We start from the raw sequence: 108,390 nt of genomic DNA on the forward strand, positions 1-108,390 counted from the left end.
GTTGGCGCCATGGATGGCGCCATCGAGCCCCCAGGGATGGGTTTACGGCGTGTCCTGCCAGCCGCCCCCGTCCCGCCAAACCGTCAGCAACCCAGAGCCGCTTTGGCTTTGGCTTTGGCTTCTGCCCGCCGCAGGCGGACCACCGCGCGTCAGCGCGGCGCCTCCACATCCAACCCGATCGGGCAGCTCACGCCGGTGCCGCCGATGCCGCAGTAGCCGTTCGGATTCTTCGCCAGGTACTGCTGGTGATAGTCCTCGGCGTAGTAGTACGCCGGTGCCGGGTACACGATCTCGGTGGTGATCGGGCCGTAGCCGGCCGCATCCAGTTGGGCCTGGTAGGCCTCGCGGCTGGCCAGCGCGGCAGCGTACTGTGCCTCGTCGGTGGCGTGGATCGCCGAACGGTACTGGGTGCCGGTGTCGTTGCCCTGGCGCATGCCCTGGGTCGGGTCGTGGCTTTCCCAGAACAGCTGCAGCAGCCGTTCCAGGCTCACCACCGCCGGGTCGAACACCACCTGCACCACTTCGGTGTGCCCGGTCAGGCCCGAGCACACTTCTTCATAGGTCGGGTTCGGCGTGATGCCGCCGGCGTAGCCGACCGAGGTGCTGTACACGCCCGGCTCGGTCCAGAACTTGCGCTCGGCGCCCCAGAAACAGCCCAGCGCGAAGCGGATCTGCTGCAGGCCGGCGAAGCGGTCCTTCAGCGGATGGCTGTTCACGAAGTGCTGGTTGCTGTGCAGCGGCAATGGCTGCTCGCGCCCCGGCAATGCCTCTTCCGGGCGCGGCAGGCGCTGCTTGAAGGCCCCGATGCCGAGGATGCCCTGGCCAATTCCCAACATGATGCGCTCCTACGCCGGCAGTCCGGCCATATCGTCTGCATCGGAAATGGGGTCGGCGGCGGCCTGGCCCAAGTCCAGCGCCGCGATGATGTCCTCCGCCTGCGGCCGCGCCGCGTCGGGGATGCCGACCCGCAACACACCGAACAACGGCAGCTCGCCCATGCCCCCCAGCAGCTGCTCGCCGAACACGAAGGCGGGGATGCCGGCGTTTTCCAGCGCGTGCTTGACCAGATGGGCGTCGAACAGGTTGTCGGCCTTGTACAGGATGTGCATGCGGCGGCTCCTCGGGGCAGGGCTCCAGCATACGCCCGGGGGCTGAATGGTGCCGGGGGTGGGATCCGAGAGTTGCCGGCCAGCGGCCGGCACTACCAGAGGGCGGGGCCGGCATCCCCACACCCCACCGGGCAGCCCCGCCCCGTACGCGCTAGACTGTTGGTCTTTCTGCCTTTCTTTTCGCCGACTCATGTCCGAGCACACCCCCGCCAGCCCCGAGACCCCCGCCGACAGCCACGAAAAGCGCGATTTCATCCGCCAGATCGTGCGCGAGGACCTGGCCAGCGGAAAGCACCAGGCGATCAAGACCCGCTTCCCGCCGGAGCCGAACGGCTACCTGCACATTGGCCACGCCAAGTCGATCTGCCTGAACTTCGGCATCGCCGGCGAGTTCAGCGGCGTCTGCAACCTGCGCTTCGACGACACCAACCCGGCCAAGGAAGATCCGGAATACGTGGCCGCGATCCAGGACGACGTGCGCTGGCTGGGCTTCGAGTGGAACGAGCTGCGCCACGCCTCGGACTATTTCCAGGCCTATTACCTGGCCGCCGAGAAGCTGATCGAACAGGGCAAGGCCTACGTCTGCGACCTGTCGGCCGAGGAAGTGCGCGCCTACCGCGGCACCCTGACCGAGCCGGGCCGCCCGTCGCCGTGGCGCGACCGCAGCGTCGAGGAAAACCTCGACCTGTTCCGCCGCATGCGCGCCGGTGAATTCCCGGATGGTGCGCGCACCCTGCGCGCCAGGATCGACATGGCCAGCGGCAACATCAACCTGCGCGATCCGGCGCTGTACCGCATCAAGCACGTCGAGCACCAGAACACCGGCAATGCGTGGCCGATCTACCCGATGTACGACTTCGCCCACGCGCTGGGTGATTCGATCGAAGGCATCACCCACTCGCTGTGCACGCTGGAATTCGAAGACCACCGCCCGCTGTACGACTGGTGCGTGGACAACGTCGACTTCGCCCATGACGACGCGCTGACCCAGCCGCTGGTCGATGCCGGCCTGCCGCGCGAAGCGGCCAAGCCGCGCCAGATCGAGTTCTCGCGCCTGAACATCAACTACACGGTGATGAGCAAGCGCAAGCTGATGGCGCTGGTCACCGAACAGCTGGTCGACGGCTGGGAGGACCCGCGCATGCCGACCCTGCAGGGCCTGCGCCGCCGTGGCTACACCCCGGCCGCGATGCGCCTGTTCGCCGAACGCGTGGGCATCAGCAAGCAGAACTCGCTGATCGACTTCAGCGTGCTGGAAGGCGCGCTGCGCGAGGACCTGGACAGTGCCGCACCGCGCCGCATGGCAGTGGTCGATCCGGTCAAGCTGGTGCTGACCAACCTGCCGGAGGGCCACGAAGAGCAGCTGACCTTCAGCAACCACCCGAAGGACGAAAGCTTTGGCAGCCGCGAAGTACCGTTCGCACGCGAAGTGTGGATCGACCGCGAGGACTTCGCCGAAGTGCCGCCGAAGGGCTGGAAGCGCCTGGTCCCGGGTGGCGAAGTGCGCCTGCGTGGCGCCGGCATCATCCGCTGCGACGAAGTGATCAAGGATGCCGACGGCACCATCACCGAGCTGCGTGGTTGGCTGGATCCGGAATCGCGTCCGGGCATGGAAGGCGCCAACCGCAAGGTCAAGGGCACCATCCACTGGGTCAGCGCCGTGCATGGCGTGCCGGCCGAGATCCGCCTGTACGACCGCCTGTTCTCGGTGCCGAACCCGGACGACGAATCGGAAGGCAAGACCTACCGCGATTACCTCAACCCGGAATCGCGCCGCACTGTCACCGGCTATGTCGAGCCGGCCGCGGCCAGCGCCGCGCCGGAGCAGTCGTTCCAGTTCGAGCGTACCGGCTACTTCGTGGCCGACCGCCGCGACCATACCGCAGCCACGCCGGTATTCAACCGCAGCGTGACCCTGCGCGATACCTGGTCGGCCTGAGGACCTGCGCGGGCGCCTGGATGGCGCCCGCAGGACCGCGACGATGATCACCGCCCTTTCCGTCCTGCTCTGGTTCATTTCGCAGCATCCGCTGCTGACGTTCTTTGCAGCAATGGTGCTGGCCGGGCTGGTCTCGTGGTGGCGGCGCTTTCCGGGCTACGCCATCGTGGTGTTCCCGCTGGCGATGCTCAACATGTTCCTCGGCCACTTCCTCAACGCCGCCTTCCTCAACGTGGTGGGCGAGCGTGGTGAAGCGGTGATCGTCAAGGCCGAGCGAACCAGCTCCACGCTCAACGAACAGTACATCTGGCGCTACGAAGCGGTGCTGCGCACGGCCGAGGGCCGCGACGTGGACGTGGTGTTCCACACCAACACGGCTTCGCTGTGGCCGCTGGAAAACGCCATCCGCATCCCGGCGCGCGACCAGCCGTTCGTGGTGAAGTACACGCCGGGCTTCCCGCGCAACATCGTCATCCTCACCAACGAGTCACCGCACGGCATCGCCCAGGCCCGGGCCAGCGCGCGCGAGCGGGTGGAAGTGGCGGCGCGCAAGCTGCACTTCAGCCCGGGCAATGCCGAGTTCCGCGCCGACTATCGCCGCGAACTGGAAAGCTGGCTGCGCAACCACGGCAGCGACCCGCAGCAGCAATCCGACGCGCAGCGATATCGCGCCGAGCTCGACGCACTCGACCGCTAGCCCCAGGCCCTGCCTGGATGTTCCGCCCCATCCATCCACAGGCCTGACATGACCGCGAGCGCCACCGCCCTCCTCCCGCTGCTGCAGCAGGCCCTGCAGGACACCGGCACCGCCAGCCGCATCGACGGCAACGCGCTGCTGCTCGACAGCGGCCTGCGCCTGACCCCGCATGCGATGGCCGCGCAGCCGCGCGACAACGGCGGCTGGCAGACCTCCACCGTCATTGAAAGCCAGCATCCGCAGTTGTTCGCCGATGGCCTGTTCGAGTACCAGCACGCAAATGGTGCCGATGAGCAGGCATCGCTGTTGTCCGGCTTCCAGGCCTGGGCCCGGGTGGACCTGGTGACCCTGCAGACCGCGATCGGCGCCCAAGACGCACAGGGCCTGCCGATGATGGGCCTGACCTATCCGGTCGGCGACGAGGGTGAGGAACATCAGCGCACCGTGGTGCTGGGGCCGTTGGCGCACTACCGTGCACAGGACGTGGATGCCTCCACCTGCAGCGAAGACGATCATGGCTCCTGCCCCTGCTGCCTGTTCACCCGCAGCATGGAGGCCTTCGACGAGCTGCTGAAAGCCCGCCATTTCCTCGCCATCCGCCTGTTCGCCTCGCGCGATGCCGACGGCCTGTGCGAGGCCGATTGCCGGGTCAACGGCCACGACTTCGCCGCCGCCCTGCCCCTGCTGCGCGCCTATGCTGCCAGTTGGCCGCAGGCCGGGCTGGAATTCCGCAAGCAGTACGTGGTGATCCGCACCGGCTCGCCGGGCTGAGCCACGCCCACACCCGGTACAGGCCGGTGCGGCTACACTGCGCGCCGGTTTCCCCAAGCAACCGCACTTTTTCCCATCCCACACGAGGCACCCCCGCGATGCTGTACGCGCAAGTCCACCTGACCCTTCCCGCCTGGATCCACGACCAGATCGACCTGGATCGTCGATATCCGGGCGATGAGGCCAAGGTCGCGCTGGCGATCGAGCTGTCGCGGCTGAACGTCGAGCACGCCAGTGGCGGTCCGTTCGGTGCGGTGGTGTTCGGACCGGACGACAAGGTCATCGCCGCCGGCGTGAACCGGGTGATGCCGCACGCGACCTCGCTGGCGCACGCCGAGAACATGGCCTACATGCTGGCCCAGCAGCGCCTGCAGACCCCGCGCCTGAACGCGGTGCTGTCGCCGGTCACCCTGGCCACCAGCTCGCAGCCGTGCTGCCAGTGCTACGGCGCCACCGTGTGGGCCGGCATCGACCGCCTGCTGATCGGTGCCAACTCGGCCGACGTCGAGGAACTGACCCCGTTCGATGAAGGCCCGCTGCCGGCCGACTGGGTGGGTGAACTCAACAAGCGCGGCATCGAAGTGGTGCAAGGCCTGAACCGCGACGCCGCGCGCAGCGTGCTGCGTGCCTATGGGGAAAGCGATGGCGCCCGTTACTGAAACCGGCATCGGCCTGCTGTGCCTGTGCCGGCAGGGCTTCGAGCCCGAGCTGGCTGGCGAGCTGCAGTTCCGCGCCGGTGAAGCCGGTTTCGCCGGCTATGCGCGCACCCAGCGCAATGACGGCTACGTGCTTTTCATGTGCGACGAAGCCGCCGCGCTGGCGCCGCGCCTGCGCTGGCGCGAGCTGATCTTCGCGCGGCAGAAGCTGGTGGTGCTGGCCGAACTGCCGCAGCTGGACCCGGCGGACCGGATCACCCCGATGCTGGAAGTGCTGGCCGATGCGCCGCGCTTCGGCGACCTGTGGGTGGAACACCCCGATTCGGACGCCGGCAAGCCACTGTCCGGTCTGGCCCGTGCCTTCGGCAATGCACTGCGCCCGGCGCTGCGCAAGGCCGGCAAGCTCACTGATAAGCCGAACAACCGCCTGCCGCGCCTGCATGTGGTGTTCGTCGATGGCACCCATGCCTTCGTCTGCGTGGCCGACCCGGCCGACAGCGCACCGTGGGCGCTGGGCATCCCGCGCCTGAAGCTGCTGCCCGAGGCGCCTTCGCGTTCGGCGCTGAAGCTGGACGAGGCGCTGCTGACCCTGCTGACGCCGGAAGAACGCGAAGCATTGGCCAAGCCGGGCATGCGTGCGGCCGACCTGGGCGCCGCCCCCGGCGGCTGGACCTGGGTGCTGACCCGCCAGCACATGCACGTGCTGAGCATCGACAACGGCCCGCTGCGCCAGCACGTGCTGGACACCGGACTGGTCGAGCACCTGCGCGCCGATGGCTTCCACTGGCACCCGGAACAGCCGCTGGACTGGATGGTCTGCGACATGGTCGAGCAGCCGCGCCGCGTGGCCGAACGCATGGCCACCTGGTTCCGCGAGGGCTGGTGCCGGCATGCGATCTTCAATCTGAAACTGCCGATGAAGAAGCGCTGGGACGAAACCCGGCTGTGCCTGGACCTGTTCCAGGACCAGGCCGGCAAGCCGCTGGTGGTCCGCGCCAAGCAGCTCTATCACGATCGTGAAGAGATCACCGTGCTGGCTTCGCCGCTGCGCTGATCCGTCATCGGCGGCACAGGTTGCCGGGAGTACGCTCCCGGTACCCTCTGGCAAGGAGCCTGTCATGAACCTTCCGCGTGCTGCGCTGCTGTTGACCATCCTGATGGCCTCGGTACCGGCCATCGCCCAGCACGGCCCGTCCACGCCGGCGCAGAGCCAGCCGCTGGGCCCCACCGGCGGCGCGATCCGCCAGCAACCGCTGGATGCGGGCCGGGTCAGCGGCAGCGTCGAGATTCCGCAGCCGGCCGGCGAGGCGCAGGTGACCGTGCGTTCGCTGGAACCGAGCAGCGTGGTCGGCCAGTACCGCATCCATTTCGCCGCGCTAGATGTGAACGGCGACGGTTTCATCAGCCGCGAGGAAGCACAGGCCAATCCGGCGCTGGCCGACGAATTCAATTCGCTGGACCGCAGGCACCGCGGCAAGCTGGACCGCACCGACCTGGCCGGCTGGCTGGTGGATTGAAAAAGGGGACGGAGGGGATTAAGTCGTATGTGCACAAACGACTTAATCCCCTCCGTCCCCTTTTTGCTTCAGACGCCGGCGGCGCGCTTCCAGAACGCCTGTACCAGCGGCGGCCATTTGCCGACACAGCCCAGCGCGCGGCCACGGGCCAGGGTCAAGTGCATCTCGTCGTTGGAGAACAGGCGGTTGATCGCATCGAAGCTGTAGGCGGCGATCTGGTTGTCGCTGCGCCGTTCGCGTGCCCAGCGCTGCAGGCGCTGCGGCGACAGCCGCGGCTGGCCACGGCGCTCGGCCGACGGCGCCAGCCACTGCTGCAGGGCGGCGACATCGCGCAGGCCCAGGTTCACGCCCTGCCCGGCCAGCGGATGCACCACATGCGCGGCATCACCCAATGCCAGTACTCGGCCGGCCACGTAGTGACGGGCCAGTTGGCGACGCAGCGGGAAGGCCGCACGCGGTGACGCCAGCCGCAGCTCACCCAGCCGCGCCGCGAAGGCGCGGGTCAGTTCGCGGTTGAAGCTGTCTTCGTCAAGCGCCAGCACGCGCGCCGCCTCGTCCTCGGGCAGGGTCCAGACGATCGAGCTGCGGCGCTCGGCCACCGGCAGCAGCGCCAGCGGCCCGCTCGGCAGGAAACGCTGCCAGGCGGTGGCCTGGTTGGGAAGATCGCTGTCCACGTAGGCCACCACGCCACGCTGGTGGTAGTCATGCTTTTCAACCTCGATCCCGGCCAGTTGGCGCAGGGTCGATTCGGCGCCGTCGGCGGCCACGGCCAACGCCGCTTCCAGGCGACGCCCGTCATCCAGGCGCAGGCGCACGCCGTCGTCGTCCTGCTCCAGCGCGTCCACCCGCGCCGGGCAGTGCAGCTGCACGCCCGCCGCCGGCAACGCCGCCCACAGGCGATCCTGCAGCAGGCCGTTCTCGACGATGTAGCCCAGCTCGCGCCGACCGAAGCGATCGGCGTCGAACAGCAGATCCTCGCCACCGGCCGCGTCCCACACCTGCATGCGCCGGTAGGGCCAGGCACGGGCCTGAGCGATCGCCGGCCACACGCCCAGGCGGTTCAGCAGCTGAACGTTGTCGGCAGCGAAGGCGAACACGCGCAGGTCAGGCTGTGCGGCCTGCCACGGCGCGGGCTCACGACCTTCCACCAGCGCAACCGACAGGCCGGCATCGGCCAGCGCCAGCGCGCATGCGGCACCGACCACGCCACCTCCGACGATGGCCACGTCCAGGCGCACACGCCGGCTCATGCGGCTTCTCCGCGGCACAGGCGCGGCACTTCACCACGGAAGCCCATCGCGCCACCGACCAGCATCGACTGCACCGAGGCGCGTTGCGCGGCCACCAGGCCGAGGCTGCGCAGCGGCCGCATCAGCGGTGCCGGATTGCTGGTCAGCCGTGCCAGGCCACCCGAGAACGCCACCGTCTGCCGTCGGTCTTCCTGGCGGCGCGCAACATAGGCCTGCAGCAGCACATCGCTGCCGGCATCCTCGTGCGCATCCTCCAGCAGTTCGGCCAGGGTCAGCGCATCGCGCAGGCCCAGGTTGAAGCCCTGCGCACCCAGCGGATGGATGGTCTGCGCGGCATTGCCCAGCAGCACCGTGCGTTCACCGGCCAATGCGCGCGCCAGCACCTGGATGAGCGGGTAAGCGCTGCGCGGGCCGGATTCGAGCAGCCGACCGGCACGCCAGCCGATCGCATCCTGCAGGCGCTGCAGCCAGGCCGCATCGTCCAGCGCCATCACCGCATCGGCCTGGTCCCGCGCCACGCCGTGCACGGTGCCGAAGTGGCGGTCGCCGCGCGGCAGCAGGGCGGTCGGGCCGGTATCGGTGAAGCGCTCCCAGGCCGTGCCATCCGGCACGCGCTGGCTGCGCACGCGGGCCACGAACAGGGTCTGCTGGAAATCATGCCGGTCGACCTCGATGCCCAGCGCGCCACGCACACCGCTGGTCGTGCCATCGGCACCGACCACCAGCCGTGCCAGCAGTACGCGCTCGCCGGTCTCGTCGGCCACCCGCACCTGGCGGTAGCCGTCGACCACCTCGCCCAGGCCCAGGAACCGCATCGGCCGGTAGCGCCGCAGCTGCGGCAGCTCCTGCAGGCGCGCTTCCAGCGCCTGGCCGAAGTCACGCGCGACAACCACCTGGCCGAACCACGGCCGGTCGTAGCCGGAAGCCTCCAGCTGCACGCGGCCGAAATCGCCGGCGCGGCTGACATGGATGCGGCGGATCGGGCCCGGCGCCATCGCCAGCTTCTGCATGACCCCCAACGCGGTCAGCGCGTTGACGGTCGCCGCGGCGAAACTGAGGTTGCGCTGGTCGAACACCGCCGGCAGCTCGCCGGCCGGGCTGGCTTCGAGCAGGCCCACGTCGCGGCCCAACCGGTCCAGGGCAATGGCCAGGCTGGCACCGACCAGGCCGCCACCGACGATCAGCACGTCATGTCGTTCACTCATGGTGTTCATGATACGCGCTCGCCCCGCCCGAACACCCAACAGCCCCCGACCTGCGCCAACCGGCGCGGCGGGCTAGAATGAAACCTGAATCCGCTCCGGGCCCGCTGCCATGTCCGCCACCGCCAACCGTGCCTTCGTCCTGTCCGTACTCGTGCTGTTGCTGGCGGCGACCCGGGTCAACCACTTCGCGGCGATCCCGGATGCCTCCTGGGCGGTGTTCTTCATCGGCGGCTTCTACCTGGCTGGCTGGACCCGCTGGGCGTTCCCGCTGCTGATGGTGTTCGCGGTGCTGGTGGACTGGATCGTGATCCGCAGCAGCGGCCTGGATTTCTGGCAGCACTACTGCGTGTCGCCGGGCTACTGGCTGCTGCTGCCGGCGTATTTCTCGCTGTGGGCCGGCGGCATGCTGCTGGGCCGCAACTACCAGGGGGCACGCTGGCCGGTACTGGCCAAGGGCGCGCTGCTGCTGGTGGCCTCGGTGGCGGTCTGTCACCTGCTCGCGCAGGGCGGCTTCTACTGGACCAGCCGCAACGTGGCCGAGCCGACGCTGGCCGGCTGGGCACAGAACTACGCACAGTGGTTCGGGCCGTACCTGCGCACCACCGCCATCTACGTGGCGCTGGCCGCCGCCCTGCAGCTGGCCGTGGAGCAGGTGCTGAAGCTCCAGCAGGCCCGCCGCGACATCCGGCACTGAGCCGCGCCATGGGTCATCGCCTCTCGCGCATCTATACCCGCACCGGCGACGACGGCAGTACCGGCCTTGGCGACGGCCAGCGCGTGGCCAAGGATGACGCCCGCGTGGCGTCCTACGGCACTGTCGACGAAGCCAATGCCGCACTCGGCCTGCTGCTGGCCACGGCGCTGCCCGAAGACGTGCGCGCGCTGGTGGTGCATCTGCAGCACCAGCTGTTCGACCTGGGCGCCGAACTGTGCATCCCCGGCCACGCCGCGATCCACGCCGCCGATGTGTCGGCACTGGAACAGCAGTTGGATCACTACAACGCCAGCCTGCCGATGTTGAAGGAATTCATCCTGCCAGCCGGTGGCGAGGCCGCCGCACGCTGCCACCTGGCGCGCACCATCGTCCGCCGGGCCGAGCGCGAGACGGTCACCCTGGCCCGCCACGACGCCGTGCGCAGCGAGGCGCTGCAGTACCTCAACCGGCTGTCGGACCTGTTGTTCGTGCTGGCCCGGGTGCTGGCCCGTGCCGATGGCCATGGCGAAGCGCTGTGGCAGCCACAGCAGCGCCAGCGCTGAGTCGGCACGATGCTGGTCTTCACCCATCCGTCCTGCCTGCTGCATGACCCCGGCCCTGGCCATCCGGAGTGCCCGCAACGCCTGCAGCATGTGCTCGATGCCCTGCACGCCGCCTTCCCCGGCCAGCTGGACTGGCGCGAGGCGCCGCCGGCCAAGTTCGGCGAACTGACCCGGGTCCACGACAGCGCCCTGCTCGACTTCGTGCTGCAGCCGCAGACCGCGCCGCTGCGACAGCTGGACATGGACACCTGGACCTCGCCCGGCTCGGCCAGTGCCGCCGTGCATGCCGCCGGCGCCGGCGTGGCGGCGGTAGATGCGGTGATGCTGGGCGAGGACCCGCTGGCGTTCTGCGCGGTGCGGCCACCGGGCCACCACGCCACCAGCAGCACTGCGATGGGCTTCTGCCTGCTCAACAACATCGCCATCGCCGCCGCCTACGCCCGTGACCGTCATGGCCTGGAGCGCATCGCGGTGGTCGATTTCGATGTCCACCATGGCAACGGCACCCAGGACATCTTCCAGCACGACGCCCGGGTCTCGTACTACAGCACCCACCAGGCCGGGCTGTTCCCCAACTCCGGCCTGCGCCGCGACCGCGGTGCCGGCAACCTGATGAACATCCTGCTGCCCCCCGGCAGCGGCGGTTTCCGCTTCCGCAATGTGTGGGCCGACGAGATGCTGCCGGCCATCGACGACTTCCGGCCGCAGCTGCTGCTGATTTCGGCCGGCTTCGATGCCCACCTGCGCGATCCGCAGGCCGACCTGATGCTGGAAACCGACGATTTCGCCTGGATCACCCGCGAACTGCATGCGCTGGCGCGCCGCCATGCGGCCGGCCGGGTGGTCTCGATGCTGGAAGGCGGCTATGACCTGCAGGCCCTTGCCGAGTGCAGCGTGGCCCATGTCCGGGCCCTGCTGCCCCCCCCACCGGGCAGCGTCTCCGGATGAACCCGAACCGGCAGGATCCGACGCCCTTCATTGCCCCTATGCAAGGGATGGGGCAAGCTACCGTCCGTTTTCGCCCGAATCCGAACCGCGTGCGCCGAGCCCTCCGCCTGCTTCCCCTGCCTCTGAGCATCGCCATCTGCCTGCCGGCAATGGCCGATGAAAAGCCGCTCAACTGGGGCCTGTGCCCGGCTACCGACGTGATTCCCGCGTTCACCGATGCCCCTGTCCCGGTCCCGGTCCCGGGGCAGGACAAGGCCGCCGCCAGCGCCGCGCGCGAGCAGCAGCCGACCGACATCGAGGGTGACCAGCTGCTGGGCACCACCACCGTGCCGCAGTACGAAGGCAACGTGGCCCTGCGCCGTGGCGACCAGTTCGTCGGCACCGACAAGCTCAGCTTCGATACCGAGACCGGCAACTACATCGCCGACGGCAATGTCCGCTACCAGGACTCCTCGATCCGCATGGTCGCCAAGCGCGCCGAGGGCAACCAGGAAAGCGACACCCACAAGATCACCGACATCAAGTACCAGCTGGTGTCGCGCCGCGGCAACGGCGATGCCGAATCGGTCGACCTGCAGGGCGCGGTCGGCCAGATGCACCGCTCCACCTACACCACCTGCGACCCGTCGCAGCCGGTGTGGAAGCTGTCGGCGCCGCAGATCGAAGTGGACAACGACGAAGGCTTCGGTACCGCCCGCAACGCCGTGCTTCGCATCGGCAAGGTGCCGGTGCTGTGGGCGCCGTACTTCAAGTTCCCGATCGACGACCGCCGCAAGACCGGCCTGCTGTTCCCGCAGCTGGGCATGTCCGGCCGCAACGGTTTCGATTACGCACAGCCGATCTACTTCAACCTGGCGCCGAACTACGACGACACGTTGACCCCGCGCTACATGAGCCGGCGCGGCCTGATGCTCGACAACGAATTCCGCTACCTCTACAACGGCGGCCGCGGCGAACTGCTGACCGCGTTCATGCCCAACGACAAACTGCGCGACCGCGACCGCGGCCGGGTGATGTTCGGCGGCTACCACAACCTCGACGACCACTGGCAGGCCCGCGCCAACCTGGCCTGGGTCAGCGACGAACGCTATGTGGAAGACTTCGCCAACCGCCTGGTGGGGGTCACCGCGTCGAACCTGCAGAGCACCATCGGCCTGTACGGCACTGGCAGGAACTGGACGGCCGGCATCATGGCCGACCGCTGGCAGCTGACCGACTACACCCTCAACGAGGGTGCGCTGGCCTACAACCGCCAGCCGCGCCTGTATCTCAACTGGGACAAGCCGGTCCTGCCGTGGCTGGAAACCGGCATCTACGCCGAAGCCGTGCGTTTCACCCACGACGACATCAACTTCAAGTACGGCGCTGATGCGGGACCGGACCTGCAGTACACCCGCAACGGCAGCCGTCAGACCGACGGCATCGGTGTCAGCGGCGGCTCGCGGCTGGATGTCAAACCCTACGTGTCGTTCCCGATCAGCGGCGCGGCCTGGTATGTCACGCCGACCCTGGCCTACCGCTATACCGGTTACCAGCTGGACCGTGGCCTGGTTGATGGCGTGAACGGCATCCGCGGCCAGATCCTGCGTTCGCAGGGCATCGACCCGAACACCGCCACACCGGAACAGCTGCGCGGCAACACCTCGCCCAGCCGCAGCCTGCCGATCGGCAGCATCGACGCCGGCCTGTTCTTCGATCGCGAGACCCGCATCGGTGGCAAGTCCTTCCTGCAGACCCTGGAACCGCGCCTGTTCTACCTGCGCACGCCCTACCGCGATCAGGACGAGCTGCCGATCTTCGACACCCGCGACTTCACCTTCAGCTGGGGCCAGCTGTTCCGCGATTCTCGCTATACCGGCGCCGATCGCCAGAACGACGCCAACCAGCTGACCATGGCGCTGAGCACCCGCTTCATCGACCAGACCACCGGCAAGGAACGCTTCTCGGCCTCCATCGGCCAGATCCAGTACTTCGACGAATCGCGGGTGACCGTCACCCCGGGTGGCGCGCCGGTGGAGAAGGGCAAGTCGGCGTGGATCGCTGACGGCAACTACATGATCAACGACCGCTGGACCCTGGGTGCCACCTACCAGTGGGACCCCAAGTACAAGCGCGAGGATCTGGCCAGCGTCCGCGCCCGCTACCTGATGCCCAACGATGGCGTGATCAACCTCAGCTACCGTTACCGCATCAACTCCGGCGCCCCGGCCACCGCCAACAAGCATGACCGCACGCTGCTGGAACAGGCCGACCTGTCGTTCCTGTACCCGCTGAATGCGCGCTGGAGCCTGGTCGGCCGCTACTACTACTCGCTGCAGGACAAGGAACCGCTGGAGATCATCGCCGGCGTCCAGTGGGACAGCTGCTGCCTGGCCGTGCGTGCGGTCGCCCGCCGCTACGTCCGCAACCGCGAAGGCGAGATGAACAACGCCATCCAGCTGGAGTTCGTGCTCAAGGGCCTGAGCTCCCTGGGCCAGGACACGGACCGTACCCTGCGCCGTGCTATCCTCGGCTACAACCGCGACGACCTCTATCTCGTGCCGCCGAGCAACACCGGGGCGACCCGGGATGACTACGATCCGAACCTGATCCCATGACCAAGCGCTTCCCCGTTCTTCTCGCCTCGCTGCTGGCGGTGTCCAGCGTGTCCGCCCCCCTGCAGGTGCTTGCCCAGGAGGCGCAGCCGCTTGACCGCATCGCCGCCGTCGTCGATGAGGACGTGATCCTGCAGAGCGAGCTCCAGCGTGCGATCGCCAACATCAAGGCGCAGTACGCCGGCCGTGAAAACCAGCTGCCGCCGGAAGACGTGCTCAGCCGCCAGGTGCTCGAGCGCCTGGTGCTGGTCAAGCTGCAGGTGGCCCGCGCCCAGGGCAGCGGCATCCGGGTCAGCGACCAGGAGCTGAACCAGGCGATGAACTCCATCGCACAGCAGAATGGGTCGAACCTGGACGCCCTGCGCCAGCGCCTGGCCCATGACGGCATCGACTTCAACGATTTCCGCGCTTCGGTGCGTGATGAGATCACCGTGCAGCGCCTGCGCCAGAGCTTCGCGCAGAGCCGCATCAGCGTCAGCGAGGGTGAAGTCGACGCCGCGCTGAAGCAGCAGGCCACGGTGGGCAACCAGTACCACCTGGCGCACATCCTGATCGCCCTGCCCGACGGCGCCAACGCTGACCAGATTGCCACCGGCCAGAAGAAGGCCGATGGTGTGAAGACCCTGCTGGACAAGGGCGAGCTGGACTTCAACGCTGCAGCCGTGCGCTATTCGGACAGCCCGAATGCACTGGAAGGCGGTGACCTGGGCTGGCGCAGCCTGGATGAAATCCCGCAGGCCTTTGCCCAGATGATGGAAAAGATGAAGCCCGGCGAAGTGGTCGGCCCGATCCGTGGCCCGAGCGGCTTCCAGCTGCTGAAGCTGGTGGAAGTGCGTGACGCCAGCTCCGCCGCCGCCGGTGAGCATACGGTCACCGAATTCCACGGCCGCCACATCCTGGTGCGCGTGGACGACCACCAGACCGACGCCGCCGCCAAGGCCAAGATCGACACCCTGCGTGCCCGCATCGCCGGTGGTGCCGAGTTCCAGACCGTTGCCAAGGAGTCCTCCGAGGACAACAACAGCAAGGGCCAGGGCGGTGACCTGGGCTGGTTCCCGGCCGACGCGTTCGGTCCGGCCTTCGGCCAGCAGGTGGAAGGCCTCCAGGACGGTGGCGTCAGCCAGCCGTTCCGTACCGATGCCGGTTGGCACATCGTGCAGCGCGTGGCGACCCGCCAGACCGACGTGACCACCGACAACCAGCGTGCCCAGGTCCGCGAGACCATCGGCCGCCGCAAGCTGGAAGACGAGTACAACCGCTTCCTGCAGGAACTGCGTGGCGAAGCCTACGTCAGCTTCCGCAGCGGCGACCGCGCGGAAAACACCGCCACCCCGCCGCAGTCCTGACCGATGCGCCCCGAGCTCGCTCTGGTACCGGGCGAGCCCGCCGGGATCGGCCCGGAGCTATGTGTCCGCCTCGTCCAGCAGCCGCGTGAAGATTGCCGGCTGCTGGCCTTCGCCGACCCGGACACCCTGCACGCGGCTGCGGCCGCGCTGAACCTGCCCCTGCAGCTGCTGCCCGAGGACGCCGAAGCACGCGCCCCCGGCGATCTGCGCCTGCGCACTGTCCGCAACGCTGCGCCCAGCCGCTTCGGCCAGGCCGATCCGGCCAATGCCGGCGCGGTCATCGGCGCCCTGCTCGGCGCCGGCCAGGCCTGCCTGTCCGGCGAACTGCACGGTGTTGTCACCGGCCCGGTGCACAAGGCGGTCATCAATGAAGGCGGCATCGCCTACAGCGGCACCACTGAACTGCTGGCCGACCAGGCCGGGGTGAAGGTGGTGATGATGCTGGCCAACCACATCGTGCGCGTGGCCCTGGCCACCACCCACCTGCCGCTGCGCGAGGTGGCCGATGCGATCACCGCGCCCGGCCTGGAGCACGCGCTGCGCACGGTGCACGCCGCACTGCGCCGTGAGTTCGGCCTGCCTGCGCCGCGCATCGCCGTGCTCGGCCTGAACCCGCACGCCGGCGAAGATGGCCACCTGGGCCGCGAAGAACTGGATCTGGTCATCCCGCTGCTGCAGCGCCTGCGCGCGGAGGGCATGGACCTGGTCGGGCCGCTGCCGGCCGATACCGCCTTCCTGCCCGCCAAGCTGGCCGGCTTCGACACCGTGCTGGCGATGTACCACGACCAGGGCCTGCCGGTACTGAAATATTCCGGCTTCGAACAGGCGGTGAACCTGACCCTGGGCCTGCCCTATCCGCGCGTGGCGGTGGACCATGGCACCGCGCTGGAGCTGGCCGGCCGCGGCATCGCCGATCCCTCCAGCCTGCAGGCGGCAACGACGCTGTGTGCGCAGCTTGCGCGGCAACGTACACTGGGCGCATGAATTCCCCGCATTCCCCCTCCGGCCCGGTGTTCACCGCACCGGCCAAGAAGCAGCTTGGCCAGCATTTCCTGGCCGACCGCCACTACATCGACAAGATCGTGATGGCGGTCAACCCGAAAGACGGCGACCGCCTGGTCGAGATCGGCCCTGGCCAGGGCGCGATCACCCTGCCGCTGCTGCGCGTGCACCCCACGCTGACGGTGATCGAGTTCGACCGCGACCTGATCGCGCCGCTGACCGCCGCCGCCGAGCCGCTGGGCGAGCTGACCATCGTTCATCGCGACGTGCTGCGCGTGGACTTCACCGAACTGGCTGCCGGCCAGCCGATCCGCCTGGTCGGCAACCTGCCCTACAACATCTCCTCGCCGATCCTGTTCCATGCGCTGGAGCATGCCGCGGTCATCCGCGACATGCACTTCATGCTGCAGAAGGAAGTGGTCGACCGCATGGCGGCCGGCCCCGGCAGCAAGGTGTATGGCCGCCTCAGCGTGATGCTGCAGGCCTACTGCCAGGTGACCTCGCTGTTCGTGGTGCCGCCGGGCGCGTTCCGGCCGCCGCCGAAGGTCGATTCGGCCGTGGTGCGTCTGGTGCCGCGTGACCCGGCCGCGATCAACATCAACGACCACAAGCGCTTCGCCGACGTGGTCAAGGCCGCCTTCGGGCAGCGCCGCAAGACCCTGCGCAATGCCCTGAACAACGTGGTGTCCGCCGAGCAGTTCATCGCCGCCGGCGTGCGTCCCGATGCCCGCGCCGAACAGCTGGACGTGGCCGAATTCATCGCTTTGGCCAATGCCTCCTGATTACACTGCCGGTATGGAAGACGCTGACGTTTATGCCATCTCCGTCGAAGTCGCGCCGCGCTTCCTCGACGATCAATCCGCGCCGGAAGACGGTCGCTTTGCGTTCGCCTACACGATCCGCATCCACAACCAGGGGCGGGTCGCGGCACGCCTGGTCGCGCGCCACTGGCGCATCACCGATGCCAATGGTCGTGTCGAGCATGTCGATGGCGACGGGGTGATCGGCGAGCAGCCGCGGCTGCGCCCCGGTGAAGACTTCCGTTACACGTCCGGTGTCATGCTGGGGACCGATCACGGGACCATGCAGGGGCACTACGACATGGTCGCCGACGATGGCACCGAATTTGCCGCGCCGGTCGCACCCTTCGTGCTGGCCGTGCCGCGTACCCTGCACTGACACGGAGGCCGAACGATGAGTGTGTGGGCGATCGGCGACCTGCAGGGCTGCTATGACGTCACCCAGCGATTGCTGGAGAAGATCCGCTTCGACCCGGCGCAGGACACCCTGTGGTTCTGCGGCGACCTGGTCAACCGCGGCGGGCAGTCGCTGGAAACGCTGCGGCTGGTGCACTCGCTGCGCGAGCACAGCGTGGTGGTGCTGGGCAACCATGATCTTTCGCTGCTGGCCGTCGGTTCGCGTACCGAAGAGGAACAGCGCAAGGTCAACCCGGACCTGCTGCGCATCGTGCAGGCCGAGGACCGCGACGAACTGCTGGACTGGCTGCGCCTGCAGAAGCTGGTGCACGTGGACCGCGAGCTGGGCTGGATGATGGTGCACGCCGGCCTGGCGCCGAAGTGGACCACGCAGATGGCCGAGAAGCATGCCGCCGAGGTCGAGGTGCAACTGCATGGCGCCGGCTACCGCAAGCTGTTCCGCAACATGTACGGCGACAAGCCGAGCTGGGCCCCGAACCTGTCCGGTTACGACCGCTCGCGCGCGATCATCAACGTGCTCACCCGCATGCGCTACTGCACCCCGCGGGGGCGCATCGGCATCGAGGACAAGGGCACGCCGGGCACGCAGGAACAGGGGCTTTATCCCTGGTTCGAAGTGCCCGGCCGGGTCGAGCGCGACCTCAAGGTCGTCTGCGGCCACTGGTCGGCGCTGGGCCTGACCATCACCCAGGGCGTGCACGCCATCGACACCGGTGCGGTCTGGGGCGGCAAGCTGACCGCGCTCCAGCTTGATACCGACGAGCTGCGCGTGGTGCAGGTCCCGGGCCGCGACGTACCGGCACCCGTGCCCAACGCCCGCCCGCCGGCGCGACCGGCGCACGAGCGCCCCGGCGCTGCGACGCAGGGCAAGGAACAGGGCGGCAACGCCGCTGCCAGCCCGGGCAACCGTGGCCCACGCCGCCGTCGCCGTCGTGGTGGCGGAGGGGGCGGAGGGGGCGGCGCGGGTGGCGCGGGTGGCGCGGGTGGCGCGGGTGGCGGCACCCACAACAGTCCCCCGCCGCAGGCGTGACGCGGCGCGGCTGGGCACCAGGGACGGTGCTGCTGACGCTGGCCCTGGCCAGCGGCTGCCAGCCCGGCTCGCCGCCTGCTCCCACGGCTGCGGATGGTGCTGCACATGCGCCGACGCAGCCGCAGGCCCCTTCGCCGCCACTGGTGGCCGCAGCCCGCGCGCAGGTCGGCGTCACCACCCGTTACGATCCTGCTTACCAGGTACTGGCCTATCCTGGCGGCGACGTGCCACTGGATCGCGGCGTGTGCACGGACGTGGTGGTGCGCGCCCTGCGCGATCTGGGCCTGGACCTGCAGGCACGCGTGCATGAGGACATGCGCGGCAGTTTCAGTGCCTATCCGGCGATCTGGGGCCTGTCACGGCCGGACCGCAACATCGATCATCGTCGTGTACCGAACCTGATGCGCTGGTTCGAGCGCCAGGGCTGGCAGCAACCGGTCACGGCCCTCGCCGCCGACTACGCGGCCGGCGACATCGTTGCCTGGAAGCTCAATGGCAACGGCCTGCTGCACGTGGGCATCGTTTCTGACCGGCGCCTGGCCAACGGCACACCGCTGGTGCTGCACAACATCGCGCGCGGCACGCGCGAAGAGAACCTGCTGTTCCAGCACGCGATCATCGGGCATTACCGGATGCCGTTGCGACAGTCCCGGTAGAGTCGACTGTTAGTCGACTATCGCGCGCAGCGCGGGTTTTTCGGGTGACCGCCGAGAGCAGTCGACTAACAGTCGACTCTACCCCGTCGGTGTTCCCGTCGGTGTTTTCGTCGGTGTTTTCGTTCGTATTTTCCGCGATCTGCGGCGCACGTAGTGCACGAAGCGGAACGCGTAGGCGTGCCGTTCGTCGGCCGGGTGCGGCTCGCTGCTCACTTCCTGCCAGTCCTGCACGTCCACTTCGGGGAAATGGGTATCGGCGGGGACTTCGGCATCGACCCAGGTCAGGTACAGGTCACTGGCCTGGTCCAGCAACTGGTGGAAGATCTCGCCGCCGCCGATGATGCACAGCTCGCTGGCGCCCTCGCCTTCGGCAATCGCCTTCGCCTCGTCCAGCGACGCCACCGCACGCATGCCCTCGAACGGCACTTGGCCGCTGCGGGTCAGCACCAGGTTGGTCCGCCCCGGCAGCACGCGGCCGATCGACTCGGCCGTCTTGCGCCCCATCAGGATCGGCTTGCCCAGGGTGAGCGCCTTGAAGTGCTTGAAGTCATCCGGCAGGTGCCAGGGCATGGCATTGCCCTGGCCGATGCCACGGTTGCGGTCCAGCGCCACGATCATCGACAGCTTCAGGGCCCTCATACCGCTACCGGCGCCTTGATCGCCGGATGCGGGTCGTAGCCGTCGATGCGGATGTCGTCGAACTGGAAGCCGAACAGGTCGGTCACCTCCGGGTTCAACCACAGCTTCGGCAGCGCGCGCGGCGCGCGCGACAGCTGCTCGCGGGCCTGCTCGAAGTGGTTCGAGTACAGGTGCGCATCGCCCAGCGTGTGCACGAAGTCGCCCACGCCCAGGCCGGTGGCCTGCGCCACCATGTGGGTCAGCAGCGCGTAGCTGGCGATGTTGAACGGCACGCCAAGGAAGATGTCACCGCTGCGCTGGTACAGCTGGCAGCTGAGCTTGCCGTCCACCACGTAGAACTGGAACAGGTTATGGCATGGCATCAACGCCATCTGCGAAAGCTCGCCCACGTTCCAGGCACTGACCACCAGCCGGCGCGAATCGGGGTTGCGCTTGATCTCGTCCACAAGCCACTGCATCTGGTCGATCTGGCGGCCGTCGGCGGTGGCCCAGCTGCGCCACTGCTTGCCGTAGACCGGGCCGAGGTCCCCGTTCTCGTCGGCCCACTCGTCCCAGATGCGTACCTGGTTGTCCTTCAGGTAGCCGATGTTGGTGTCGCCCTTCAGGAACCACAGCAGCTCGTGGATGATCGAGCGCAGGTGCAGTTTCTTGGTGGTGACCAGCGGAAAGCCTTCGGTGAGGTCGAAGCGCATCTGCCAGCCGAACACGCTGCGGGTGCCGGTACCGGTGCGATCACTCTTGTCGGCGCCGTGTTCGAGCACGTGCGCCAGCAGGTCCAGGTAGGGCTTCATGCCTTGCCCTCGGCAGCCACCGGCAACTGCGGCTGCAGCACCGGCGCGCGGCGCGACATCACCAGCAGCACCAGGCCGAAGGCGATCAGCGGCAGGCTGAGGATCTGGCCACGGGTCAGCCAGTCGAAGGCCACGTAGACGCCGTTGTCCGGCATGCGCACGAACTCCACCGCGAAGCGGAACAGGCCGTACATCAACGCGAACAGGCCACCCACCAGGTAGCGGTGGCGCGGCTTGGCCGACACCGCCCACAGCACCACGAACATCACCAGGCCTTCCAGGAACGCTTCATACAGCTGCGACGGATGGCGGGCGTACGGGTTCAATGCGCCGGTGGCGAACTGCGCCTGCAGCGTCGCGTGGTCGAGCTGGTTCAGCGGGGCCGGCAGGCCGGACGGGAACACCACGCCCCAGGTCCCGTCGGTGTACTTGCCCCACAGCTCGGCGCCGATGAAGTTGCCGATGCGGCCGAAGCCCAGGCCCAGTGGCACCAGCGGCGCCATGAAATCCATGGTGTCGAAGAAATGCAGCTTGTGCTTGCGCGACCACCACCAGCAGGCGCCCAGCACGCCGAGCAGGCCACCGTGGAAGCTCATGCCGCCGTCCCACACCTTGAACAGCAGCAGCGGGTTGTGCAGGAAATCGCCCAGCGCGTAGAACAGCATGTAGCCGATGCGCCCGCCCAGCACCACGCCGAGCATGGCGTAGAACAGCAGGTCGGAGAAGCCGTTGGCATCGACGCCCGGCAGGCGCCCCGCGGCAATGCGCGTGCGGCCCAGCAGCCACGCTGCGGTGAAGCCGAGCAGGTACATGATGCCGTACCAGTGCACTTTGATCGGCCCCAGCGAAAGGGCGATGGGGTCGATGTCGTGGAAATAGATCATGGAAAACGCCTGGCGGGAGTACGGGTATTTTAGCGTCCCTGCCCCGCCCGGGGCCGGAGCCGGCACGGGCGGAGGACCACGCCGCAGATCAGGGTTCAGTCCAGGATCTGCGGCGCGTCAGGCAACGCGTCATGCTCGGACCGCATCGAGGCCGGAAAGTGCCCTTCGATCAGGCTGGAGACCTCGTCGATGGCATCCTGCAGTGCCTCGACCGGATGGGCGCCGCGCAGGCCCTCGCGCAGGTGGGTGCAGACCCGCTGCCACTGCGCCGGGCTGACCCGGCCGTGCAGGCCACGGTCGGCAACGATCTCGATCGCGTGATCGGCCAGCAGCAGGTAGATCAGTACGCCGTTGTTGTGGGCGGTATCCCAGGTTCGCAGGCGCGCAAAGGCATGCTCGGCGGCCTGGCGCGGGGTCACCCTGTGCCACAGCGCACCCAGCGGCAGGTCCGCTTCCACCGCGAACATCACCTGCCCGCCGTGGCGCTGCTCACCGGCCGCGATGGCCCCGGTGATCGCCTGCAATGTGGCAGGTGGGAACGCACGCCGCACCGAGGGCGAGAATACATGGCGGAACAGACGTTGGATCATCACCAGCCTCCCGAAGCGCCACCGCCACCGGAACGGCCGCCGCCACCGCCCCAGCCACCACCACCACCAAATCCACCGCCCCCGCCGAAACCGCCTCCGCCACCCCAGCTGCCACCGCCCCAACCGCCACCGCCGGCAAAGCGACCCGGGTGGCCGGACAGCATCGCCACGATCAGGCCGACCACGCCGGCCAGGCCACTGGCCAGCAGCGTGGAGGTGAACAGGAATGCTGCCAGCGCCGCACCCGCGCCGCCGAGCAGGCCGCGCAGCGGACGCGGCACGCGCGAGAAGACCCCGCGCAGGATGCTGCCGGCGAACACGCCGATGAACAGCGCCAGGAACCAGGTATCGCCACCACCACCGGGCTCGCGCCCGCGATGGCCGCTGACCGGTGCCGGCAGCGGTTCGCCGTCGATCAGCTTGACCAGCACCGCCGTGGCATCGGTGATGCCGCCGGCATAGTCGCCGCTGCGGAAGCGCGGGACCAGGTATTCCTGGATCACCCGGTTGGCGATGGCATCGGGAATGGCGCCTTCAAGGCCGTAGCCCGGCTCGATGCGCACGCGCCGGTCATCCTTGGCCACCACCAGCAGCACGCCGTCATCCACGCCCTTGCGGCCGATCTGCCATTGGTCGAAGACCCGCGTGGTGTACTGCGCGATGTCTTCCGGCTGGGTGGTGGGCACCACCAGCACCTGCAGCTGGCTGCCCTTGCGCTGCTGCAGCTCGATCGCCTGCTGCACCAGCGCCTGCTTCTGCGTGGCGTCCAGCGTGCCGGTGGTATCGACCACCGGCGAGTCCAGCGCAGGAATCGGCGCCAGCGGCTGTGCCTGCGCTGCCAACGGCAGCCACAGCAGCAGGGCCAGCAGCGCAGTGGCCAGGCGCATCGGTCAGTGGCCCGGCTGCGGTGCCGGCTGCTGCTGCGGCGCGTTGCCGAAATCGACCGCTGGCGCGTTGGAAATCTGCGCTTCGTTGTCCACCGTGAAGTTCGGCTTGGTCTTGTAGCCGAAGATCTTGGCGGTGACCACCTGCGGGAACGAACGGATGTAGGTGTTGTAGTCCTGCACCTGCTGGATGTAGCGGCCGCGCGCAACCGTGATGCGGTTTTCGGTGCCTTCCAGCTGGGCCTGCAGGTCGCGGAAGTTCTGGTCGGACTTCAGCACCGGGTAGTTCTCGGTGACCACCAGCAGCCGCGACAGTGCGCTGCCGAGTTCACCCTGGGCCTGCTGGAACTGCTTGAGCGAGGCTTCGTCGTCGGCGTTGACGTTGATCTGGCCGACGCGCGAACGGGCGTTGGTGACTTCGGTCAGCACGCGCTCTTCCTGGCTGGCAAAGCCCTTCACCGTCTGCACCAGGTTGGGCACCAGATCGGCGCGGCGCTTGTACTGGTTGAGCACCTCAGACCAGCTGGCCTTGACCGCCTCATCCTTCTGCTGGATGGCGTTGTAGCCGCAGCCGGACAGCAGGGAGGCCAGCAGCATCAGGGGCAGGACACGGGTGAACAGGCGCATGGCGGAGGTTCCGGGTGGACTGGGCACCGAGCATGCCACGGTCCGGGTGAAAGACCGGCCATCGGGCACCGCCCCCTCCGCGGTGCTGTGTTTGCTGGATATCGGGGTTGGCCGGGAGGGTGGGTTGGCTGGGGGACGCCGTGAATACGTCCATGTAGGCTCGGTCGCGCCATCCATGGCGCTCACGCCCCCAGCCAACCCACCCTCCCGGCCACGGACAATTTCCTGCACACCGCGGGAAGATCAAAAGAAAAATCAAAAGCAAAAGCCGGTTCTTCAGGCATTCGTGTCGACCAAGGTCGACAGCTACCAGAGCGGGGCGCCGTTGCGACAGATCGCGGGAATCTGTCGAAGGCGGGGTGGGTCGGGTTGAGGGGGCGTGAGCCGCATGGATGCGGCGACCGAGCTTACATGGACGTACTCGCAGCGTCCCCCTCAACCGGATCCACCCCGCCAACCCACGGAATGCAGGCTTTTGCCGTTGACGTTGACGTTGATTCGGCGGGTGCAGGGCTGCAAGCCCTGCCGGAATCCAACACCCCTCAGCAGGCCTCAGCCACCGCAGTGCGGGGACGCCCCAGCCACGCCAGCAGCAGGCCCGATGCCGCCAGCAGGCCACCGGCCACCGGAATCGCGGCATAGCCCAGGCCCGAGCTGATCACCGCACCGCCCAGCGCCGCACCCACCGCATTGCCCAGGTTGAACGCACCGACGTTGATCGACGACGCCAGGCCCGGCGCCTCGCTGGCCGCCTGCATCACCCGGATCTGCAGCGGCGGTACGAGGGCGAAGGTCGCCGCGCCGAACAGCAGCACACCGAGGGCGGCGGTGGCGTGGCTCATGAAGGCCAGCGGCAGCACGAACATCAGCACCGCCAGGACGGCCAGCAGGATCCGTGTGGCGCCATCCAGCGACCAGTCGGCCATGCGCCCACCGATGCCGTTGCCGAGGGTGAAGCCGATGCCGATCAGCGCCAGCGAGATCGCGATGAAGGTATTGGAGGCGCCGGTCAATTCGGTCAGCACCGGTGCGACGTAGGTATAGAGGGTGAACATGGCACCGGCGCCGAGCACGGTGGTGGCCATCGCCAGCAGCACCGGCGGCTGCAGGATCGCCTTCAGTTCGCGGCGCACGTCCGGGCGCGGCCCCGGTGCAGATGCCGGCAGCGCGAAGCCCAGCGCGGCGATTGCGATCAGGCCCAGCGCCGCAGTACCGGCAAAGGACAGGCGCCAGCCCAGCTGCTGGCCGACCCAGGTCGCCAGCGGCACGCCGCCGATGTTGGCGATGGTCAGGCCCATGAACATGGTGGCCACGGCGGCAGCCTGCTTTTCCTTCGGCACCAGGCTGGCGGCGACCACCGCACCGATGCCGAAGAAGGCGCCGTGGTTGAGGCTGGTGACCAGGCGCGACAGCAGCAGCAGCCCGTAGTTCGGCGCCAGCGCGGACAGCAGGTTGCCGACCACGAAGATGGACATCAGCAGCATCAGCGCGGTGCGCTTGCCGAAACGGCCCATCAGCAGGGTCATCACCGGCGCGCCCAGCATCACGCCCACGGCGTAGGCGGTGATCAGCATGCCGGCGGTGGGGATCCCAACGCCCACGCCGTCGGCGATGACCGGCAACAGGCCCATCGGGGCAAATTCGGTGGTTCCAATGGCGAAGGCGCCAACGGCAAGCGCCAGCAAGGCGGCTCTGGAATTCATGGGGGGTTTCCTGGGGGGCGGGAATCGGGAGTGCGTAGCCTGCGCGCTTTGCTGCGCCGGATTAAGCCTCGGCCCGGGAAAACACTGTTGATCCTGATTCACAAGTGGAGGCCGGAACGCCGCCGCAAGTGCAAAAACCGCAGCGCCGTTCGTTGTAGAGCCGCGCCCCACAACGCAGAACCCCCGGCCAGGCCGGGGGTTCTGGGTGACACACGTGCCAATGGCGCGCTTACCAGTTGCCGGCGCCCGGCACGTTGTGTTCGCGGGCGCGGCGGCGCATCAGCAGGTTCAGCCACTCCACCAGCACCGAGAAGCCCATCGCGGCGTAGATGTAGGGCTTGGGCACGTGAACGTCCAGGCCGTCCAGGATCAGCACCGCACCGATCATCAGGATGAAGGCCAGGGCCAGCATCTTCACGGTCGGGTTGGCGTCGATGAAGCGGCCCAGCGGGTTGGCGGCCAGCAGCATCACCAGCACCGACAGCAGGATGGCCGCCACCATCACCGGGATGTGGTCGGCGATGCCCACGGCGGTGATCACCGAGTCGAGCGAGAACACGATGTCGATCACCGCGATCTGGGCGATCACGTAGCCGAACACGGCCGAGGCCTTGGTGGTGCTGGGGTCTTCGTCCTCGCCACCGCTGATCAGTTCCTTGATCTCCATGCAGCCCTTGATGATCAGGAACAGGCCACCAACGATCAGTACCAGGTCGCGGATGGAAATGCCCATGCCGGCCACGGTGAACAGGTTGGCCGCCATGTGCGCCAGGTAGGCCAGCGAGACCAGCAGGCCGATGCGGGTGATGCAGGCCACCGCGATGCCCAGCTTGCGTGCGAACGGACGACGCTCTTCCGGCAGCTTGCTGACCGCGATGGAAATGAACACCAGGTTGTCGATGCCGAGCACGATTTCCAGCGCGCTGAGCGTGAACAGGGTCACCCAGGCATTGGGGTCGGCGAGGAACTCAAAGGACATGGAAACTCTTCAAGGCAGTGGGGGAATGGGGTTTCAGCCGTAGCTGCCGGCCAGCGCGTGCGGAACCACGACCAGCGCCCAGCACAGCAGCACGTTCATCATCAGCACGAACACCGCTGCCGAGCCCATGTCCTTGGCGCGGCCAGCCAGCTCATGGATCTCGCTGCCGTAGCGTTCGATCACCGCTTCGATGGCCGAGTTGGCAAGCTCCATCGCCAGCACCAGCAGCATCGAGCCGATCAGCAGCGCGCGTTCGACCGGGGTCTGGCCCAGCCAGATCGCGACCGGAGTCAGCATCACCAGCAGGTATACCTCCAGCCGGAACGAGGACTCGTGCAGCCAGGCGGCGCGCAGCCCCTGCCAGGACCAGCGGGCGGCCTGGAAGATGCGGCGCGGGCCGCGGGGCATGTGGCCGAACTGATCAGCCACGGGTGGAACATCCAGCAACAGGGGCGCGGCGCAGCGACCGCTCAGACGCACGGCAGGAAATCATGGGTGCACAGGAATAGGCAGATGGCCGCCATTTTGCCACAAGGCCGCCAACCGCACCCCGCACCGGCCCGCTGAACGGCCTGCCAGGGGCAAGCACCGGGCTGGGCCGTGCTTCTATGATGGAGGTCCCCTTGCCTGCTGGAGCGCCTGATGTCCCGTCGCCGTACCTGCCTGCTGATGCTGGGCCTGCTGACTGCCGCACCGCTTGCCCAGGCCCTGAGCCCGGCCAGGCCGCCGCAGGTGCCCGAACAGGTCTCCAATGTGGCCTGGGCCGGCGACATGGCCCGCTTCGCCAGCGCCGACCAGGCCAACCCGCCGCCGCGTGGTGGCATCGAGTTCATCGGCAGCTCCTCGATCCGCTTCTGGGAGAGCCTGGCCACCGACTTCCCCGGCCAGCCGGTGTTCAACCGCGGCTTCGGCGGTTCGGAAGTGCGCGACAGCACCTGGTATGCCGGCCAGATCGTGGTGCCGTATGCGCCGTGCAAGGTGTTCTTCTACGCCGGTGACAACGACCTCAACAGCGGCCGCAGCGCCGTGCAGGTGCGCGACGATGTGGTCGCCTTCGTGCAGCGCGTGCACCGCGACCTGCCAAAGACCAGGGTCGAGTACCTGTCCATCAAGCCGAGCCCGTCGCGCGCGCACCTGCTGCCGGCAATCAAGGAAGCCAACGCGCTGATCAAGGCCGCGCTGGCCAGGCTGCCCAACACCGGCTTCACCGACATCTACACGCCGATGCTCGGCGCCGACGGCCAGCCGGATGCGACGCTGTTCCGCGAGGACATGCTGCACATGACCCCGGCCGGCTATGCGATCTGGACCAGGGCGCTGGCGCCGAAGGTCAACTGCAACTGAGGCACTGTGGACGTCGGGCATGGCCCGGCGCTACCGCACCCCATCCACGCATGGCCTGGATCTACCGACATTTCAGCGGGATGGGGTCAGAGCCGGTTGCGCCGCAACGGGATCCGACCCCGGCAGGTCGCCGCGTTACCGGAAGACCACCGTGGCTTCGGTGCCCTTGCCCGGCTGGCTGGCCAGGCTGACCTTCCAGCCGAAGCGGTCGCACAGCCGGCGCACGATCGACAGGCCCAGGCCGGTGCCCTGCGGGCGGCTCGGCTCGGCGCGGTAGAAGGGTTCAAACGCGCGCGACAGCGCCTCGGCGGACATGCCGATGCCGGTGTCGCGCACCACCACCCGGTCATTGAGCACGTGCACGTCGATACGCCCTTCGTCGGTGTAGCTGCAGGCGTTGCGCACCAGGTTGCTGACCACCACCTGCAGCACCCGCGGCGGCGCGTGCAGCTGCACCGGGCCTTCGCTGTGCAGGTGCACTGACACCAGACGCGTACCCAGCAGTTCGTTGGCGTTGTCCACCTCGTAGCGGACGATGTCGTTGACGTCGAACAGCTCGATCTGGGGTTCGACGTCGGCCTCGCGGGCCAGGATCAGGAACGCGTCGATCACCGCTTCCATGTCACGGCCGGCGCGCTGGATGCGCTGCAGGCTGCGGCGCAGGCGCGGCTGCAGGGTTTCATCGCCCAGGGCCATGTCGCTGGCCACACGGATGACGGTCAACGGCGTGCGCAGCTCGTGGCTCGCATCGCGGGTGAAATTGCGCTCGCGCGCCACATGCGCGCTGACCCGGTTGGCCAGCGAATGCAGCGCGGCCGCCAGCTGCCGGGTCTCGCCCTGCATGTCCGCGGGCAGCTTGTTCGGTTCCAGGTCGGCCGCCTCCGGGTGGCCCGGATCCCAGCGCGAGACGCGCCGTGCCAGCCAGTTCACCGGCGACACCAGGCGCTTGGAAGCCCGGTAGGTGACCCAGCTGGCGCCATACACCGCCAACAGGGTCAGCAGCACCGGCACGATGCCGAACCAGAACGCCAGCATCTCCGCACGCGAACGCAGGAACACCAGGTACAGGCGGCCGGCCGGACGCACATCGACCAGTACCAGCTGGTCATCCTTGGGCAGCTCGTGGAAACCGGGTTCCAGGTTGCGCAGGTTGGCCGGCAACGACAGCGCCGATTGCCCGCTTTCCAGCAGGTAGCCGCGGATGTTCTGGGTGTTGGGCGGTGGCTGCACCGGCGAGGCCTCGTGCAGCGTCCAGTAATAGGCCGCTTCCTCGCGCAGGGCGGCGCCGACCAGGCTGTGCTTGATCACCAGCGAAACCAGCCAGGCACCGAGCAGGATGCCCAGGCTGGCCAGGACTGCCTGCAGGATGAAGGCGATACGGATCTTGCGCGGCAGGCCGTGCGGCATTGCGGGGTCCCGGTCAGAGCGCTGCGATTATAGGCAGCGCGCTGCGCCGTAGTCGTGCACGGAGGATGACCGGCGGCAGTGCCGGCCGGTCATCCGTGCCCGGTGCGGGGTCGTTGCCCGGCCGGGCCTGATGCTGCACCGGCCTGGCCCCGATCAGGCCATCGGCTGGGCGATATCGGCAATGCGGTAACCGGCGCTCTGCACGGTGTGCAGCAGCGGACGGTCGAACGGCTTGTCGATGATCTTGCGCAGGTTGTACAGATGGCTGCGCAGGATGTCCGAATCCGGCAGGCCATTGCCCCAGATCTCGCGTTCGATCTCCTGGCGGGTGACCACGCGCGGCGATTCGCGCATCAGGATGGTCAGCAGGCGCAGGCCGATCGGCGACAGCTGCAGTTCGGTACCGGCACGGGTGGCCCGCATGCTGACCGGATCGAGCACCAGGTCGGCGACCTTCAGCACTTCCGAACCCACCTGGCGGCGTTCACGGCGGATCAGCGCGCGCAGGCGGGCTTCCAGCTCCTGGATCGCGAACGGCTTGGTCAGGTAGTCATCGGCGCCGAAACCGAGGCCGGTGAGCTTGTCGTCCAGCGTGTCGCGTGCCGTGAGCATCAGCACCGGGGTGGACTTGCGCGCATCGTTGCGCAGGCGACGGCATACTTCGATGCCATCCAGGCGCGGCAACATGAGGTCGAGCACCACGACGTCATAGCTGTTCTCCGCCGCAAGGCGGTAGCCATCCAGGCCGTCCTGTGCATAGTCGACTTCGAAGCCGCGACCTTCCAGGTATTCCCCGATCATCTCGGAGATGTTGCGGTTGTCTTCGACCACCAGCACCAAGCCGGAGGTCTCCTTCGTCTGACGCATGTGATTCCCTCTAACTTCAGCTTTGTGAAACATGCCGGATCGACGGTGGACGCGATGTGAAGTTCCGTCAAGAGGGTTGTAAATCGTTCAGAGCAGGGGCCGCAGCAGTGGCCAGACGTTGTCCAGCACCCTCGATTGCGCCTGCGCCGTGGGGTGCAGTCCATCGGGCTGCATCATGCCCGGCTGCAGGGCCACGCCCTCCAGCAGGAACGGCAGCAGCGGCACCTTGTACTGCGTGGCCAGCGCCTTGTAGGCCGCCGCCAGGCGCTGGCGGTAAGCGGGCCCATAGTTGGGCGGCACGTCGATGCCCAGCAGCAGCACCCTGGCGCCGGCCTTCTGGCTGGCCTGTACCATCTTTTCCAGGTTGCCCTGCACCTGTGCCGGGGTCAGCCCGCGCAGCGCGTCGTTGCCGCCCAGCGCGATCACCACCACCGTCGGCTTTTCCTTCGCCAACAGGCCCGGCAGGCGGGTCAGCGCGCCGGCCGTGGTTTCCCCGCTCATGCTGGCATTGACGATGCGCGCCGGTGTTTTCGACTGTTGCCTGACCCGCTGCTGCAACAGGCTGACCCAGCCGGCGTCGGCAGGGATATTGTGGGCAGCACTGAGGCTGTCGCCGAGCACCAGCACCGTGCCTGCCGGGTCTTTGGCTCCGGCCAGCCCGGGCAGCAGCAATCCCAGCAGCAGCACCATCATCGCGCCGGCTCGCCGGCTCCATCCCGTCTTGCGCATTGGAGTCTCCTCATCGACAGCCTGTCCCCCCGCAGCACGCCCGTCGCCATCGCCGTCGACCAGGTCGGCAAGTCCGTGCAGGGCCCGGAGGGTGAAGTCCACATACTGGACAACATCACCCTGACCGTCCATGAAGGCACCAGTGTGGCCATCGTCGGCGCTTCGGGGTCCGGCAAGACCACCCTGCTCGGCCTGCTGGCCGGACTGGACCTGCCCAGCCGCGGCCACGTCGCGCTGGCGGGCCAGAACCTGGGCGACCTGGATGAAGAAGCACGGGCCCAGCTGCGCGCGCGTGCGGTCGGCTTCGTGTTCCAGAGCTTCCACCTGCTGCCGGCGCTGACTGCCGCCGAGAATGTCGCGCTGCCGTTGGAACTGGCCGGACGCGAGGACCGCGCGCGGGTGGACGAGGTGCTGGCGCAGGTCGGCCTGGCCCATCGCGCCCGCCACTACCCGCGCCAGCTGTCCGGCGGCGAGCAGCAGCGCGTGGCGCTGGCACGTGCCTTCGTCACCCGTCCGCGCATCCTGTTCGCCGACGAACCGACCGGCTCGCTGGACCACGCCACCGGCCAGCACATCAGCGACCTGCTGTTCGAACTCAACGCCGGCAGCGGCACCACCCTGGTCCTGGTCACCCACGACCTGCGCCTGGCCCAGCGTTGCCAGTACATCCACCGCATCGATGACGGCCGCCTGCTGCCGGTCGAGCGTGGGGCACAGGCATGAACGTGCTGCGCCACGCGTGGCGCGCGCTGCGCCGCGAGGCGCTGGCCGGCGACCTGCTGACCGTGTTCGCCGCGCTGGTGCTGGGCGTGGCGGTGATGACTGCGGTGGGCACGCTGGTGAACCGGGTCAACCTGGCGCTGACCGGCAGCGCGGCGGAAATGCTCGGCGGCGACCTCGGCATCGCCGGGCGCGATGATCCGCCGCAGGCATTCGCCGACGAGGCGCAACAGCGCGGCCTGGCGCATACCCGCATCGCCAGTTTCGGCAGCGTGCTGTTCAACGGCGATGCCAGCCAGATGGCCAGCATCAAGGCGGTACAGGCAGGTTATCCACTGCGCGGCACGCTGCGGGTCCGGGCCACGCCCGGCGGTGCGTTGATCGCCGATGCCGGCATGCCGCCCAAGGGCCAGGCCTATGCCGACCCACGCCTGCTGCAGGGGTTGGGGCTGAAGGCCGGCGATGACCTCGAGTTCGGCGCCGGCACGCTGCGCATCGCCGGCATCATCGAGGCCGAGCCGGACAGCGGTGGCGACCTGCTGACACTCTCGCCCACCCTGCTGGTCAACCGCGCTGATGTGGAGGGCACCGGCCTGCTCGGCCCGGGCAGCCGTATCAACTACCGGCTGATGTTCGCCGGCGCAGCGGAGCCGATCGCGGCGCTGCGCCAGTGGCTGCTGCCGCAGGCGAAAGGCCTGCGCCTGCTGAGCGTGGACGACACCCAGCGTGGCGTGCGCCAGGCATTCGATCTGGCCGGGCGCTTCCTCGGCCTGAGCGCGCTGCTGGCGGTACTGCTGGCCGGTGTGGCCACCGCGCTGGCGGCCAACCGCTTCGCCCTGCGTCGCATCGACCAGGTGGCGATCCTGCGCTGCCTGGGCGCACGCCAGCGCGACATCCTGCTGGGCCTGGCGCTGCAGCTGCTGATGCTGGCGGTGCCAGCCTGTGCGCTCGGCATCGGCCTGGGCATGGCCGCGCAGGAAGGCCTGGTGCAGGTGCTGGGCAGCCTGGTGCCGCAGCGCCTGCCGCTGCCGGAAGCGATGCCGGCGCTGACCGGTGCCGGCATCGGCCTGCTGCTGCTGTTCGGCTTCGGCCTGCCACCGCTGCTGCGCCTGCGCGGGGTGCCGCCGATGCGGGTGCTCAACCGTTCCTTCGCCGCCCTGCCGCCGGCGTCGCTGCTGGCCTATGTGGCGGCGCTGGCGGTCAGCCTGCTGCTGGCGGTGCAGGTCACCGGCGATCTGAAACTGGCGCTGTGGGTGCTGGGCGGCCTGGCCGCGCTGGCGCTGGCGGCCGGTGCGGTCGGCTTCGTGCTGCTGCAGCTGCTGCGCGGCCTGCAGCACCGCCTGCATGGCAACTGGCGGTTGGGCCTGGCCGCGCTGACCCGGCGCCGGCTGCTGGCGGTGATGCAGCTGGTGGGGCTGTCGCTGTCGCTGTGCGCGTTGTTGCTGCTGGCGGTGACCGGACCCGGCCTGCTGCAGCAGTGGCGCGAGCGCCTGCCTGCGGATACGCCGAACTACTTCCTGATCAACATCCAGCCCGAACAACGCGACGGTGTGCTGGCCGCATTGCGTGGACTGGGCGCCGGCGACGCCAGTATCGAGCCGATGGCGACCGGCCGCCTGATCGCGATCAACGGCAAGCCGCCGCTGCGCGTGGACCAGGCCGCCGCCGAGGGGAACGGCGCGAACAACGGCCCGCGCGAGGACGACGACGAGAACCGGCCGCTGAACTTCAGCTGGCGCAGCAGCTTCCCACCCGCCAATGCGCTGCTGGAGGGCCGCTTCTGGCAGGCCGGCAGCACCGCGGCGGAAGCCTCGGTGGAAACCGGCTGGGCGCGGCGCTACGGCGCGCACCTGGGTGATCGCATTACGATTTCCGTAGGGGAGCAGCAGCGCGAGTTCACCGTCACCAGCATCCGCAAGGCGGACTGGAACACATTCCGCCCGAATTTCTTCGTGCTGTTGAACCCCAACGCGGTGGGCGATACCCCGCACAACCTGCTGTCGGCCTTCCATCTGCCGTCCGGCAACGCGGCCGGGCTGGGCGAGCTGGTGCGCGCGCAGCCGAACCTGTCGCTGCTGGACGTGGACGCGGTGATCTCGCAGGTGCGCGATGTGATGGAGCGCGTGGCGCAGGCAGTGCAGCTGGTGATGGTGTTCAGCCTGCTGGCCGGCGTGCTGGTGCTGCTGGCGGCGCTGCAGGCCACCGCCGGCGAGCGCCGCTACGACAGCGCGGTGCTGCGCACGCTGGGCGCGACCCGGCGCCAGCTGCGCGGCGCGGTGCTGGTGGAGTTCGGCGCGCTGGGCACGCTGGCGGCGTTGCTGGCGGTGGGCGCGGCCGCAGCGATCGGCGTGGCGGTGTCGCAGAAGGTGTTCGAGCTGCCCTTGCTGCCACCGTGGCCGGGCCTGCTGATCGGCGGCGTGGTCGGCATCGGCTTGAGCCTGCTGGCGGGCTGGTGGGGTACGCGGGCGATCCTGCATACGCCGCCGGCATTGGCACTGCGCGAGGCCTGAGGAGACCGTGACACGCTACGGGTGGGGCCGGCTGTACGCTGCGCGCCCCACCTGAGCGCATCCACACAAGGCGTGGGTCTACTGACGAATGGCCGGGATGATGGACGCCTGTTGCTGCGCCCAGGCCACGGTCGTGCTCATCGCGCGCTGCACGCCCAGAAGCGTTATGAACAGGCAGAGCTCGTCCTTCTCCTCGTTATCCCCTACCCGCTTGCGGACTTCGCTGTATTCAGGCGGGCTGTCAAAAATGACGATACGAACGATGTTGCCGCTGGGCAGGTGCTTGGCGGAGAAGATCGGATTGGCATCGCGATCCTTAGTGCCATCGACGAAGAACGTGTTGTAGTGCGGGCTGCGGAAGTCTTCAATGCGCAGGCTTGCCGCGTTGATTGCCTTCATGAAGTGGTCGTGGATATGCCGTTCAAGACGATCATAGACCTGCGGATCGGACAGATAGGCATCGAACATCCGGCGTTCTGGCACGACCATCAGCAAGCCTCGTTTCCATGCATTGGAATCGCAAAGACACGAACAACTTCGTAACCGGGAGGGCCATTGGTGCGGCTTTCGCAGAAGCGAAAACCCGCGAGCAGGCCAGCATCCTCGACAACGGAGCGCACGGCGTCGATTTCCGTCGAGGTGTTGCTGCCGCTTTCGTGCCAGCGCCGGGCTCCAAATGCGACCCCCTCGGAACCTGGATAGTAGAAAACGTTGGGGAGCAGCACGCCCTCTTCCGCATACAGCTCGAAATCGGTGAAGCTCAATGCGATAAACATCTTCGCTCCGGCTGGATCGCGCGCGCAGCCGGCAATACGAACGGTCGCCAGAACATGCATGCAGAGACTGAACAGATAAGCCGATGTCCATCGAGGCCCAATACGCGCGAGCAGCCCGTCTATCCGCTGGGTTCGCGAAACAAGTGCGGCTTCCTCGAAGTCATCGATTTCGAGAAAGAAGCTGTCGATATCATCGCAGGCTTCGCCGGACAACATTTGACTGCACAAGGCGGAAAGCTTCATCTGCGGCGACGTTCAATGACTGCGTGGGCGGCTACCCTACCCCATGCGCAGAAGCCGGAAAGCGGACTCGGACAAAATCCAGCGAAATGCGTCATGTTTATGCGCACAAGGCACCAATCCGTCCGGCGACGCGCGCAGACACCGCATCGCGTCACCATCGAAAGCGTGCCGAGCAAGCTCGGCACCTACCAAGAGCACATGAACGGACCGCCAAAGCCACGCCATGAGTGGATGCGGTTGTGGAGTCGAGCACAGCTCGACTCCACACGCGGCCTCAGTTCGGCGCCTTTTCCACGTACTTGGCGAACACCTCGTCGATCTGCTTGTCCTTCACCTTTTTGCCGGACTGGATCGCTTCGGCCTGGGTGAACAGCGGAATGATCATCGCCATGCCATCGATCTTGGTCTTCAGGTGCACGCCCGGGGCCTGGCCGAGGAAGCCGTCCCAACGCTGGCGCACCTTGGCCCAGTAGCCGGCAGTGGCCTTCCAGTAGTCACGCGCCGGGGTGAAGTCGACCTCGGTGGTCTTCACGTAGTCGTTGAAGCCGAACTCGCGTGCGATCTCCACCTGGCTGCCGTCGGCGTTGCGCTGCACCTTGGTGTTGAACTGCTCGTGGGTCCAGCCATTGGGCGTGAGCGTGTGGCGGTTGACGACGGCCAGCGCGTTGTAGTCGCTGCGCTTGGTGTACTCACGGCGCGGCAACGGGCGCCAGCTGAGGTCGCTGGTCCAGCTCGGCACGTTGTTGGTGTAGGTCCATTTGCCGGTGCCGCAGTAGCGCGGTGCGTCGCTCACTTCGTACACGCACTGGGTCCAGGCGCCCTGGTTCACCGCTGCGGGAATGCGGCGTACCTGCCAGGTCTGGTCGGCGCTGAACTCGAATCGGTTCGGTGCTTCGTAGACCCAGTCCTGGCGCCAGTGCTTGGTGATGTGGCCGCTCTTCTCGTCCAGCAGCAGGTGCTGCAGCACGATGCGCTTCGGCGTGTCCTCGACCACGATCACCAGTTCGTTGCCGCCGCTGCGCATCGCCGGGGCGCGCTCGTAGCCGGGCTTCAGCAGCACGGTCTCGTCGAATGCGAAATCGACGGTGTACTCGCCCTGCATGGCAAGGATGCTGTCGTGGTCGCGGGCGATGCCGGAGGGCTGCGCGCTGGCCACGCCGTTGGTGGCGAGCAGCAGCAGGACGCTGGCTGTCTGGAGCTTCATCGGGGTCTTCCTTCGGGGTTGCAGATGCAGTGAGAGGCCGTCCGTGGCCGACAGGCGTTCCATCGGGAAAGGGTTACAGCCGGATCAGCGGCAGGTCGCCGGGAACCCGCGGCGCCGAGCGACGTGTAGCTTCGGCGCAGCAGCAATCGTCGATCGCCAGCTCGCCTTCGGCACCTTCCAGCCGCGCGATGCGACGCGCGGTGGCTGCGCCCAGCGAGGACAACGTCGACAGGCTTGCAGCCAGGGTGCGGCCGTCGTCGGCGGCATGCAGGCGCAGCGCACACAGTCGCCAGCGCTGGCCACCGAGATGGCCGGCCAGGCGCCGCCACAGGCGTTCGCCGACACTGCCCTCGCTGTCATGCTCCGGGCCCGGCGGCAGCGCCGCGACCAGCCGGTCCCAGGCCAGGAAATCGCTGTCGGGCAGCAGGTACAGCCGCCACACGCAGCGGCCGCGGGCATCGAGGAAACACAGGCTTTCGCGCACGCCCTCGCTGTCCACGCCCTGGCAGGCATGCACGCGTACTGCCTGGCGCCAGCCACCGAGCTCGTTGCCGTCGGCGCGGTACAGGCACAACACGGTGCCGAGCGTGGCCAGCTGTGCCGGCGTCGGCCAGGCCGCGCTGCCCTGCGCGGCGATGGCGTCGTTCCTGCGTGCGGACAAGGCTCGGCTCATGAGGTCACCAGGAAACGGCAAGGCTGGCGGAGAGGGTGCGGCCCGGGCTGGTATAGCGGTCCAGCACGCGGCTGCCCGGCGACAGCGTCGAACCCACGTTGGACCAGTCGATGTAACGCTTGTCGCCCAGGTTGAACACGCCGACGTTGAAGGTGGCGCCCGGGGCGAAGTTCCAGTGCGCCATCAGGTCGGCCACGCCGTAGCCGGCCGGGCGGTACACCGTGGCGGCGGTGACGCGGTCCTTGCGCTTGACGAAGGTACCGGCCAGTTCGACGCCCCAGGTGTCGGTGTCGTACATCAGGCCGACGGTGCCACGCAGCGGGTCGACCGAATCCAGCGGGGTGTCTTCGGTCCTGTTGTCGCCGCGCGACCAGGCCACCGAGCTGCGCAGCGCCCAGCCCTGCAGCGCCGGGCTGATCTGGCCGAAGTCGACGCCGGCCTTCATCTCGGCACCGTAGATGCGCGCATCCGCGATGTTGCGCGACTGGAACACCATCAGGCCCTGGGCGTTGGTGCCGACCAGCGACTGCGACTCGATGAAGTCCTTGTACTCGTTGTAGTAGCCGCTGAGGCTGACGTAGGCCGCTGGCGACAGGAAGCGCAGTCCCAGCTCCATGCCGTCACTGGTTTCCGGCTTCAGGTCCGGATTGGGAATGGCGGTGTAGCCGAAGGCGAAGTTGGTGAAGCCCAGGTTGACGTCGTTGTACGGCGGCGAGCGGAAGCCATGCGAATAGCCGGCAAACAGCGACCATTCGTCGGTGAAGCGATAGACCATGCCCAGCTTCGGCGAGACGCTGGTCTTGGTCAGCCTGGCCACCGCAACGCCGGGATTGTCGTCGGCGAAGATGCTGTCCACCTCCGGCTTCAGCTCGTAGCGGTCCACGCGCACGCCCGGCACCAGCGACAGCTTGCCGTTGGCCATGCGCATTTCGTCCTGTGCGTACAGGCCCAGCTCGGTGGTCTTGCTGATCGGGAAATCGCGCACCGGGAAGGCGTCGGGCAGGATGGTGGTGCTGGTCTGGCCATTGGCCAGCACCTGGTAGCCGTCGCGCTTCTGGCGGATCTCGGTATGCGCGCCCTCGAAACCGTAGGTCAGCGCGTGTTCGACGCTGCCGGTGCTGAACGCCTTGTTGAACTGCGCCTGCAGGCCGTAGACGCGCTGGTCGAAGTTGAACGCGCGGTGCCGGCGGCTGCGGTTGGCGCGGTCCTCATCCGTGATCTGGGTGGTTTCGCTGTGCTGGGTATACAGCTGCCAATGCAGGCTGTCGGCGAAGCCCTTGTCCAGCGCATCCATTTCATGGGCGAACGACACGCGGGTGCGGTTCTGCGTATCGCGCGCCTTCATGCCGGTGGTGGTGGTGCGGTCGATCGAGGACAGCACGTTGGTATCGGTGTTGTCTTCGTTGCCTTCCACGGTCAGCCGGAAGCGCTGGTCCTCGCTCGGCGCATAGACCAGCTTGGCCAGGCCACTGCGACCATCGCGGTCCTGCGGGTTGGGCGCGGTGCGGGTATTGTCGAGGCTGCGTACATCACCCTTGTTGCCGGTTTCCTGGCCCTGGCGATGGTTGATGTTGACCATGCCGCTCCAGTGTTCGCCGCCGAACGCGCTGGTCACGCCGCCGAGCAGGCCCTTCCACTCACCGTCGTAGCCGAACTTCAGGCCGACGTAGCTGTCCTTGCCATCCTTCAGATAATCGGCCGGATCCTTGGTGACGAAGGCCACCACACCCCCGAGCGCGTCGGACCCATACAGCGAGCTGGCCGGGCCGCGCACGATCTCCACGCGCTTGAGCGTATCCAGATCGGTGAAGTTGCGGTTGGCGTTGGAGAACGAGCCGATGTTGAAGCTGGTGGGCATGGCGATGCCGTCGGTCTGCACGCGCACGCGGTTGCCGTCCAGGCCACGGATGCGGATGCTGCCAAGGCCGAAGCGCGCGGCGCTGCGGCTGACCGACAGGCCCGGCTCGTAGCGCAGCAGATCCTTGATGTTCTGCACCAGGTGCCGGTCCATCTGCTCGCGGTCGATGACGTCCACGGTGGCCGCCACATCGCTCACCGCCCGCTCGGTGCGGGTGGCGGTGACCTGCACACGGTCGAATTCGCGCGCATCGGGCGCGGCGGTGGCCGCGGCAGCAGCATGGGCGGACAGCGGCAGGGCCATCCAGACGGCAAGGCAAAGGGCGGTAGGGCGGGTCATCGGGTTCGTTCGTCAGGCAGGGGAACCCCCGGTTACCGGCACACCCGGAGGGTGCACGCGGTAGACCGAGGGGGAGAGAGCGGGAGCGGACGGGTCGCCCACCCTGCCGGCGCGGCCGGCAGGAGGGAGGGGGGCGGGCGACCAGGCCGCGATTACTTGGTCAGGATCAGCTTGTCGTTGCTGGTGTGCCGCAGGCGATAGAAGCGGTCGCCGTGCTGGATCAGGATTTCACGACGGCCCTTGAGCAGGGCTTCGCTGTCGATGACCTCTTCCGGCGGAACGACACGGACCGGACGATCGCGGAGGGTCAGCGTTTCGGGGCGCAGCAGTACAGGTTGAGCATTCATGAGCATCTGGACTCGTGCGAGGGACGAGTCAAATGATAATGATTCTCAGTTGACAATCAACAACCATTCTCAATTTGATTGATGAGATTAATGATCGAATTCTGAAATTCGATAGATCATGTCAATCAAATGGCGACGCAGCCGTGTAGAGTCGACTCTACCGAGGCCCCCGAGGCCCGGTCGGCCCCCGGGTTCAGGCGAAGGCGGCTTCGACGTCGGCCCAGCCGGCGGCGTCGACCTGCTCCAACACCTCCAGCGCCTGCAGGTTCTGCAGCAGCTGGCTGACCCGGCTGGCACCGAGGATCACGCTGGAGACGTTCGGGTTGCGCAGGCACCAGGCGATGGCCAGCGTGGCCGGCGTCTGCCCCAGCGCACGCGCCACCTCGCTGAAGCGGCGCACCTGGGCCAGGCGGGCCCCGGCGTCGTCACCCAGCACCAGCGCCTGCAGCCATTCCATGCCCTCGCGGCCCAGCCGCGCATCGGCCGGAATGCCCTGGTCGTACTTGCCACTCAGCAGGCCCGAGGCCAGCGGCGAGAAGATGGTGGTGCCCAGGCCGGCACCGGCATACAGCGGCGCGTACTCGACCTCGACCCGTTCGCGGTGCAGCAGGTTGTACTGCGGCTGCTCCATCGACGGGCCCTGCAGGTTGCGCGCCTCGGCGATGTCCAGCGCCTGCTGGATCTGCACTGCCGACCACTCCGAGGTCCCCCAGTAGAGGATCTTGCCTTGCCGCACCAGGGTATCCATGGCATGCACGGTCTCGGCGACCGGCGCGTCCGGATCCGGGCGATGGCAGTAGTAAAGGTCCAGGTAGTCCACCCGCAGGCGCTTGAGCGCCGCATGGCAGGCGTCGGTCACATGCTTGCGCGACAGGCCGCGCTGGGTCGGCCGTGGGTCCTTGGCGCTGCCGAAGAACACCTTGCTGGAGACGCAGATGCCGTCGCGCGGCAGCCGCAGGTCGGCGATCACATCGCCCATCACCTGTTCGGCGCGGCCGTTGGCATAGCCCTCGGCGTTGTCGAAGAAGTTGACGCCGTGGTCCCAGGCGGCGGCCACCAGGTTGCGGGCCTCGTCGCGCGGGATCTGGTCACCGAAGGTCACCCAGGCGCCGAAGGACAGGGCGGAAATCGGCAGGCCGGTGGAGCCCAGGCGACGGTATTGCATGCGAATCTCCTGCTGCGGGCCCGCATCCGGGCCGGGATCGAGCCCCATTCTACCTGCCGCCGCCGGCCGCAAGCCCTTGCCGTTGCTGGCCTGATCGGTACCGATAGATGCGCGCACGCTGCTTTTTCTTGCCCCGGCCCCTGCCCTGCACTAGGCTTCCCGTTTTTCGCGACGCCCCAGGGGAGTCACTCACATGGTCGAAGGTTTGGGCAGGATCGGCTTCGGCCTGTTCGGGTTGGCGGTGCTGATCGGCATCACCTGGTTGTTTTCCAACAACAAGCGTGCGGTTGACTGGAAGCTGGTTGCCACCGGTATCACCCTGCAGATCGCGTTCGCGGCGCTGGTGATCCTGGTGCCGGGCGGCCGCGACGTGTTCGATGCGCTGGGCAAGGGCTTCGTCAAGGTTCTCAGCTTCGTCAACGAAGGCTCGGGCTTCATCTTCGGCTCGTTGATGGACACCAAGAACTACGGCTTCATCTTCGCCTTCCAGGTGCTGCCGACCATCATCTTCTTCTCGGCGCTGATGGGGGTGATGTACCACCTCAACGTCATGCAGGCGATCGTGCGCGTGATGGCGTGGTCGATCACCAAGGTGATGCGCGTGTCCGGCGCGGAAACCACCAGCGTCTGCGCCAGCGTCTTCATCGGCCAGACCGAGGCGCCGCTGACCGTGCGCCCGTACATCGCCAGGATGACCCAGTCCGAGCTGCTGACCATGATGATCGGCGGCATGGCCCACATCGCCGGCGGCGTGCTGGCGGCCTATGTGGGCATGCTCGGCGGTGGCGACCCGGCGCAGCAGGCCTTCTACGCCAAGCACCTGCTGGCAGCGAGCATCATGGCCGCACCGGCCACCCTGGTCGTGGCCAAGCTGCTGATTCCGGAAACCGGCACCCCGCTGACCCGCGGCACGGTGAAGATGGAAGTCGAAAAGACCTCCAGCAACATCATCGACGCGGCCGCTGCCGGTGCCGGTGACGGCCTGAAGCTGGCGCTGAACATCGGCGCGATGCTGCTGGCCTTCATCGCCCTGATCGCGCTGCTGAACGCCCCGTTGACCTGGATCGGCGAGGTGACCGGCCTGGCCGCTGCCATCGGCAAGCCGACCAACCTGTCGACCATCTTCGGTTACGTGCTGGCCCCGATCGCCTGGGTGATCGGTACCCCGTGGGCTGATGCCACCACCGTCGGTTCGCTGATCGGCCAGAAGGTCGTGATCAACGAATTCGTCGCCTACACCGAACTGTCGCAGATCGTGAACGGCCAGGTGGCCGGCGTGAGCCTGTCCGAGGAAGGTCGCCTGATCGCCACCTACGCGCTGTGCGGCTTTGCCAACTTCAGCTCGATCGCGATCCAGATCGGCGGCATCGGCGGCCTGGCCCCGGAACGTCGCCACGACCTGGCCAAGTTCGGCCTGCGCGCGGTGTTGGGCGGTACCATTGCCACCTTCATGACGGCGACCATCGCCGGCGTGCTGACGCACTTCAGTTGAACCCTTGGTTGAGAAAAGATTCCCTATGAGCAGCAGTGTCGTTGTCGTCGGTTCCTTCAATGTCGATCACGTGTGGCGGTGTGAGTCGCTGCCGGCACCGGGTGCGACCATTGCCGGCCGCTACAGCACCGGCCCCGGGGGCAAGGGCTTCAACCAGGCGGTGGCGGCCTGCCGCGCCGGTGCCGACACGCACTTCGTGTGCGCGTTGGGCGATGACGCCGGTGGCGCCACCGCGCGTGAACTGGCTGCGCAGGATGGCTTCGCGCTGATCGCCGAGGCCAGCAGCGAACCGACCGGCACCGCGGGCATCTACGTGGACGCGCGTGGCCGCAACACCATCGTGATCGGCCCGGGTGCCAACGCCGCGCTGGGCACCGATTTCCTGCAACAGCAGCAGGCCCTGCTGACCCGCGCCAAGGTGGTGCTGGTGCAGCTGGAATCGCCGGTGCAGACCATCGAAGCGGCGCTGGCCACGGCCCGCGAGGCCGGTGTCACCACCGTGCTCAATACCGCACCGGCCGACGCGCCCTCGACCATCGGCCTGCTCAAGCTGGCCGATGTGATCACCCCGAACGAAACCGAGTTCGCTGCCCTGCTCGGCCGCCATGTCGGTGAGCGCGTGGATGCCAACGACGTCGCCGCGCTGGATGGCGCCAGCCTGCACGCGCTGTGCCGCAAGCTGGTCGGCAACGGCACCGTGGTGGTGACCCTGGGTTCGGTGGGCGTGTTCGTGTCGCATGCCGACGAGAACCTGCGCGGCGATACCCAGCCGTACTACCGCGTGGGTGCCGAACAGGTGCAGGCGATCGACACCACCGGTGCCGGTGACGCCTTCAACGGTGCGCTGGCCGCGTCGCTGGCGCAGGTGGCCGACGCCCCGTTCGCCCGCCACGTGCGCTTCGCCAACCAGTTCGCCGGCCGTTCGACCGAGAAGGAAGGCGCCGCTGCGGCGATGCCGCGCTTCACCCCGGCCGACGCTGAAACCAAGTAATTCCACGCCACGCGTGGATGACGAGGCCCGGGTGTGCAGACACCCGGGCCTTTCTTTTGCCCATTGCCCAGCCCCTGCGACCGCCTGTCGCATTGCCCACATCCTGCCCCTCGCCCACCATCCGCGCAGCTTCCTCGCACGGGCAGGACATGGACGGATTCCCCTGGCTGCTGGTCGCGGCCGCCGGCAGCGCCGTGGCGGCGCTGCTGCATATCGGCTGCATCGCCTTCGGCGCCGCGTGGTACAGGTACTTCGGTGCCGGCCAGCGCGTGGTCCGGCTGGCGCATGCGGGGCACTGGTGGCCACCGCTGATGACCGCGGTCATCACTGCCGTGCTGGTGGCCTGGACCCTGTACGCACTGGCCGCCGCGGGCTGGCATTCGCCGCTGCCGGCCAGCCGCCTGGTCCTGCCCGGCATCGCCGCGCTGCTGTTGCTGCGTGCCGCGATGGGCTTCGGCCTGGCGCTGTTCCGGCCGGGGTACAACGGCACGCGCTTCTGGGCGGTCAGCTCGCTGGTCTGCCTGGGCCTGGGGCTGGCCTTCGCGCTGGGTACCCGCCAGGCCTGGCAGAGCCTGGGGTAGCCGCCCACCATCGCCCGCCCGTGGGGGCGGCGGAAGCAACCGTCAAGCATCTGCTGATGCCGGTACGGCATGAGGTCGGTGCCGATCGGCCTGAACCGGACCGCGCCCGGCACGGCCGTACCGCCGCCCGCGCCCTACAATGGGCGCATGCAGATCGGCCCGTACACCATTGCCCCCAACGTCGTGCTGGCACCCATGGCCGGCGTCACCGACAAGCCCTTCCGCCTGCTGTGCAAACGGCTGGGTGCGGGACTGGCCGCCTCGGAAATGACCATCAGCGACCCGCGCTTCTGGAACACGCGAAAGTCGATCCACCGCATGGACCATGACGGCGAGCCAGCCCCGATCAGCGTGCAGATCGCCGGCACCGAGCCGCAGCAGCTGGCCGAGGCCGCGCGCTACAACGTCGACCACGGCGCGCAGATCATCGACATCAACATGGGCTGCCCGGCCAAGAAGGTGTGCAACGCCTGGGCGGGCTCGGCGCTGATGCGCGACGAGCAGCTGGTGGCGCGCATCCTCGAAGCCGTGGTCAACGCAGTGGACGTGCCGGTCACGCTGAAGATCCGCACCGGTTGGGACTGCGACCATCGCAATGGCCCGGTGATCGCCCGCATCGCCGAGGCCAGCGGCATCGCCGCGCTGGCCGTGCATGGCCGCACCCGCGACCAGCATTACACCGGCCAGGCCGAGTACGCCACCATCGGCGAGATCAAGGCTGCGCTGCGCATCCCGGTGATCGCCAACGGTGACATCGATTCACCGCAGAAGGCCGCCCACGTGCTGCAGCAGACCGGGGTGGATGCAGTGATGATCGGCCGCTCCGCGCAGGGCCGGCCGTGGATCTTCCGCGAAGTGGCGCACTACCTGGCCACCGGCGAGGAACTGCCACCGCCGTCGCTGGCGGAAGTGCGCGACATCCTGCTCGGCCACCTGCATGCGCTGCATGCCTTCTATGGCGAGCCGCAGGGCGTGCGCATCGCGCGCAAGCACCTGGGCTGGTACGCCAAGGATCGTCCGGAGAACGCCGCGTTCCGCGCGGTGGTCAACCGTGCCGAGGACCCGCAGGGCCAGATCGCGCTGACCACCGAATACTTCGACCGCCTGATCGCCGGGGAACCCGCGTTGTCATCTGCTGCCTGAGCGTACTGCCATGCCGTCGAGTCGAGCTTGCTCGACTGAATTTCCAGAGCCGTCGAGCACGCTCGACGCTACAAGAGCCCGCCCCATGACCCCGCCGATTTCCTCCCCGACCTATCTGCACGGATTTTCCGGCACCGAACAGCAGCGCCTGATGACCCAGGCCCGGCTGCTGGAATCGAGCATCTTCGGCCAGATCGACTACAGCGGCGCGCGGCGCCTGCTGGAAGTCGGCAGTGGCGTCGGTGCGCAGACCGAGATCCTGCTACGCCGCTTCCCCGAGCTGCACGTGACCGGCGTGGACCTGAGCGAAACGCAGCTGGCCACCGCGCGCGAGAACCTGGCGCGCACGCCGTGGTGCAGCGACCGATACACCCTGCAGCAGGCCGACGCCGGCGAGCTGCCGTTCGAGGCACGCAGCTTCGACTCGGCGTTCCTGTGCTGGGTGCTGGAACACGTGCCTTCACCGGCGCGGGTGCTGAGCGAAGTGCGCCGCGTGCTGGCTCCGGGTTCGCCGGTCTACATCACCGAAGTGATGAATGCCTCGTTCCTGCTCGACCCGTACTCGCCGCACATCTGGCGCTACTGGATGGCCTTCAACGACTTCCAGTACGACCATGGCGGTGACCCGTTCGTCGGTGCAAAGCTGGGCAACCTGCTGCTGGCCGGCGGCTTCCGCGACGTGCACACCGAGATCAAGACCATCCACCTGGACAACCGCGAACCGGCGCGTCGCAAGACGATGATCGCGTTCTGGGAACAGCTCCTGCTGTCGGCCGCCGACCAGCTGCTGCAGGCCGGCTCGGTGGACGAGGAAACCGTGGAAGGCATGCGCCGCGAGTTCCGCCTGGTGCAGAACGACCCGAACGCCGTGTTCTTCTACTCGTTCGTCCAGGGCCGCGCCACGGTGTATTGATCCGGTGTTCTGCTGTCGATCGGGGCCGTAGAGCCACGCCATGCGTGGATCCACTGATCAATGCACGGCGGTGTGGTCGGCCGCGCCCCGCGCCGCCGCCGGCTCCTGCCAGATCCGCTGCCACATCGCCGCCAGGCGGCGACCGGCGTCGGCACGCGCGGCGGGACTGCTGTAGTCCACCCGCACCTGCTCGGGAACGATCGCCCGCCACTGCCCGTCGGCCTGCCCGGCCACAACGAAGTTGAAGGTGTAGTCCGGCTCCAGCCCCATGCGCAGGTCACTCAGCACCAACCGGCCGTCAACCACCTGCGCACGCATGAAACCGCGGTTGAACCACGTCAGCTGCTGCACCGCCGGGATGGCCTGCGCTTCGCGCAAGGCCTGTACGTTGGACGCATGGCCTTCGAACCGCATCGGCCCGTGGTCGGCCACCAGCGAGCGGTCACCCACCACGTAGCCATTGGGCGTCATCGCCACCACCCGCCACAGCAGGGTGTTGAACGGCATCGGTACCGAGAAGCGCGGCGCATCGCCCAGGCCCATCGCGGCCAGGCTCTGCTGTGCGGCACGGTCGACCTGTGACTTGGCGATCAGGCCCCAGCCCAGGTAGCCACTGCTGAGCAGCAGGGCCACGCCCAGCACCTTGCCCGCCCAGGGCCGGGCGCGGCCGAACCAGGCCAGCACGCAGCCCAGCAGAAGCCACACCGTATACCCCGGGTCGATGATGAAGACACTGGATCCCATGGTCGGATGCGGGCGCAGCGGCCACCACAACTGGGTGCCATACACGGTGAACGCATCCAGCACCGGATGGGTGACCAGCGCCAGCTGGATCGCCCAGAACCAGCGCAGCGGTGACTGCGCGACGCGGCCATTGCCGAAGCGCTTGAACAGCCACCAGATCAATGCCGCCACCCATGGCAGTACCAGCAGCGAATGACTGAAACTGCGGTGCTCGATCATGTTCGCCACCGGATCGGCTGCGGTGAAACCGAGCCACAGCGCGTCGAGGTCCGGCAGGGTGCCAAGCGCGGCACCAGCGAGCAGGGCCGCGCGGCGATGTCCGGGCGGGGCGATGGCAGCGGCGACGGCGCCACCGAGCACGATCTGGGTCAGGGAGTCCATGGGCCGATGCTAGCGGCTTGCGGGCGGTGCATGTAGAGCCGAGCCCATGCTCGGCTGCGCTTCGTTCGGCGCCACGTCAGCCGAGCATGGGCTCGGCTCTACAGTAGGACAGACGCGCGTTATGCCGCCTGCGACAACCGCGCGCCTGGCAGTTCCACCAGGGTCTGGCCGTTGTGGTCGAGCAGGCGCAGCGCACCATCATGGTCCTCGGCCAGTGCGGTCAGGCTCTCCACCCAGTCGCCGTCGTTGGCGTAGACCAGGCCATCGCGTTCGTCCAGCGCCGCGCGGTGGATGTGGCCGCAGACGATGCCATCCAGGCCGCGCCGGCGCACGTCGTCCAGCCCGGCCTGCACGAAGCGCTCGATGTAGCGTTCGGCGGCCCCGCTGCGCTTCTTCAGGAACTCCGACAGCGACCAGTAGCGCATGCCAAGCCGGCGCCGCACCGCGTTCAGCGCCTGGTTGCCGGTCAGGATGCGGTAGTACAGCCAGTCGCCGAACTTTTCCTGCAGGCCACCGAAATGGGTCACGCCGTCGTAGTCGTCGCCATGCGCGACCAGCAGCCGGCGGCCATCGGCGGTCACGTGGATGGCACGGCGGCGCACCTGCATGGCCGGCAACATCAGCCCGCACACCTGGCGCAGCGAGGCATCGTGGTTGCCGGGAATGTAGATGATCTCGGTCCCTGCACGGCGCAGCGCGTGCAGGGCCTGGATGACTTCGCTGTGCGACTGCCGCCAGTTGGCGCGGCGATGCGCCATCCACCACAGGTCGATGATGTCGCCGACCAGGTACAACCGCTCGCAGCGCAGCTGCGAGAGGAACCGCGCCAGTTCGGTGGCGTGGCAATGACGTGAGCCCAGGTGCACGTCGGAGACGAACACTGCGCGCCGGTGCGGCGACAGGTTCGCCAGCGTGCTCATGCCGGCGCACCCGCGTCGCGCAGATAGCGTTTGCGCTTGTTCGGCCGGATCGCGCACAGGTCCACTTCGATCAGGCCGTCGATCGAATCGCTGAAGTCCGGGTCCACGCCGAAGGCGAGGAAGCGCGCGCCGCCGGGTTCGCACAGATCGGTGTACTGGCGGTACAGCGTCGGCACGCCGGTACCCAGTGCGGCCAGGTTGGCCTTGAGCACATCGAACGCGGCACCCGCATCCAGCTCGCCGAAACTTGGCGGTGCGGCGAAGTACTGGAAGGGGCGGTTCGATTCGGCCAGCCCGGCGGTTCCGCCGTAGTAGCGCTGGTAGTAGGCCACCAGCTGCTCGCGCGCATCGCGCGGCAGCGCTGCGCTGATCGAGACCGCGCCGAACAGGTAGCGGATGCCCGGCCGGCACTGCAGGTAGGCGCCGATGCCCTGCCACAGGTAGTCCAGGCTGCGGCTGCCCCAGTAATCGGGCACCACGAAGCTGCGGCCCAGCTCCAGGCCCTCGGCAATGTGGGTGATGGCATCGTCGGAATAGCGGAACAGCGACGCGCTGTAGAGCCCGGACAGGCCGTGCCGGGCCAGGGCCTGGGCGCCGCGCATGATGCGGTAGGCACCGGCAATGCGCTGCGCCGCCGCGTCCCAGATCACGATGTGCTCGTACTGCGGATCGTAGGCGTCCAGGTCGCGGCTGCGCCCGGTGCCCTCGCCCACCTGGCGGAAGGTCAGCTCGCGCAGGCGGCCCAGTTCCAGCAGCAGCGGTGAATCGGCGGTACAGATCGCCAACAGGATCTGCTTGCCATCGGCGGTCTGGCCCAGCTGGGTGGCCGCGGCAATGCCGGCGGCGACCTGCGAAGGCGGCACCGGAGACGCCAATGGCTCGGGGCCTGCGCACGCAGCGGTATTGCAGGCCGCGCCGTTGCGGCCCAGCGCGTACAGCGCGCGGCGCACCGCCAGCAGCTGTGCGCCCGGGTCACCGCCCTTGCCCAGCTGCATCGGCTCGCCGATGCTCAGCCGCAGCGGTCGGCCACGACGGGCGAACATTTCGCGCGCCAGCAGCGCGGTGCCGGCCGGCTTGAACAGGGTCGAGGCGCCGTAGAACAGCGCCGAGTTGCGCGCTTCCACCCGCACCGGCAGCACCGGCGCGCCGGCTGCGCGGGCAAAGCGGACGAACCCGCGCTGCCAGCGGCCATCACGGATGCCGCGCAGCGACAGCCGCGAGACCTCGCCGGCCGGGAACACGATCACGCACTGCTCGGCGGCCAATGCTTCCTCCACCGCATGCAGGCTGCCGCGCTGCGCCTTGCCGCCGAGGATGCGCACCGGCAGCAGCAGGTCCTGCAGCGGCGCGATCGCCCCCAGCAGATCGTTGGCCACGATCCGCACGTCGCGGCGGATACGGCCAACCGCATCCAGCAGTGCGAGGGCATCCAGTGCCCCGGAGGGGTGGTTGGCGACGATCAGCAGGCGGCCGGTGGCCGGGATCCTGGCCAGCGCGGCCGGATCCACCTGGTACTGGCCGCCGATGAATTCCAGGCCGGCGGCGACGAAACCGAAGCCGCGCAGTCCTGAGCTGCGCTGCAGGAAGGCTTCAATCTGGTCCAGGCGCGACCAGCGCCCGACGCTGCGCAGCAGCGGCCGCGCCAGTTGGCCGCGACGGCCATGGAACCAATCGGGGAAACGTTGCTGGAGACGCTGTTCGAGTTCCTGCATGGCGGATCCACTGATGCCCGGCGGCCGGATTGGCCGACAGCCTGCGCCCGGCAGGCGGCAGCCAGATGGCGGTTTCGGGGCAGAACGATGACGGCCGGCCCGCCTTCGCGGCGAGGTCGCTGCCTGCGCGGTCGGGGCCGGCAGCCGTCCCGTCTGTTGTCACGCTGGTGGAACACTGGGCCTCGGGGCTGGGCCCCAATCACGGCCGGGCGGCCCCTGTCGGGCCTACGCGGGCTTAACCACCGGCAACCGGTACAGGTTCACAATGCACAGGCGGCGCACCCCGTGTATCATGCGCGCCCATCTTTCCATCCGAATCAAGGGATATTACGCCTGATGTCCAGCTATCTCTTCACCTCCGAGTCGGTCTCCGAAGGCCATCCGGACAAGGTTGCCGACCAGATCTCCGATGCGGTGCTGGACGCGATCCTGACCCAGGACCAGCGCGCCCGCGTGGCCTGCGAGACCATGGTCAAGACCGGCGTTGCCATCGTGGCCGGTGAAATCACCACCAGCGCCTGGATCGACCTGGAAGCGCTGACCCGCAAGGTCATCACGGACATCGGCTACGACAGCTCCGACGTCGGTTTCGACGGCGCCACCTGCGGCGTGCTGAACCTGATCGGCAAGCAGTCGCCGCACATCGCCCAGGGCGTGGATCGCAAGAAGCCGGAAGAAATGGGCGCTGGCGACCAGGGCCTGATGTTCGGCTATGCCACCAACGAGACCGACAGCTACATGCCGGCCGCGATCCACCTGTCGCACCGCCTGGTCGAGCAGCAGGCCAAGATCCGCAAGAAGAAGAACTCGCCGCTGTCGTGGCTGCGTCCGGACGCCAAGAGCCAGGTCACCCTGCGCTATGAAAACGGCGTGGTCTCGGCCATCGACGCCGTGGTCCTGTCGACCCAGCACGCCCCCGGCATCAAGCAGAAGGACCTCATCGAGGCCGTCCGCGAAGAGATCATCAAGCCGGTGCTGCCGGCCAAGTGGCTGCACAAGGGCACCAAGTTCCACATCAACCCGACCGGCAAGTTCGAGATCGGTGGCCCGGTGGGCGACTGCGGCCTGACCGGCCGCAAGATCATCGTCGACACCTACGGCGGCTGGGCCCGTCACGGTGGTGGTGCCTTCTCCGGCAAGGACCCGTCCAAGGTCGACCGTTCGGCAGCCTACGCGGCCCGCTACGTCGCCAAGAACGTGGTGGCCGCCGGCCTGGCCGACCGTTGCGAAGTGCAGGTTTCCTACGCCATCGGCGTGGCTGAGCCGACCTCGATCTCGGTCACCACCTTCGGCACCGGCAAGATCAGCGACGACAAGATCGAGAAGCTGATCCGCAAGCACTTCGACCTGCGCCCGTACGGCATCATCAAGATGCTGGACCTGGTGCACCCGATGTACCAGCAGACCGCGGCCTACGGCCACTTCGGCCGCAAGCCGAAGGAGTTCAGCTACCTCAACGGCGAAGGCGAGACCGTCAACGCCACGGCCTTCTCCTGGGAGAAGACCGACCGCGCCGCCGCCCTGCGCGCCGATGCGAAGCTGAAGTAAGAAACACGAAGGGCCGCTCACGCGGCCCTTCTGCTTTCTGGTAGAGCCGGCCGCTGGCCGGCTTTTTCATGGCCTTCGGGAAACAATCGCGTGATTGCCGGCCAGCGGCCGGCACTACCCGGTTGCCGATACAATCGCCGCATGTCGACCGAACTGAAAACCCACCAGCTGTCCATGACCGTGCTGATGTCGCCGGAGATGGCCAATTTCTCCGGCAAGGTCCACGGCGGCGCCATCCTGCGCCTGCTCGACCAGGTTGCCTACGCCTGCGCCAGCCGTTACGCCGGCAGCTACGTGGTCACCCTGTCGGTGGACCAGGTGATGTTCCGCCAGCCGATCGCAGTGGGCGAGCTGGTCACCTTCCTGGCCTCGGTGAACCATACCGGCACCTCGTCGATGGAGATCGGCATCAAGGTGGTGGCCGAGGACATCCTCAAGCGCAGCGTGCGCCACGCCAACAGCTGCTTCTTCACCATGGTGGCCGTGGATGAGGAAGGCCGGCCGACGCCCGTCCCGCCCCTGCAGCCGGCGACGTCCGACGAGAAGCGCCGCCAGGCCGCCGCGCAGATCCGCCGCCAGCTGCGCCAGGAAATGGAACAGCGCCATCTGGAACTGCTGGCATCGAATCCGCCGTCACCGGAGGAATGAGGGCGTGCGGGGCAAGCCCCGCACCCACCCAGGCCGCAGTTGCCGGCCAGCGGCCGGCACTACCATTGCGAATTCGCCGGGCCATGCCCGGCAGATGCGGATCAACCGGTGTTCTGCACGCCCTGCGCAACACCGTTCACGCAGGCCACCAGCGCGCGCAGCAACCCGTCATCCTCGCGCCCGCTGGCCCGCCAGCGCTGCAACAGGTCCACCTGCAGCACGCTGATCGGATCGACGTAGGGATTGCGCAGGCGGATCGACAGCGCCAGCCGCGCATCGTGGTCGAGCAGCGTCCGCTGGTCCATCAGCGCCAGCAGCCAGTGCCGGGTGAGTTCCAGTTCGCGCTGCACCTGCGGGAAGAAGTGCCCGTGCAGTTCACCCGACAACAGCGAAAACTGCTCGGCGATGGTGATATCGCCCTTGGACAGCACCATCGCGATGTCGTCCAGGAAGGTGCGGAAGAACGGCCAGTCCCGCGCCATCTCGCGCAGGGTCCGTTCGTGGCCGGCATCAACCGCCGCCTGCAGGCCACTGCCCACGCCATACCAACCGGGAATCACCGCGCGCGCCTGGCTCCAGGCGAACACCCAGGGAATCGCACGCAGGTTGCCCAGCGCGGCGTCCTGGCCGAGCCGGCGCGATGGCCGCGAGCCCAGCGTCATGCGTTCGATCACGTCGATCGGCGTGGCGGTGCGGAAGTAGTCCATGAAACCGGCCTGGCCAACGAACGCGCGATACACCTCGCTGCTGGCCGATGCCACCGCGTCCATCACCGGTCGCCACTCATCCTCGCGCGGCTCGGCGGCACGCGGGCGCAGGCTGGCACGCAGCACCGCACCGGTGGCCTGCTCCAGCGAGCGCAGGGCCAGCGCACGGATGCCGTACTTGCGATGGATCACCTCGCCCTGCTCGGTCACCCGCAGGCGGCCATCGATGCTGCCGCGCGGCGATGCGTCCACCGCGTGCGTGGTCTTGCCGCCACCGCGGCTGATCGAGCCGCCACGGCCATGGAAGAAGGTCAGGCGGATGCCGGCCTCGGCCGCCACCTCCAGCAGCTCCACCTGTGCACGCTGCAGGCCCCAGCGCGATGCGGCGATGCCACCGTCCTTGCTGCTGTCCGAATAGCCCAGCATCACCATCTGCACGTCATCGCGCGCTTGCAGGTGCGCGCGATAGATCGGGTCGGCCAGCAGATCACGCAGGGTCGCGGTGCCGCGCTTGAGGTCCTCCACCGTCTCGAACAGCGGCGCGATATCCAGCGGTACTGATCCGTTCTCTTCCACCAGGCCGCCACGGCGCGCCAGCGCCAGCACCGCCAGCACGTCGCTGCGGTCATGTGCCATCGAGATGATGTAGCTGCCCAGTGCATCGCCACCATGCCGCGCACGGGCATCGGCCAGCGCGGCGAACACGGCGTCCAGTCGCCGGTTGCCTTCGTCGTCGCCCTTCGGCAACGGCGCGTCACCACTGGCATGCGGCGCCAGCAGGCGTGCGCGGCCCAAGGCATCCAGACCGTCCCACGCTGCGTCGCCGCCCAGCACCGTGGCCAGCGCGCGCGCGTGCACGCTCGATTCCTGGCGCACGTCCAACCGCGCCAGGTGGAAGCCGAAGGTCTTCACCCGCCACAGCAGGCGCTGCACGGCGAAGCCACCGGCATGTTCGCCGCGGTTGGCGCGCAGGCTGTCGAGGATCAGCTGCAGGTCGTCGATCAGTTCGTCCGGACCGGCGTAGGCGCCTTCGCCGTCATCCAACGTGGCCTGCAGGCGTGCACGCATGCGGTCGTTGAGCAGGCGGTACGGCATGTCGGCATGGCGCGGGCGCGACTGCACCTGCGGCAGCAGCTGCTGGTAGTGCGCCACGCGCGCCTGCAGCGCCTCGCTCACGCCCACCCGCTCGGTGGACTGGCTGAGCAGGCTGGCCAGCTGCAGCAGTTCCTTCTGGTAGCGACCCAGCACGGCCTGCCGCTGCGCGTCCAGCGTAGTGCGGATGGTGTGGGCATCCACGTTCGGGTTGCCGTCCATGTCGCCGCCCACCCACGTACCGAAGCGCAGCAGGCGCGGCAGCGGCAGTTCTTCGCCGTAGGTATCGCGCAGCGCCTGCTGCAGCGATTCGTACAGCACCGGGATCACCCGGTACAGCACCTGCACCAGATAGAAGCCGACGTGCTCGCGCTCGTCATCGACGGTAGGCCGCACCGGCGAGGAATCGGTGGTTTGCCACGAAGCGGTCAGCGCCATGCGGAAGCGCGCAGCATCGGCGGCCGCTTCCCCCGGCGTGCGCTGGCCGTCGAGGTTGTCGACCAGGCTGGCCACCATCAGCTGCTCTTTCTCCAGCAGCGCGCGGCGCACCGCTTCGGTCGGGTGCGCGGTGAACACCGGTTCGATGTCGATGCGCGGCAGCCACTGCGCCAGCTCATCCAGGCCCACGCCCTGCGCCTTCAGGTGCTGCAGCGCATCCTGCAGGCCGTCGGGCTGCGCCCCGGCGGTACCGGCACGCTGGTAATCACGGCGGCGGCGGATGCGATGCACGCGCTCGGCGATGTTGACCACCTGGAAGTAGGTGCTGAAGGCCCGCACCATGGTCTCGGCCTGCTGCGGCGTGCGCCCGGCCAGCCCTTCGGCCAGCTCCGACAGCGGCGCCTGGTTCTCGCGGCGGGCAATGGCGCGGGTGCGCACGTCCTCGACATCGTCGAGAAACGCGGCCGAAACCTGTTCGACCAGCAGGTCACCCACCAGTGCGCCGAGCCGGCGCACGTCATCGCGAAGCGGAAGATCGGGGGAAGCAAACTCGATGCTGCTGCGGTACTCGTTCATCGGCGACGCACAGGCCTCGGTCAACGGATCCAGACCCCAAGCCTATCCCAGATCGGGCGTCGTGCTGCGATGCAAGAATGGTTTCATCTGCACGTATCCATGGCGGACGCAGCCGAGCATGGGCTCGGCTCTACAAGCGTCATGGCGCGTGACACCGTGTAGCGCCCGAGCCCATGCTCGGGCGGCGGCGCAGCCGCACAGGCGGCCGCTGTTGCAGCGGCCACCCTCATGCACGTATCAGCGCTTCTTCTTCGCCGTGCCCTGCTCGGCCGGGCCGATGGTCTGCTCCAGCCAGCGCTCGCTCTCGGCCAGCATGGTCATGATCGATTCGCGTGCGCGGTAGGCATGCGATTCGTTGGGCAGCATCACCAGCCGCGCGGTGCCACCCAGGCCCTTCACCGCCGCGAACATGCGCTCGCTCTGGATCGGGAACGTGCCGGAGTTGTTGTCGTCCACGCCGTGGATGAACAGGATCGGATCCTTGATCCTGTCGGCGTAGTTGAACGGCGCCATCTTCTGGTAGACGTCCTGCGCCTGCCAGTAGTTGCGCTCCTCCGCCTGGAAGCCGAACGGCGTGAGCGTGCGGTTGTAGGCGCCGCTGCGCGCGATGCCGGCCTTGAACAGGCGGGTGTGTGCCAGCAGGTTGGCCGTCATGAACGCACCGTAGGAGTGGCCACCGATGGCGATGTGATCGCGGTCGGTCACGCCACGCCGCACCACTTCATCCACGGCCGCCTGCGCATTGGCCACCAGCTGTTCGATGTAGGTGTCGTTCGGCTCCTTGTCGCCCTCGCCGATGATCGGCATCGACGGGCTGGCCAGCACCACGTAACCCTTGGCCAGGAACGCCTGCGGGCCCCAGTAGCTGACCGCATTGAAGCGATACGGCGAATCGGTCACCTGGCTGGCCGCGGCCGCGCTCTTGAACTCGCCCGGGTAGGCCCACATCAGCAGCGGGCGCGGGCCGTCGCGCTTCGGGTCGTACCCCGGCGGCAGCAGCAGGGTCGCGGTCAGGTCGACGCCGTCCTTGCGCTTGTAGCGGATCTGCTCCTTCTGCACACCCTTCAGCTGCGGCAGCGGATGCGCGAAGTGGGTCAGCGCACGCGGCGCAGCACCGGCATCGGCCAGCGACTGCACGTAGAAGTTGGCCGGCTCGTCCGGGCTCTCGCGGCTCAGCAGCAGCGAGCTGCCCTGCTTGTCCAGCAATGCCACCGGCAGCGCATAGCTCGGCGCCTGCGAGTGGAACAGGCGCGTTGCCTTGCCCGTGGCGATGTCGAAGCGGTCCACGAACGGACGGTCGCCTTCCGGCGAAGCACCGGCGCCGGCCAGGTACAGGCTGCCGCCATCGGCGCTGGTCTGCAGCAGCGAACGGCCGCGCTCGTTGCTGGCCCGCAGCGGCCGGCCCGGATCGGCGTAGCGGTCCTGCGCATCGCGATCCCACAGCAGGCGCGGTTCGGCGCTGGCATTGTCCGGGGCGATCAGCCAGGTCTTGGTCCTGCGGGTCTTCCACCACGATTCGGTCAGCAGGGCCAGGTCGCCACGGCCCCAGCTGATACCGGCCAGGCGGCTGCCCAGCTGGGCCAGCGTCACCGGCGGCGTGTCGAACGGCGCGGCCTGCATCAGCACCGCATCGCGCACCTTGGCATCCCTGTTCGGGTCGCCACCATCCTGCGCTTCGGCCCAGACCAGGGTCGCGTCGGCATCACCACGCCAGCCGATGTCACGCACGCCGGTCACTTCGGCGTCGTTGCCGGTCGGCAGGCCTTCCACCAGCGGACGCACGGCCACGGTATGCACCAGCTTGCCGCTGGCACGGTCGATCACTTCAATGCGGCGCGGGAAACTGCTCACCGGCACCACGTAGGAATACGGGCGCTGCACCGGCTGGCGCAGCACGAAGCGGCCATCCGGCGACACGGAGAAGCCCATGAAGATGCCGGCCGCGCCGATCGGGCGGGTGCTGCCATCCAGGCTGACTTCCACCGGCTGTGTGGTGGCGTAGTAGTCGAACTGGCGCGCGTCAGCCTCGTTCTTCAGCAGGTCCTGGTAGGTACGGATCGACACCACGCCATCGCCCCGGCGGGTCTGCTGCACGGCCGGGCCGGTCGGGATGCCGTCGGTGGCCGGGGCCGCACCGAGGTTGGCCGGGCGGGTGAACACCACCAACCCGCGGCTGTCCGGCAGCCACTGGTAACCGCTGCCGATCACCGTGTTCAAGCCGGCAACCAGGCGGCGGGCGCTGCCGGCGGCCACGTCCACCAGCCACAGTTCGTTGGCGCCGCTGGTGGCGTCGACCTGGTTGAAAGCGAGCCACTTCTGATCCGGAGACCACATCAGGCTGGCGATCGACAGCGTGGCCGGCAGGCCGCTGATCTGCCGTTCCTTGCCATCGGCCACGTTCATCAGCCACAGCTTCTCGCCGAAGCTGAAACGGCTGTCGGAGAACGTGCGCGGGTTGATGCGCAGGCCGGCCAGCTTCAGTTCCGGCTGCGCCACCACCCGGATCGACGGCAGCGACGGCATCTGCATCAACGCGGCCATGTCGCGGCGAGGCGACAGGTGCAGCGACGGCGCGCGCGGTGCGTCGACCACCGCCTGCAGCGCCGCCGAGGGCAGTTCGTAGCCATTGGCACCCTGGGCCTGTGCTGCAGCGGGCTGTGGGGCCAGCGCCCAGGCTAGCGGGGCCACGGCCAGCAGTCCCATCGACAGGACCAGGCCGGTCCAGCGCCGCGTACGGCGCGCGTGCATGCTCATCGTTCTACCTGCGTGATGCGTGAAAGCATCGACCTTAACAGGCCGTGCACGCGCCCCCATCTGCCGATGGTTGGGTCATCCGGATGTCATGCCGGGGCCGCGATATAATGGGGGTTCTCCCCTGCCGAGGGGCGCTGCGACCGGATCCGATGAGGCCCGGCCAGGCTCGGTAAGGTGGCTTTGTAACAACGGCGCCCGGCTAGATGCGAGCACCCGCTCGCCCACAACCGGAGCACACGAATGAACGCTGTTGCCAAGACCTTCTCCACCGAAGGTGATTACAAGATCCGCGACATCACGCTGGCCGACTGGGGCCGCAAGGAACTGGACATCGCCGAGCACGAAATGCCGGGCCTGATGTCGATCCGCCGCAAGTACCAGGCCGAGCTGCCGCTGAAGGGCGTGCGCGTGACCGGCTCGCTGCACATGACCATCCAGACCGCGGTGCTGATCGAGACCCTGAAGGACATCGGCGCCGACGTGCGCTGGGCCTCGTGCAACATCTTCTCGACCCAGGACCACGCGGCTGCCGCCATCGCCGCCACCGGCACCCCGGTGTTCGCCTGGAAGGGCGAGACCCTGGAAGAGTACTGGGACTGCACCTTGGACGCGCTGACCTTCACCCTGGCCGACGGCACCCTGACCGGCCCGGAACTGGTGGTGGACGACGGCGGTGACGTGACCCTGCTGATCCACAAGGGCTACGAACTGGAAAACGGCAGCGACTGGGTCAACACCGCGTCCGCCTCGCACGAAGAACAGGTCATCAAGAACCTGCTCAAGCGCGTCGCCAAGGAGCGCCCGGGTTACTGGGGCCGCGTGGTCAAGGACTGGAAGGGCGTCTCCGAAGAGACCACCACCGGCGTGCATCGCCTGTACCAGCTGGCCCAGGCCGGCACCCTGCTGATCCCGGCGATCAACGTCAACGACTCGGTCACCAAGAGCAAGTTCGACAATCTGTATGGCTGCCGCGAGTCGCTGGCCGACGGCCTGAAGCGCGCGATGGACGTGATGCTGGCCGGCAAGGTAGCCGTGGTCTGTGGCTACGGCGATGTCGGCAAGGGCTGCGCCGCGTCGCTGCGTGCCTACGGCGCGCGCGTGATCGTCACCGAGATCGACCCGATCTGCGCCCTGCAGGCGGCGATGGAAGGCTATGAAGTCAACACCATCGAATCGACCCTGGGCCGTGCCGACCTGTACGTCACCACCACCGGCAACAGGGACATCATCCGCATCGAGCACCTGAGCGCGATGAAGGACCAGGCCATTGTCTGCAACATCGGCCACTTCGACAACGAGATCCAGGTCGACGCACTGGTGTCCTTCGCCGGCATCAAGCACGTCAACATCAAGCCGCAGGTCGACAAGTACATCTTCCCGAACGGCAATGCGATCTTCCTGCTGGCCGAAGGCCGCCTGGTGAACCTGGGCTGCGCCACCGGCCACCCGAGCTTCGTGATGTCCAACAGCTTCGCCAACCAGACCCTGGCACAGATCGACCTGTGGGCGAACAAGGACAGCTACGAGAAGAAGGTGTACCTGCTGCCGAAGAAGCTGGACGAAGAAGTGGCTCGCCTGCACCTGGAAAAGATCGGCGTGAAGCTGACCACCCTGAGCCAGGAACAGGCCGACTACATCGGCGTGCCGGTGGAAGGCCCGTTCAAGCCGGACCACTACCGCTACTGATCGTGCGCGGTGCCGGCCAGCGGCCGGCACTACCGGCGCAGGCGGGGTCGGATCCCTTTCCGCAGGAAAGGGCGCTGACCCCGGCAACAGATGCAGACAGAACGGGCGCCTTCGGGCGCCCGTTCTGCGTTGCGTCGCCCCGCAGCAGATCCGCGCGCCCTGTCACAGTGCCCTAAGAAGCCGCTTGCTAGTCTCTATGCCCCCATGGACTGCCAACTGCAGGCCATGCGCCGGGACGCAGACAGCAAAGGACAGGACATGCCGCGCAACAATGACCGAGTGACCCGGGCGATGAAGCCCCTGATGATCCTGTGCTGGGTGGCCCTGCTGGCCGCCTGCAGCCCGCCTGGCAGCGATGCCGGTGCCAGCGCGCCGGCAGCGAACACCGGCCAGGCAAGCACCGACGGCAAGGCAACCAGCCCCCCGGCAGCGGCCACGGGCAGCAGCGCTGCCTGCGCCGAGGGGGCATCACAGGTGCAGACCCTGATCTGCAACGACCCCGCCCTGTTGCAGCAGGAAGGCGAGCTGGCCAAGGCTGAAGCCTCCGCACGCGACACCCTCGATGCCGCCGGCAAGGACAAGCTGCAGGCCGAGCAGCAGCGCTGGATCCAGCATACGCGCGACCTGTGCGGTGACGCGCACTGCCTGCAACAGGTATTTGCCGATCGCCTCAAGGTGCTCTCGGCCACGCGCGACGGCCTGGTCGACCAGGACGCCTGCGAAGTGCCCGACGGCCAGCAGCAGTGCGTGGACCTGCTGGTGCTGCGCGACCCCAACAGCCAGTTGGCGAACTTCAACACGCTGCTGGGAGAAAACGGCCAGGAAGGCCGCCTGCTGGGCTGTACGGCCGCCACCAACGTGGGCGGTGGCCCCAACGCCGTGCTGGCGGCCAACTGCATCCAGGAAACCACCGCCGGCAAGCGCAACGTGCAGTTGTGCAGCAACCAGATGGTCGGCCAGTTCGCCCTCGAACCGGCATCGGCCGCCTACGGCACCCAGGCCGTCCGCCAGCTGCTCGGCTTCACGCAGCAGCACTGCGCCGGCTGACATCCGCTGGGTGCGCCCGGCGCTTTTTCCCACATTGAAGGACGATGACCATGGCAAAGGATTCCACCCTTACCCGCGAACAACTGTCCACGCTGTTCCTCAACACGGAGCTGGGCGGCAACACCCGCCACCTGGACCACTTCTCATACGCGCAGAAAGGCGCAAGCACCTACTCGTTCGGACTGGTGCAGTTCGATGTCGGCGGCAATCCACAGGCCAGGCGTTTCCTGCGCGACAACGGCTTCACCGCCGCTGACATCGAACTGCTGTCCCAGCAGGGCGGATTGAGCACCCGGCAGCTGGCGGCGCTTGACGCCAAGTTGCAGGCCATTCCGCAGGCGAAGATGGACCAGCTCACCAACGACAAGCTGGACAGCGCCATCGAGCGCGTCGATGAAGCCATCGCCAAGGTGCGTGCCACCAACCCGGCCGCCGCCGATGCCATCGCGGCCAACCCCGAACTGCAGCTGGCCATGGCCGACTATGACAACCAGTTCGGCGGCATGGGCCCGCAGTTCATCAGCTATCTGGCCGGCAACGCGGAAAAGCTGCAGGGCGGTACGGTCCAGGCCGGCAATCCGCCGACCCGCGGCGACGTACAGAACTTCGTCGATGCCACCAAGTACGGCATCCAGTCGCCGGCCGCGGTGACCAGTCGCGATGAGCGCTTCGACCGGGCCATGACCCAGCTGGGCATCACCCCCACCCATGCCCCCTCGCACGGGTCGCTCGGCGCGCCCGGCGGCAACGGCGTACTGGTCAGCGGCGCCAGGGGCGATGAGGTAAAGGCGATGCAGCAGAAGCTGGCCGACCTGGGCTACCTGGGCAAGGACGGCAAGCCACTGGTAGCCGATGGCGATTTCGGGCCCGGCACCCTGGAAGCGGTCAAGCAGTTCCAGCGTGAGCACCAGCTCACCGTCGATGGCAAGGTCGGTGCCACCACCCTGGGTGCGCTCGACAAGGCCATCGCGCAACAGCAACAGCAGGCCGCCGAACCGACCATGGCCACCCCCGGCCATGCCGACAACCCACGTTACCAGCAGGTCGTGGAAAAGCTGGAAACGCTGGAAGAACAACGCCGCCAGGGTGGCCTGGCGCCACTGTTCAATGACCGCAGCCAGCTCGAGAACGCCGCGGGCCTGGTGGCTTACGAGTCCAAGCTGGCTGGCATGAGCCAGGTCGATACCGTGCTGGCGCGGCCGGACAACCAGGGCGTGTTCGCCGTGCAGGGCCAGCTTGGCGATCCCGCCATGCACCGCACTTACGTCGACCTGTCGCAGGCGGCGAACCACACGCTGCAGGACAGCACGCGGCATAGCCAGGCGCTGGACAACGAACTGTCGCAGCGACAGACCCAGGAACAGATTCAGACGCAGCAGTCGATGTCGCGCTGACGCGGGATGCCGACGATCACAGCCGGGACGGGCCCTTCGGGGGCCCGTCCTGCGTTGATGCGCGAGTTTCGGTCAAGGCAATATCCCTACCTCGCGCTAGGATGCGCCCATGACCCCGGCCATCAACCTGCTCAAGCGCGAGAAGATCGCCCACACCGTGCGCAGCTACGTGCACGACGCCCACGCCGAATCGTATGGCGGCGAAGCCGTCGACAAGCTCGGCCTCGACCCGGCCCAGGTGTTCAAGACCCTGCTGGCCAGCACGGAAGCACACGAACTGCTGGTGGCGATCGTGCCGGTCGCCGGCCAGCTCGACCTGAAGGCGCTGGCCGAAGCCGCCGGCTGCAAGAAGTGCGAGATGGCCGCCGCCGATGCCGCACAGCGCGCGACCGGCTACCTGGTCGGTGGCATCAGCCCGCTGGGGCAGAAGAAACGCCTGCGCACGTTCCTGGACGCCAGTGCCGAAGCGCTGCCCGCGCTGCATGTCAGCGCCGGGCGCCGCGGCCTCGAGGTAGAACTGGCACCGGCCGACCTTCTGCGCCTCACCGCCGGCCACTACGCTGCCATCGGCAAGTCACGCTGATGCGCTGGCCGTGGTCTGCAGCGCCGGTACCCCGGCTCGACGATGCACAGGCCGACGTGCTGCTGCAGGACCTGCTGTCGCGCGATGCCACGCGCATCACCGATGCCGCACGCACGGTGGCACGGCTGTTCAGCACCGCGTCGTTGGACGCGTTGGTCGCACATGCGGATACGATCGAACGCAGCTGCGAGGGCATCGCCCTTGGCGGCATGCTGATCAGCAACCAGGCGCACCTGAAGGCGGCCCTGCAACGGCTGCGCTACTGGCGGGCGCGTGAGGGGTGCCTGTGCGCACTCTACCCTTCTTATGTGTTCTTCAACCCTGCACCGCTGCTGGAACAGGGCCACGCGCTGCTGCTCGGACGAGGCGAGGCCGAGGATGGCTGGGGTGAGTGCTACCGGGTGACGTGCACGTCCTGCACGCAGCCGTGGAGCGCCACCGAGCGTGAATACCACTACCCGTGGTGGGAGTGGAAGCGCCTCTGACAGTGATGCAGCCACGCACGGCGTGGCTCCGCTGCGGTACGTCCAGATCCATGCCATGCGTGGATGACGCTCACTCCACGAATTCATACCGCATCGGCATGCGCACGAGGGTCAACGCCGGCACCGTACCCTTCGCATCGGCGCGGCTGAAACGCCAGCCCTGCAGCTCCTCCGCTGCAGCGTCATCCAGCAACGCATGACCGCTGGAGGTCTCCACGATCACGGCCGCAACGCGCCCCCGCGCATCGACCAACGCCTTCAGCATGCTGCGGCCGGACAGCCCCTGCCGCATGGCCTCCACCGGATAGCGCGGCGACACGCCGTGTGGAGGCAGCCAGGGAATACCTTCACCCGCGAACAGATCCCATTTGCTGCGTGCCGCGCAGGACGTCGGCAGGCGCAGCTGCAGGGATACCTGCACCTCATTCACGGTCACGTGCGCCGGCGCGGCACAGGCATGCTGCACCAGCGCCTCCAGCATTCGTTGCTGCCGACGCAGCGCGTTGCCATTGGCCGCCGCCACTTCAATCACGCAGCGGCCGTCCTGCGGCTGCATCGACAGCGCGGTCACGCCTGCATCGCGCAGCCCGGGAAGGCGTGCCATGGGTTCGCAGGCCATCCCGGCAGAGGGCTTCGCGGCCAGTACCGGGGGGGCGGGCAGCGTGCCCGCCAGCAACATCAGGATCATCCTTGCCCAGACCGCCATGCCCTGCCCTCCTTGGGTTTGCCTGGCCCGATCATAGCGCGCGCCTGGGGTCGGATCCCCTCCTCAGGAAAAGGCTTCGACCGGGGGCTCGAATGATCGGGTCAGAGCCCTGCGATGCGGGGATCCGACCCCGGCCGCCAGTTGGCGTTGTTCTCCCAGAACTCCACCGAGCGCCGGTAGGCCTCCTTGTCCAATGGCACGCCGGAACCGCCCTCCTCCACGCCCAGCGCATTGCGCATCATGGTGATCGGCGCCATCGGCACTTCTTCCGGTTCGGCGGTGTAGATGCAGCCGACGATGCCCCAGTCGGCTTCGATCGGTGAGCCTTCCCTGGCCAGCTGCTCGGCGTTGTACAGGATCACCACCAGGTAGTTCGCGCGCGGCGACTCCACGCCCTCGAACCAGCGCACCAGTACCGGCAGTTCCTCGCGGTTGCGCGCTTCGTAGCCGCTGCGCAGCTGGTGGCGGTTGGCCTCGGTGACCGGCACCGTCAGGCAGCGCGTGCTGGTCCAGTTCTCGTAGACGAACAACTTGCAGAACGGGGCGTAGCCGTCGAGCACCTTCAGCGGCGCGTGCGCATTGAGGTGTGCCTCGAACTGCTCGGCAGTGCAGTCCTGGATGGTATTGCCGCGTGGCACGCGCGGGAACAGGCGGGGACGGGCGAAATCGGTGAGGACGATGGACATGGCGCGGCGTGATCTGGGAATCCGCTGCACAGGGTAACCGCTGGCAGCACCTACAACGCCATCCGCTCGCGCAGCTCGCGTGCCTGCCGCCGCGATACCTCCACCTCGCTGCCATCATCCAGCGTCAGGTCATAGCCGTCGCCGATGCTGGGCGACACCCCACGGATACGGCGCAGGTTGACCAGTGTGTTGCGGTTGGCGCGGAAGAAAAGATCCGGCGGCAGACGTGCTTCCAGCGCGCTCAGGCTGCGGGTCAGCAGTGCGTTCTGGTCGCGGAACCACAGCCGCGTGTAGTTGCCATCCACCACCAGCCGACGGATCTCGGAGACTGCCACGAACCAGCAGCGTTCACCCTCGCGCACGAACACCTGGTCGTGCGCGCCCAGCGTGCTGCGCGGCTCCGGCGTTTCGCCCGCCACCACCTCGCGCTGGCGCGCCCGCTGCAACGCTTCCAGCAAGCGCGGCGCCTCGACCGGCTTCACCAGATAATCCAGCGCATTGGCCTGGAACGCGCGCACCGCGTAGGTGTCGTAGGCAGTAACGAAGACCACCGCCGGAACCGTCTCCAGCCCATCCAGCACATCGAAGCCGCTGCCGGAGGGCATCTGCACATCCAGCAGCACCAGGTCTGGCGCCAGTGTGGCGATCGCCTCGCGTGCAGCGGGCACATCGTCGGCCTCGCCCACGCACTGCACCCATGGCAGCGCCGACAACAGCGTGCGCAGCTCCTGCCGCGCCAGCCGTGCATCATCAACGATCAACACACGCAGCACGCCACTCATTGCGGAATCTCCAGCAGGGCCTGCATGCGGTCGCCGACCGGTTGCAGCACGAATCGGCCACGCATGCCCAGCTGCGCACGCAGGTAGGCCAGGCCGACGCCATGGCCATGGGTGGGTTCGCTGCCGGTTGGAAGTGGATTGTCCACCTGCAACCGCAGCACGTCATTGTCCAGCGTGGCGCGGATCTGCACCTCGCCGCCGCCGGGTCGGCTGGCGATACCGTGCTTGATCGCGTTCTCCACCAGCAACTGCAACGCCATCGCCGGCAGCTGCGCCTGCGTGGCATCGGCATCGATCTGCTGCCGCACCTGCAGGCGCTGTTCGAAATGGACCGCCTCGATGGCCAGGTAATCATCGACCACCGCCAGTTCCTCGGCCAGGGTGACCTGCTCGCTGCGGCTGTGTGCCAGCGCCTGGCGCAGCGTGCGCGACAGGCGGGTGACCATGTCACGGGCCCGTTCCGGGTCTTCCAGGATCAGCGCACGCAGGTTGTTCAGCGCATTGAACATGAAGTGCGGATTGAGCCGCGCACGCAGTGCGTCACGTTCCAGCGCACTGCGTTCGGCTTCGGCGCGCAGGCGTGCCAGCTCGCTGTGGCGTGCCCGCCGCAGGCCGTGCAGGCCCGCCCACAAACCGGTCCACACCAGCAGGAACAACGCGGTGTTCATCCAATACAGCAGCACCGAAGACCACTGGTAATCCGCATGGCCGCCAGGCAGCTGCACCCAACCCAGCGCCAGCGCCGGCAGCAGCAGCGCCGCCGTTACCGCCTGTGCGACGCTGGCCCCGAGCACCACGCCGGCAGCCAGTTTCAGCACCAGGCTGCCCAGGCTGCCCTCCCACCAGCGCTGGCGCAGTGCAACCGAACGCAATGCGCCGCTGCACAGCCAGAGTGAGACCGCGACGCTGACGGTGATCAGCACGATGCCACTGAACACGATGCCGCCACCGATCCGCATGCCGACCCACAGCCCGTACAGCGCATAGCCGGCCCATGCCAGTGCATTGAGCGTCCAGAAACGGCGGGAAGGCGTGGTGGCGTCCATGCGGGCTCTCGGCGGTGGCAGGAGGGCGGACAAGGGTCAGGGATGCGCGGCGAGGAAACGCTGCACCTGTTCCTGCAACCAGCGCGGATCATCCCACATCAGGAAGTGGAAACCCTGCGCGCTCATCGCGATCTGCACGCCCTGCAGTTTCGCGTACTGGGCCTGGAACACCGCACGCGTGCCGTCCTCGGTGCCGCCCAACGGCTGGTAGCCGGCCCAGCTGCCGAGCACCAGCGTCGGCGCGGTGATCGAAGCGATGCTGTCGCGCAGGTCGGTGGTCATCACCGCATGCATCGCATCGGCCGTGGTCCGGCGGTCGCTGGCTTCGCCCCAGCGGCCCAGCTCGGCCTGGCGCTGCGGATCGCGGGTCATGCCCGGCAGGCCCGCCTTCAACTGCGCCTGCCATTGCACGGCATCGGCGGCCAGCATGCCGCTGCGCAGACGGTCGGCCATCGGCCGCACGCTGTCAGCGGTGGCACTCGGGTCGCGCGCCGCCGGCAGGAACGGCAGGGCATCGACCACCACCAGTGCGCTGATCGCCTTCGGCTCGGCCTGCGCCATCTGCAGGCCCAGCACGCCACCGAGGCTGTGGCCGACCACCACCACCGGCCCCAGGTGCTGGTCATGCAGGTAGGCCAGCAGCTGCCCGCGCATCGCCGGCAGGAAGCCGGCCGGGCGCGGGTCGGCCGCTGCCGCGCCAGCAAAGCCCGGCAACTGCACCAGGTGGCACTGCACGTCCTTCAGGGCCAGGCAGGTCTCGCGCCAGGCCTCGGCGCTGCTGTTGAGGCCGGGGATCATCAGCAGCGGTCGCCCCATGCCGACCACCTCGACCTGTACCTTGCCAGCGGTCGAGCCGGTGGCGGCATGCGCGGAACCGGAGCCGAGCACGGCCATCGCCATGCCGATCATCGCCAGCCGGGCCAGGGCCTTCATCGCGTACCAGAGTGCCAGGAAGATCTTCATCGTGTGCTCCTTCATCAGGTGGGGGGTGCCGGGATGGGAGCAGCGTGCGCCCGGCTACGGCAGCCAGGTTGCGATTCCGGAGCAACGGCCGCAGACCCGGGCAAACGGTCGCCGGCGGCGGACGGTGCCAGTCCATGCAGCCAACTAACATCCATCTTGATGAAGCGATATACTGACCCGCACCCGCCGCTGCCGCCCGTGCCATGACCGCCATCAGCTTCGAGTTCTATCCGCCCAAGACCGACGAACAGCGCAGCCAGCTGGACCGCGCCGCGGCCAGGCTGAAGGACTACGGCCCCGAGTACGTGTCCTGTACCTTCGGCGCCGGTGGCTCGACCCTGAGCTATACCTCCGAGACCGTGCGCCACCTCAACCAGCACCACGGCTTCGAGGCTGCACCGCACCTGTCCTGTGTCGGCGGCACCCGCCAGGAAATCCGCGAACTGCTCAAGCTGTACCGCGCCATCGGCTGCCATCGTCTGGTCGCGCTGCGTGGCGACCTGCCCTCCGGCATGGGCTTCCCCGGTGACATGCGCTACGCCGCCGAGCTGATCGACTTCATCCGCGCCGAACACGGCACCGCCTTCCGCATCGAAGTCGGTGCCTATCCGGAGACCCATCCACAGGCCTCCGATGCACTGGCCGACCTGAAGCACTTCAAGGCCAAGATCGATGCCGGCGCCGACGCGGCGATCACCCAGTATTTCTACAACCCGGATGCGTACTTCCACTTCGTCGATGCCGTGCGCCGGCTCGGCGTGCAGGTGCCGATCACGCCCGGCATCATGCCGATCGCCAACTTCAGCCAGCTGCGCCGCTTCTCCGAGCAATGCGGTGCGGAGATCCCGCGCTGGATCAGCCGCAAGATGCAGGCCTATGGCGATGACGCCGAATCGGTGCGGGCGTTCGGTACCGAAGTGGTGGCCAAACTGTGCCAGCGCCTGATCGAGGGCGGCGCGCCGGGCCTGCACTTCTACACCTTGAACCTGGCCAAGCCGACCACGTCGGTGTTGAAGCTGCTGCACGGCTGAAAGCACGCCATGCCACCGCGATCGGCGCTACCCTGCGCCGATGAACCGGTTTTCCTTCCTGCTGTTGCTGCTGTCGTTGTGTTCGGTATCGAGCATTGTCCATGCGCAGTCCCCGCGCTTGAACCGCTGCACCGATGCGCAGGGGCAGAGCGTGTATACCGACCGCCCCTGCGACAGCGTTGGCGCCCGGTCGCGATTGCCACCGCCCGCGCCCACCGGCAGCACCCTGCCACGCGACACCCTGGGTGCGCGCTGCCCACGACGCCTGAGCGAGCTGGTGGACGCACTGCGCACCGGCATCGTCAGCAACGATGTGAACCGGCTGTCCTCGCTGTACCTGTGGGGTGCGGTCTCCGATGCCGGCGCGCAGCGCATCCTCGGCCAGTTGGAATCCTTGGCACGGCGGCCACTGGTGGACGTGGTGCCGGTGTATCCGCCACAGGGGCTGGCGTCCTCGCAGGAAGAGGGTCAGAGCCCTGCGGCGCAGGAATCCGACCCTGAGCCGCCAGCGCCACGGCATCCGGTCGGCCTGCGCCTGGAGCAGACGCTGCCCGGCAGCGCGTCGCGAGCGTCCACGGTGCTGGGATTGCGGCGGCAATACGGATGCTTCTGGATCACGTTGTGATCGGGAGGGGTCGGATCCCTTCCCAGCGAAAAGGGCTCCGACCCCGGATTGCCGCGATGGGGTCAGAGCCCTGCTGCGCAGGGATCTGACCCTGCATGCCGGCTCACGCCGGCCACAGCCCACGAATCGCAGCGATGCCCTGCCCGCCATGCCGACGCGCTTCGGCGATATGGCCGGCGGCCATGCCGCCCAACGCGTAGATCGGCAGCGATACCTGCGCGCGCAGCGCAGCGAAGGCCTCCCAGCCCAGCGGCACTGCCCCGGGATGGCTGGCCGTGGCCTGCACCGGGCCGAGCACCGCGAAGTCGCAGCCCAACTGCTGCGCCGCCTGCAGCTGCTCCAGGTCGTGGCAGGACGCGGCGACCAGCTGTCCTTCCGGCAAGGGCCGCTCCTGCAGGGCCAGCAACTGCTCGCTGCCCAGGTGCACGCCCACGCCCAGTGTGCGGGCCAACGCGACATCGCGGTTGAGCAGCCACTGCACGCCGCGACGATGCGCGCGCACGGCCTGTTCGATCATCGCCTGCCGTTGCGGATGCTCCGGCGGCAGGCGCAGCTGGATGCGCTGCTGGCCCGCCGCCACTGCCTGCTGCAGCCGTTCATGCCAGTGCTGCACGCCGCCGGCATCTTCGGCCGGCGCCGGCGTGATGAGGTAGCGATCCGGTTGGCGCAGTGCGGCCACCACCGGCAGGTCGGCCGGCGGCATGGAATAGCGGCCCAGCTTGTCCTGCGCCACCCAGGTGATCGCCTGGCCCTCGCGCCCGCGCGGTGTGCCCTTCCAGCTGCGCACGTGGCGCACTTCCAGGGTCAGGTGCTTGTCCGGATAGCGCTGCGGCACATCCATCAGCCAGGGCCCGACATCGGCCTCGATGCCCAGCTCTTCGCGCAGTTCACGCACCAGCGCCTGTTCGGAGGTCTCGCCGGATTCGCGCTTGCCGCCGGGGAACTCCCACAGGCCAGCCATGTCGCGGTTCTCGGTACGGCGGTTGAGCAGCACGCGGCCACGGGCGTCGGTGATGACGGCGGCCACGACATGGATCGATCGGGTGGGAGAAACCATGGGGCCAGCATGCCCAGAACAGGGCGGCCAGCGCAATCACGAATCCGCGCCGGATCGCCCGCGCCAAAGCAGAAGGCCCCGCTTGCGCGGGGCCTTCCGGGGTCAGCTCAGCTGGCCGTGGCAGTGCTTGTACTTCTTGCCACTGCCGCACGGGCACGGATCATTGCGGCCGATCTTCGGCTCGTCGCGCTGCAGCGTGGCCACGCCCTGCTGGGCGGCTTCGACCTGCGCGGCTTCCTCGTCGGCGCTGTAACCGCCGGCATCCTGGTGCTGGAACTGCGACTGGCTCAGGCGCGCCTGCGCCTGCTGGCGCTCGGCCGCTTCCAGCGCCTGCACTTCCTCGTCGCTGCGGATGCGCACGCGGGCCAGCAGGGTCACCACTTCGCGCTTGACGTTCTCCAGCATGTCCGAGAACAGCTCGAAGGCTTCCTTCTTGTATTCCTGCTTCGGCTGCTTCTGCGCGTAACCACGCAGGTAGATGCCCTGGCGCAGGTAATCCATGCGCGCCAGGTGCTCCTTCCAGCTCTGGTCCAGCACGGTCAGCATCACGTGCTTCTCCAGCGCGCGCATGGTTTCTTCGCCCAGGCCGGCTTCCTTCTCGGCGAAGTGCTGGTTGACGCGCTCCTGGACCTTGGTGGCGATGGCCTCAGCGTCCAGCTCTTCGTGTTCCTTGACCAGGTCGGTCAGCGACATCTGCAGGCCGAAGTCCGACTCCAGGGTCGCTTCCAGGCCGCGCAGGTCCCACTGCTCGTCGATCGAGTTCGGCGGCACGAAGCGCGCCACGATGTCGAAGATCACGTCGTCGCGGATGCCATCGACATTCGCCTTCACCGACTCGGCATCCAGCAGCTCGTCGCGCTGGGCGTAGATCACCTTGCGCTGGTCGTTGTTGACGTCGTCGAAGTCCAGCAGGTTCTTGCGGATGTCGAAGTTGTGGGCCTCGACCTTGCGCTGCGCCTTTTCGATCTGCCGGCTGACCAGGCGGTCCTCGATGACGTCGTCTTCCTTCATGCCCATCATGCGCATGGCCTTCTGCACCCAGTCGGAGGCGAAGATGCGCATCAGGTTGTCTTCCAGCGACAGGTAGAAGCGGGACGAACCCGGGTCACCCTGGCGGCCCGAACGGCCGCGCAGCTGGTTGTCGATACGACGCGATTCGTGGCGCTCGGTGCCGACGATGTGCAGGCCGCCCGCCGCCTTCACTGCCTCGTGGCGCTTCTGCCATTCGGCCTTGACCGCTGCCTTCTGCTCGTCGGTCGCGTCCTCGCCCAGGGCGTGGATCTCGGCTTCCAGCGAACCGCCCAGCACGATGTCGGTACCGCGGCCGGCCATGTTGGTGGCGATGGTCACTGCGCCCGGGCGGCCAGCGTTGGCGACGATGGTCGCTTCGCGGTCATGCTGCTTGGCGTTGAGCACTTCGTGCTTCACGCCGGCCTTGCTCAGGTGCTCGGACAGCATTTCCGAGGTTTCGATCGAGGTGGTACCCACCAGCACCGGCTGGCCGCGCTTGGCGCACTCTTCGATGTCGGCCAGCACCGCATTGAACTTGCCCTTGCGGTTGAGGAACACCTGGTCCGGGCTGTCCTTGCGGATGGTCGGGCGGTTGGTCGGGATCACCACCACTTCCAGGCCGTAGATGCTCTGGAACTCGAATGCTTCAGTGTCGGCCGTACCGGTCATGCCGGACAGCTTCTTGTACATGCGGAACAGGTTCTGGAAGGTGATGCTGGCCAGCGTCTGGTTTTCGCGCTGGACCGGCACGCCTTCCTTCGCTTCCACCGCCTGGTGCAGGCCGTCGGACCAGCGGCGGCCGGCCAGGGTACGGCCGGTGAACTCATCGACGATGACCACTTCGCCGTCGCGCACGATGTAGTCCACGTCACGCTGGTAGATCGCGTGCGCGCGCAGGGCGGCGTTGAGGTGGTGGACCACGGTCAGGTTCTGCGCCGCGTACAGGCCTTCGGTCTCGCCGTCGAGGATGCCGGCTTCAACCAGCAGCTGCTCGGCGTGCTCCATGCCCGCTTCGGACAGGTGCACCTGCTTGCCCTTCTCGTCGACCCAGAAATCGCCTTCGCCGTCTTCCGCTTCCTGCTTGACCAGGTGCGGCACGACGCGGTTGACGCGGATGTACAGCTCCGGGGAATCATCGGCCGGACCGGAGATGATCAGCGGGGTACGCGCTTCGTCGATCAGGATGGAGTCGACTTCGTCGACGATGGCGTAGTGCAGGCCGCGCTGGTAACGGTCGGCCTTGGACAGCGCCATGTTGTCGCGCAGGTAGTCGAAGCCGAATTCGTTGTTGGTGCCGTAGGTGATGTCGGCCGCGTAGGCTTCGCGCTTGTCGCTGTGCGGCATGCCCGGGTACACCACGCCCACGCTCAGGCCCAGCCAGTTGTACAGCTTGCCCATCTGCGCGGCGTCGCGGCGAGCCAGGTAGTCGTTCACGGTGACCACGTGCACGCCCTTGCCTTCCAGCGCGTTGAGGTACACCGGCAGGGTCGCCACCAGGGTCTTGCCTTCACCGGTGCGCATTTCTGCGATCTTGCCCAGGTGAAGCACCATGCCGCCGATCAGCTGCACGTCGTAGTGGCGCATGCCCAGCACGCGGCGGCCGGCTTCGCGGCAGACCGCGAACGCTTCCGGCAGCACCTTGTCCAGGGCTTCACCGCCGGCGATGCGCTGCTTGAACTCCGGCGTCTTGGCCTGAAGCTGCTCGTCGGAAAGCTTCTCGATCTCCGGCTCCAGCGCATTGATCTTGGCGACGATGCGGTTGAGCTGGCGCAGCTGTCGTTCGTTACGACTGCCAAATACGCGGGTAAGCAGGCTGTTGATCATTGAAGGAACCGGGTTGGATGGACACGACGCCCGGCCTCCCCCTTGGGATCCGTCCGCCGCAAACGAAACAGGGCGCCTGGCGCCCTGTCGATGGCAACACCCATTGTAGCTTGGGACGGGCGGCTGAGGTTTCAAGCGCCAATCCGGTCGCAATCGCCCCGGATTCGGCAAAGAAACACGGATGCGGGGTCGGACCCCTTTCGCCATGGCGAAAGGGCTCTGACCCCAGCCCTCAACCGAATCGGGTCAGAGCCCTTCCGCGGCGCGGAAGGAATCCGACCCGGGCATCAGCCGCGGCTGACGCGGCCGACCGGCGTGTTGCCGCCGTCGCCGAGGAACTTGCGCGGGTTGACCACGTTGCCGTTCTCCCACACCTCGAAGTGCACGTGGGCACCGGTCGAACGGCCGGTGGAACCGGCCTTGGCCACTTCCTGGCCGGCGCGGACCAGGTCACCGGCCTTCACCACCAGGCGCGAATTGTGCGCGTAGCGGGTGACATAGCCGTTACCGTGGTCGACATCGACGACGTTGCCATAGCCGCCCTTCACACCGGCGAAGCTGACCACGCCTTCGGCCACGGCCATCACCGGGTCACCGACCTTGGCGTGGAAGTCCATGCCCTTGTGGGTGGCGGCGCCGCGGCCGAACGGGTCGGCACGGGTGCCGAAGCCGGAGGTCACGTAGCTGTTGCGGATCGGCATGCGCGACGGCACGGCGTTCTGCTGCAGCTGGTGGTCGAACATCAGCGATTCCATCACCGACAACTGGCGGCCTGAAGCAGCAAAGCGCTGCTCCAGCACCTGTAAGTCGGCGTTGACGTCCTTGACCGGGATGTCGCTGGTCGGGCCGCCGGCGTCGCCATCACCGAGGCCGGGGGTCTCGTTGAAGTCGAATTCGCCATCTTCCAGCTTGCCCATCTGGGTCAGCCGTTCGCCGAGGGCGTTCAGGCGGGTGGCCTGCGCCTGCAGCTCGCCGAGGCGGGCAGCCAGCGCGTTGACCTGGGTCTGCGCATCGCGCTTGACCTTGGCCAGCTCCGCATCCTGGCGCTCGACCTTGGCCTGCAGGCGCGAATCATTCAGCGCACTGGCGCCAATGCCGCCGGCAAGGCCGATAATGCAGCCTACCCCGAGCACGCTGCCCAGCAGGGCGCGGGGGCGGTCCTCGAAATAGAACCGCAAACGCGTGATCGGCGACGCCTTGGCCTGTCCTTCACGCGTTTTGATTACGATCTTTTTGAATGCCATCAGTGAGTTTTCATGTCTGAGCCGAAATCCAGCGTTCGCCCCGCGTCAGTGCCGAAACCGGCGCTGGATGCGGTAATGGCGGACAAAAGCGGGAACCCGCTGCGTCGGGCCTTGTGGCTCGACGCGCTGGACCGGCAGTTGCGCCCCCAGTTGCCGCCACCTCTGCGCAGCCGCTGCCGGCTGGCCAATGTGGACGGGGAACACCTCGTTTTTCTCGTCGAGTCCCCGGTCTGGCATGCCAAGTTGCGGCTTGCCGAAGCCCAGTTGCTCGACGCGGCCCGTTCCATCGGGCTGAAGGCCACCAGGGTGACCATCAAGACTGCGTCCACCACTCCCTCACGCTCCCCAGCGATCGACAACCGGAATGGCCCCCACGCAGTTTCAGCCGCCACGCACAAAGGGCTACGCGACGCCTTGGCTTGCCTGCAGGACGTTCCCTCGAAGCCGAAGAAGCGGTCCTGATGGCAACGGAGCATCCGGCTCCGCTCCCCGTCGCGCGTGTCACCACGGCGTGAAACATTTCGGGGGCCGGGTCGCATCCTAGCGGCCAACCGGGGGCCTGTCGTTAGATTGAAGTTAAAACTTCGTTAAATTCAGGCTTCCGATCCAACAGGTTCACAAAACCGTGACCTTGAACCGGCCTTGACGCCTTTCAAGCACGCTGAATGCGTCGCCAGCGCCGGAAACAACGACGCCGCCCTGGAAGGCGGCGTTTTTATCTTGAAATTCAACGATCTATGGAATCAGGCGTAGGCCGGGGTGGCATATTCCACCGGATCCGGGCTGGTCGGCGAGTCGAAGCTGACCCATTCCCAGGCGCTGGCGTCGGCCATCAGGGCCCGCACCAGCTTGTTGTTGAGCGCGTGGCCGGACTTGAAGCCCTCGTAGGCGCCCAGCACCTGGCCACCGGCCAGGTAGAGGTCGCCAATGGCGTCAAGGATCTTGTGGCGCACGAATTCGTCGGCGTAGCGCAGGCCGTCTTCGTTGAGCACGCGGAACTCGTCCAGCACGATGGCGTTGTCCATCGAACCGCCCAGGCCCAGGTTGCGCTCGCGCATGTATTCCAGGTCGCGCATGAAACCGAAGGTGCGCGCGCGGGAGATTTCCTTGGTGTAGGCCAGCGTCGAGAACTCGATTTCCTGCCGCGACTGCTTGGCCGGGATCATCGGGTGGTCGAACTGGATGGTGAAGCCCAGCTTGTAGCCCTCGTACGGGGTGAAGCGGGCCACCTTGTCGCCCTCGGTCACCTCCACGGTCTTGAGCACGCGGATGAAGCGCTTGGGCGCATCCTGTTCGACGATGCCCGCCGACTGCAGCAGGAACACGAACGGGCCGGCCGAACCGTCCATGATCGGCAGCTCGGCCGAGGACAGTTCGACGATGATGTTGTCGACACCCAGGCCGGCCAGCGCCGACATCAGGTGTTCGACGGTCTGGATCTTTGCGTCGTTGCAGGTCAGGCCGGTGCACAGGGTCACTTCGGTGACCAGTTCGGCCTTGGCCGGCACCTCCACCACCGGGTCCAGGTCCACGCGGCGGAACACGATGCCATGGTTGACCGGTGCCGGGCGCAGGGTCATGTAGACCTTGTCACCACTGTGCAGGCCAACGCCGGTGGCGCGGATCGTGTTCTTGAGGGTGCGTTGCTGGATCATGGGGGATGGACCGGAAGTGACACATTAGATTAACACGCGCACTCCCCTACCCCGGCTGAAACGCCAGTTGCAGCCACCGGCAGGATCCACCGGCACGCCGCTGGAAAGCGCGTGAAGCAGGGCGGCCGGGCCCATCCTGGCCCGGCGCCCGCGTTTTCAGGACATGGTGGCGCAACCCGGGGAGGACAACCCCGGGCCGCCCCGCTTAGTCCGCCTGGCGGCGCAGGAACGCCGGGATGTCCAGGTAATCGTTCGGCAGTTCCGCCGCCGCCGGGGCCGAAGCGGCCGGGGCCGAAGGGGCGGAGGCCGCTGCGGTATCGCTGCTGGCGCGACGCAGGCCCAGGCCCATGCCACCCACCGCCTTGGAGACGGCATCGCCGCCGTTGTCGAACTCGCCGAACTCCGGCTGGCCGGTGGTGGCGTTGCGGACCAGCTTGATCGGCGCACGCTCGCCCGGACGCTGGGTCTTGCTGGCCGAGACGCGGTTCAGGCCGGTGGCCACCACGGTCACGCGCACTTCGTCCTGCATGTCCGGATCGAGCACGGTGCCGACCACCACGGTGGCATCTTCGGAAGCGAAGCCATCGATGGTGCGGCCGATCTCGTCGAACTCGGCCATGGTGAAATCGGCGCCGGCGGTGATGTTGACCAGGATGCCGTTGGCACCAGCCAGGTTCACATCGTCCAGCAGCGGGTTCTGGATCGCCGATTCGGCAGCGGCCTGGGCGCGGTCATCGCCACGGGCGGTGCCGGTACCCATCATCGCCAGGCCCATTTCGGACATGACGGTGCGCACGTCGGCGAAGTCGACGTTGATCAGGCCCGGACGCACGATCAGGTCGGCGATGCCCTGCACGGCGCCCTGCAGCACGTCGTTGGCAGCGCGGAAGGCCTGGATCATGGTCGCGTTGCGACCCAGCACGGTGATCAGCTTCTCGTTCGGGATGGTGATCAGCGAGTCGCAGTGCTGGCTCAGTTCCTCGATGCCCTTCAGCGCCACCTGCATGCGGCGACGGCCTTCGAACGGGAACGGCTTGGTGACCACGGCCACGGTCAGGATGCCCATTTCCTTGGCCAGCTGTGCCACCACCGGCGCAGCGCCGGTACCGGTGCCGCCGCCCATGCCGGCGGTGATGAACACCATGTCGGCGCCCTGCAGCGCGTCCATGATGCGCTCACGGTCTTCCAGCGCGGCCTGGCGGCCGACTTCCGGGTTCGCGCCTGCGCCCAGGCCCTTGGTCACGTTGGTACCCAGCTGCAGCTGCAGCTTGGCACCACAATTCTTGATGGCCTGCGAGTCGGTGTTGGCAGTGATGAATTCCACGCCATCCACTGCCGAGTTGACCATGTGCGCCACGGCATTGCCGCCGCCGCCGCCCACGCCAACCACCTTGATCACCGCATTGGGTGCCATCTTTTCGATCAGTTCAAAATGCGCCATGTCCGTGTCCTCGTTGTATCCGCTTTGGCTGGCATGGGCATTCGGGCGTCCTGCCGTCCTGCTGCATGCCGACGTTGCGGCTGTGTGGGTTGTGTGTAGCCGGTACTGCGTTGTGATGCGGGTACTGCGGGTGTTGCGCCCGGGCGAGGCCCGGGTTTACGGGTTCCGCGTCAGAACTCGCCGCGGAACCAGGTCTTGAGTTTCTTGAACATGCTTCCGGCGCGCCCGGTGGGCAGCGACGGCCGCCGCGGGTGCTCGATCTGGCTACCCATCAGCAGCAGGCCCACGCCGGTGGCGTGTACCGGGTTGCCGACCACTTCGCCCAGGCCGGTGACGTGCTGCGGGATACCCACGCGCACCGGCATCTGCAGCATTTCCTCGGCCAGTTCGACCACGCCTTCCATCTTCGACGCGCCACCGGTCAGCACCATGCCGGCGCGCACCAGCTCCTCGAAGCCGGAGCGGCGCAGTTCGGCCTGCACCATCTCGAAGATTTCCTCGTAGCGGCCCTGCACGGCCTGCGCCAGCGAATGGCGCGGCATGCGGCGCGGCGGGCGGTCGCCCACCGACGGCACCTGGATGCTCTCCTCGGCCGTGGCCAGCTGGGCCAGGGCGCAGGCATAGCGCACCTTGATCTGCTCGGCTTCCGGGGTCGGCGTGCGCAGCATGTGCGCGATGTCGTTGGTCACGTGGTCGCCGGCGATCGGCAGCGAGGCGGTGTGGCAGATCGCACCCTGCACGAACACCGCGATGTCGGTGGTGCCGGCGCCCATGTCGACCAGCACCACGCCCAGCTCGCGCTCGTCGGCGGTCAGCACTGCCACGCTGGAGGCCAGCGAGGACAGCACCAGGTCGTCCACCTGCAGGCCGCAGCGCTGCACGCACTTGCTGATGTTGGCCGCCGCCGACTGCGCGCACACCACCAGGTGCGCATGCACTTCCAGGCGCACGCCGGTCATGCCGACCGGGTTGCGGATGCCTTCCTGCGAATCGTCCAGCACGTACTCGCGCGGGATCGCGTGGAGGATCTTCTGGTCGGCCGGGATCGCCACCGCCTTGGCCGCGTCGAGCACGCGATCCAGGTCGCCCCAGGTCACTTCACCGTCGCGGATCGGCACGATGCCCGGCGAGTTCTTGCACTGCACGTGGTTGCCGGAAATCGAGGCGTACACCGAACGGATCTCGCAGCCGGCCATCAGCTCGGCTTCTTCCACCGCGCGCTGGATCGACTGCACGGTCGATTCGATGTCCACCACCACGCCGCGCTTCAGCCCGCGCGATTCGTGCGAGCCGATGCCGATCACTTCGATCGGGTTGCCCGGCGAATACTCGCCCACCAGCGCCACCACCTTGGAGGTGCCGATGTCCAGGCCAACGATCAGCGATTTGTCACCCTTGCGATTCATGTCCTTTCCTGCGTGCTTCTGGCCGGGGTCGCCGGCGTTTTCGCCGGCGTGGCCGGGGTACCCCAGCTCAGCGTGAAACCATTGGTGTAACGGAGGTCGGCGCGCTCGATCGGCGCGTCCTGACGGTTGAGCTGCGGCAGTACCTTGACGAAGCGCTGCATGCGCGAGCGCGCGTCGTCGCGGCCGACCACCACTTCGGTGCCGTTGCTCAGCACCAGCGACCAGCTGCCGCGTGCGTCCATCGTCACCCGGCGCACATCGACGCCGGCCGGTGCGAACAATGCACGCGAGTCGCTGTACAGCTTCATCACTTCCGCGGTCTGGCTGTCCGGGCCATCCAGCTCCGGCAGCGCCAGGTCGGACAGCTTCTTCGGCGTGGGGAACAGCTTGCCCTGCTCGGACACCAGGCGGTCGGTACCCCAGCGGGCGAACGGCTTGTGCTCGACCAGGGTCACTTCCAGCACGTCCGGCCACTGCTTGCGGACCTGGGCACTCTCCACCCACGGCAGCTTCTCCAGGGCGTCCTGCGCGTCCTGCAGCTTGACCGCGAAGAAACCGGCGCGCGCATACGGCAGCAGCACCTGCTGCAGCTGTTCGGCCGGCACCCGTTTGAACTCACCATGCACGCGCAGCTTCGCCAGCGGCCAGCGCTCGGCGCCGACCCAGCCATTGACCACGGCCACCACCGGCAGTGCAACCACCGACAGCGCCAACAGCCAGACGAAGATGCGCAGCACCGCGTTCATGCGTGCGAGGCCTCCAGGGTCTGTTCCAGCACGCGCCACACCAGTTCCTCGAAACCGATGCCGGCCTGGCGGGCCGCCTTGGGCACCAGCGAATGGCTGGTCATGCCCGGCGCGGTGTTCACTTCCAGCAGGAAGAAACGGCCGCTGTCGCGATCGCGCATCACGTCCACGCGGCCCCAGCCACGGCACCCGGCGGCACGGAACGCGGCCAGCGCGATGCGCCGGATGTCCTCTTCGTCGCCACCGTCCAGGCCCGGGCACAGGTACTGGGTGTCCTCGGCGATGTACTTGGCGTTGTAGTCGTACCACTGGCCCTTGGGCACGATGCGGATCGACGGCAGTGCGACGTCGCCAAGGATGGCCACGGTCAATTCGTCGCCGACCACCATCTGCTCCATCAGCAGCTGGCCGTCGTAGCGCGCGGCCAGGGCCACCGCTTCATCCAGCCCGGCGTCATCGGTGACCCGGCTGATGCCCACGCTGGAGCCTTCGTTGGCCGGCTTCACCACCACCGGCAGGCCGAGTTCGGCGGCATTGGCGTGCACGTCCTCGGCAGTGACCTTGCGGTACTGCGGGGTCGGCAGGCCCAGCGACAGCCACACCTGCTTGGTGCGGATCTTGTCCATGCTCAGCGCCGAACCCAGCACGTTCGAGCCGGTGTACGGCACGCCGAAGGCGTCCATCAGGCCCTGCACGATGCCGTCCTCGCCGCCACCGTTGTGGCCGTGCAGGATGTTGAAGACGCGATCGATGCCACCGGCGGCGAGCGCGCTGGCGAGCGCCGGAATGCCGTCCACCGCGAACGCATCGACGCCACGCGACTGCAGGGCTTCGAGCACGTTGCGGCCCGAATCCAGCGACACCTCGCGTTCGCTGGAACTGCCGCCCAGCAGCACGGCGACGCGGCCGAACTCGGCCGGGTCGGTCACGCGCAGCGGCGGGAAGGTCAGCGTGCTCACGCCTGGCCCTCCCCCTTGAAACCTTCCACCGCGATATGGGTGGCCACGGCACCGATGTCGCCGGCGCCCATCATCAGCAGCAGGTCACCGTCCTGCAGCACGTCCGGCAGCACGCTGGCCAGCTCGGCGGCCTTGCCCACCACCACCGGCTCACTGCGGCCACGCGCACGGATGGCACGGGCCAGCGCGTGCGAGTCGGCGCCGGCAATCGGTTCTTCACCGGCCGGGTAGACCTCGCTCAGCACCAGCGCATCAACGCTCGACAGCACGGCGGCGAACTTGTCGAACTGGTCGCGGGTACGGCTGTAGCGGTGCGGCTGGAAGGCAACCACCAGGCGCTTGTCGGCCCAGCCACCACGAGCGGCGGCGAACACTGCCTCCAGCTCGCTGGGGTGATGGCCATAGTCGTCGATGATGCGGACCTTGGCGCCACTGGCGGTGGTCACCTCGCCCAGATCGTTGAAGCGACGGCCGACACCGGCGAAGCCCTCCAGCGCGCGTGCGATCGCGTCCGGGGCCACGCCCAGCTGCCAGCCCACCGCAGCGGCGGCCAGCGCGTTGAGCACGTTGTGCCTGCCCGGCAGCGCCAGCACCACTTCCTGGCTGGTGCCCTGCGGCAGGCGCAGGGTGAAGCGCATGCGCGACCCTTCCTGCACCACGTTCTCGGCGCGCACGTCGGCCTGCGGGCTCATGCCGTAGCTCATCACGTGGCGCGGGGTCCTGGCGGCCAGCGCGGCGACTTCCGGATCATCGATGCACAGTACCGCCAGGCCGTAGAACGGCAGGCGCTGCAGGAACTCGGCAAACGCCGCCTGCACGCGGGCGAAATCGTTGCCGTAGTTTTCCAGGTGGTCGGCATCGATGTTCGTGATGATCGACATCAGCGGGTTCAGGCGCAGGAAGCTGCCATCGCTTTCATCGGCCTCGGCCACCAGCCACTGCCCGCCACCCAGCTTGGCGTTGGCACCGGCGGCCAGCAGCTGGCCACCGATCACGAACGTCGGATCCAGGCCACCTTCGCTCAGCACCGCAGCGGTCAGGCTGGTGGTGGTGGTCTTGCCATGGGTACCGGCCACGGCGATGCCGCGGCGGAAGCGCATCAGCTCGGCCAGCATCGCCGCACGCGGCATGATTGGAATGCGCTGGCTGCGTGCTTCCATCAGTTCCGGGTTGTCTTCGCGGATGGCACTGGAGACCACCACGCAGTCGGTGCCCAGCACGTTGGCCGCGGAGTGGCCGCGCATGATGCGCGCCCCCAGGCTGGCCAGGCGGCGGGTCGCCACGTTGTCGGCGTTGTCCGAGCCGGACACTTCATAGCCCAGCGTCAGCATCACTTCGGCGATACCGCTCATGCCGGTGCCGCCGATGCCGACGAAATGCACGCGCGGGAACGCGCGCACCAGGTCGTTGGTGTCGTGCAGGCGGCGGATCATGCGCGGCCTCGCGCAGGGCAGGCGCGGTGGCATGCCTTCTTCATACAGCTTCCTCGAGAATGATATCGGCGATGCGCTCGGCGGCATCGACCTTGGCCAGGGCACGCGCGGCTTGCGCCATCTGCATGCGGCGGGCGGGATTTTCGGACAGATCGCGCAGCAGTGCGGCAATGCCGTCGGCCAGCGTTCCGTCCTGCTTCAGCAACACCGCCGCGCCGCGCTCGACCAGGTACTCCGCGTTGCGGGTCTGGTGATCGTCGACGGCAGCGGGGAATGGCACCAGCACGCTGCCGACACCGACCGCGCACAGCTCGGCCAGCGTGGACGCGCCGGCGCGGCAGACAACCAGGTCAGCCCAGGCAAAGGCTTCGGCCATGTCGGCGATGAACGGCGTGATTTCCGCCTGCACACCGGCCTTGGCGTAAGCCTCCACCGCTTCGGCATGCATCTTCTCGCCGCTCTGGTGGCGCACCTGCACCGGCAGGCCGGCGCCCAGCGCGGCAATCGCCTGCGGCACGCCGGTATTGAGGGCACGCGCGCCCTGGCTGCCGCCCACCACCAGCACCCGCAGCGGGCCCTGCCGGTCGGCGAAGCGCTGTTCCGGCGGCGCGATGGCAGCGATTTCCGCGCGCACCGGGTTACCGACGAACTCCTCGCCCTTGGCGAAGGTGCCCGGGAAACCGGTCAGCAGGCGACGCGCATAACGCGACAGGATGCGGTTGGTCAGGCCCGGCGCACGGTTCTGCTCATGCACGATCAGCGGCAGGCCATGCAGGCGCGTGGCCATGCCACCGGGGCCGGAGGCAAAGCCACCGAAGGCGACCACCGCGCGCGGCTGGCGCTGGCGGATGATGAGCCCGGCCGCGCGCAGCGCGCGCATCAGCCGCCACGGCGCCGCCAGCAGGGCCAGCTTGCCCTTGCCGCGCAGGCCAGTGATGGCCAGCGTATCGATGGCGATGTCGTGCTGCGGCACCAGGCGGGTTTCCATCGCACCGTCGGCGCCCATCCAGGTCACCGGCACGCCGCGCTGGCGCAGCACGCGGGCCACGGCCAGGCCGGGGAAGATGTGACCGCCGGTGCCTCCGGCCAGGATCATCACCGGGCGCCCACTCTCGGTGGCTGCACTCATGACAGCCTCCCGAAGGTCGGTTCGATGCGCGACTGCAGGCGGCTGGTGCCACGTGCGGCGCTCGCTGCAGCGGACGCGGGTGCGACCGGCTCGGCACGCATCGGCACGCTGGCGTCCACCGCTGCGGCGGGCTTGTCCATCGGTTCGGCCGCGGCGTCTTCGGCGCCACCGATGCGCACGGCCTGGCGGCGCTCGGCGCGCTTGAGTTCATACGACACGCGCAGCAGCAGGCCCATCGCCACGCAGGTCATCAGCACCGACGAACCGCCGGAGGAGATCAGCGGCAGGGTCAGGCCCTTGGTCGGCAGGATGCCCAGGTTCACGCCGATCGAGACGAAGGTCTGCATGCTGATCCACAGGCCGATGCCGAAGGCGATGTAGCCGGAGAAGTGGCGCTTCATTTCCACGCAGCGCATGCCCAGCCAGAAGGTGCGGCCGACCAGCAGCGCATACAGCGCCACGATCACGCAGGTACCCAGGAAACCGAATTCCTCGGCGGTGACCGAGAAGATGAAGTCGGTGTGCGCTTCGGGCAGGTAGTACAGCTTCTGCACGGAGTTGCCCAGGCCGACGCCGGTCCATTCACCACGGCCCACCGCCATCAGCGCGTTGGACAGCTGGTAGCCGTCGCCCTGCTGGTCGGCCCACGGGTCCAGGAAGGAGGTGATGCGGCGCATGCGGTACGGCTCGATGATCGCCAGCGCGCTCATGCCGACCAGGCCGATGATCACCGGCATCGACATGCGCGGCATGTTCACCCCGCCCAGCACCAGCATGCCGGCGGTGATCGCCAGCAGCAGGGTCGAGGAACCGAAGTCCGGCTGCAGCAGCAGCAGCACCACCAGCGCACCGGCCACGCCCAGCGGCTTGAGCATTGCCGGCCAGGTCGCATTGACCTCGTCGCGGAAACGCACCAGGTAGCTCGACAGCCAGACGATGTAGAGCACTTTCACCGCTTCGACCGTCTGGAACTTGGAAATGCCCAGGTTGATCCAGCGGCGCGCACCGTTGACCGTGCTGCCCAGTCCCGGTGCGAACACCGCCAGCAGCAGTACGAAGCAGCCCAGCAGCAGCATCTGGTTGTACTGCTCGATCGACTTCAGCTCGGTGCGGGCGGCAATGACCGCCAGCACGATACCCACCGCCAGGAAGATCAGGTGGCGGTTGAGGTAATAGAACGGGCTGCTCATCAGCGCGATCGAGCTGGAGGCCACCATCACCACGCCGACACCGGTGAGCGCGATGATCGCGCCCAGCAGCCACTTGTCGTAGCTGCCTTCGATGGCTTCAAGGCGTGTTGCCTGGCGGGACAGGTCGTTCATCTCAGCGCACCTTCAACGTGGCCAGGCCGATCAGCACGAGCACGACGGAGATGATCCAGAAACGCACGATCACGCGCGGCTCCGGCCAGCCCTTCAGTTCGAAATGGTGGTGGATCGGCGCCATGCGGAACACGCGCTTGCCGGTCAGCTTGAACGAGGCGACCTGGATCATCACCGACAGCGTTTCGATGACGAACACGCCGCCCATGATCACCAGCACCAGCTCCTGGCGGGTGATCACCGCGATCGTGCCCAGCACCGCACCCAGTGCCAGTGCGCCGATGTCGCCCATGAAGACCATGGCCGGGTAGGTGTTGAACCAGAGGAAGCCCAGGCCCGCGCCGGCGATGGCCGCACAGATGATGACCAGCTCGCCGGCGCCCGGGATCTGCGGGATCTGCAGGTAGTTGGCGAACACCACGTTGCCCGAGGCGTAGGCGAACACGCCCAGCGCGCAGGCCACCAGCACGGTGGGCATGATCGCCAGGCCGTCAAGGCCGTCGGTCAGGTTCACCGCGTTGGAGAAGCCGACGATCCAGAAGTAGGCGATGGCCACGAAGCCGATGCCGGCCAGCGGCAGCGCGACCGACTTGAACATCGGGATGTAGAAGGTCAGCGCCGCCGGCACGTCGGCCGTGTAGAACAGGAACAGGCCCGCAGCCAGGCCGAAGATCGACTGCAGCAGGTACTTCCAGCGCGACTTCAGGCCGTTCGGGTCACGGCGGACGATCTTGATCCAGTCGTCATACCAGCCGATGGCGCCGAAGCACAGCATCACCGCCAGCACCAGCCACACGTAGCGGTTGCGCAGGTCGGCCCACATCAGCACCGACAGGGTGATGGTGAGCAGGATCAGCGAACCGCCCATGGTCGGCGTGCCGGCCTTGGAGAAATGGGTCTGCGGACCGTCCTTGCGGATCGGCTGGCCGCCCTTGAACTGGGCAAGCTTGCGGATCATCGCCGGGCCCAGCCACAGCGACAGGAACAGGGCCGTCAGCGCGGCAAGGATGGCGCGGAACGTCTGGTAGTTGAACAGCCCGAACAGGCTCTCCAACTGCTGCAACCATCGAGCCAGTTCATACAACATGCGGGGATTCCTCTCCTTGCGCCAGCAGCGCTTTGACAATCGTGTCCATGGCGCTGCCACGGGAACCCTTGACCAGGCAGCGCACGCCGGCGTGCAGCTCGTCCTTCAGCGCCTGCGACAGCGCGTCGTGGGTGGCGAAATGGCGGCCGCCTTCGCCGAAGGCGGAGGCGGCAGCGGCGCTGAGCGGGCCCAGTGCATACAGGCGCTTCAGGCCGGCAGCACGTGCGCGGAGGCCGGCCTGCGCATGCAGCGCTTCCGCGTCCGGGCCCAGCTCGCGCATGTCGCCCAGCACCAGCCAGCCCTCTTCCGGCGCCGCGGCCAGGGCATCGATGGCCGCGGCCAGCGACCCGGGGTTGGCGTTGTAGCTGTCATCCACCAGCACCGCGCCATTGCGCAGCTGATGGGCGATCTGGCGACCCGGCACCGGCTGCGCTTCGGCCAGGCCGGCGGCAATCAGCGCCAGATCGACACCGGCGGCCAGCGCCAGGCTGGCGGCGGCCAGCGCATTGCTGACGTTGTGGCGACCCGGCAGGCCCAGCACCACGCGGGCTTCGCCGGCCGGTGCGACCAGAGTGAACTGGCTGCCCTGCGCACCGGCGCGGATATCGCGCGCGGTCACGTCCGCCGAGTGTTCCAGGCCATAGCGCAGCACGCGGCAACGCGCCGGGGTGCTGATGAAATGCTGTTCGAACCAGCGCCCATAGGCATCGTCGGCGTTGATCACCGCCACGCCATCGGCCGGCAGCGCGGCGTAGATCGCGCCCTTGGTCACCGCCACGCCGAGCAGGCTGCCCATACGTTCCAGGTGCGCCGGGGCGATGTTGTTGACCAGCGCATAACGCGGGCGGGCGATCTCGGTCAGGTAGGCGATGTCGCCCGGCTTGCCGGCGCCCATCTCGTAGACGGCGTAGTCGGCATCTTCCGGCGCATCGATCACCGCCAGCGGCAGGCCGATCTCGTTGTTGCGGTTGCCCGGGTTGGCGTAGACCACCTTGTGCGCGTGCTGGGCCACTTGCTGCAGGATCGACAGCAGCAGGCTCTTCACGCTGGTCTTGCCATTGCTGCCGGTGATCGCGAACACCTCGGTGCCACGGTCACGCTGCATGCCGGTGGCGATCTTCGCCAGCGCCAGTTCGCTGTCGGCCACCAGCACCTGCGGCAGTTCGACCGGCAGCAGGCGCTCGACCAGCAGCGCACTGGCACCGCGCGCCTGCGCGTCGGCCGCGAAGTCATGGCCGTCGAAACGCTCGCCGCGCAGCGCCACATACAGACTGCCCGGACCGAGATTGCGGGTGTCATTGCTGACCGCATCGATGGCCACGTCGTCGCCGTGGATCTCGCCGCCGGCCCAGTGTGCGATCAGCGAAAGCAGGGTGCGCTTCATGCGGCGCCCTCCCCGGCCTGCGCGCTGAGCACACCGGCCTTGGCCGCCAGTGCGGCGGCGGCCACTTCGGTGTCGTCGAAGTCATGGCGCACGCCATTCACTTCCTGGTACGGCTCGTGGCCCTTGCCGGCGATCAGGATGATGTCGCCGGCACCGGCACGCTTCACCGCCAGGCCGATCGCACGCGCGCGGCTGCGCTGCACGGTCACGGCATCGGCGTTCTGGAAGCCGGCCAGGATGTCGGCCACGATCACGTCGCCATCCTCGCCACGCGGGTTGTCGTCGGTGACGATGACCTGGTTGGCCAGGCGCTCGGCAATCGCCGCCATCTGCGGGCGCTTGCCGGTGTCGCGCTCGCCGCCGCAGCCGAACACGCAGAACAGCGTGCCCTGCAGGTGCCCGTGGAGGCTGTCCAGCGCCTGTTCCAGCGCATCCGGGGTGTGCGCGTAGTCGACCACCACCGTCGGCAGGCCGTCTTCACCGCCCAGGCGGTTCATGCGGCCACGGATCGGCTGCAGCGCCGACAGCACCTCGGCAATACGCGGCAGCGGCTGGCCCTGCGCGTGCAGGGTACCGGCCACGGCCAGCAGGTTGTCCACGTTGAAGCGGCCCAGCAGCGGCGACTGCACCGTCGCGCACTGGCCGTCGATGACCAGCTCGAAGGCGATGCCACGACCGTCCAGCTGCAGTGCCTCGGCGCGCACGCTGGCGTCGGTGGCACCACGCGAGCTCAGCCCGATCGCCTGCACGCCGGCCGGCAGGCCCGCGAACAGCTGCCGGCCGAAGGCATCGTCCAGATTGATCACCGCGGCCTTCAGGCCCGGGCGATGGAACAGCCGCGCCTTGGCCGCGCCGTAGCTGGCCATGTCACCGTGGTAGTCCAGATGGTCGCGGGTGAGGTTGGTGAACACCGCCACGTCGTAGTGCACGGCGTCCACGCGGCCCTGGTCCAGCGCATGCGAGCTGACTTCCATCGCCACCGCGCGCGCACCGGCGTCGCGCAGCTGCGCCAGAAGCGCATGCATCTGCAGCACCAGCGGCGTGGTGAAGCCGGTCGGCTCGACCGCACCATAAAGTCCGGCACCCAGCGTGCCGATACTGCCACTGGGCGTTCCGAGCAGATGCCAGGCCTGGGCCAGCAGCTGCACGGTGGAGGTCTTGCCGTTGGTGCCGGTCACGCCGACCATCGCCATCGCCCGCGATGGCGCGCCATGGAACTGGTCGGCCATCGCGCCCATGCGCGCGCGCAGGCCCGGCACGGCGATCGCATCAGCCGGGGCCGGCAGATCGGCCGGTGCCGGCGGTTCGAACAGGATGGCACTGGCACCGGCAGCGCGCGCCTGCTCGACAAAGCCCAGGCCATGCGCGCCGAAACCGGCGATGGCGACGAAGGCGTTACCGGGGCGCACGGCACGGCTGTCCAGCACCAGGCCGGTCAGAACGGGATCATGACCCGCCAGGGCCACGTCCGGAAGCAACTGCGAAAGCAACATCGAAGGACTCATTGCGTGCCTCCCGTAGCGGGCGGCGTCTGGGCTTGCGCGCTTGGCAGCGCAGCGTCGAATTCAGCGGCGGCATCGACCGGCAGCGCGGTCTCGGCCGGCGGCGCAGGCAGGATCGAGGCCGAATGGCCGACCTTGCCCGACTGCTGTGCGGCCAGCCACGACTGCAGGTCGTCCAGCGGCACGTCCATCAGGCGCAGGGTGCCTTCCATCACGTTGTGGTAGACCGGCGCCGACACCAGGCCGCCGTAGAACTTGCCGGCCTGCGGGTCGTTGATGACGATGACGGTAGCGAAACGCGGGTTGGTGGCCGGCACCACGCCGGCGAACAGCGCGTTGTAATGGCCGCGCTCATAACCGCCCGGGCCGGCCTTGCGCGCGGTGCCGGTCTTGCCGGCCACGCGGTAACCCAGCACCGCCGCCTGCTTGGCGCCGCCCTGGGTGACCACCGTTTCCATCATCGCCACCACCTGCCGGGCGACGTTCTCGTCGATGATCTGCTGGCCTTCATTGCGCTGGCCCTTGACGAAGGTCGGCGCGATCAGGCGCCCGCCGTTGGCCAGCGCCGAGTACGCGGTGGCAATCTGCAGCGGCGTGACCGACAGGCCGTAGCCATAGGACATGGTGGTCTTGGTGGTACCCGACCAGCGTGCCGGACGCATCACCACGCCGGCCGATTCGCCCGGGAAACCGCTGTGCGGCGCCGAGCCATAGCCGAAGCGGCGCACGCCGTCGTAGAAGGTCTGGTCCGGCATCTTCGCCGCAACCTTGGCCGCACCCACGTTCGAACTGCGGGTGATCACGCCGGTCACGTTGAGCACACCGTTGTTGCGCGGCACGTCGCGGATGGTGAAGCGGCCCAGGGTCATGTAGCCCGGGTTGGTGTCGATGATGGTGTCCTTGGTCACCGCACCGGCCTGCAGCGCGGTGGCGATGGTCAGCGGCTTCATCGTCGAACCCGGTTCGACCAGGTCGGTCACCGCGCGGTTGCGGCGCGTATCGGGGATCGCGCCGGTCAGCGAGTTCGGGTTGTAGGTCGGCAGGTTGACCATGGCCAGGATCTCGCCGGTGGTCACGTCCATGATCACCATCGAACCACCGGCCGCCTTGTTGGCCACCAGCGCGTTGCGCAGTTCCTTGAAGGCCAGGTACTGGATGCGGCGGTCGATGCTGAGGGTCAGGTCCTTGCCCGGCTCGGCGGCGCGCAGCAGATCGCTTTCGACGGTCTCGCCCTTGCGGTTGCGGATCACCCGCTTGGCACCGGCCTTGCCGCGCAGCCATTCGTCGAACGCCAGTTCCAGGCCTTCCTGGCCGCGGTCGTCGATGTTGGTGAAGCCCAGCACGTGCGCCATCGCTTCGCCCTGTGGGTAGAAGCGGCGGAACTCGCGCTGCGCGGCCACGCCCGGAATCTTCAGCGCGACCACCTTCTCTGCCTCGTCCGGATTGATCCGGCGGCGCAGGTACATGAATTCCTTGTCCGACTTCTGCGACAGGCGGCTGCTCAGCTCATCCACCGACATGCCGACCGCCTGGGCCAGCTCCGGGATGCGCTCGGGCGAACGCAGCAGGTCCTGCGGGTTGACCCAGATCGAGGCGACCGGGGTGGACACCGCCAGCGGCTCGCCGTTGCGGTCGGTGATCATGCCGCGCGAGGTCTTGATCGGCAGCTCGCGCAGGTAGCGGGCCTCGCCCTGGCGCTGGTAGAAATCGCTGTTGATGATCTGCACGTAGGCCGCGCGACCCACCAGCGACACCGAGCACAGGCCAAGCGCCAGCGCGACCCAGCGCAGGCGCTGGCGCAGGTTGAAGGCGTTGCGCGGGCGGTTGCGGCCGGTCTTGCTCATGGGCGCACCACCACGATGTCAGCGGCCTCGGGGAACTTCATGCCCAGCTTCTCGCGGGCAATGCGGTCCACGCGGTTGGCTTCGGCCAGGGTGGCCTGTTCCAGCTGCAGGCGGCCGAACTCAAGGTTGATGTCATCGCGCTTGCGCTCGGCACGCGACAGCTCGATGAAGGTCTGCCGGTGGCGGTGGCGCACGAACACCACGCCGATCGCCGAGGCGACGGTGCAGGCCAGCAGGATGATCAGCAGCAGCCGGCTCATGCATCGGCCCCCCGCTTCTGTGCCACGCGCAGCACGGCGCTGCGGGCACGCGGGTTGGCGGCCAGCTCTTCGTCGGTGGCCTTGATGGCGCCGCCGATCAGGTCCAGCGTCGGCACGAACGCAACCGCCTCGGGCAGTCGGCGGTTGGCCGGCGGCGCCTTGGCCAGGCGGTTCATGTACTGCTTGACGATGCGGTCTTCCAGCGAGTGGAAGCTGATCACCGCCAGGCGGCCACCGGGCTTGAGCCGTTCCACCGCCGCATCGAGCCCGGCTTCAAGATCGGCCAGCTCGCGGTTGATGTGGATGCGGATGGCCTGGAAGCTGCGCGTGGCCGGGTGGATCCGGCTCTTATCGGATCCCGACTTCCCACGCGGCATCACCGAGGCGATCAGCTCGGCCAGTTCGGCGGTGCGGGAGAACGGCTGCTTCTCGCGGCGGGCCACGATGGCGCGGGCGATGCGCCGGCTCTGGCGCTCTTCGCCGTAGGTCCACAGCACATCAGCGATCTCGCGCTCTTCGACGCGGTTGATCCACTGCGCGGCGCTTTCACCGCTGTCCGGATCCATGCGCATGTCCAGCGGGCCGTCCTTGCCGAAGCTGAAGCCACGTTCGGCCACGTCCAGCTGCGGCGACGACACGCCGAGGTCGAACAGCACGCCGTCCAGGCCTTCGGCCGTCGCGTTCCACTGCAGCAGCTGGGCGAAGCTGCCCCGGAAAATGGACACGCGCGGGTCCGGCGCGAAATCGCGCTCGGCAACGGCGATGGCTTCCGGATCCTTGTCCATGACCAGCAGGCGCCCCTCGGGACCGAGCTGGGTGAGCACGCCACGCGCATGACCGCCACGACCGAACGTGCCATCCAGATAACGTCCGTTTTCGATCACCCTCAGGCCTTCAAGGACCTGGGTGTACAGGACCGGCAGGTGCACCGCCGGCGACTGCGACACCGGAAGGTGACCGGCCTGCGCTTCTGGGCGCATCCGGGCACCCCGGCTCACAACTTCAGGTCGAGCAACCCATCACCCAGATCCTCGTCAGACAACGTCTGCTGGATCAGGGCCCGATGCGCCTGCTCGCTCCACAATTCGAACTTGTCGCCCATACCGAGCAATACCGCCTTCTTCTCAATGCCCACCGCACCGCGGTGGCTGGCGGGGATGCTGATGCGACCGTTGCCGTCCAGTTCCAGATGGGCGGCCGAGCCGACCAGCTTCTGCTGCAACAGGCGCACGACGCGCTGGGTGTTGGGCTTGGACATCACATCGTCGCGGACCCGCTCCCATTCCGACTCTGCATACAGCCACAGGCAGCCGGCTTCGAACGGGTTGTAGGTCAGCACGAGACGGTTGTTGCTGGCGCGCGCGACGAGGTCGCGGTAAGCGGTGGGAACCGCCATGCGCCCTTTGTCGTCAACTGTGATGGCCGTCTCGCCCTGGAACACGACGCCTGCACCTTGTCCTTCGCCCGGTGAAACATTGAACCACGAAAACCCACAAAACACCCGGATTTCCCTCTGATGCCCACCTTAGCAGCGGGCCGAGGGTTGTCAACAACTTTTCAGCGGGGAAATCGCCAGCCGCATCAATGGCTTGCAACAACCTTTAGAGAATTGTTCAAGGCTTATCCACAAGTTGCTGATCCGTCTCAATTTTTGAGATTGAACGGAAGTTCAGGGGCGTGGAGAGGGCGTGAAACATCGGCCGCGCATTCATCCGGAACGGGCCGGAAACGGCGCCGGACTGCGCAAACCGTGCACAATGAGGCCATGTGCCTGCTCGCTCTTGGCTGGATGCACCACCCGCGCTGGCGGCTGGTGATGACCGGCAACCGTGATGAGTTCCACGCCCGCCCGACGGCGGCGCTGGCCCCCTGGCAGGATGAGACGTCCGTCATCGGCGGGCGCGACCTGCGCTCCGGCGGTGGCTGGGCCGGGGTTGGCGCCTCGGGCCGGATGGCGGTGGTCACCAACGTCCGCGACCCGCTGGCGGCCCAGACCGGCCCGTCGCGGGGCGCGCTGGTGGCCGACTTCCTGCGCGGCCGCGACCCGGCCGCTGTGCATATCGACCGATTGGCGACCGTGGCTGGCGCCTATGCCCCGTTCAATCTGTTGCTGGCCGATAGCGACAGCCTGGAGTACCTCGGCAACCATCCCGCCGAACGGCAGACCCTCGGCCCGGGCGTGCACGGCATGTCCAACGGCGCGCTGGACGCGCCCTGGCCGAAGACCCGGCGGCTGATGGCGGCCCTTGAAGCCTGGCTGCAAAAGGACGGGGTCAGATCCCTTTCGCACGGCGAAAGGGATCTGACCCCGGACCTGACCCCACTCTGGAATGCCCTGGCCGACGAACACCGCCCTGCCGACAGCGACCTGCCCGACACCGGCATCGGCCTGGAACGCGAGCGCTGGCTGAGCCCGGCCTTCATCCGTGGCGATGACTACGGCACCCGCGCCAGCACCGTGCTGCTGATCGACGCCGACGGCCATGGCGAGATCCACGAACGCCGCTTCGGCCCGCAGGGCGCTCCCAGCGGCCAGAGCCACGTCATTTTCTGACCCGGTCATGACGGCCCTTGGCCGGATGCTCTTGGCGGGGGGGGTAGTGCCGGCCGCTGGCCGGCAACCTCTGGATCTTCGGATGCAGCATGAAGTTGCCAGCCAGCGGCCGGCACTACCCGCAGCGTGCTGTCGCGATCCACGCGACGGCAGTCGTCATCGCAGCGGGCCTGAAACGTCATTCAGCTTCCAGCCGCGACCGCGATCCGTCCGCGCCACAGCGGTTTCAGCATCACAGCCAGCCGACTGTGCCCTTTTCGCAATCGACACTGTGTCTATAAATGTCGCCCCTGACCTCCCAGGGTGGTCGCGCCCGGCATCGCGCCGCGCAATCGACCACAACCCCCAAGGAGGCCCCATGCGTCGCATTCTCATCCTGCTCGCCACCCACCTGCTTACTCTCGGCCTGGGCTTCGGCCTGGGCATCTATCTGCTGCCGATCCTGATCGCCCCCGATGACCCGCCGGTCACGCAGGTGCAGACCGCGATGAACGACGCCACCTATCGGACTACCTTCCGTCGCGACCTCAAAGGCAGCGACGCGGTGCACTGGGCCGAAGGCAAGGTCAGCGTCAGCGCCACCCAGGTTGCCTTCGACGGCAAGATGGGACCGGGCCCGGACTACAAGGTCTACCTGGTCCGCGACTTCGTCGACAACAAGGCCGACTTCCTGAAGATCAAGGCGCAGGCCCAGCGCATCGGCGAGGTGAAGACCTTCAACCGCTTCCTGGTGGATGTGCCCGCGAACGTGGACGTGGACGACTACACCACGGTGGTGGTGTGGTGCGAGCGCTTCTCGCAGTTCATTTCCGCCGGGCAGTACCGCACGCCGGGCTGAGGACAGCATGGGGTCGGATCCCTTTCCTCCGGAAAGGGATCCGACCCCGCAATCACGGTAGCTCCACGCCATGCGTGGAAGAAGAAGGAGGCGGAGCCGGCCGATAAGCCGGGTTCTGTCGTGGACAGTCATTCCTCTAGGCGTTACGTCACCGCAACGCTCAAGCAACCTACCCGGATCCAACGCGGGCCGCGCCAAAGGATCCCTATTTGGTCTTGCTCCAGGTGGGGTTTGCCGTGCCGGTCTGTTGCCAGACTCGCGGTGCGCTCTTACCGCACCATTTCACCCTTACCGGCCTTCCGAAGAAGACGTAGGCGGTATCTTTCTGTTGCACTTTCCGTCGGCTTGCGCCGCCCAGGCGTTACCTGGCACCTTGCCCTATGGAGCCCGGACTTTCCTCGGCACCCCCGAAGGGATGACGCGACTGTCTGGCCGGCTCCGCCAGCGCATATTCTAGCGTACGCAGGTCCTTCCTGCCGTGCTGATCGCGGCGTCCGGTTCATCCATCCACGCATGGCGTGGATCTACTGCAGTAGCGCCACGCCATGCGTGGCTGCAGCAATCCATCAACTACCGTACAACGCCTTGCGCGGCGCGCCGGTCAGTTCCGCGGCCAGTTTGGCGGCGGTCGACGGCGGCAGGTGCTCGCTCAGCTTCGCGTAGACGCGGCGGCCATGCGCCAGCTGCGCTTGTTCGTCATCACCCGCGCCCTGCACCATCACCACGAACTCGCCCTTGCGCTGGTTGTCGTCGGCCTCGACCTTCGCCAGCAGGCCCGCCAGGTCACCATCGAGCACGGTCTCGAACAGCTTGGTCAGCTCGCGGGCCAGTACCGCCGGGCGTTCGCCGCCGAAGATCGCCGCCATGTCGGCCAGCGATTCGGCGATGCGGTGCGAGGATTCGTAGAACACCATCGTGCGCACTTCGCCGGCCAGCGCCTGCAGGCGGTCGCGGCGGCCGCTGGCCTTGGCCGGCAGGAAGCCCTCGAAACTGAAACGGTCGCTGGGCAGGCCGGCCACGCTCAGCGCGGCGATGGCGGCGCAGGCGCCGGGCACCGGGCTGACCTTGATCCCCGCCGCGCGCGCGGCACGCACCAGGCGGAACCCGGGATCGCTGACCAGCGGCGTACCGGCGTCACTGACCAGCGCCAGCGACTCGCCGGCCTGCAGGCGCGAGACCAGGCGCTGCGCCAGCGCCTCCTCGTTGTGTTCGTGCAGGGCCACCAGCGGCTGCTGGATGCCGAAATGGGACAGCAGCTGGCCGCTGCGGCGGGTGTCCTCGGCACAGATGGCCGCCACCGAGCGCAGCACCTCCTGCGCGCGCGGGCTCAGATCGGCCAGGTTGCCGATCGGGGTGGCGACGACGTACAGGGTTGGGACACTCATTTCAGCGGTACTCACGGGGCAAGGGTAGAATCGTAGCGTGTACCCGGCCAAGGCCGCTGCCCTCATCGCATGGACCCGAACATGAACAAGCCCGCCGCACGGATCTCCGCCCTGTCGTTGTCGCTGATGCTGCTGGCCGGTTGTGCCACCACCAGCCTGACCAGCACCCCCGATTCGCCGGCCCAGGGCCAGGCGCTGGCGCTGATCGAACAGGGCAAGCCGCGCGACGCCGCACTGCAGCTGGAAGGCCTGGCTGCCACGCTGCGTGGCGGTGCCCGCAGCAACGCACTGGCCGATGCGGCCTGGGCCTGGCACCTCGCCGGTGACAGTGCCCGCGCGCGCAGCCTGCTCGGCCAGCTCACCGCCCGCCAGCTGTCCGGCGCCAGCCTGCAGCGCTACCAGCTGACCAGTGCCGAGCTGGCCCTGGCCGACAAGCAGCCGGCGCAGGCGCTGGCCCTGCTGAAGGACCATGGCGACAACGTGCTGCCAGCCCTGCGTACGCGCTGGTACCTGGCCCGTGCCGGCGCCCTGCAGGGCACCGGCGATGCCTTCGGCGCCGCCACCGAGCGCGCCCGCGCCCATGCCAGCCTGACCGGCAGTGCGCGCAGCGATAACCAGGCCGCCATTGCCGGCCTGCTCGGCACCCTCGACGACGCCACCCTGCGCAGCCGCGCCGCCGCCCTGCCGGCCAACGACCCGCTCTACAACTTCGCCGGCCGCGCACTGATCGCGCGTGGCCTGCCGCTGCCGCGCCCGTTCGACCGCGATGGCGCGGCCCAGTTCGACACCAGCAAGCGCCCGCCGGCAATGAGCGACGGCTACCGCCCGCCGGCCAAGCTGGCCGTGCTGCTGCCGCTCAGCGGCCGCCTGGCCACCGCCGCGCAGCCGGTGCGCGATGGCCTGTTGAGCGCCTACTACGGTGAAAGCCGCCGCCGCCCGGACATCAACTTCTTCGACACCGCCGGCACCCCGGCCGGCGCCCTCGCCGCCTACGACAAGGCCGTTGCCTCCGGTGCCGACTTCGTGGTCGGCCCGCTGGGCCGCGACGAAGTGGACGCGGTGTACGGCCGCCAGCAGCTGCAGGTGCCGGTGCTGGCCCTGAACCGCGGCAAGGACGCACCGCCTGCCGGCAGCGCCGGCTTCTCGCTGGCACCGGAAGACGATGGCATCGTCGCGGCCGAGTACCTGCGCGGCCGCGAGCGCGGCAAGGCGCTGGTGATCAACAGCGCCGACGACACCGGCCGCCGTGCCGCCGCCGCCTTCGCCCAGCGTTTCGCCCAGCGCGGTGGCCAGGTCATGGCCACGGTCGGCGTCAGCGATGCGGTGGGCGACGTCAGCGCCCAGGTGCGCAACGCCGGCCAGGTCGATGCCGTGTTCCTCGCCGTGCGTGCGCCGCAGGCCCGCCTGCTGGCGCCGCAGCTGGCGCTGGCCGGTGCCGGTAGCGCGACCCGCGTCGGCACCTCGCAGCTGACCGTCGGCAGCGGCAAGGTGGAAGAAGACGTGGCGCTGGACGGCATCGTCTACCCGAACGAAGCCTGGAACGTGCGCAGCGTGTCCGGCCTGCCATCGGCCAGCCAGGTGGCCAGCACCCTGCCGAGCGCACGCGGTGCGGCCGGCCGCCTGTTCGCCTTCGGTGCCGACGCCTGGAAGATCACCGCCTACCTGGACAAGCTGTCCAACGAAGGCGGCCTGGACGGTGCCACCGGCACCCTGTTCCTGGACAGCAATGGCAACATCCTGCGCCAGCCGGCATGGTCGACCTTCAGTGGCGGCCGGCCGATGCCGATCGTCGGTGGTCGCTGAGCGCAGCCAACGGGGCTCGGCGGTGGAAGCCGCCGCCGAGCAGCACCTGCAACTGGCCGGACTGCAGCCGCGTGCACGCAACGTGCGCTATCGCGGCGGTGAACTGGACCTGGTGATGGACGATGCCGGCACCGTGGTGTTCGTGGAAGTGCGCTACCGTGCGCGATCGGATTTCGGCGGTGGCGCCGCTTCGGTCGATGCGCGCAAATGCCGGCGCCTGGCCCATGCCGCGCAGCTGTACCTGCAGGACCACCCGGCGCTGGCCAATGCGCCCTGCCGCTTCGATGTGGTCGAAGCCACCGGCGAGCCGCCGCAGCTGCACTGGCTGCGGGATGCGTTCCGATTGGATGACTGCTGATGGGTACTGTTTGCCGGCCAGCGGCCGGCACTACCCGTCGGACCTGCAGCCGGCCAGCGGCCGGCACTACCATGGTGCGTGACTGATGCCGTCGATCATCACCCATGCCGCTGTGCCGCTGGCGCTGTGGTGCGCCGCTGATCGTGGCCGCATCCCACCACGCCTGCTGGCGGCCGGCGTGATCGCAGCGATGCTGCCCGATTCCGATGTACTGGCCTTTGCGCTGCACATTCCCTATGCGGATGCCTTCGGCCATCGCGGCGCCAGCCATTCACTGCTGTTCGCCAGCGTGCTCGCGGCATTGGCCGCGGTGTTAGCGTTCTTGGGTAGTCGCCGACCTTGGTCGGCGGTTTCGTGCCAACCAAGGTTGGCACCTGCCAAGGCAGGGCCAACGGTGGCATCGACCGTACAAGCCGCTGTATTCGTCTTCGTATGCGCGGCCAGCCATCCCTTGCTCGATGCGATGACCTCCGGCGGCCTCGGCGTCGCGCTGGCCTGGCCGTGGAGTGAACAACGCTTCTTCGCACCGTGGCGACCGATCCGGGTTTCACCGTTTGCACCGCAATTCTTCAGCGCGCGCGGCCTGGCCACGCTGCTCTCCGAACTGCGCTGGGTGTGGCTGCCGCTGGCCGGCGCCGTTGTCGCCTGGAAACTGATCCAACCCGCTCCTGCTGCCCCGCGAGATCCGTCATGAGTACCGCACTGCCTGCTGCCCTGGTTGCCGAACTGTCCGCCCTGCTGGGCACGGAGGGCTGGCGCATGGATGACAGCGCGCTGGAGGCCAACGCGCAGGACAACTCATGGCGCCGCCAGCGCCCGGCGGCGGTCGCGCTGCCGGCCGACATCGAACAGGTGCAGGCACTGGTGCGCGCCTGTCGCGCACATGGCGTGGCGCTGGTCGCGCGCGGTGCCGGCACCGGCACCACCGGCGCCGCCGTCCCACAACCGGGCAGCATCGTGCTGTCGTTCACCCGCATGGACCGCATCATCGAGATCCGCGCCGGTGATCGCTGCGCAGTCGTGCAGCCGGGCGTGCTCAACGGCACCCTGCAGCAGGCCCTGGCCCCGCACGGCCTGTTCTGGGCACCGGATCCTTCCAGCGCCGAGATCTGCAGCATCGGCGGCAACCTGGCCTGCAATGCGGGCGGCCCGCGCGCGGTGAAGTACGGCACCAGCCGCGACAACGTGCTGGGCCTGGTGGCGGTGACCGGCACCGGCGAGGTGATCCGTTGCGGTGGTGCCTATACCAAGGATGCCACCGGCTACGACCTCACCCATCTGCTGGTGGGCAGCGAAGGCACGCTGGCACTGATCGTGGAAGCCACGCTGAAGCTGACCCCGTTGCCGGTCAGCCAAGCCGGGCTGCGCGTGCTGTACCGCGATGCCGACGCGGCCGCCGCTGCGGTGTCGCGGCTGATGTCGCAGCCGGTCGTTCCCACGCGCTTGGAATTCATGGACGCACGCAGCCTGGAGCTGCTGCGCCTCAACGGTGCCGACGTACCCGACGCTGGCGCGATGCTGCTGGTGGAAGCCGACGGCGACCACGACACCTTGCCCTACCTGCTGCAGGCATTGGCGACCGCCGCCGAAGGTGACGGCATGATCGCACTGGACGTGGCAATGGAAGGCCGCGCGCGTGACCAGCTGTGGGCCGCACGCAAGGCCTTGTCACCCGCGCTGCGCAGCGTCGCCCCGGGCAAGATCAACGAAGACGTAGTGGTACCGGTATCGCGCATCCCCGATCTGGTGGCTGGCGTGCAGGTACTGGCCCACGACTATTCGCTGACCATCGTCACCTTCGGCCATGCCGGCAACGGCAACCTGCACGTCAACATCCTCTACCACCCCGATGATGCCGACGAGAACGCGCGCGCGCATGCCGCGCTGCCGAAGATCTTCGAACTGACGCTGGCGCTGGGTGGCACGCTGTCGGGCGAACACGGCATCGGCCTGGCCAAGCGTGATTTCATGGCGAAGGCGTTCACCGCGGAAACGCTGGCGGCGATGCGCGCGATCAAGGTCGCGCTGGACCCGGATGGCATCCTCAACCCGGGCAAGGTGCTGCCGCCGGCATAGGCCGCGGAAGGCGGTAGAGCCGAGCCATGCGCGGCTCGCAACGCGACGCGCGGGCTTCCCCGAGCGGAACGGAGAGCAGCCAAGCGCGGGCCCGGCGCTACAGTGGATTGTCGCCCGCAACATCGATCAGGGTCTGCCGGAAGCTGGGCAACAGCACGCGGTTGCCATGGCCGCTCAGGTGATCGTTGTCGAAGAACAGCGGTTCACCGTCCTGCACGGCCGAGCAGGTATCCGGTCCGCACAGCAGCGGCAGCGGATCCCACACGGTCAATGACGGGTAACGCGCGGCCAGCTCGGCCAGCAGTGCCATCTGCGGCGCACGCAGCCGCTGCAGATCCGCGCGCGACATGCTCAGGCCACCGGCGCACGCCGGATTGCTACGGTTGAACCAGTCCGAGCAGCGATAGGCCCCGGCCTTGAACAGCGGCAGCGGTGCATCGATGACCACGTGCACGCCCAACCGCTGCAGGCGGCCCAGCACACGCTCGGCTTCATCATGTGCCGCCTGCGCATGCGCGGGCGTGCGTTCGGCCCGCAACTGCCGATAAATCTGCTGTGCGTCCTGTTGTTGCCAATCGAACCCTCGCAGCTCCGGCATGCGCAGCGCCGCCAGCAACACGATGTCACCCGGGCGCGCGTCGCGTTCGATGGCCGACAGGCTGTCCTCGATGAAGTCCTGGCAGTCGGCCGGGCTGGCCCGCAGCAGATTGACGAAGCTGCAGCCACCGCGATCCTCCTGGCGGATCTCCATCCCGGTCTGTCGCGCGACCATGCTGGTCATCGTGCGGTAGGCCGCCGCATGCGAGTCGCCGACAACAAACAGGCGTCGCCCTTCGAGGGCAGGTGCGCTCACCGGTTCCAGCGGTCGCCACGCCGGGTAGCGACGCGCCTGCCATGCGTAGCCATCGCGGGTGACGCTGAGCGAGATCTGCTCGTGGTACTCCACCGTCGCCCAGGCGCCGGCGCCGCACAGCCCCAACACCGGCAGCGCCATCGCCAGCACCTTCGCCGGCGCCAGCCGCAACAGCGGCAGCGCGCTGCGCAGCGGACGTTCCACGCAGTGGTAGGACGCGGCCGACACGGCCAGCAGCAGTACCGGATACAGCCACAGCGCGGCGCCCTGCAGCCCGTAGGTCCAGCGCAGCAGCACCAGCAGTGGCCAATGCCACAGGTACAGCGAATACGACAGTCGCCCCAGGTACGACAGCGGTGCCCAGCCCAGGGCGCGGCCGACCCGCGATTGGCCATGCCCGGCTACCGCCGCCAACAGCAGCAGGGTGCCGACCACCGTGGCCAGCACACCCGGCACCGGCATCGCCAGTTGCGGCGCGACAAGTACGCCCGCCAGCAGCAGCGCCAGGCCGGGCAGTGCGAGCGCGTCCCTGCGCTTGCCGGGACCGCGCGCGCTCATCCACTGGTACAACAGCGCACCGGCCGCCAGTTCCCAGAACCGCGACGGCAGCAGGTAGAACGCCGCCGCCGGGGCCGTCTGCGCCTGCCAGGCCGCCCACGCCAGCGACAGCACCGTGAGCGCCGGCAACAGCACACGCGACCACGGCCAGCGGTCGCGGCCGCGCAACCAGACGAAGAACAGCAGCGGGAACACCAGGTAGAACTGCTCCTCCACGCCCAGTGTCCAGGTGTGCAGGAACGGATTGAGGTCCGCGCCGGGCGAGAAGTAGTCATCCTGCTGGCCGGCCAGTACCACGTTGCTGAAACCCACCAGCGCCGCCCAGCCGGTCTGGTCGAACTGCTCGTTGCGCCAGGCGCGGGGAATGAACAGCGCTGACAGCACGAAGGTGGCCATCAGCATCACCAGCAGCGCCGGCAACAGGCGCAGCACGCGGCGCCGGTAGAAATCGAGCAGCAGCGCGCCCAGTGGCATGCCTGCACGCGATGCCAGCGACTGGCTGATCACGAAGCCGGAGACCACGAAGAACAGGTCCACGCCGGTGAAACCACCGGGCAGCCACGCCGCGTTCGCATGGAAGACGATGACGGCCAGCACGGCCAGGGCACGCAGGCCATCGATGGCAGCGTTGTGGGAGCGTTCGGGGTGAAGCATGCGGGCGACCGTCAGCGAGCGATCGGGCAGCATGGCCAGCGCTGGCGTAGTCATTCAATGGACAATCGCGACAGACCTGGACATCGTTCATGTCCGATCCCAACTCAGCACGATGGTGGAGCCGAGCCATGCTCGGAGGTTCTGCAGCCAGAGCGCTTGGGGTCAGATCCCACTGCCACGGGCACTGGGATCCGACCCCGGCGTCGGCCTGGTGTCGCTGTTTACCAGGCCATGCGCAGGCCCAGCTCGGCCAGCAGGGTACCGTCGCTGACGACCAGTCCGCTGGCACTGTTGTGCGTCTCGATCACGCTGTCACGCAGCTGCACATCGCCACCGCGTACCGACAGCCCATGCCCGAGTCCACCGCGGGTGAGCACGCGGCCTGCTGCTGGCCCTGGGAACCTTCCCAGCCGGCATGGCGCTGGCCGGTGATCTGGACGACCAGCGCGCCGACGTATCTGCAGGCGACCCGGTCGAGGCCTGGACCCTCGTCATCGGCTCGATCCTGAATGTGGACGGTAGGCAGACGCTGCAGATCGTGGCTAATGACGACTCCGAGCTAAACATCTGGGACGCCGTGGTAACCCGTAGTGGAACCAGTCAGAGAGCCATTACGCTGAACGACTCGGCGTATCTCGCTCTGGCCCGAAGCCGGATCTTTGGGGGGCATCGGATTGAATGGTGGCACCACGCCGGCCATCCTGGCGCAGAGCTCGATCTCAGTGACCACTGCCGGGTTGGCACCTGGCGAGCGCCTTTCGGTCGGCGTCGACTTGGCAGGCTCGGCAGCAGGCTTCGGTGTTGCCAGCCCCAGGGCGACCATCAACGTCACCACCATCTACGTGGAAGACGCCCCAGTCGCCAGCCGCGATGTCGGCAACGGCGTTGGCGTGCGGATCCAGTTCGGGCAGATGGATATCGCCAACGGCTCGCGTGTTGATGCATCCAATATCGGCGCGGTGCTCTGGGGCGAAGTCAATCCGGATCAACGCATCCGTCTGAACATCGATAACTCCACCCTGCAATCTGGTCGCGGCGCTGCCATCCGGGTCAATGCAGCCGCTGACAACACCTGCGACATCACCGTGGCCAATGGGGCGCAGCTGATCGGCGGCGATGGCAACCTGCCGCTGGTGGGCCGCGACATCGGTCTGGTCAACACGCGCACCGACGTCAACTTCAATGTGGATGACGCCCGATTGGCGGGTAACATTACCTTTGAGCCTACCAATGCCCCCACCGCCAAGACGGCGAACCTGAGCGTGGCTTACAAGTGGTGATCTGCTTTCTACAACAAGTGTCGCAACTGGCACGCGCAGGCGTGCTCCGGTTTCGCGCAGCGCGTTCGATATGCGTCTGCAATGTTTTCGAAATTGAAACTTTTCTGATTGGTATAGCAGCATCTGCGTGCACATCATGGCGCGCCACCGACAATGGGTGGCACGGGCTTGCAATCCCGTTTGGCAAAGGCGTTGTTTACGCTTGCCTGTCGGCGTCGCTCTTTCCTTGTTGGGCGGCGTCGGCAGGCAATCCGTCCGTGCCCTATGGCGGGCGGTGCGTGGGGGTCTCGTACCCGCCGGCGTTTCGCGCTTTTGCCACCGGTATTGCAACCACGCACCCTCCGCCGCCCTCGCCCAGCGCGAGGGCGGCCCCTTGCTCCGCACTCAAGGACGCCGCCATGACTTCTTCGCTCTATCCCTATCTGCTCGCCACATTGGGCGACGCCGTCGAACGCCTGCCGGATGATCTGGCCAAAGCACTCGAAACCACGTTGGGCAGCACGATGCGCGCCCACGCCGACGAAGGCATCACCCTGCTCGGCTGCCTGCAGCGCATCCGCCAGGTGGACGCTGCCGACGGCCAACCGTGGCCGGACAAAGGTCGCAAGTGCTTCGGCTTCGCGATGGCACGCATCGACCGCGCCAATGCCGGGCTGACCTTGCTGCTGGAACTGCTGCACGCCATCGAGCGCGTACGCGTGGACGGCGATGCCGACCAGCAGGTGGGCGATGAGGTGCGCGAAGGCTTGCTGCTGGCCTGCCGTGGGCTGGCCGAGTATGTGGATGTGCAGTTGCGGGTAGCGTAGCCAGCTTCCGCGGCACCTCGACCACGCCAATCCCTGTCCCTGGCTCAGGGATTGGCGTCGAACAGCACGGTCATGTCTCCTTCCCAGCGCGAGCCCGGTGTCTTCACCATCTCCAGCACCGCGTCACGCCCGGCGGTGAAGCGCAGGGTCGAACGGCGCTGCATCAGGTAGCCATCGGGCGTGAAGCGCGGTGCCTGACCGTCATCGGCCAGCAGTACGGTGTTCTGCGCCGGACGACCATCGCGCAGGTTGTTCATGCCCGGAAGGGTGACGTCCACCTCCACCGGCACCTGCTTGTCCGCCTGCGGATCATGAATGCCGCACTGGTCGCCGACGTGGTGCTGGCAGCGCAGCTTCATGCTGAAGTCCATCGACGTGGTCAGATGAAACGGCAGCTCCTGGCGCAGCCTCGCCGGAGCAGTGCCATGATCGATCCAGGGCGACCAGCCCCCTTCGGGCGCCAACTGTACGCGCGGCGCCTCGGTGGCGAAGCGCACCTGGAAGTCGTGGATCACATCGAACACGAAGTTCATGCGCACGGCCTCGACACCGGTGATGTTGTCGCCCAGATCGATGTCGGCCCCGGCGCCGCCGGTGGTCCAGGTTTCCTGGGCCATGTAACGGCCGTCCTGCAGCGTCATTGCATTGGGCAGGGTGACGTGGATGCCGAGCCCCACGTTCCTGTAGGAGTAGGTGCGGGCATACCGCGTGTTGGTGCTGTAGCACTCGGTGGGGCTGGCTGGCGTCCGCGCCGCCCAACCGCCCAGCGACCATCCACGCCCACCGGCGCCGCGGATGGTCGTGCAACCTCCACTGACGCCGTAGTACCAGGGATCGGCGCCACCACCGAAGTCGATGCGCATGGACAGCGCCGCAAAGCTGATGGTCGCCTCGAAGGTGCGTCCGCTCGACACCTCCTGCAGGGTGATCGTACGCGGCGGCGGGAAGCGGATGTAGGTGGTATCACGCCTTGATGTGTCGTCGCTCGGCCCTTCCTTGCGCCAGTACTCGCGGTTGCCGAGATCGAAGATATAGGCTCCGTTTCTATCGCATTCGGCCGGCCTCCAGTTGCAGAAGGTGCCCCGGGGTGTCGTGTTGCGGAATGCGGTATCGCCCGGATCCAGGGCGTTGGGCCTGAATTCACCGGTGACATTGACGTCCACCACCTGTGCGGTGGCAGGCAACGCCGCCATTACGGCCAGCAACGGGAACAGCCGGATGCCAATAGTCATGCTTTAGACCTGCCTGGTTCGTCGGAACAATGGGCTAGTGCGCGACCACCGACGGCGGGCAACCGATGCCGCCCACCATCAGTACATCGCCTTCGCGCGGGTAGCGGCCCTCCTCCATGGTCAGCACACAGCTGATCCGGTTCGGGTAGCGCAGCTCCACCACCGGCGCGCGTGCGCTGAGTTCAAGGGTGAAGAAGCCTTCTTCCTGGCTGACGCTGCGGCCGGCGTGGTTGATCACCTGCACACCGCGCATGCCGTTGCCATCGGCATCCAGTACCTGACCCATCACGGTGAAGGTGCGCAGTACATCCACCGTGGTGTGCACCACGCCGCCCTTGTTGAGGTGGTAGCTGATGGTCGACGGCTGCAGCGCCGCCGCAGGTGCGTGCCGGCCGTGGAAGTCGAACTGCACCTGTCCCGCACGATAGGCGGTGACCGGAACGAAGTTGCGTCCCGGGCGCAGCTGCACGCCACCGCCACGACTGTCGTCGGCACGCAACGTGACATCGGGGAAGTCACTGCGCACGTCGACGATGATGCCGGTGTCCACGCTGCCGCTGCGCCCCTGGCCCAGCACGGCAGCATGTCCTCCCCCGATCACCACGGTGCTGTCCAGGTTGGCGCTGCCGCCAACGTGGCCGGAACCGGCACCGCGATACAGCTGCACATCGCCTTCCAGCAGTGGGCTCTGCAGATAGGCGCCCGCGCCGGCGCCAATGCCGCTGCGTTCAGCTGTGACAATGCCATTGACGCTGCGCAGGATCTTCCCATCCACACGCTGGGTGGCGACCGCGGTGACGTAGCCGTCGCGCTGGCCGGCTTCGCCGGTCCGGCTGCCCAGGCTGCCGCTGTAGCTGCGGCGCTCGCTGCCGAGTGACACACTGACGGTCAGATCGATGCCGCGCTGGCGGCGATAGTGGGTGAAGCGGCTGCCCGGACGGTCGTAGGCCGAGACACGCCAGTTGACGTCATGCCTGCCGAACAGGGTCTCGCGGCGACCGTAGGAAACGTCGATGCCGGTGCCACGGGTGAAGCCGGAACTGCGGGCCACGCGCAGGCTCGCATTGTCGCGGTGACTGAAGCGATGGGTGATCGATACGGCCGTGGTGTCCTGCCAGCCTCCCCGGGTTTCCCAACGTGGCGGCGCACCCTCGCTGGCGGGCAGCCGATGACGCTGCTCTGCCCAGCTGCGCGCGTGGTTGGCGACCACCGAGCCGGCACGGTAGCGATACAGTCCCTGCAGGTCCACGCCGCGCCCGGCATCGCTGGAGGTGTAGAAATTGGTGTAGGCGCTGAAGCGATCACTGGCCTGCCAGTCCATCGACAGGCCGGTGGCGCGGCGCGTGCCGATCTGCTGAACGGTGGCACCGGCCACTGCGCGCGGGTGCAACAGGTAGTTGACCACCGCACCGGCGGCGATCTCGCCCTCCTGCATTGAACGATCGCTGTCGAGCAGGCTGCGCTGCTGGCCGGCGAACGCGCTGTAGCGCCAGCGCCGGGTGGGATCACGCCAACGGCTGGGTTTGTGGATCGAGGCGGTTTCGCGCGAGGCCTCCTGGCCGTCTTCAATGACCCGCAGTACCACGTCGTAGATGCCGCCTGGCAGGCGACGTGTGTCGATCTCCTGCACGCCGGGCTTCACGGCCTGTGTGGCCAGCAGGTTGCCGTCGCGCAGAATCTCCGCCACACCGTCGCGGTTGGCGGTGACATAGACCGGATAGACGCTGGCGCTGCGGGTGTCGGCCAGCAGTACATCCGACGAACCGAACATCACTCCCAGTGCGGTGTCATTCTGCGTACCCGGCGCGCGTGGCTGGCGGATGATGCCCTCGAACGTGGGCAGGAAATAGCCCGCGCGGACGAAATGATCGCCGAGCTCGCGTTGTGCATGCAACGCACTGAGATAGTGCTCCGTGCTGCCGGGTTGGGCGTAGTACTGGTAGCTGCCAACCGTGCTCCACAGACCGATGCTGCCACTCAGTTCAGCGCTGTAGCGTGCGCTGGCCGGCTGGTCCTGGCCGCCATGCACGGCCAGGCTGTTACGTACGATCAAGCCATGGCTGCCGGACGCCGGCAGGGCAATGTTGCGTTGTTCCGCACTGGCAGTTGCCGGCGTCAACAGGCTCAGCAGCGAATTGGCCAGACTGTAGTGCAGCGCGGCCAGGCCACGGCACTGCGGCGCGCATATGCCAAGCGGCAGCGGTTCGGCCAGCTGCTCGGCCCAGCGCGTGCGCTCGCTCTGCGGCCATGGGCTGTCGATGCTTTCGACGAAGCCGATCAGCTGTACGCGGTTGTCTTCATGCAGCAGTACTTCGGCGTCGCCCAGGTACTGCCCGTCCAGTTCCACGCGCACGGTCAGCGGATTGCCGAACAGATGCTCGCGGAACTCCGCAGGCATGCGGTCGCGCTGCTCCAGCAGGCTGACCTGTGCGTCTGGCACGCCTGCGGTCGCCTGCGCCGAGGCAGCAGCAAGCATGGCGGCAATGGCAACAGCCAGTCGCAGCGGAACCGGTCGCGGAGGTAGGTGTGAAAGGCGCATAGATGACATTGGCCCTCCTGCCGCACGCGCGGTGGGGCAGGAAGGCACAGAGCTCGGCAGGCGTCAGATGTCGCTTTCGAAGATCATGTGGAACTGACCGCCGTAAGTACCCTGCTTGTAACCGCCGCCCGGTTCGGTAGGCGCGATGGCGAAGGCCAGAGACTTGCCGGATGCGGCCTGGGCAGCGTTGGCAACGGTGATCTTGGCGGCGGCCGTTGCCGGCACGACCACGTTGTCCAGTTTCACTGCCAGATCCACGACGTCCGCGGCCGATGCCATCTGCGCCGGGGCAGACAGATAGGCGGTGATGGCAGCCGGCGACTTCACGTTGATCACGCGACCGGTCAGTTCGCCGAGCACCTGGCGTGCGGTATCCCACGGCAGATTCTGCGGCAGGCCTTCCCAGCCGTCCGGCGTGGACACCTGCAGGCCGGCAACGTTGGGCACGTCAGCCGACACATTGACGGTGATCGATTTGGTTTCGGTAGCCGCAAAGCTGACGGCCGGGGTGATGAGCAGGACTGCCGCAGCCGCCATCGCGTGTTTCAAGAAGGACATTCAGATACTCCTGGGTGAGTGGGTACAAAAGCCAGGACAAGGGCAAAGCTGTCCCATCGGACTCCTGGCGGGCCCGGGCGGGACAATGGCGTTGGTGGGGGACGAACGGTCAGCGGCGACTGTCTATGCTGCGCTGGCGTTCGCCCTCCTTCAGGTCGTAACGGATGAAATGCGTATCGTCAGACGCCAGCACGTGAGAGCGACCGGGGCGTACGTGCACGATGATTCCGGGCGTACAGGCGTCGACCTTGGCCCGCTCGCACTGGCGCAGGTTTTCCAGAACAATGGTGGCGTTGCCGTGGTTGTGGATCTGGCCGGACTCGATGCGGGTGTCATAGCGCGGGTGTTGTGGCGCGATGAACAGCACGGTGCCGAAGCCGGTGAACACGCGGATGGCCGAGGAAAGCTCTGCGGCCTGCTGTGCCTGTTCCTCGCTGAGCGAGAATTCCTCGGCACTGGGCGCCACCGGCACGAAGCGCAGGCGGTAGTAGCGTTCCTCGTCGCGCAGGCCCCGATACACCAGACGTGTGGCCTGCTGGCCGTTGCCTGCGATGATCAGGCGACTGGGGCTGGCGATGACCCCATGCGCCCCAGGCGCGTTGCGCACCAGCGATGGCGCATCCACCGGAACTTCGACGGGCTTGTCATCGGCATCGAAAACGATCTCTGCCACTTCCACCCGGACGTAGGCGGTGCTGGCGCCGGTATTGCGGATGCGTTTGAGCAGGTTGCTGCTGCCGGGCTGCAGGTAGTCGAAGAGGACGCCGACATTGATCTGCGGTGCGCTGGCGTGGCTGGGGAACGCCAGCGCACACAGCAGCAGGACATGGACGACACGTGACATGGGACCGCTCGTTTTCAGGAGCGTGAAGTGTGTCGTCGCGTCAAACGCCCCGCTATGAAAATAGTTGTAAGCCGAAGCGCGCAGCGTCGAATTCGGAGGACTCCTAAATGCTCATCGCCCGTGCTGCCAGCATGGCCCCCTGCCCGCAGCCGCGTACCGGCAGGACACAAATCCCTGCCGCACTCGGGCGAAGTGCTCGTCTCCGCTCGGGCCGTCGTGCACTTCCGTATGCACGCCCTGCCCTTCCATGGTGCGGCCGATGCGGGTGATCGGCACGCCCAGCGATTCGGCGACGTAGTGGCACGCCTGTTCCGCACGTATAAGGGTTACGCCGGAGAGGTGGCGCGCAGAGCTGTTACATCCGTGCCAACCAAGGTTGGCACCTACCAGAGCAACGCGTTAGCCCCGAGCCATGCCCGGCGTTTGGGTAGGCGTCGACCTTGGTCGACGCAGCGTCGGCACGAAGGCCTGACACATCCGTGCCAACCAAGGTTGGCACCTACCAGGACAACACGGTAGCGCCGGGCCATGCCCAGCGTTTGGGTAGGCGTCGACCTTGGTCGACGCAGTGTCGGCACGAAGGCCTGACACATCCGTGCCA

The 108,390-nt window shown here is 67.8% G+C and carries 99 protein-coding genes, 1 other RNA gene, 1 pseudogene and 1 riboswitch; of the genes and pseudogenes, 42 read left to right on the forward strand and 59 right to left on the reverse strand.

What is annotated here, in order from left to right; genetic code table 11:
* Window positions 1–149 precede the first annotated feature (149 nt).
* Together msrA and AC5JLE_RS04515 are read right to left on the reverse strand one after the other, a co-directional pair.
* Window positions 150–815 (reverse strand): peptide-methionine (S)-S-oxide reductase MsrA, encoded by a 666-nt coding sequence (gene msrA, locus AC5JLE_RS04510; RefSeq protein ID WP_032956996.1) that lies wholly within the window; start codon window positions 813–815, stop codon window positions 150–152.
* A gap of 30 nt (window positions 816–845) precedes the next feature.
* Window positions 846–1,109: a putative signal transducing protein gene (locus tag AC5JLE_RS04515; RefSeq protein ID WP_100449360.1), complete on the reverse strand. Its 264-nt coding sequence runs from the start codon at window positions 1,107–1,109 to the stop codon at window positions 846–848.
* Window positions 1,110–1,299: 190 nt separating this feature from the next.
* Here AC5JLE_RS04515 and AC5JLE_RS04520 point away from each other — a divergent pair, with 190 nt between their 5' ends.
* The 6 genes from AC5JLE_RS04520 to AC5JLE_RS04545 all read left to right on the forward strand — a co-directional run bounded on the left by AC5JLE_RS04520 (window position 1,300) and on the right by AC5JLE_RS04545 (window position 6,689).
* On the forward strand, window positions 1,300–3,048 hold the full coding sequence (locus AC5JLE_RS04520) for a glutamine--tRNA ligase/YqeY domain fusion protein (protein WP_049440148.1): 1,749 nt from the start codon (window positions 1,300–1,302) through the stop codon (window positions 3,046–3,048).
* Window positions 3,049–3,091: 43 nt separating this feature from the next.
* Window positions 3,092–3,745 carry a hypothetical protein gene (locus AC5JLE_RS04525; RefSeq protein ID WP_241884683.1) on the forward strand — a complete coding sequence of 218 codons (654 nt, stop codon included), beginning with the start codon at window positions 3,092–3,094 and terminating at the stop codon, window positions 3,743–3,745.
* Between the two features lie 48 nt (window positions 3,746–3,793).
* A complete protein-coding gene (locus AC5JLE_RS04530) occupies window positions 3,794–4,516 on the forward strand; it encodes a DUF6348 family protein (protein WP_241884684.1) in 723 nt (240 codons plus the stop codon).
* A gap of 98 nt (window positions 4,517–4,614) precedes the next feature.
* The gene (locus AC5JLE_RS04535; protein WP_004154307.1) at window positions 4,615–5,175 is read left to right on the forward strand and encodes a nucleoside deaminase; all 561 of its coding nucleotides are present in this window, start codon (window positions 4,615–4,617) and stop codon (window positions 5,173–5,175) included.
* A complete protein-coding gene (rlmM, locus tag AC5JLE_RS04540; protein ID WP_046428937.1) occupies window positions 5,159–6,226 on the forward strand; it encodes a 23S rRNA (cytidine(2498)-2'-O)-methyltransferase RlmM in 1,068 nt (355 codons plus the stop codon). Before AC5JLE_RS04535 ends, rlmM begins: the two co-directional genes overlap by 17 nt.
* 64 nt (window positions 6,227–6,290) lie before the next feature.
* Complete coding sequence (locus tag AC5JLE_RS04545) at window positions 6,291–6,689, forward strand: EF-hand domain-containing protein (protein WP_134966894.1); 399 nt, start codon at window positions 6,291–6,293, stop codon at window positions 6,687–6,689.
* Window positions 6,690–6,757: 68 nt separating this feature from the next.
* Here the strand turns inward: AC5JLE_RS04545 and AC5JLE_RS04550 are convergent, their stop codons facing one another.
* Entirely contained in the window at window positions 6,758–7,939 is a 1,182-nt protein-coding gene (locus tag AC5JLE_RS04550) for a UbiH/UbiF family hydroxylase (protein ID WP_049404155.1), read from the reverse strand.
* Window positions 7,936–9,144, reverse strand: coding sequence for a 2-octaprenyl-6-methoxyphenyl hydroxylase (gene ubiH, locus AC5JLE_RS04555; RefSeq protein ID WP_164167571.1), 1,209 nt, complete (start codon window positions 9,142–9,144; stop codon window positions 7,936–7,938). The genes AC5JLE_RS04550 and ubiH overlap by 4 nt, the downstream gene beginning before the upstream one ends.
* 109 nt (window positions 9,145–9,253) lie before the next feature.
* Here ubiH and AC5JLE_RS04560 point away from each other — a divergent pair, with 109 nt between their 5' ends.
* From AC5JLE_RS04560 to AC5JLE_RS04605, 10 genes are all read left to right on the forward strand, one after another.
* The gene (locus AC5JLE_RS04560) at window positions 9,254–9,838 is read left to right on the forward strand and encodes a hypothetical protein (protein ID WP_014645992.1); all 585 of its coding nucleotides are present in this window, start codon (window positions 9,254–9,256) and stop codon (window positions 9,836–9,838) included.
* Between the two features lie 8 nt (window positions 9,839–9,846).
* The gene (locus tag AC5JLE_RS04565) at window positions 9,847–10,401 is read left to right on the forward strand and encodes a cob(I)yrinic acid a,c-diamide adenosyltransferase (protein WP_049404150.1); all 555 of its coding nucleotides are present in this window, start codon (window positions 9,847–9,849) and stop codon (window positions 10,399–10,401) included.
* Between the two features lie 9 nt (window positions 10,402–10,410).
* Complete coding sequence (locus AC5JLE_RS04570; RefSeq protein WP_014645990.1) at window positions 10,411–11,349, forward strand: histone deacetylase family protein; 939 nt, start codon at window positions 10,411–10,413, stop codon at window positions 11,347–11,349.
* An 89-nt stretch (window positions 11,350–11,438) separates the two neighbouring features.
* Window positions 11,439–13,946 carry an LPS-assembly protein LptD gene (lptD, locus tag AC5JLE_RS04575; protein ID WP_162838511.1) on the forward strand — a complete coding sequence of 836 codons (2,508 nt, stop codon included), beginning with the start codon at window positions 11,439–11,441 and terminating at the stop codon, window positions 13,944–13,946.
* Entirely contained in the window at window positions 13,943–15,289 is a 1,347-nt protein-coding gene (locus tag AC5JLE_RS04580) for a peptidylprolyl isomerase (protein WP_032959016.1), read from the forward strand. Before lptD ends, AC5JLE_RS04580 begins: the two co-directional genes overlap by 4 nt.
* Before the next feature lie 3 nt (window positions 15,290–15,292).
* A complete protein-coding gene (gene pdxA / locus AC5JLE_RS04585; RefSeq protein WP_049440154.1) occupies window positions 15,293–16,273 on the forward strand; it encodes a 4-hydroxythreonine-4-phosphate dehydrogenase PdxA in 981 nt (326 codons plus the stop codon).
* Window positions 16,270–17,073, forward strand: coding sequence for a 16S rRNA (adenine(1518)-N(6)/adenine(1519)-N(6))-dimethyltransferase RsmA (rsmA, locus tag AC5JLE_RS04590; protein ID WP_197561806.1), 804 nt, complete (start codon window positions 16,270–16,272; stop codon window positions 17,071–17,073). Before pdxA ends, rsmA begins: the two co-directional genes overlap by 4 nt.
* Before the next feature lie 13 nt (window positions 17,074–17,086).
* Window positions 17,087–17,470 carry a Co2+/Mg2+ efflux facilitator ApaG/CorD gene (gene apaG / locus AC5JLE_RS04595; protein ID WP_008268668.1) on the forward strand — a complete coding sequence of 128 codons (384 nt, stop codon included), beginning with the start codon at window positions 17,087–17,089 and terminating at the stop codon, window positions 17,468–17,470.
* Between the two features lie 15 nt (window positions 17,471–17,485).
* Complete coding sequence (locus AC5JLE_RS04600) at window positions 17,486–18,538, forward strand: symmetrical bis(5'-nucleosyl)-tetraphosphatase (protein ID WP_241884687.1); 1,053 nt, start codon at window positions 17,486–17,488, stop codon at window positions 18,536–18,538.
* Complete coding sequence (locus AC5JLE_RS04605) at window positions 18,535–19,194, forward strand: DUF1287 domain-containing protein (RefSeq protein ID WP_049404140.1); 660 nt, start codon at window positions 18,535–18,537, stop codon at window positions 19,192–19,194. The genes AC5JLE_RS04600 and AC5JLE_RS04605 overlap by 4 nt, the downstream gene beginning before the upstream one ends.
* 78 nt (window positions 19,195–19,272) lie before the next feature.
* On the opposite strand, the gene AC5JLE_RS04610 is transcribed toward AC5JLE_RS04605, so the two are convergent.
* The 9 genes from AC5JLE_RS04610 to AC5JLE_RS04650 form a co-directional block, all read right to left on the reverse strand.
* Window positions 19,273–19,824: a dihydrofolate reductase gene (locus tag AC5JLE_RS04610; protein WP_241884705.1), complete on the reverse strand. Its 552-nt coding sequence runs from the start codon at window positions 19,822–19,824 to the stop codon at window positions 19,273–19,275.
* Between the two features lie 5 nt (window positions 19,825–19,829).
* Entirely contained in the window at window positions 19,830–20,624 is a 795-nt protein-coding gene (locus tag AC5JLE_RS04615) for a thymidylate synthase (protein ID WP_241884688.1), read from the reverse strand.
* Complete coding sequence (lgt, locus tag AC5JLE_RS04620; RefSeq protein WP_014645981.1) at window positions 20,621–21,508, reverse strand: prolipoprotein diacylglyceryl transferase; 888 nt, start codon at window positions 21,506–21,508, stop codon at window positions 20,621–20,623. Before lgt ends, AC5JLE_RS04615 begins: the two co-directional genes overlap by 4 nt.
* A 95-nt stretch (window positions 21,509–21,603) precedes the next feature.
* A complete protein-coding gene (locus tag AC5JLE_RS04625; protein ID WP_014645980.1) occupies window positions 21,604–22,098 on the reverse strand; it encodes a TPM domain-containing protein in 495 nt (164 codons plus the stop codon).
* Window positions 22,098–22,985, reverse strand: coding sequence for a TPM domain-containing protein (locus tag AC5JLE_RS04630; RefSeq protein WP_049420663.1), 888 nt, complete (start codon window positions 22,983–22,985; stop codon window positions 22,098–22,100). Before AC5JLE_RS04630 ends, AC5JLE_RS04625 begins: the two co-directional genes overlap by 1 nt.
* 3 nt (window positions 22,986–22,988) lie before the next feature.
* A complete protein-coding gene (locus tag AC5JLE_RS04635; protein WP_049404134.1) occupies window positions 22,989–23,609 on the reverse strand; it encodes a LemA family protein in 621 nt (206 codons plus the stop codon).
* A gap of 542 nt (window positions 23,610–24,151) precedes the next feature.
* Window positions 24,152–25,312 carry an MFS transporter gene (locus tag AC5JLE_RS04640; protein ID WP_262216558.1) on the reverse strand — a complete coding sequence of 387 codons (1,161 nt, stop codon included), beginning with the start codon at window positions 25,310–25,312 and terminating at the stop codon, window positions 24,152–24,154.
* Window positions 25,313–25,541: 229 nt separating this feature from the next.
* Window positions 25,542–26,291 carry a TerC family protein gene (locus AC5JLE_RS04645; protein WP_005408127.1) on the reverse strand — a complete coding sequence of 250 codons (750 nt, stop codon included), beginning with the start codon at window positions 26,289–26,291 and terminating at the stop codon, window positions 25,542–25,544.
* Window positions 26,292–26,324: 33 nt separating this feature from the next.
* Complete coding sequence (locus tag AC5JLE_RS04650; RefSeq protein WP_014036025.1) at window positions 26,325–26,720, reverse strand: diacylglycerol kinase; 396 nt, start codon at window positions 26,718–26,720, stop codon at window positions 26,325–26,327.
* Window positions 26,721–26,933: 213 nt separating this feature from the next.
* On the opposite strand from AC5JLE_RS04650, the gene AC5JLE_RS04655 reads away from it, so the two are divergent.
* On the forward strand, window positions 26,934–27,635 hold the full coding sequence (locus tag AC5JLE_RS04655) for an SGNH/GDSL hydrolase family protein (RefSeq protein WP_241884690.1): 702 nt from the start codon (window positions 26,934–26,936) through the stop codon (window positions 27,633–27,635).
* A 135-nt stretch (window positions 27,636–27,770) separates the two neighbouring features.
* Here the strand turns inward: AC5JLE_RS04655 and AC5JLE_RS04660 are convergent, their stop codons facing one another.
* From AC5JLE_RS04660 to AC5JLE_RS04670, 3 genes are all read right to left on the reverse strand, one after another.
* Entirely contained in the window at window positions 27,771–29,042 is a 1,272-nt protein-coding gene (locus tag AC5JLE_RS04660) for a sensor histidine kinase (protein ID WP_014645975.1), read from the reverse strand.
* Window positions 29,043–29,195: 153 nt separating this feature from the next.
* A complete protein-coding gene (locus AC5JLE_RS04665) occupies window positions 29,196–29,909 on the reverse strand; it encodes a response regulator transcription factor (RefSeq protein WP_496065077.1) in 714 nt (237 codons plus the stop codon).
* Window positions 29,910–29,996: 87 nt separating this feature from the next.
* On the reverse strand, window positions 29,997–30,638 hold the full coding sequence (locus AC5JLE_RS04670; RefSeq protein WP_049406109.1) for an arylesterase: 642 nt from the start codon (window positions 30,636–30,638) through the stop codon (window positions 29,997–29,999).
* A 75-nt stretch (window positions 30,639–30,713) separates the two neighbouring features.
* Here AC5JLE_RS04670 and AC5JLE_RS04675 point away from each other — a divergent pair, with 75 nt between their 5' ends.
* Together AC5JLE_RS04675 and AC5JLE_RS04680 are read left to right on the forward strand one after the other, a co-directional pair.
* Window positions 30,714–31,361 (forward strand): ABC transporter ATP-binding protein, encoded by a 648-nt coding sequence (locus tag AC5JLE_RS04675; protein WP_075076551.1) that lies wholly within the window; start codon window positions 30,714–30,716, stop codon window positions 31,359–31,361.
* The gene (locus AC5JLE_RS04680; RefSeq protein WP_262216557.1) at window positions 31,358–33,868 is read left to right on the forward strand and encodes an ABC transporter permease; all 2,511 of its coding nucleotides are present in this window, start codon (window positions 31,358–31,360) and stop codon (window positions 33,866–33,868) included. The genes AC5JLE_RS04675 and AC5JLE_RS04680 overlap by 4 nt, the downstream gene beginning before the upstream one ends.
* Before the next feature lie 78 nt (window positions 33,869–33,946).
* Here the strand turns inward: AC5JLE_RS04680 and AC5JLE_RS04685 are convergent, their stop codons facing one another.
* The 7 genes from AC5JLE_RS04685 to AC5JLE_RS04715 all read right to left on the reverse strand — a co-directional run bounded on the left by AC5JLE_RS04685 (window position 33,947) and on the right by AC5JLE_RS04715 (window position 40,473).
* Complete coding sequence (locus AC5JLE_RS04685) at window positions 33,947–34,363, reverse strand: hypothetical protein (RefSeq protein WP_053494923.1); 417 nt, start codon at window positions 34,361–34,363, stop codon at window positions 33,947–33,949.
* Complete coding sequence (locus tag AC5JLE_RS04690; protein WP_496065078.1) at window positions 34,357–34,887, reverse strand: hypothetical protein; 531 nt, start codon at window positions 34,885–34,887, stop codon at window positions 34,357–34,359. Before AC5JLE_RS04690 ends, AC5JLE_RS04685 begins: the two co-directional genes overlap by 7 nt.
* A gap of 274 nt (window positions 34,888–35,161) precedes the next feature.
* Window positions 35,162–36,091, reverse strand: a complete 930-nt coding sequence (locus AC5JLE_RS04695) for a DUF6607 family protein (protein ID WP_241884693.1) — start codon at window positions 36,089–36,091, stop codon at window positions 35,162–35,164.
* A 73-nt stretch (window positions 36,092–36,164) separates the two neighbouring features.
* The gene (locus tag AC5JLE_RS04700; protein WP_241884694.1) at window positions 36,165–36,764 is read right to left on the reverse strand and encodes a Hemin transport protein; all 600 of its coding nucleotides are present in this window, start codon (window positions 36,762–36,764) and stop codon (window positions 36,165–36,167) included.
* A gap of 4 nt (window positions 36,765–36,768) precedes the next feature.
* Window positions 36,769–38,961 (reverse strand): TonB-dependent hemoglobin/transferrin/lactoferrin family receptor, encoded by a 2,193-nt coding sequence (locus AC5JLE_RS04705; protein ID WP_496065079.1) that lies wholly within the window; start codon window positions 38,959–38,961, stop codon window positions 36,769–36,771.
* A gap of 152 nt (window positions 38,962–39,113) precedes the next feature.
* Window positions 39,114–39,308: a hemin uptake protein HemP gene (gene hemP, locus AC5JLE_RS04710; protein ID WP_005412278.1), complete on the reverse strand. Its 195-nt coding sequence runs from the start codon at window positions 39,306–39,308 to the stop codon at window positions 39,114–39,116.
* Between the two features lie 193 nt (window positions 39,309–39,501).
* Window positions 39,502–40,473, reverse strand: a complete 972-nt coding sequence (locus AC5JLE_RS04715; RefSeq protein WP_049406102.1) for an aldo/keto reductase — start codon at window positions 40,471–40,473, stop codon at window positions 39,502–39,504.
* 193 nt (window positions 40,474–40,666) lie between these two features.
* On the opposite strand from AC5JLE_RS04715, the gene AC5JLE_RS04720 reads away from it, so the two are divergent.
* The 5 genes from AC5JLE_RS04720 to AC5JLE_RS04740 all read left to right on the forward strand — a co-directional run bounded on the left by AC5JLE_RS04720 (window position 40,667) and on the right by AC5JLE_RS04740 (window position 45,593).
* Window positions 40,667–41,965, forward strand: coding sequence for a NupC/NupG family nucleoside CNT transporter (locus tag AC5JLE_RS04720; protein ID WP_014645968.1), 1,299 nt, complete (start codon window positions 40,667–40,669; stop codon window positions 41,963–41,965).
* Window positions 41,966–41,990: 25 nt separating this feature from the next.
* Complete coding sequence (locus AC5JLE_RS04725) at window positions 41,991–42,956, forward strand: ribokinase (RefSeq protein WP_049406099.1); 966 nt, start codon at window positions 41,991–41,993, stop codon at window positions 42,954–42,956.
* Between the two features lie 149 nt (window positions 42,957–43,105).
* The gene (locus AC5JLE_RS04730) at window positions 43,106–43,537 is read left to right on the forward strand and encodes a hypothetical protein (protein ID WP_014645966.1); all 432 of its coding nucleotides are present in this window, start codon (window positions 43,106–43,108) and stop codon (window positions 43,535–43,537) included.
* Between the two features lie 147 nt (window positions 43,538–43,684).
* Window positions 43,685–44,680 carry a tRNA dihydrouridine synthase DusB gene (dusB, locus tag AC5JLE_RS04735; protein WP_046428891.1) on the forward strand — a complete coding sequence of 332 codons (996 nt, stop codon included), beginning with the start codon at window positions 43,685–43,687 and terminating at the stop codon, window positions 44,678–44,680.
* An 85-nt stretch (window positions 44,681–44,765) separates the two neighbouring features.
* Window positions 44,766–45,593, forward strand: coding sequence for a class I SAM-dependent methyltransferase (locus AC5JLE_RS04740; protein WP_005415318.1), 828 nt, complete (start codon window positions 44,766–44,768; stop codon window positions 45,591–45,593).
* A 57-nt stretch (window positions 45,594–45,650) separates the two neighbouring features.
* Here the strand turns inward: AC5JLE_RS04740 and AC5JLE_RS04745 are convergent, their stop codons facing one another.
* The 3 genes from AC5JLE_RS04745 to olsF form a co-directional block, all read right to left on the reverse strand.
* Window positions 45,651–46,718, reverse strand: coding sequence for a metal-dependent hydrolase (locus tag AC5JLE_RS04745; RefSeq protein ID WP_134967310.1), 1,068 nt, complete (start codon window positions 46,716–46,718; stop codon window positions 45,651–45,653).
* A 119-nt stretch (window positions 46,719–46,837) separates the two neighbouring features.
* On the reverse strand, window positions 46,838–47,638 hold the full coding sequence (locus tag AC5JLE_RS04750; RefSeq protein WP_197561648.1) for a metallophosphoesterase: 801 nt from the start codon (window positions 47,636–47,638) through the stop codon (window positions 46,838–46,840).
* Entirely contained in the window at window positions 47,635–49,350 is a 1,716-nt protein-coding gene (gene olsF, locus AC5JLE_RS04755; RefSeq protein ID WP_197561649.1) for a bifunctional ornithine lipid synthase OlsF, read from the reverse strand. Before olsF ends, AC5JLE_RS04750 begins: the two co-directional genes overlap by 4 nt.
* 336 nt (window positions 49,351–49,686) lie before the next feature.
* Between olsF and metK the strand changes: the two genes are divergently transcribed.
* Window positions 49,687–50,898, forward strand: coding sequence for a methionine adenosyltransferase (metK, locus tag AC5JLE_RS04760; RefSeq protein ID WP_010481882.1), 1,212 nt, complete (start codon window positions 49,687–49,689; stop codon window positions 50,896–50,898).
* 141 nt (window positions 50,899–51,039) lie between these two features.
* On the forward strand, window positions 51,040–51,546 hold the full coding sequence (locus AC5JLE_RS04765; RefSeq protein WP_010481883.1) for an acyl-CoA thioesterase: 507 nt from the start codon (window positions 51,040–51,042) through the stop codon (window positions 51,544–51,546).
* Window positions 51,547–51,647: 101 nt separating this feature from the next.
* Here the strand turns inward: AC5JLE_RS04765 and ppc are convergent, their stop codons facing one another.
* Both ppc and AC5JLE_RS04775 read right to left on the reverse strand, forming a co-directional pair.
* Window positions 51,648–54,359, reverse strand: coding sequence for a phosphoenolpyruvate carboxylase (gene ppc / locus AC5JLE_RS04770; protein ID WP_164109635.1), 2,712 nt, complete (start codon window positions 54,357–54,359; stop codon window positions 51,648–51,650).
* A gap of 237 nt (window positions 54,360–54,596) precedes the next feature.
* Window positions 54,597–57,113, reverse strand: a complete 2,517-nt coding sequence (locus tag AC5JLE_RS04775; protein WP_049406090.1) for a S9 family peptidase — start codon at window positions 57,111–57,113, stop codon at window positions 54,597–54,599.
* 120 nt (window positions 57,114–57,233) lie between these two features.
* Window positions 57,234–57,317, forward strand: a riboswitch (S-adenosyl-L-homocysteine riboswitch).
* A gap of 36 nt (window positions 57,318–57,353) precedes the next feature.
* Here AC5JLE_RS04775 and ahcY point away from each other — a divergent pair.
* The 5 genes from ahcY to AC5JLE_RS04800 all read left to right on the forward strand — a co-directional run bounded on the left by ahcY (window position 57,354) and on the right by AC5JLE_RS04800 (window position 62,308).
* The gene (ahcY, locus tag AC5JLE_RS04780) at window positions 57,354–58,799 is read left to right on the forward strand and encodes an adenosylhomocysteinase (protein WP_014645960.1); all 1,446 of its coding nucleotides are present in this window, start codon (window positions 57,354–57,356) and stop codon (window positions 58,797–58,799) included.
* A gap of 258 nt (window positions 58,800–59,057) precedes the next feature.
* Entirely contained in the window at window positions 59,058–59,846 is a 789-nt protein-coding gene (locus AC5JLE_RS04785; protein ID WP_134965978.1) for a lysozyme inhibitor LprI family protein, read from the forward strand.
* Between the two features lie 50 nt (window positions 59,847–59,896).
* Window positions 59,897–61,240 (forward strand): peptidoglycan-binding protein, encoded by a 1,344-nt coding sequence (locus AC5JLE_RS04790; RefSeq protein ID WP_164166795.1) that lies wholly within the window; start codon window positions 59,897–59,899, stop codon window positions 61,238–61,240.
* 109 nt (window positions 61,241–61,349) lie between these two features.
* Entirely contained in the window at window positions 61,350–61,823 is a 474-nt protein-coding gene (gene ybaK, locus AC5JLE_RS04795; protein WP_014645957.1) for a Cys-tRNA(Pro) deacylase, read from the forward strand.
* A complete protein-coding gene (locus tag AC5JLE_RS04800) occupies window positions 61,823–62,308 on the forward strand; it encodes a hypothetical protein (RefSeq protein WP_049406083.1) in 486 nt (161 codons plus the stop codon). The genes ybaK and AC5JLE_RS04800 overlap by 1 nt, the downstream gene beginning before the upstream one ends.
* A 70-nt stretch (window positions 62,309–62,378) precedes the next feature.
* Here the strand turns inward: AC5JLE_RS04800 and AC5JLE_RS04805 are convergent, their stop codons facing one another.
* The 5 genes from AC5JLE_RS04805 to AC5JLE_RS04825 all read right to left on the reverse strand — a co-directional run bounded on the left by AC5JLE_RS04805 (window position 62,379) and on the right by AC5JLE_RS04825 (window position 66,491).
* Window positions 62,379–62,912 (reverse strand): energy transducer TonB, encoded by a 534-nt coding sequence (locus AC5JLE_RS04805; RefSeq protein WP_496065080.1) that lies wholly within the window; start codon window positions 62,910–62,912, stop codon window positions 62,379–62,381.
* Between the two features lie 203 nt (window positions 62,913–63,115).
* Complete coding sequence (locus AC5JLE_RS04810; protein WP_014645954.1) at window positions 63,116–63,700, reverse strand: DUF3228 family protein; 585 nt, start codon at window positions 63,698–63,700, stop codon at window positions 63,116–63,118.
* Between the two features lie 50 nt (window positions 63,701–63,750).
* A complete protein-coding gene (locus AC5JLE_RS04815; protein WP_049406078.1) occupies window positions 63,751–64,482 on the reverse strand; it encodes a LytR/AlgR family response regulator transcription factor in 732 nt (243 codons plus the stop codon).
* On the reverse strand, window positions 64,479–65,528 hold the full coding sequence (locus tag AC5JLE_RS04820; RefSeq protein WP_049406076.1) for a sensor histidine kinase: 1,050 nt from the start codon (window positions 65,526–65,528) through the stop codon (window positions 64,479–64,481). The genes AC5JLE_RS04815 and AC5JLE_RS04820 overlap by 4 nt, the downstream gene beginning before the upstream one ends.
* Window positions 65,529–65,564: 36 nt before the next feature.
* Complete coding sequence (locus tag AC5JLE_RS04825) at window positions 65,565–66,491, reverse strand: alpha/beta fold hydrolase (protein WP_100449344.1); 927 nt, start codon at window positions 66,489–66,491, stop codon at window positions 65,565–65,567.
* Between the two features lie 203 nt (window positions 66,492–66,694).
* Here AC5JLE_RS04825 and metF point away from each other — a divergent pair, with 203 nt between their 5' ends.
* Both metF and AC5JLE_RS04835 read left to right on the forward strand, forming a co-directional pair.
* Window positions 66,695–67,522, forward strand: coding sequence for a methylenetetrahydrofolate reductase [NAD(P)H] (gene metF / locus AC5JLE_RS04830; protein ID WP_032956691.1), 828 nt, complete (start codon window positions 66,695–66,697; stop codon window positions 67,520–67,522).
* A gap of 40 nt (window positions 67,523–67,562) precedes the next feature.
* Window positions 67,563–68,147, forward strand: a complete 585-nt coding sequence (locus tag AC5JLE_RS04835) for a DUF4124 domain-containing protein (protein ID WP_075076538.1) — start codon at window positions 67,563–67,565, stop codon at window positions 68,145–68,147.
* A gap of 103 nt (window positions 68,148–68,250) precedes the next feature.
* Here the strand turns inward: AC5JLE_RS04835 and AC5JLE_RS04840 are convergent, their stop codons facing one another.
* From AC5JLE_RS04840 to AC5JLE_RS04850, 3 genes are all read right to left on the reverse strand, one after another.
* Complete coding sequence (locus AC5JLE_RS04840) at window positions 68,251–69,204, reverse strand: Nudix family hydrolase (protein WP_049406070.1); 954 nt, start codon at window positions 69,202–69,204, stop codon at window positions 68,251–68,253.
* 102 nt (window positions 69,205–69,306) lie between these two features.
* The gene (secA, locus tag AC5JLE_RS04845) at window positions 69,307–72,039 is read right to left on the reverse strand and encodes a preprotein translocase subunit SecA (protein WP_014645947.1); all 2,733 of its coding nucleotides are present in this window, start codon (window positions 72,037–72,039) and stop codon (window positions 69,307–69,309) included.
* 287 nt (window positions 72,040–72,326) lie between these two features.
* Complete coding sequence (locus AC5JLE_RS04850) at window positions 72,327–73,283, reverse strand: M23 family metallopeptidase (RefSeq protein WP_014645946.1); 957 nt, start codon at window positions 73,281–73,283, stop codon at window positions 72,327–72,329.
* A 12-nt stretch (window positions 73,284–73,295) separates the two neighbouring features.
* On the opposite strand from AC5JLE_RS04850, the gene AC5JLE_RS04855 reads away from it, so the two are divergent.
* On the forward strand, window positions 73,296–73,745 hold the full coding sequence (locus tag AC5JLE_RS04855) for a DciA family protein (RefSeq protein WP_032956682.1): 450 nt from the start codon (window positions 73,296–73,298) through the stop codon (window positions 73,743–73,745).
* A 281-nt stretch (window positions 73,746–74,026) separates the two neighbouring features.
* Here AC5JLE_RS04855 and lpxC read toward each other — a convergent pair whose 3' ends face one another.
* From lpxC to mraZ, 15 genes and pseudogenes are all read right to left on the reverse strand, one after another.
* Window positions 74,027–74,938: a UDP-3-O-acyl-N-acetylglucosamine deacetylase gene (gene lpxC, locus AC5JLE_RS04860; RefSeq protein ID WP_032956680.1), complete on the reverse strand. Its 912-nt coding sequence runs from the start codon at window positions 74,936–74,938 to the stop codon at window positions 74,027–74,029.
* A gap of 205 nt (window positions 74,939–75,143) precedes the next feature.
* Entirely contained in the window at window positions 75,144–76,379 is a 1,236-nt protein-coding gene (gene ftsZ, locus AC5JLE_RS04865) for a cell division protein FtsZ (RefSeq protein ID WP_005415297.1), read from the reverse strand.
* 170 nt (window positions 76,380–76,549) lie between these two features.
* Entirely contained in the window at window positions 76,550–77,785 is a 1,236-nt protein-coding gene (gene ftsA, locus AC5JLE_RS04870) for a cell division protein FtsA (protein ID WP_005408083.1), read from the reverse strand.
* A 68-nt stretch (window positions 77,786–77,853) separates the two neighbouring features.
* A pseudogene (locus AC5JLE_RS04875) lies at window positions 77,854–78,531 on the reverse strand (cell division protein FtsQ/DivIB); the annotation flags it as partial.
* Window positions 78,528–79,490, reverse strand: coding sequence for a D-alanine--D-alanine ligase (locus AC5JLE_RS04880; protein ID WP_014645943.1), 963 nt, complete (start codon window positions 79,488–79,490; stop codon window positions 78,528–78,530). The pseudogene AC5JLE_RS04875 and the gene AC5JLE_RS04880, both read right to left, overlap by 4 nt.
* Window positions 79,487–80,923, reverse strand: a complete 1,437-nt coding sequence (gene murC, locus AC5JLE_RS04885) for a UDP-N-acetylmuramate--L-alanine ligase (RefSeq protein WP_014645942.1) — start codon at window positions 80,921–80,923, stop codon at window positions 79,487–79,489. Before murC ends, AC5JLE_RS04880 begins: the two co-directional genes overlap by 4 nt.
* Window positions 80,924–80,963: 40 nt before the next feature.
* Window positions 80,964–82,052 (reverse strand): undecaprenyldiphospho-muramoylpentapeptide beta-N-acetylglucosaminyltransferase, encoded by a 1,089-nt coding sequence (gene murG / locus AC5JLE_RS04890; protein WP_049406067.1) that lies wholly within the window; start codon window positions 82,050–82,052, stop codon window positions 80,964–80,966.
* Window positions 82,049–83,374, reverse strand: a complete 1,326-nt coding sequence (ftsW, locus tag AC5JLE_RS04895) for a putative lipid II flippase FtsW (RefSeq protein ID WP_014645940.1) — start codon at window positions 83,372–83,374, stop codon at window positions 82,049–82,051. Before ftsW ends, murG begins: the two co-directional genes overlap by 4 nt.
* 1 nt (window position 83,375) lies before the next feature.
* Window positions 83,376–84,461 (reverse strand): phospho-N-acetylmuramoyl-pentapeptide-transferase, encoded by a 1,086-nt coding sequence (gene mraY, locus AC5JLE_RS04900; RefSeq protein ID WP_004154219.1) that lies wholly within the window; start codon window positions 84,459–84,461, stop codon window positions 83,376–83,378.
* A complete protein-coding gene (locus tag AC5JLE_RS04905; protein WP_142235442.1) occupies window positions 84,451–85,845 on the reverse strand; it encodes a UDP-N-acetylmuramoyl-tripeptide--D-alanyl-D-alanine ligase in 1,395 nt (464 codons plus the stop codon). The genes mraY and AC5JLE_RS04905 overlap by 11 nt, the downstream gene beginning before the upstream one ends.
* The gene (locus AC5JLE_RS04910) at window positions 85,842–87,350 is read right to left on the reverse strand and encodes a UDP-N-acetylmuramoyl-L-alanyl-D-glutamate--2,6-diaminopimelate ligase (protein ID WP_164109597.1); all 1,509 of its coding nucleotides are present in this window, start codon (window positions 87,348–87,350) and stop codon (window positions 85,842–85,844) included. The genes AC5JLE_RS04905 and AC5JLE_RS04910 overlap by 4 nt, the downstream gene beginning before the upstream one ends.
* Entirely contained in the window at window positions 87,347–89,191 is a 1,845-nt protein-coding gene (locus tag AC5JLE_RS04915; protein ID WP_014645937.1) for a peptidoglycan D,D-transpeptidase FtsI family protein, read from the reverse strand. Before AC5JLE_RS04915 ends, AC5JLE_RS04910 begins: the two co-directional genes overlap by 4 nt.
* Window positions 89,188–89,451 (reverse strand): cell division protein FtsL, encoded by a 264-nt coding sequence (gene ftsL / locus AC5JLE_RS04920; protein ID WP_005415286.1) that lies wholly within the window; start codon window positions 89,449–89,451, stop codon window positions 89,188–89,190. The genes AC5JLE_RS04915 and ftsL overlap by 4 nt, the downstream gene beginning before the upstream one ends.
* Entirely contained in the window at window positions 89,448–90,431 is a 984-nt protein-coding gene (rsmH, locus tag AC5JLE_RS04925; RefSeq protein ID WP_496065081.1) for a 16S rRNA (cytosine(1402)-N(4))-methyltransferase RsmH, read from the reverse strand. The genes ftsL and rsmH overlap by 4 nt, the downstream gene beginning before the upstream one ends.
* A 14-nt stretch (window positions 90,432–90,445) precedes the next feature.
* On the reverse strand, window positions 90,446–90,892 hold the full coding sequence (gene mraZ / locus AC5JLE_RS04930) for a division/cell wall cluster transcriptional repressor MraZ (protein WP_004143635.1): 447 nt from the start codon (window positions 90,890–90,892) through the stop codon (window positions 90,446–90,448).
* 324 nt (window positions 90,893–91,216) lie between these two features.
* Here mraZ and AC5JLE_RS04935 point away from each other — a divergent pair, with 324 nt between their 5' ends.
* Both AC5JLE_RS04935 and AC5JLE_RS04940 read left to right on the forward strand, forming a co-directional pair.
* A complete protein-coding gene (locus AC5JLE_RS04935; protein ID WP_049440203.1) occupies window positions 91,217–92,005 on the forward strand; it encodes an NRDE family protein in 789 nt (262 codons plus the stop codon).
* 358 nt (window positions 92,006–92,363) lie between these two features.
* On the forward strand, window positions 92,364–92,843 hold the full coding sequence (locus tag AC5JLE_RS04940; RefSeq protein ID WP_496065082.1) for a DM13 domain-containing protein: 480 nt from the start codon (window positions 92,364–92,366) through the stop codon (window positions 92,841–92,843).
* Between the two features lie 88 nt (window positions 92,844–92,931).
* Here AC5JLE_RS04940 and rnpB read toward each other — a convergent pair.
* An RNA gene (gene rnpB / locus AC5JLE_RS04945) (RNase P RNA component class A) lies at window positions 92,932–93,283 on the reverse strand.
* Window positions 93,284–93,409: 126 nt separating this feature from the next.
* Entirely contained in the window at window positions 93,410–94,228 is an 819-nt protein-coding gene (gene rsmI, locus AC5JLE_RS04950; RefSeq protein ID WP_014645933.1) for a 16S rRNA (cytidine(1402)-2'-O)-methyltransferase, read from the reverse strand.
* Between the two features lie 81 nt (window positions 94,229–94,309).
* On the opposite strand from rsmI, the gene AC5JLE_RS04955 reads away from it, so the two are divergent.
* From AC5JLE_RS04955 to AC5JLE_RS04970, 4 genes are all read left to right on the forward strand, one after another.
* Complete coding sequence (locus tag AC5JLE_RS04955; protein WP_197561901.1) at window positions 94,310–96,031, forward strand: penicillin-binding protein activator; 1,722 nt, start codon at window positions 94,310–94,312, stop codon at window positions 96,029–96,031.
* Window positions 96,021–96,389: a YraN family protein gene (locus AC5JLE_RS04960; protein WP_049468249.1), complete on the forward strand. Its 369-nt coding sequence runs from the start codon at window positions 96,021–96,023 to the stop codon at window positions 96,387–96,389. Before AC5JLE_RS04955 ends, AC5JLE_RS04960 begins: the two co-directional genes overlap by 11 nt.
* 85 nt (window positions 96,390–96,474) lie before the next feature.
* A complete protein-coding gene (locus AC5JLE_RS04965; protein ID WP_197561900.1) occupies window positions 96,475–97,083 on the forward strand; it encodes a metal-dependent hydrolase in 609 nt (202 codons plus the stop codon).
* Complete coding sequence (locus AC5JLE_RS04970) at window positions 97,080–98,465, forward strand: FAD-linked oxidase C-terminal domain-containing protein (RefSeq protein WP_197561899.1); 1,386 nt, start codon at window positions 97,080–97,082, stop codon at window positions 98,463–98,465. The genes AC5JLE_RS04965 and AC5JLE_RS04970 overlap by 4 nt, the downstream gene beginning before the upstream one ends.
* 97 nt (window positions 98,466–98,562) lie before the next feature.
* Here the strand turns inward: AC5JLE_RS04970 and AC5JLE_RS04975 are convergent, their stop codons facing one another.
* Window positions 98,563–100,584, reverse strand: a complete 2,022-nt coding sequence (locus AC5JLE_RS04975) for an SGNH hydrolase domain-containing protein (RefSeq protein WP_197561898.1) — start codon at window positions 100,582–100,584, stop codon at window positions 98,563–98,565.
* Between the two features lie 167 nt (window positions 100,585–100,751).
* Entirely contained in the window at window positions 100,752–100,907 is a 156-nt protein-coding gene (locus AC5JLE_RS04980; RefSeq protein ID WP_157804317.1) for a hypothetical protein, read from the reverse strand.
* A gap of 297 nt (window positions 100,908–101,204) precedes the next feature.
* Here AC5JLE_RS04980 and AC5JLE_RS04985 point away from each other — a divergent pair, with 297 nt between their 5' ends.
* Both AC5JLE_RS04985 and AC5JLE_RS04990 read left to right on the forward strand, forming a co-directional pair.
* Window positions 101,205–101,810: a hypothetical protein gene (locus tag AC5JLE_RS04985; protein ID WP_496065083.1), complete on the forward strand. Its 606-nt coding sequence runs from the start codon at window positions 101,205–101,207 to the stop codon at window positions 101,808–101,810.
* A 398-nt stretch (window positions 101,811–102,208) separates the two neighbouring features.
* A complete protein-coding gene (locus AC5JLE_RS04990; RefSeq protein WP_495233393.1) occupies window positions 102,209–102,616 on the forward strand; it encodes a hypothetical protein in 408 nt (135 codons plus the stop codon).
* Between the two features lie 44 nt (window positions 102,617–102,660).
* On the opposite strand, the gene AC5JLE_RS04995 is transcribed toward AC5JLE_RS04990, so the two are convergent.
* The 4 genes from AC5JLE_RS04995 to AC5JLE_RS05010 all read right to left on the reverse strand — a co-directional run bounded on the left by AC5JLE_RS04995 (window position 102,661) and on the right by AC5JLE_RS05010 (window position 107,789).
* Window positions 102,661–103,848 (reverse strand): hypothetical protein, encoded by a 1,188-nt coding sequence (locus AC5JLE_RS04995; RefSeq protein ID WP_107379107.1) that lies wholly within the window; start codon window positions 103,846–103,848, stop codon window positions 102,661–102,663.
* Window positions 103,849–103,882: 34 nt separating this feature from the next.
* Window positions 103,883–106,324 (reverse strand): TcfC E-set like domain-containing protein, encoded by a 2,442-nt coding sequence (locus tag AC5JLE_RS05000; protein WP_496065084.1) that lies wholly within the window; start codon window positions 106,322–106,324, stop codon window positions 103,883–103,885.
* A 126-nt stretch (window positions 106,325–106,450) separates the two neighbouring features.
* Complete coding sequence (locus AC5JLE_RS05005) at window positions 106,451–106,945, reverse strand: CS1 type fimbrial major subunit (RefSeq protein WP_025876629.1); 495 nt, start codon at window positions 106,943–106,945, stop codon at window positions 106,451–106,453.
* 109 nt (window positions 106,946–107,054) lie between these two features.
* The gene (locus AC5JLE_RS05010) at window positions 107,055–107,789 is read right to left on the reverse strand and encodes a CS1 fimbrial subunit B flags: Precursor (RefSeq protein ID WP_099841901.1); all 735 of its coding nucleotides are present in this window, start codon (window positions 107,787–107,789) and stop codon (window positions 107,055–107,057) included.
* Window positions 107,790–108,390: the final 601 nt, after the last annotated feature.

The sequence above is a fragment of the Stenotrophomonas sp. genome, from assembly GCF_059505245.1.

Bases quoted from the DNA above. Each gene is read 5' to 3' on its own strand.
- AC5JLE_RS04670 (WP_049406109.1), bottom strand. From the start codon at position 30,638: ATGCGCAAGACGGGATGGAGCCGGCGAGCCGGCGCGATGATGGTGCTG.
- AC5JLE_RS04910 (WP_164109597.1), bottom strand. From the start codon at position 87,350: ATGAGTCCTTCGATGTTGCTTTCGCAGTTGCTTCCGGACGTGGCCCTG.
- AC5JLE_RS04535 (WP_004154307.1), top strand. From the start codon at position 4,615: ATGCTGTACGCGCAAGTCCACCTGACCCTTCCCGCCTGGATCCACGAC.
- AC5JLE_RS04850 (WP_014645946.1), bottom strand. From the start codon at position 73,283: ATGGCATTCAAAAAGATCGTAATCAAAACGCGTGAAGGACAGGCCAAG.
- AC5JLE_RS04765 (WP_010481883.1), top strand. From the start codon at position 51,040: ATGTCGACCGAACTGAAAACCCACCAGCTGTCCATGACCGTGCTGATG.
- ftsL (WP_005415286.1), bottom strand. From the start codon at position 89,451: ATGAGCCGGCTGCTGCTGATCATCCTGCTGGCCTGCACCGTCGCCTCG.
- AC5JLE_RS04545 (WP_134966894.1), top strand. From the start codon at position 6,291: ATGAACCTTCCGCGTGCTGCGCTGCTGTTGACCATCCTGATGGCCTCG.
- AC5JLE_RS04750 (WP_197561648.1), bottom strand. From the start codon at position 47,638: ATGAGCACGCTGGCGAACCTGTCGCCGCACCGGCGCGCAGTGTTCGTC.
- AC5JLE_RS04515 (WP_100449360.1), bottom strand. From the start codon at position 1,109: ATGCACATCCTGTACAAGGCCGACAACCTGTTCGACGCCCATCTGGTC.
- AC5JLE_RS04565 (WP_049404150.1), top strand. From the start codon at position 9,847: ATGGGTCATCGCCTCTCGCGCATCTATACCCGCACCGGCGACGACGGC.
- AC5JLE_RS04715 (WP_049406102.1), bottom strand. From the start codon at position 40,473: ATGCAATACCGTCGCCTGGGCTCCACCGGCCTGCCGATTTCCGCCCTG.
- AC5JLE_RS04995 (WP_107379107.1), bottom strand. From the start codon at position 103,848: ATGACTATTGGCATCCGGCTGTTCCCGTTGCTGGCCGTAATGGCGGCG.
- ahcY (WP_014645960.1), top strand. From the start codon at position 57,354: ATGAACGCTGTTGCCAAGACCTTCTCCACCGAAGGTGATTACAAGATC.
- ftsA (WP_005408083.1), bottom strand. From the start codon at position 77,785: ATGAATCGCAAGGGTGACAAATCGCTGATCGTTGGCCTGGACATCGGC.
- AC5JLE_RS04625 (WP_014645980.1), bottom strand. From the start codon at position 22,098: ATGATCCAACGTCTGTTCCGCCATGTATTCTCGCCCTCGGTGCGGCGT.
- rsmH (WP_496065081.1), bottom strand. From the start codon at position 90,431: ATGCGCCCAGAAGCGCAGGCCGGTCACCTTCCGGTGTCGCAGTCGCCG.
- apaG (WP_008268668.1), top strand. From the start codon at position 17,087: ATGGAAGACGCTGACGTTTATGCCATCTCCGTCGAAGTCGCGCCGCGC.
- AC5JLE_RS04970 (WP_197561899.1), top strand. From the start codon at position 97,080: ATGAGTACCGCACTGCCTGCTGCCCTGGTTGCCGAACTGTCCGCCCTG.
- AC5JLE_RS04705 (WP_496065079.1), bottom strand. From the start codon at position 38,961: ATGACCCGCCCTACCGCCCTTTGCCTTGCCGTCTGGATGGCCCTGCCG.
- AC5JLE_RS05010 (WP_099841901.1), bottom strand. From the start codon at position 107,789: ATGTCACGTGTCGTCCATGTCCTGCTGCTGTGTGCGCTGGCGTTCCCC.
- secA (WP_014645947.1), bottom strand. From the start codon at position 72,039: ATGATCAACAGCCTGCTTACCCGCGTATTTGGCAGTCGTAACGAACGA.
- AC5JLE_RS04655 (WP_241884690.1), top strand. From the start codon at position 26,934: ATGTCCCGTCGCCGTACCTGCCTGCTGATGCTGGGCCTGCTGACTGCC.
- AC5JLE_RS04940 (WP_496065082.1), top strand. From the start codon at position 92,364: ATGCGTCGCATTCTCATCCTGCTCGCCACCCACCTGCTTACTCTCGGC.
- AC5JLE_RS05000 (WP_496065084.1), bottom strand. From the start codon at position 106,324: ATGCTTGCTGCTGCCTCGGCGCAGGCGACCGCAGGCGTGCCAGACGCA.
- rlmM (WP_046428937.1), top strand. From the start codon at position 5,159: ATGGCGCCCGTTACTGAAACCGGCATCGGCCTGCTGTGCCTGTGCCGG.
- AC5JLE_RS04725 (WP_049406099.1), top strand. From the start codon at position 41,991: ATGAGCAGCAGTGTCGTTGTCGTCGGTTCCTTCAATGTCGATCACGTG.
- AC5JLE_RS04975 (WP_197561898.1), bottom strand. From the start codon at position 100,584: ATGACTACGCCAGCGCTGGCCATGCTGCCCGATCGCTCGCTGACGGTC.
- metK (WP_010481882.1), top strand. From the start codon at position 49,687: ATGTCCAGCTATCTCTTCACCTCCGAGTCGGTCTCCGAAGGCCATCCG.
- AC5JLE_RS04815 (WP_049406078.1), bottom strand. From the start codon at position 64,482: ATGAGTGGCGTGCTGCGTGTGTTGATCGTTGATGATGCACGGCTGGCG.
- AC5JLE_RS04645 (WP_005408127.1), bottom strand. From the start codon at position 26,291: ATGTCCTTTGAGTTCCTCGCCGACCCCAATGCCTGGGTGACCCTGTTC.
- pdxA (WP_049440154.1), top strand. From the start codon at position 15,293: ATGCGCCCCGAGCTCGCTCTGGTACCGGGCGAGCCCGCCGGGATCGGC.
- AC5JLE_RS04835 (WP_075076538.1), top strand. From the start codon at position 67,563: ATGAACCGGTTTTCCTTCCTGCTGTTGCTGCTGTCGTTGTGTTCGGTA.
- ftsZ (WP_005415297.1), bottom strand. From the start codon at position 76,379: ATGGCGCATTTTGAACTGATCGAAAAGATGGCACCCAATGCGGTGATC.
- AC5JLE_RS04635 (WP_049404134.1), bottom strand. From the start codon at position 23,609: ATGCGCCTGTTCACCCGTGTCCTGCCCCTGATGCTGCTGGCCTCCCTG.
- hemP (WP_005412278.1), bottom strand. From the start codon at position 39,308: ATGAATGCTCAACCTGTACTGCTGCGCCCCGAAACGCTGACCCTCCGC.
- murC (WP_014645942.1), bottom strand. From the start codon at position 80,923: ATGATCCGCCGCCTGCACGACACCAACGACCTGGTGCGCGCGTTCCCG.
- AC5JLE_RS04805 (WP_496065080.1), bottom strand. From the start codon at position 62,912: ATGGCACGCCTTCCCGGGCTGCGCGATGCAGGCGTGACCGCGCTGTCG.
- AC5JLE_RS04640 (WP_262216558.1), bottom strand. From the start codon at position 25,312: ATGAATTCCAGAGCCGCCTTGCTGGCGCTTGCCGTTGGCGCCTTCGCC.
- ubiH (WP_164167571.1), bottom strand. From the start codon at position 9,144: ATGAGTGAACGACATGACGTGCTGATCGTCGGTGGCGGCCTGGTCGGT.
- AC5JLE_RS04580 (WP_032959016.1), top strand. From the start codon at position 13,943: ATGACCAAGCGCTTCCCCGTTCTTCTCGCCTCGCTGCTGGCGGTGTCC.
- AC5JLE_RS04810 (WP_014645954.1), bottom strand. From the start codon at position 63,700: ATGTCCATCGTCCTCACCGATTTCGCCCGTCCCCGCCTGTTCCCGCGC.
- AC5JLE_RS04745 (WP_134967310.1), bottom strand. From the start codon at position 46,718: ATGGACTCCCTGACCCAGATCGTGCTCGGTGGCGCCGTCGCCGCTGCC.
- AC5JLE_RS04660 (WP_014645975.1), bottom strand. From the start codon at position 29,042: ATGCCGCACGGCCTGCCGCGCAAGATCCGTATCGCCTTCATCCTGCAG.
- rsmI (WP_014645933.1), bottom strand. From the start codon at position 94,228: ATGAGTGTCCCAACCCTGTACGTCGTCGCCACCCCGATCGGCAACCTG.
- ppc (WP_164109635.1), bottom strand. From the start codon at position 54,359: ATGAACGAGTACCGCAGCAGCATCGAGTTTGCTTCCCCCGATCTTCCG.
- AC5JLE_RS04630 (WP_049420663.1), bottom strand. From the start codon at position 22,985: ATGCGCCTGGCCACTGCGCTGCTGGCCCTGCTGCTGTGGCTGCCGTTG.
- AC5JLE_RS04570 (WP_014645990.1), top strand. From the start codon at position 10,411: ATGCTGGTCTTCACCCATCCGTCCTGCCTGCTGCATGACCCCGGCCCT.
- AC5JLE_RS04840 (WP_049406070.1), bottom strand. From the start codon at position 69,204: ATGGTTTCTCCCACCCGATCGATCCATGTCGTGGCCGCCGTCATCACC.
- AC5JLE_RS04690 (WP_496065078.1), bottom strand. From the start codon at position 34,887: ATGAAGCTTTCCGCCTTGTGCAGTCAAATGTTGTCCGGCGAAGCCTGC.
- rsmA (WP_197561806.1), top strand. From the start codon at position 16,270: ATGAATTCCCCGCATTCCCCCTCCGGCCCGGTGTTCACCGCACCGGCC.
- AC5JLE_RS04730 (WP_014645966.1), top strand. From the start codon at position 43,106: ATGGACGGATTCCCCTGGCTGCTGGTCGCGGCCGCCGGCAGCGCCGTG.
- AC5JLE_RS04600 (WP_241884687.1), top strand. From the start codon at position 17,486: ATGAGTGTGTGGGCGATCGGCGACCTGCAGGGCTGCTATGACGTCACC.
- AC5JLE_RS04775 (WP_049406090.1), bottom strand. From the start codon at position 57,113: ATGAGCATGCACGCGCGCCGTACGCGGCGCTGGACCGGCCTGGTCCTG.
- AC5JLE_RS04560 (WP_014645992.1), top strand. From the start codon at position 9,254: ATGTCCGCCACCGCCAACCGTGCCTTCGTCCTGTCCGTACTCGTGCTG.
- dusB (WP_046428891.1), top strand. From the start codon at position 43,685: ATGCAGATCGGCCCGTACACCATTGCCCCCAACGTCGTGCTGGCACCC.
- AC5JLE_RS04785 (WP_134965978.1), top strand. From the start codon at position 59,058: ATGCCGCGCAACAATGACCGAGTGACCCGGGCGATGAAGCCCCTGATG.
- AC5JLE_RS04550 (WP_049404155.1), bottom strand. From the start codon at position 7,939: ATGAGCCGGCGTGTGCGCCTGGACGTGGCCATCGTCGGAGGTGGCGTG.
- AC5JLE_RS04915 (WP_014645937.1), bottom strand. From the start codon at position 89,191: ATGAGCAAGACCGGCCGCAACCGCCCGCGCAACGCCTTCAACCTGCGC.
- AC5JLE_RS04800 (WP_049406083.1), top strand. From the start codon at position 61,823: ATGCGCTGGCCGTGGTCTGCAGCGCCGGTACCCCGGCTCGACGATGCA.
- lpxC (WP_032956680.1), bottom strand. From the start codon at position 74,938: ATGATCCAGCAACGCACCCTCAAGAACACGATCCGCGCCACCGGCGTT.
- AC5JLE_RS04700 (WP_241884694.1), bottom strand. From the start codon at position 36,764: ATGAGCCGAGCCTTGTCCGCACGCAGGAACGACGCCATCGCCGCGCAG.
- AC5JLE_RS04965 (WP_197561900.1), top strand. From the start codon at position 96,475: ATGCCGTCGATCATCACCCATGCCGCTGTGCCGCTGGCGCTGTGGTGC.
- AC5JLE_RS04855 (WP_032956682.1), top strand. From the start codon at position 73,296: ATGTCTGAGCCGAAATCCAGCGTTCGCCCCGCGTCAGTGCCGAAACCG.
- AC5JLE_RS04680 (WP_262216557.1), top strand. From the start codon at position 31,358: ATGAACGTGCTGCGCCACGCGTGGCGCGCGCTGCGCCGCGAGGCGCTG.
- AC5JLE_RS04935 (WP_049440203.1), top strand. From the start codon at position 91,217: ATGTGCCTGCTCGCTCTTGGCTGGATGCACCACCCGCGCTGGCGGCTG.
- mraY (WP_004154219.1), bottom strand. From the start codon at position 84,461: ATGTTGTATGAACTGGCTCGATGGTTGCAGCAGTTGGAGAGCCTGTTC.
- lgt (WP_014645981.1), bottom strand. From the start codon at position 21,508: ATGATCTATTTCCACGACATCGACCCCATCGCCCTTTCGCTGGGGCCG.
- ftsW (WP_014645940.1), bottom strand. From the start codon at position 83,374: ATGAACGACCTGTCCCGCCAGGCAACACGCCTTGAAGCCATCGAAGGC.
- AC5JLE_RS04615 (WP_241884688.1), bottom strand. From the start codon at position 20,624: ATGAAGCCCTACCTGGACCTGCTGGCGCACGTGCTCGAACACGGCGCC.
- AC5JLE_RS04520 (WP_049440148.1), top strand. From the start codon at position 1,300: ATGTCCGAGCACACCCCCGCCAGCCCCGAGACCCCCGCCGACAGCCAC.
- murG (WP_049406067.1), bottom strand. From the start codon at position 82,052: ATGAGTGCAGCCACCGAGAGTGGGCGCCCGGTGATGATCCTGGCCGGA.
- AC5JLE_RS04665 (WP_496065077.1), bottom strand. From the start codon at position 29,909: ATGCGTCAGACGAAGGAGACCTCCGGCTTGGTGCTGGTGGTCGAAGAC.
- AC5JLE_RS04820 (WP_049406076.1), bottom strand. From the start codon at position 65,528: ATGGACGCCACCACGCCTTCCCGCCGTTTCTGGACGCTCAATGCACTG.
- olsF (WP_197561649.1), bottom strand. From the start codon at position 49,350: ATGCAGGAACTCGAACAGCGTCTCCAGCAACGTTTCCCCGATTGGTTC.
- AC5JLE_RS04720 (WP_014645968.1), top strand. From the start codon at position 40,667: ATGGTCGAAGGTTTGGGCAGGATCGGCTTCGGCCTGTTCGGGTTGGCG.
- AC5JLE_RS04990 (WP_495233393.1), top strand. From the start codon at position 102,209: ATGACTTCTTCGCTCTATCCCTATCTGCTCGCCACATTGGGCGACGCC.
- AC5JLE_RS04905 (WP_142235442.1), bottom strand. From the start codon at position 85,845: ATGAAGCGCACCCTGCTTTCGCTGATCGCACACTGGGCCGGCGGCGAG.
- AC5JLE_RS04790 (WP_164166795.1), top strand. From the start codon at position 59,897: ATGGCAAAGGATTCCACCCTTACCCGCGAACAACTGTCCACGCTGTTC.
- AC5JLE_RS05005 (WP_025876629.1), bottom strand. From the start codon at position 106,945: ATGTCCTTCTTGAAACACGCGATGGCGGCTGCGGCAGTCCTGCTCATC.
- AC5JLE_RS04530 (WP_241884684.1), top strand. From the start codon at position 3,794: ATGACCGCGAGCGCCACCGCCCTCCTCCCGCTGCTGCAGCAGGCCCTG.
- metF (WP_032956691.1), top strand. From the start codon at position 66,695: ATGACCGCCATCAGCTTCGAGTTCTATCCGCCCAAGACCGACGAACAG.
- AC5JLE_RS04825 (WP_100449344.1), bottom strand. From the start codon at position 66,491: ATGAAGATCTTCCTGGCACTCTGGTACGCGATGAAGGCCCTGGCCCGG.
- ybaK (WP_014645957.1), top strand. From the start codon at position 61,350: ATGACCCCGGCCATCAACCTGCTCAAGCGCGAGAAGATCGCCCACACC.
- AC5JLE_RS04740 (WP_005415318.1), top strand. From the start codon at position 44,766: ATGACCCCGCCGATTTCCTCCCCGACCTATCTGCACGGATTTTCCGGC.
- AC5JLE_RS04955 (WP_197561901.1), top strand. From the start codon at position 94,310: ATGAACAAGCCCGCCGCACGGATCTCCGCCCTGTCGTTGTCGCTGATG.
- AC5JLE_RS04695 (WP_241884693.1), bottom strand. From the start codon at position 36,091: ATGAAGCTCCAGACAGCCAGCGTCCTGCTGCTGCTCGCCACCAACGGC.
- AC5JLE_RS04525 (WP_241884683.1), top strand. From the start codon at position 3,092: ATGATCACCGCCCTTTCCGTCCTGCTCTGGTTCATTTCGCAGCATCCG.